At 60.0% G+C, this 115,343-nt stretch carries 82 protein-coding genes and 2 pseudogenes (2 of these 84 only partly in view); 31 read left to right on the top strand and 53 right to left on the bottom strand.

Going from position 1 to position 115,343, the window contains the following annotated elements; genetic code table 11:
• On the top strand, positions 1-1,273 hold the 3' portion of the coding sequence (locus tag LDN90_RS09855) for an RICIN domain-containing protein (RefSeq protein WP_223948882.1). The gene continues 956 nt to the left of window position 1, outside the view; only the last 1,273 of its 2,229 coding nucleotides appear in the window; its start codon lies beyond the left edge, outside the window; its stop codon occupies positions 1,271-1,273.
• A gap of 86 nt (positions 1,274-1,359) precedes the next feature.
• On the opposite strand, the gene LDN90_RS09850 is transcribed toward LDN90_RS09855, so the two are convergent.
• The 7 genes from LDN90_RS09850 to LDN90_RS09820 all read right to left on the bottom strand — a co-directional run bounded on the left by LDN90_RS09850 (position 1,360) and on the right by LDN90_RS09820 (position 11,886).
• Positions 1,360-3,150, bottom strand: a complete 1,791-nt coding sequence (locus tag LDN90_RS09850; RefSeq protein ID WP_223948881.1) for a DUF5605 domain-containing protein — start codon at positions 3,148-3,150, stop codon at positions 1,360-1,362.
• Positions 3,151-3,224: 74 nt separating this feature from the next.
• Positions 3,225-5,153, bottom strand: a complete 1,929-nt coding sequence (locus LDN90_RS09845) for a beta-L-arabinofuranosidase domain-containing protein (RefSeq protein WP_223948880.1) — start codon at positions 5,151-5,153, stop codon at positions 3,225-3,227.
• A 141-nt stretch (positions 5,154-5,294) separates the two neighbouring features.
• A complete protein-coding gene (locus LDN90_RS09840; RefSeq protein WP_223948879.1) occupies positions 5,295-6,344 on the bottom strand; it encodes a hydroxyacid dehydrogenase in 1,050 nt (349 codons plus the stop codon).
• 118 nt (positions 6,345-6,462) lie between these two features.
• Complete coding sequence (locus LDN90_RS09835; protein WP_223948878.1) at positions 6,463-8,070, bottom strand: family 43 glycosylhydrolase; 1,608 nt, start codon at positions 8,068-8,070, stop codon at positions 6,463-6,465.
• A 139-nt stretch (positions 8,071-8,209) separates the two neighbouring features.
• Complete coding sequence (locus tag LDN90_RS09830) at positions 8,210-9,763, bottom strand: ABC transporter substrate-binding protein (RefSeq protein ID WP_223948877.1); 1,554 nt, start codon at positions 9,761-9,763, stop codon at positions 8,210-8,212.
• 81 nt (positions 9,764-9,844) lie between these two features.
• On the bottom strand, positions 9,845-10,759 hold the full coding sequence (locus LDN90_RS09825; RefSeq protein ID WP_223948876.1) for a carbohydrate ABC transporter permease: 915 nt from the start codon (positions 10,757-10,759) through the stop codon (positions 9,845-9,847).
• Positions 10,760-10,842: 83 nt separating this feature from the next.
• Entirely contained in the window at positions 10,843-11,886 is a 1,044-nt protein-coding gene (locus LDN90_RS09820) for an ABC transporter permease subunit (protein ID WP_223948875.1), read from the bottom strand.
• A gap of 325 nt (positions 11,887-12,211) precedes the next feature.
• On the opposite strand from LDN90_RS09820, the gene LDN90_RS09815 reads away from it, so the two are divergent.
• Both LDN90_RS09815 and LDN90_RS09810 read left to right on the top strand, forming a co-directional pair.
• Complete coding sequence (locus LDN90_RS09815; protein ID WP_223948874.1) at positions 12,212-12,976, top strand: alpha/beta hydrolase; 765 nt, start codon at positions 12,212-12,214, stop codon at positions 12,974-12,976.
• A gap of 135 nt (positions 12,977-13,111) precedes the next feature.
• Positions 13,112-14,185 carry a LacI family DNA-binding transcriptional regulator gene (locus tag LDN90_RS09810; RefSeq protein ID WP_223948873.1) on the top strand — a complete coding sequence of 358 codons (1,074 nt, stop codon included), beginning with the start codon at positions 13,112-13,114 and terminating at the stop codon, positions 14,183-14,185.
• Here the strand turns inward: LDN90_RS09810 and LDN90_RS09805 are convergent, their stop codons facing one another.
• Positions 14,186-15,289: a LacI family DNA-binding transcriptional regulator gene (locus LDN90_RS09805; protein ID WP_223948872.1), complete on the bottom strand. Its 1,104-nt coding sequence runs from the start codon at positions 15,287-15,289 to the stop codon at positions 14,186-14,188.
• A gap of 66 nt (positions 15,290-15,355) precedes the next feature.
• Complete coding sequence (locus tag LDN90_RS09800) at positions 15,356-18,217, bottom strand: hypothetical protein (RefSeq protein WP_223948871.1); 2,862 nt, start codon at positions 18,215-18,217, stop codon at positions 15,356-15,358.
• A gap of 217 nt (positions 18,218-18,434) precedes the next feature.
• On the opposite strand from LDN90_RS09800, the gene LDN90_RS09795 reads away from it, so the two are divergent.
• Together LDN90_RS09795 and LDN90_RS24190 are read left to right on the top strand one after the other, a co-directional pair.
• Positions 18,435-18,680: a twin-arginine translocase TatA/TatE family subunit gene (locus LDN90_RS09795; protein ID WP_223948870.1), complete on the top strand. Its 246-nt coding sequence runs from the start codon at positions 18,435-18,437 to the stop codon at positions 18,678-18,680.
• A gap of 240 nt (positions 18,681-18,920) precedes the next feature.
• Positions 18,921-19,055: a hypothetical protein gene (locus LDN90_RS24190; RefSeq protein WP_263426281.1), complete on the top strand. Its 135-nt coding sequence runs from the start codon at positions 18,921-18,923 to the stop codon at positions 19,053-19,055.
• A 403-nt stretch (positions 19,056-19,458) separates the two neighbouring features.
• On the opposite strand, the gene LDN90_RS09790 is transcribed toward LDN90_RS24190, so the two are convergent.
• A complete protein-coding gene (locus LDN90_RS09790) occupies positions 19,459-20,877 on the bottom strand; it encodes an aldehyde dehydrogenase family protein (RefSeq protein WP_223948869.1) in 1,419 nt (472 codons plus the stop codon).
• A gap of 68 nt (positions 20,878-20,945) precedes the next feature.
• Between LDN90_RS09790 and hisC the strand changes: the two genes are divergently transcribed.
• Together hisC and LDN90_RS09780 are read left to right on the top strand one after the other, a co-directional pair.
• Positions 20,946-22,085 (top strand): histidinol-phosphate transaminase, encoded by a 1,140-nt coding sequence (gene hisC / locus LDN90_RS09785; protein WP_223948868.1) that lies wholly within the window; start codon positions 20,946-20,948, stop codon positions 22,083-22,085.
• Positions 22,086-22,237: 152 nt separating this feature from the next.
• A complete protein-coding gene (locus LDN90_RS09780) occupies positions 22,238-22,945 on the top strand; it encodes a GntR family transcriptional regulator (protein ID WP_223948867.1) in 708 nt (235 codons plus the stop codon).
• A gap of 95 nt (positions 22,946-23,040) precedes the next feature.
• Here LDN90_RS09780 and LDN90_RS09775 read toward each other — a convergent pair whose 3' ends face one another.
• From LDN90_RS09775 to LDN90_RS09720, 12 genes are all read right to left on the bottom strand, one after another.
• On the bottom strand, positions 23,041-23,892 hold the full coding sequence (locus LDN90_RS09775; protein ID WP_223948866.1) for a hypothetical protein: 852 nt from the start codon (positions 23,890-23,892) through the stop codon (positions 23,041-23,043).
• Positions 23,889-25,493: a thiamine pyrophosphate-dependent enzyme gene (locus tag LDN90_RS09770; RefSeq protein ID WP_223948865.1), complete on the bottom strand. Its 1,605-nt coding sequence runs from the start codon at positions 25,491-25,493 to the stop codon at positions 23,889-23,891. The genes LDN90_RS09775 and LDN90_RS09770 overlap by 4 nt, the downstream gene beginning before the upstream one ends.
• 4 nt (positions 25,494-25,497) lie before the next feature.
• Positions 25,498-26,385, bottom strand: a complete 888-nt coding sequence (locus tag LDN90_RS09765) for an MBL fold metallo-hydrolase (protein WP_223948864.1) — start codon at positions 26,383-26,385, stop codon at positions 25,498-25,500.
• 23 nt (positions 26,386-26,408) lie between these two features.
• Positions 26,409-27,743, bottom strand: coding sequence for an MFS transporter (locus LDN90_RS09760; RefSeq protein WP_223948863.1), 1,335 nt, complete (start codon positions 27,741-27,743; stop codon positions 26,409-26,411).
• A gap of 32 nt (positions 27,744-27,775) precedes the next feature.
• A complete protein-coding gene (locus tag LDN90_RS09755) occupies positions 27,776-29,407 on the bottom strand; it encodes an FAD-dependent oxidoreductase (protein WP_223949273.1) in 1,632 nt (543 codons plus the stop codon).
• A gap of 295 nt (positions 29,408-29,702) precedes the next feature.
• Positions 29,703-30,431: an amino acid ABC transporter ATP-binding protein gene (locus LDN90_RS09750; RefSeq protein ID WP_223948862.1), complete on the bottom strand. Its 729-nt coding sequence runs from the start codon at positions 30,429-30,431 to the stop codon at positions 29,703-29,705.
• Positions 30,432-30,481: 50 nt separating this feature from the next.
• Positions 30,482-31,384: an amino acid ABC transporter ATP-binding protein gene (locus LDN90_RS09745; RefSeq protein ID WP_223948861.1), complete on the bottom strand. Its 903-nt coding sequence runs from the start codon at positions 31,382-31,384 to the stop codon at positions 30,482-30,484.
• A gap of 14 nt (positions 31,385-31,398) precedes the next feature.
• Positions 31,399-32,163, bottom strand: coding sequence for an SDR family oxidoreductase (locus tag LDN90_RS09740; RefSeq protein ID WP_223948860.1), 765 nt, complete (start codon positions 32,161-32,163; stop codon positions 31,399-31,401).
• Between the two features lie 114 nt (positions 32,164-32,277).
• The gene (locus LDN90_RS09735; protein WP_223948859.1) at positions 32,278-32,955 is read right to left on the bottom strand and encodes an amino acid ABC transporter permease; all 678 of its coding nucleotides are present in this window, start codon (positions 32,953-32,955) and stop codon (positions 32,278-32,280) included.
• The gene (locus tag LDN90_RS09730; RefSeq protein WP_223948858.1) at positions 32,952-33,608 is read right to left on the bottom strand and encodes an amino acid ABC transporter permease; all 657 of its coding nucleotides are present in this window, start codon (positions 33,606-33,608) and stop codon (positions 32,952-32,954) included. The genes LDN90_RS09735 and LDN90_RS09730 overlap by 4 nt, the downstream gene beginning before the upstream one ends.
• A gap of 36 nt (positions 33,609-33,644) precedes the next feature.
• A complete protein-coding gene (locus tag LDN90_RS09725; protein WP_223948857.1) occupies positions 33,645-34,601 on the bottom strand; it encodes a transporter substrate-binding domain-containing protein in 957 nt (318 codons plus the stop codon).
• 250 nt (positions 34,602-34,851) lie between these two features.
• Positions 34,852-35,811: an aminotransferase class I/II-fold pyridoxal phosphate-dependent enzyme gene (locus LDN90_RS09720; protein ID WP_223948856.1), complete on the bottom strand. Its 960-nt coding sequence runs from the start codon at positions 35,809-35,811 to the stop codon at positions 34,852-34,854.
• Positions 35,812-36,424: 613 nt separating this feature from the next.
• Here LDN90_RS09720 and LDN90_RS09715 point away from each other — a divergent pair.
• From LDN90_RS09715 to LDN90_RS09695, 5 genes and pseudogenes are all read left to right on the top strand, one after another.
• Positions 36,425-37,456, top strand: a pseudogene (locus LDN90_RS09715) (DUF4192 domain-containing protein).
• 296 nt (positions 37,457-37,752) lie between these two features.
• Positions 37,753-38,385 carry a GDSL-type esterase/lipase family protein gene (locus tag LDN90_RS09710; RefSeq protein WP_223948855.1) on the top strand — a complete coding sequence of 211 codons (633 nt, stop codon included), beginning with the start codon at positions 37,753-37,755 and terminating at the stop codon, positions 38,383-38,385.
• 637 nt (positions 38,386-39,022) lie between these two features.
• On the top strand, positions 39,023-40,549 hold the full coding sequence (locus LDN90_RS09705) for a glycoside hydrolase family 43 protein (RefSeq protein ID WP_223948854.1): 1,527 nt from the start codon (positions 39,023-39,025) through the stop codon (positions 40,547-40,549).
• Between the two features lie 309 nt (positions 40,550-40,858).
• Complete coding sequence (locus LDN90_RS09700; protein ID WP_223948853.1) at positions 40,859-42,199, top strand: MFS transporter; 1,341 nt, start codon at positions 40,859-40,861, stop codon at positions 42,197-42,199.
• Between the two features lie 117 nt (positions 42,200-42,316).
• A complete protein-coding gene (locus LDN90_RS09695) occupies positions 42,317-44,851 on the top strand; it encodes a glycoside hydrolase family 78 protein (protein ID WP_223948852.1) in 2,535 nt (844 codons plus the stop codon).
• 898 nt (positions 44,852-45,749) lie between these two features.
• Here LDN90_RS09695 and LDN90_RS09690 read toward each other — a convergent pair.
• From LDN90_RS09690 to LDN90_RS09670, 5 genes are all read right to left on the bottom strand, one after another.
• Positions 45,750-45,998, bottom strand: coding sequence for a hypothetical protein (locus LDN90_RS09690; RefSeq protein ID WP_223948851.1), 249 nt, complete (start codon positions 45,996-45,998; stop codon positions 45,750-45,752).
• Positions 45,999-46,025: 27 nt separating this feature from the next.
• Positions 46,026-46,814 carry an SDR family oxidoreductase gene (locus LDN90_RS09685; protein WP_223948850.1) on the bottom strand — a complete coding sequence of 263 codons (789 nt, stop codon included), beginning with the start codon at positions 46,812-46,814 and terminating at the stop codon, positions 46,026-46,028.
• A gap of 191 nt (positions 46,815-47,005) precedes the next feature.
• Positions 47,006-48,613 carry a DUF5597 domain-containing protein gene (locus LDN90_RS09680; protein WP_223948849.1) on the bottom strand — a complete coding sequence of 536 codons (1,608 nt, stop codon included), beginning with the start codon at positions 48,611-48,613 and terminating at the stop codon, positions 47,006-47,008.
• A 169-nt stretch (positions 48,614-48,782) separates the two neighbouring features.
• Positions 48,783-51,047, bottom strand: a complete 2,265-nt coding sequence (locus tag LDN90_RS09675) for a glycoside hydrolase family 3 C-terminal domain-containing protein (protein ID WP_223948848.1) — start codon at positions 51,045-51,047, stop codon at positions 48,783-48,785.
• Positions 51,048-51,078: 31 nt separating this feature from the next.
• Complete coding sequence (locus LDN90_RS09670) at positions 51,079-53,439, bottom strand: glycoside hydrolase family 2 TIM barrel-domain containing protein (protein WP_223948847.1); 2,361 nt, start codon at positions 53,437-53,439, stop codon at positions 51,079-51,081.
• A 489-nt stretch (positions 53,440-53,928) separates the two neighbouring features.
• On the opposite strand from LDN90_RS09670, the gene LDN90_RS09665 reads away from it, so the two are divergent.
• The gene (locus LDN90_RS09665; protein ID WP_223948846.1) at positions 53,929-55,104 is read left to right on the top strand and encodes a family 1 glycosylhydrolase; all 1,176 of its coding nucleotides are present in this window, start codon (positions 53,929-53,931) and stop codon (positions 55,102-55,104) included.
• A 43-nt stretch (positions 55,105-55,147) separates the two neighbouring features.
• Positions 55,148-57,787, top strand: coding sequence for a glycoside hydrolase family 3 N-terminal domain-containing protein (locus LDN90_RS09660; protein WP_223948845.1), 2,640 nt, complete (start codon positions 55,148-55,150; stop codon positions 57,785-57,787).
• Positions 57,788-57,905: 118 nt separating this feature from the next.
• Here LDN90_RS09660 and LDN90_RS09655 read toward each other — a convergent pair whose 3' ends face one another.
• The 4 genes from LDN90_RS09655 to LDN90_RS09640 form a co-directional block, all read right to left on the bottom strand.
• A complete protein-coding gene (locus tag LDN90_RS09655) occupies positions 57,906-58,574 on the bottom strand; it encodes a response regulator transcription factor (protein ID WP_223948844.1) in 669 nt (222 codons plus the stop codon).
• Positions 58,571-59,704 carry a histidine kinase gene (locus tag LDN90_RS09650; RefSeq protein ID WP_223948843.1) on the bottom strand — a complete coding sequence of 378 codons (1,134 nt, stop codon included), beginning with the start codon at positions 59,702-59,704 and terminating at the stop codon, positions 58,571-58,573. Before LDN90_RS09650 ends, LDN90_RS09655 begins: the two co-directional genes overlap by 4 nt.
• A gap of 1 nt (position 59,705) precedes the next feature.
• On the bottom strand, positions 59,706-61,949 hold the full coding sequence (locus LDN90_RS09645; protein WP_223948842.1) for an MMPL family transporter: 2,244 nt from the start codon (positions 61,947-61,949) through the stop codon (positions 59,706-59,708).
• A 129-nt stretch (positions 61,950-62,078) separates the two neighbouring features.
• Positions 62,079-63,041, bottom strand: coding sequence for a LacI family DNA-binding transcriptional regulator (locus tag LDN90_RS09640; protein ID WP_223948841.1), 963 nt, complete (start codon positions 63,039-63,041; stop codon positions 62,079-62,081).
• 817 nt (positions 63,042-63,858) lie between these two features.
• Between LDN90_RS09640 and LDN90_RS09635 the strand changes: the two genes are divergently transcribed.
• Genes LDN90_RS09635 through LDN90_RS09625 form a run of 3 tightly spaced genes read left to right on the top strand, consistent with a single transcriptional unit; the run spans position 63,859 to position 66,499 of the window.
• Positions 63,859-65,082 (top strand): cytochrome P450, encoded by a 1,224-nt coding sequence (locus LDN90_RS09635; protein WP_223948840.1) that lies wholly within the window; start codon positions 63,859-63,861, stop codon positions 65,080-65,082.
• Complete coding sequence (locus LDN90_RS09630) at positions 65,079-65,276, top strand: ferredoxin (protein WP_223948839.1); 198 nt, start codon at positions 65,079-65,081, stop codon at positions 65,274-65,276. The genes LDN90_RS09635 and LDN90_RS09630 overlap by 4 nt, the downstream gene beginning before the upstream one ends.
• Positions 65,273-66,499, top strand: coding sequence for an FAD-dependent oxidoreductase (locus tag LDN90_RS09625; RefSeq protein ID WP_223948838.1), 1,227 nt, complete (start codon positions 65,273-65,275; stop codon positions 66,497-66,499). Before LDN90_RS09630 ends, LDN90_RS09625 begins: the two co-directional genes overlap by 4 nt.
• A 239-nt stretch (positions 66,500-66,738) precedes the next feature.
• Here the strand turns inward: LDN90_RS09625 and LDN90_RS09620 are convergent.
• From LDN90_RS09620 to LDN90_RS09570, 11 genes and pseudogenes are all read right to left on the bottom strand, one after another.
• Positions 66,739-67,480, bottom strand: a pseudogene (locus LDN90_RS09620) (ROK family protein).
• Between the two features lie 117 nt (positions 67,481-67,597).
• Positions 67,598-68,599, bottom strand: coding sequence for a sugar phosphate isomerase/epimerase family protein (locus LDN90_RS09615; protein ID WP_223948837.1), 1,002 nt, complete (start codon positions 68,597-68,599; stop codon positions 67,598-67,600).
• A 1-nt stretch (position 68,600) separates the two neighbouring features.
• The gene (locus LDN90_RS09610; protein WP_223948836.1) at positions 68,601-69,812 is read right to left on the bottom strand and encodes a Gfo/Idh/MocA family oxidoreductase; all 1,212 of its coding nucleotides are present in this window, start codon (positions 69,810-69,812) and stop codon (positions 68,601-68,603) included.
• Positions 69,813-69,831: 19 nt separating this feature from the next.
• Complete coding sequence (locus LDN90_RS09605) at positions 69,832-70,968, bottom strand: Gfo/Idh/MocA family oxidoreductase (protein WP_223949272.1); 1,137 nt, start codon at positions 70,966-70,968, stop codon at positions 69,832-69,834.
• A gap of 2 nt (positions 70,969-70,970) precedes the next feature.
• Complete coding sequence (locus tag LDN90_RS09600) at positions 70,971-71,741, bottom strand: sugar phosphate isomerase/epimerase (protein WP_223948835.1); 771 nt, start codon at positions 71,739-71,741, stop codon at positions 70,971-70,973.
• Between the two features lie 498 nt (positions 71,742-72,239).
• Positions 72,240-72,398 (bottom strand): beta-galactosidase, encoded by a 159-nt coding sequence (locus LDN90_RS09595; RefSeq protein WP_223948834.1) that lies wholly within the window; start codon positions 72,396-72,398, stop codon positions 72,240-72,242.
• Positions 72,399-72,405: 7 nt separating this feature from the next.
• A complete protein-coding gene (locus LDN90_RS09590; RefSeq protein ID WP_223948833.1) occupies positions 72,406-73,920 on the bottom strand; it encodes a GH1 family beta-glucosidase in 1,515 nt (504 codons plus the stop codon).
• A gap of 56 nt (positions 73,921-73,976) precedes the next feature.
• Positions 73,977-76,391 carry a glycoside hydrolase family 3 N-terminal domain-containing protein gene (locus LDN90_RS09585; RefSeq protein ID WP_223948832.1) on the bottom strand — a complete coding sequence of 805 codons (2,415 nt, stop codon included), beginning with the start codon at positions 76,389-76,391 and terminating at the stop codon, positions 73,977-73,979.
• A gap of 163 nt (positions 76,392-76,554) precedes the next feature.
• A complete protein-coding gene (locus tag LDN90_RS09580) occupies positions 76,555-77,457 on the bottom strand; it encodes a carbohydrate ABC transporter permease (RefSeq protein WP_223948831.1) in 903 nt (300 codons plus the stop codon).
• Positions 77,454-78,389: a sugar ABC transporter permease gene (locus tag LDN90_RS09575; protein WP_223948830.1), complete on the bottom strand. Its 936-nt coding sequence runs from the start codon at positions 78,387-78,389 to the stop codon at positions 77,454-77,456. Before LDN90_RS09575 ends, LDN90_RS09580 begins: the two co-directional genes overlap by 4 nt.
• 6 nt (positions 78,390-78,395) lie before the next feature.
• Positions 78,396-79,733 carry a sugar ABC transporter substrate-binding protein gene (locus tag LDN90_RS09570; RefSeq protein ID WP_223948829.1) on the bottom strand — a complete coding sequence of 446 codons (1,338 nt, stop codon included), beginning with the start codon at positions 79,731-79,733 and terminating at the stop codon, positions 78,396-78,398.
• A gap of 158 nt (positions 79,734-79,891) precedes the next feature.
• On the opposite strand from LDN90_RS09570, the gene LDN90_RS09565 reads away from it, so the two are divergent.
• The 4 genes from LDN90_RS09565 (at position 79,892) to LDN90_RS09550 (ending at position 84,837) form a co-directional block, all read left to right on the top strand.
• The gene (locus LDN90_RS09565) at positions 79,892-80,548 is read left to right on the top strand and encodes a TetR/AcrR family transcriptional regulator (protein WP_223948828.1); all 657 of its coding nucleotides are present in this window, start codon (positions 79,892-79,894) and stop codon (positions 80,546-80,548) included.
• Between the two features lie 404 nt (positions 80,549-80,952).
• Positions 80,953-82,797: a glycoside hydrolase family 3 N-terminal domain-containing protein gene (locus LDN90_RS09560; protein ID WP_223948827.1), complete on the top strand. Its 1,845-nt coding sequence runs from the start codon at positions 80,953-80,955 to the stop codon at positions 82,795-82,797.
• A gap of 172 nt (positions 82,798-82,969) precedes the next feature.
• A complete protein-coding gene (locus LDN90_RS09555; RefSeq protein WP_223948826.1) occupies positions 82,970-83,206 on the top strand; it encodes a hypothetical protein in 237 nt (78 codons plus the stop codon).
• Between the two features lie 437 nt (positions 83,207-83,643).
• Positions 83,644-84,837 (top strand): endo-1,4-beta-xylanase, encoded by a 1,194-nt coding sequence (locus LDN90_RS09550; protein WP_223948825.1) that lies wholly within the window; start codon positions 83,644-83,646, stop codon positions 84,835-84,837.
• 747 nt (positions 84,838-85,584) lie between these two features.
• Here LDN90_RS09550 and LDN90_RS09545 read toward each other — a convergent pair.
• The 3 genes from LDN90_RS09545 to LDN90_RS09535 form a co-directional block, all read right to left on the bottom strand.
• A complete protein-coding gene (locus LDN90_RS09545; protein WP_223948824.1) occupies positions 85,585-85,779 on the bottom strand; it encodes a hypothetical protein in 195 nt (64 codons plus the stop codon).
• A 453-nt stretch (positions 85,780-86,232) separates the two neighbouring features.
• Positions 86,233-87,579: an NAD(P)/FAD-dependent oxidoreductase gene (locus LDN90_RS09540; RefSeq protein ID WP_223948823.1), complete on the bottom strand. Its 1,347-nt coding sequence runs from the start codon at positions 87,577-87,579 to the stop codon at positions 86,233-86,235.
• A gap of 765 nt (positions 87,580-88,344) precedes the next feature.
• A complete protein-coding gene (locus tag LDN90_RS09535; RefSeq protein ID WP_223948822.1) occupies positions 88,345-89,814 on the bottom strand; it encodes an APC family permease in 1,470 nt (489 codons plus the stop codon).
• Positions 89,815-90,457: 643 nt separating this feature from the next.
• Between LDN90_RS09535 and purU the strand changes: the two genes are divergently transcribed.
• The 3 genes from purU to LDN90_RS09520 all read left to right on the top strand — a co-directional run bounded on the left by purU (position 90,458) and on the right by LDN90_RS09520 (position 94,885).
• Positions 90,458-91,321, top strand: coding sequence for a formyltetrahydrofolate deformylase (purU, locus tag LDN90_RS09530; protein WP_223948821.1), 864 nt, complete (start codon positions 90,458-90,460; stop codon positions 91,319-91,321).
• 55 nt (positions 91,322-91,376) lie between these two features.
• The gene (locus LDN90_RS09525) at positions 91,377-93,851 is read left to right on the top strand and encodes an FAD-dependent oxidoreductase (RefSeq protein ID WP_223948820.1); all 2,475 of its coding nucleotides are present in this window, start codon (positions 91,377-91,379) and stop codon (positions 93,849-93,851) included.
• Between the two features lie 113 nt (positions 93,852-93,964).
• Positions 93,965-94,885, top strand: a complete 921-nt coding sequence (locus tag LDN90_RS09520; RefSeq protein WP_223949271.1) for a bifunctional methylenetetrahydrofolate dehydrogenase/methenyltetrahydrofolate cyclohydrolase — start codon at positions 93,965-93,967, stop codon at positions 94,883-94,885.
• A gap of 236 nt (positions 94,886-95,121) precedes the next feature.
• On the opposite strand, the gene LDN90_RS09515 is transcribed toward LDN90_RS09520, so the two are convergent.
• The 5 genes from LDN90_RS09515 to LDN90_RS09495 all read right to left on the bottom strand — a co-directional run bounded on the left by LDN90_RS09515 (position 95,122) and on the right by LDN90_RS09495 (position 100,199).
• Positions 95,122-95,337 carry a hypothetical protein gene (locus LDN90_RS09515; protein ID WP_223948819.1) on the bottom strand — a complete coding sequence of 72 codons (216 nt, stop codon included), beginning with the start codon at positions 95,335-95,337 and terminating at the stop codon, positions 95,122-95,124.
• Positions 95,325-96,725 (bottom strand): NAD-dependent succinate-semialdehyde dehydrogenase, encoded by a 1,401-nt coding sequence (locus LDN90_RS09510; RefSeq protein WP_223948818.1) that lies wholly within the window; start codon positions 96,723-96,725, stop codon positions 95,325-95,327. The genes LDN90_RS09515 and LDN90_RS09510 overlap by 13 nt, the downstream gene beginning before the upstream one ends.
• A 224-nt stretch (positions 96,726-96,949) precedes the next feature.
• Positions 96,950-98,518, bottom strand: a complete 1,569-nt coding sequence (locus LDN90_RS09505; protein WP_223948817.1) for an aldehyde dehydrogenase family protein — start codon at positions 98,516-98,518, stop codon at positions 96,950-96,952.
• A gap of 62 nt (positions 98,519-98,580) precedes the next feature.
• A complete protein-coding gene (locus LDN90_RS09500; RefSeq protein WP_223948816.1) occupies positions 98,581-98,931 on the bottom strand; it encodes a cupin domain-containing protein in 351 nt (116 codons plus the stop codon).
• A complete protein-coding gene (locus LDN90_RS09495) occupies positions 98,928-100,199 on the bottom strand; it encodes an NAD(P)/FAD-dependent oxidoreductase (protein ID WP_275963989.1) in 1,272 nt (423 codons plus the stop codon). Before LDN90_RS09495 ends, LDN90_RS09500 begins: the two co-directional genes overlap by 4 nt.
• Positions 100,200-100,425: 226 nt before the next feature.
• Here LDN90_RS09495 and pmfR point away from each other — a divergent pair, with 226 nt between their 5' ends.
• Positions 100,426-101,862: a transcciptional activator PmfR gene (gene pmfR / locus LDN90_RS09485; RefSeq protein ID WP_223948815.1), complete on the top strand. Its 1,437-nt coding sequence runs from the start codon at positions 100,426-100,428 to the stop codon at positions 101,860-101,862.
• Positions 101,863-101,905: 43 nt separating this feature from the next.
• On the opposite strand, the gene LDN90_RS09480 is transcribed toward pmfR, so the two are convergent.
• The 3 genes from LDN90_RS09480 to LDN90_RS09470 form a co-directional block, all read right to left on the bottom strand.
• On the bottom strand, positions 101,906-104,077 hold the full coding sequence (locus tag LDN90_RS09480; RefSeq protein ID WP_223948814.1) for a glycogen debranching N-terminal domain-containing protein: 2,172 nt from the start codon (positions 104,075-104,077) through the stop codon (positions 101,906-101,908).
• Positions 104,078-104,787: 710 nt separating this feature from the next.
• Positions 104,788-105,012, bottom strand: coding sequence for a hypothetical protein (locus LDN90_RS09475; RefSeq protein ID WP_223948813.1), 225 nt, complete (start codon positions 105,010-105,012; stop codon positions 104,788-104,790).
• A gap of 1,402 nt (positions 105,013-106,414) precedes the next feature.
• Positions 106,415-107,428 carry an Lrp/AsnC family transcriptional regulator gene (locus LDN90_RS09470; protein WP_223948812.1) on the bottom strand — a complete coding sequence of 338 codons (1,014 nt, stop codon included), beginning with the start codon at positions 107,426-107,428 and terminating at the stop codon, positions 106,415-106,417.
• A gap of 144 nt (positions 107,429-107,572) precedes the next feature.
• On the opposite strand from LDN90_RS09470, the gene LDN90_RS09465 reads away from it, so the two are divergent.
• The 6 genes from LDN90_RS09465 to LDN90_RS09440 all read left to right on the top strand — a co-directional run.
• Positions 107,573-109,129 carry an ABC transporter substrate-binding protein gene (locus tag LDN90_RS09465; protein ID WP_223948811.1) on the top strand — a complete coding sequence of 519 codons (1,557 nt, stop codon included), beginning with the start codon at positions 107,573-107,575 and terminating at the stop codon, positions 109,127-109,129.
• Between the two features lie 32 nt (positions 109,130-109,161).
• Entirely contained in the window at positions 109,162-110,229 is a 1,068-nt protein-coding gene (locus LDN90_RS09460) for an ABC transporter permease (RefSeq protein ID WP_223948810.1), read from the top strand.
• On the top strand, positions 110,216-111,934 hold the full coding sequence (locus LDN90_RS09455) for a dipeptide/oligopeptide/nickel ABC transporter permease/ATP-binding protein (protein ID WP_223948809.1): 1,719 nt from the start codon (positions 110,216-110,218) through the stop codon (positions 111,932-111,934). Before LDN90_RS09460 ends, LDN90_RS09455 begins: the two co-directional genes overlap by 14 nt.
• The gene (locus LDN90_RS09450) at positions 111,927-112,763 is read left to right on the top strand and encodes an ATP-binding cassette domain-containing protein (protein ID WP_223948808.1); all 837 of its coding nucleotides are present in this window, start codon (positions 111,927-111,929) and stop codon (positions 112,761-112,763) included. Before LDN90_RS09455 ends, LDN90_RS09450 begins: the two co-directional genes overlap by 8 nt.
• Positions 112,760-113,989, top strand: a complete 1,230-nt coding sequence (locus LDN90_RS09445; protein ID WP_223948807.1) for a M20 family metallopeptidase — start codon at positions 112,760-112,762, stop codon at positions 113,987-113,989. Before LDN90_RS09450 ends, LDN90_RS09445 begins: the two co-directional genes overlap by 4 nt.
• A 167-nt stretch (positions 113,990-114,156) precedes the next feature.
• A protein-coding gene (locus LDN90_RS09440; protein WP_223948806.1) for an ATP-dependent acyl-CoA ligase crosses the window boundary here: on the top strand, positions 114,157-115,343 show its 5' portion. The gene runs 499 nt beyond the window's last position; the window shows 1,187 of its 1,686 coding nt (coding positions 1-1,187); its start codon is at positions 114,157-114,159; the stop codon falls past the right edge of the window.

Raw genomic sequence — 115,343 nt, 5'->3', positions numbered from 1 at the left:
GATCGCCCAGACCACGGACGGCAAATGGTTACTGACATACGAATACTGGGGCGGCGGAACCAACGTCAGGTTCAAGATTGCCGATGACCCCCTGCAGTTCCGCTCTGCCAGCGATTTCGACGGCGAAGAGATCACCGGACTACCGGTAGACGCAGGTTCCCACTCATTGGCTCAAGGCGGCAGTCCCGTTCTAGTCACCCTCCCCGACGGGCGGATTGCCTACAACGCCGCGGGCAGTGGAAACGTGTGGGTCAATAACAGCGGTCGCAGCGACGGCGCTTGGACGGAGTACCAGACACCGGTCGGATCCGGATACACCCGCAACCTTCAATACGTGAACGGCACCGGCCGGATCGTCATACTGCAGGCGAGCTGGGGCGGCGCCGGCAGCCAGGCCGCGATTCGCTACGGCGAGGTGGACCTCGGAAAATCCGATGGCACCTACTACAGGGTGGTAAACCGCAAAACCGGCCAAGTGATGGGCACGGGAAACAACACCAATGACGCGAACATCGGCAACGCAGACGTCCCCGACGTCGTCCTTGAACCGACAGGCGCGGCGCAGAACCCCGATACCCAGTACTGGCACATGGTCACCAAAGCCGACGGCAAGAAGACACTCCTGAATAAATCCGGCGGACGCGAGGCCTCCATCTGGACCGGAAACGCGACGACAGGGCAACGCATCGGACAATGGGTGGACAACAAAGCGTCAGGCAGTTGGAACGTCATTGACAACGGCAACGGCTACTACCGCTTCCAGGCAGCGAAGAACACGAACGTCTACCTGACCGGTTCCACAGCCGGCTCACCGCTGACACTCCAGAACTCTGCGACCGATGGTTCACAGGAATGGCAGCTCGTTGCCGAGCAGCAACCGCAGGCCAAGGCAGTCCTGGGCGCGCAATCAGGGAAATGCCTAGACCTGAAGTCGTTCGATCCCCGGGACGGCGCGGTCGTGGACATCTATACGTGCGACGGCGGCACGAACCAGAAGTGGACTCTCGACGCCTCAGGGCAACTCGTCAACGCCTCGTCCGGGAAATGCCTCGATGTGAGCGGACAATCAGTCGCCGATGGTGCCTTTGTGCAGCAATGGTCCTGCACTGGCGGAACGAACCAGAAGTGGAGCTACAGTCCTTTGACCCGGCAGCTTATCGGGCAGCAGTCCGGCAAATGCCTCGACGTCAAAGAAGGAAGCACAACCAACGGATCCCCGGTGGTGATCTGGAATTGCAACGGCCAGACCAACCAGAAATGGACCATCAGGTAGGAAAGTCCTGAATATGCAGACCCGTTAGCCGATTGGTCTGGAACACCAGTGGGCGAGGCACTACAACAGTGCCTCGCCCATTTCGTCTAGGCTTGCGGATCAACGTTGCCGCTGGCGGGTTCTTCGGTTATGGCACGAAGGCGGATGGCCATGTACTGCCGGCCTGGTAGATCAATGCTGAACCTACCCTCATAAGTTTCGGGGAGGGTCTCAATTGTCATGTTCCAGGTGTCTACGATGTCGATCTCGAACTGCACACCGGAGGGCTTTACGAAGCGTCGGTACCGTGGCTGGTTGAATCCGAGATATATCAATTCGTACTGATCCTTTATCCCGGCGCTGGGTGCATCCCCGTAACCTTTGAGGGGTTCAAGGTGCTTTTTGGGGCTTTCTTCCATTACGCGCTTTAGGAATCCAATCCTGTCCGGGCTCGTTCCATGCAGCCGTCCACCTTTGGCCCACCAGAGGATGTCGTTCGGAGCGATGTATGTTTCCCCGTGACCGACGTAGCCCCCGCGCACCGCGCCCTCCCAGCAACGGCGCGTCATTTCCTCACCTGTAATGTTGCCCCAGCCTTGGTCGATATTCCCTTCATAGGCACATTCGTCGATGACTACGGGTTTATGCCACTCCTGCCGCCACGTTGTTGTCATCTCGGCGGTTAAGTAGGCATCTATACGTTGGATGCTGCAGTGCGTGATCCAGGGCCTTGAGTGGTCATACATCTCCCTGCAGTTGTGGATCGAGATGAGGTGGTTGTTCGGGTCATTCTCTTGCACCAGAACAGCAAAACGTTCCCAGTCCTCGACGGTTTTCTCGAAGAGGAGGTCGAACTCATTGGCTAGGGACCACCAAATGTTCCGGTGAGAAGCCAGCCTGGCAGTTATGTACTTGACGTACAGGTCATCCGCCGTGGCGTTCATGCGCGAAAAGCCCCATCTGTCGTAGGCGTGGAACAGGATCAGATCGGCCTCGACGCCCAGCTCTTCAAGTTGTTCGATTCGCCCTTCCAGACGGTGATAAAAGAGTGGGTTGGGTCGAAAATAGTCGAATCCGTCCTGGAACGACCCCTCGTAGGGGTAGATCTCAGGCTCGTTTTCGTTGAACATGTACGACTTGGGAAACACGCACATTCGCACCTTGTTAAAGGGGCCGGAAGCAAGAGTGAGCAGAGTCTGCTCCTCCAGTTCGCTGCCTTGGTGGGTCCAGGCGTAGGATGTCGTGCCAACCGGAAGGTACGGGGTGCCGTCGTCGTATGCGAAGTGGAATGTGTCGGCCACGCGGACGAGTCCGCGTGATTCCGGGAGCGGGGCAGCTGCCGTAAAGCTTCCCGAAATGGCGTCCAAGGACTTGGCGTTGCTACGGGTTGTGAACGTCCACTCGCCTTCGGCGGGGACGAGCAGACGAATCCGATATGTGCTGTCGCCGTCATAGAAGCCAGAAACCGTCAGCGTTTGATTATCCGAGGTGAACTCCGCTGACAGTTCGACGTCTGTAAACGGATTGCCATGGGACGGGCCGTGAAGTCGCACCTCATACTTCTCCCATTTCCGTCCTTCGGCTGCGTACTCTGGGTGGCGGCCGGCGAGGACCGGTGATCCAGAGTCCTCGATGGCAGCGAGCGGTTTCCGCGCTATTGTCCGGTCCACCGATGGCGAGGGCTGCAACGCCTCGATCATCGCTAGAATTTCATCCCTCTTCGCCGGGTTGTCGCGCAGGGATTCCTCTGTGCCAAGTATCAGGCCCAGTTCGTAGTGGTACAGCGTGTGCAGGATGGGGTTTGCTGTCAGCTCAGGGATGTGGTTGGCAATGATCTGGAAAGCCGCGGGGTCGCGAATAACGTCGGCGAGCAAGGTTGCAGCGTTGAAGTGCGCCATGGTTGCCTTTCTGCGGAGAAAGTGTGGAAGTCCTTCATCGGCTGTAGGAGTGGTGGTCTGTCCAAACTCGACTGCTACGCCCGGGCAGGGATCCAGATCCGCATCGTGGAGGCTCCCCGCTCCGCCCAGGAGTGGTAGCGGACTAACGGCACTTCAGCAGCGATTCGTTCGTTGGCAGCGCTTGCGGCAGTTTCTGAGGCGAACGGCCATTGGCTCTGTCGTGCAGGCGTTCGCACCACTGTGCTCAACGTGAGGTTGACTGTTCCATCGGAGTAGGTCAGGCCGGATGAGACGTCTACCAGAACGTCTTCAAGCGCAACGCTTGAAGGCAGATCGACGGATTCCAATGCGAAAACCTCTGGCCCTCGTTCAATTGCCACGCAGCCGCGGACTGCATCTATCCGATCATCTGGCATCGTGAACCGTGGCTCCATAGGCAGCTCGAGGAGCAGCTGCTGACCGGGTTGGAACGACCGGGTCACAGTCGCCATTCCGGGTGCCACACGTTGCACACCCTCTCCTGCAGCAATGGTTGCACCGTGGGCCCAGTCCGGTACCCGTAATGCCACGGTGAAGGGGGTCGCCGGTGCTTCGACGATGGTGACTTTGATACTGCCGCTGGCAGGGTAATCCGTCTCGATGGCAAGTTCGACGGGGCCAGAAATGATGTCAGCACGGATCCGGGAGGCAGCATACTGGTGGATCTGAACGCCTGTCTCATCCGATGTAGCCAGGTAGGATCCGAGGCTGGCCAGCGTCCGGGCAACGTTCGGCGGGCAGCAGGACACCTCAAACCACGCCTCCCGGCCACTTGATCCGCCTCGGATGCACACCCCGTCTTCGTTCAGCGGGGCCTCGCCTACGCTGGTTCGTTGGTGCAGCGTGTTGGCGTAGAAAAACGATCTGCCGTCGGGGGCAGGTGACGTCGCCACAATGTTGTAGAGTGTCCGCTCGATGAGGTCTGCGTACTTTGCCTCTCCGGTGGCTAACAACAGCCGCCAACTGAACATCACCGACGCAACGCCCGCGCAGGTTTCGCAGTACGAACGGTCCGGGGGGAGCACAAAGTCGTCCCCAAATGCCTCGTCCATATGGTGCGAACCCATGCCGCCGGTGATGTACGTCCGTCGGGCGACAGTGTTATGCCACTGTTGCTTCAAGGCATTGAGCAGCTCTTGGTCATTGGTTTCGACAGCTACATCTACGGCGCCAGCGGCCAGGTAGAGCGCCCGAACTGCGTGACCACGAAGGACTGTGGCGGCCCGCACGGGAACGTCGTCCTGCCAGTATGCTTGGCCGAACTCAATAAGTGGCAGTGTCCCTGTACCGCGGCGCTCGATGAATATCTTCGCCTGATCAAGGTAGCGACGCTCCCCGGTGAGCCTGGATAGCTCAACGAGGGCGGATTCGATTTCGGCATGACCGCACACCTTGTTGAGGCCCGAGGAACCGAACATAGTGCACACGTGATCAGCGAGCTTCATGGCTACAGCCAGGAGCTTCTCTGTCCCTGTTGCACGGTAGTTGGCGACCGCAGCCTGAATAAGGTGACCGAAACAGTAGAGTTCGTGGCCCCATTTGAAATCGGAATAGCGGGGCTGCTGCCAGGGGCGGCCAAAAAGTGTGTGGAGGTACCCATCTGGATCCTGCGCTGCTGCCAGTTTGTTGATGAACGATTCCAATGTCCCGTCGAGGTCAGATTGCCCGGTGCGGGCATGCTCCCAGGACATAGCTTCGATGAGTTTGTACACCTCGGAGTCCGCGAACTCGCGGCCGCGGTGTTCATATCTTTCGCCGGTCGCCGCTTTTTCGAGGTTGCCGAGCCATTCCAGACGGGTGACCCAATCCGTTCCGTGGGGGATGATTGCCTCTTGGTTCAACTGTTGCCGATCGCCCCAGAAGCCTCCCGCCAGCTGGACCGCAGTCAACGGTAGCGGTGAGAAGGTTCCAGTGCTTGGTGTCACCGGCGCAGCGTAGTGAAGTTTCTCGTCTGTGATTTGCATGTAGTCTCCTTTGCCCGTGGGGCTTTAGTCTTCTGGGGTGTTGATCGTGCGACGCAAGGTCAGCGGCGAGCCGAGCGGCTCCATGCACCGGGGCCTGCCGGAGGATACCGATAGCGCCGGCGCGTCAGTAAATAGTCATCGCTATGCCATCTTTGCAAGGTCGGTCAGCTCAACAGGGAACTTCGGTGGCAGGCCTGCCGCGTAGAGTTCGATCTCGTCCAGAGCGTAAGCGGCAAGGCGGTGCAGTTCGGTCCCCATTGAGCCTGCGATGTGCGGGGTCAGCAGGACGTTGGGCAACCCGTACAGCGGATCTCCCGTGGGCAGTGGCTCGGGGCTTGTGACGTCAAGATAGGCGTTAATTCGGCCCGTGATGAGTTCGTGTCGCAAAGCCCAGGATTCGACCAGTTCACCTCTGGCCGTGTTAATCAGTGTCGCTCCGTCTTTCATGGCTGCAAGTTGTGCCTGCCCGACCATGTTGATGGTCTCGGGCAGGACGGGTGCGTGAATTGAGACGATGTCACTACCTGCCATCAGATCGTCGAGTTGGACGCGAGTGGCGCCCAGTCTTCGCGCTTGTTCGTCCGAAAGCGTCGGATCGTAGAGGAGCGCGTCGAAGTCGAAGGGCTGCAAACGATCCAAAACAAGGCGCCCGATGGTCGAAGCCCCGACGATGCCCACTACTCTGCCGTAACTCCCTGTACCTGGAAACTCCAGCTCCCGGTCAATCTTGGCCTGGCGCTGAACGTAGAGGTGGCTTGCTGCCAACGCTGACTTGCCCGCGAGCAGGATTAGCCCGAGCGTGAACTCAGCCACAGGCAGCGCGTTTGCCTCGGCGGCCGTGGTGACGCGGATCCCTTGTTCCCAGCATTCGGGCATGACGTGGCCTTTGACGCTGCCTCCAGCGTGGGTGACCAGCCGCAGCCGCGGCATTCTGCGCAGGACCTCTTTATCGATGACCGGTGAGAACCATCCCGTGAGCAGGACATCAACGTCTTCAAGATAGTCGTCCTGGACACGAGAGAAGTCTTGAATGACATGGCTGAAGTCGCAGTCTGCCACGGCTTCAAGTCTGGCCCGCAGTCGCTTGGAGAACAGCGCGTCCCGCAGCTCGATGTCCTGCATGGCCAGGGCAACCTTGGGTCTGAACCGGGGGTCTCCTGGCGTGTCAGAGCTGTGCTGTACTGCACTCAATTGACGTCCTTTTCACTTTCTGTGCTGGCGAACCCATTTATCGAGTGCCGTTCTGCCGGCCCATGGCGTCCGTGGTTGTTATTGGAAGTAAGAGTCATGCTGCTACCGGGGTTGTCTTTCAGCTCATGAACTCGACGTGTTCGTATTCGGCACTCCATGAGTGTTCTGCCACGTCGCTCGTTGCGATCCCCGTGAAGCATCCGGTGAAACGAAGTAGTCCGGCATGGTCGTCGCTGAGAAAGCTGATGTCCAATGGCTCGCCCAAGGGGTGCCAGAGTTCGCCGTCGTGGGAAGCAGCCGCGCTCACGGTTCCTTTGTGGAACGTGATTTCCAGGTGCACGGGGCCGCTCTCTCCGGGGTCGAAGCCCAGCATCTGCCCGTATTCGCCGTTATGGTCACGGCGTTCGACGGCAAGGACCCTCTTTCCTTCGTCCGTGGCTGTCACATGCCAAAAGACATGCCCGATTGTGTCGTAGTACGCGGCGACACCTGCACGGTGGGCTGGCTCATGAGGGTCGGCATGGACAACAGCACGAAGACGGGCGTTCCGTTCGGTGACGGGATGGGCGACCAGCGATTGCTTATCTAGCGAGCGGAGTGTGTCGCGGCCGGTGAGGCGCAGAACTTGGCTATCTGGATTGTCTATGGCCCAGGTGCTCCAGGTGTCGGTCGCAGGGACTCGTAGCGTCAGCCAGGTCTGGCCAAGAGTGGCCGGTGAGAGGATGCTGCGATATCTGGACGGTGGCTGGGGTTGTCCCTTGGTGCTTGCGGGAGTGGGCACATTCAGGGCGGGCCAATGTCCGCCGTGGGCCAGCCGGAGCCATCCATCATCGGTCCATCGAACCTGCTGAAGGCATGTCTCGCGCCCAAGCGGGCAAACGGCTCCCTCGTTGGCCTCTACCGGTCGGGATGCCAGATGGATCATGTACCAGTCGCCGTCGTCGGTTACGAGCAGTTCGCCGTGGCCGGCCTTGTGGAACCCAAAGGAGACCCCGTTTTTGCCGTCCCGTGCGACGGCGATGGGGTCAAGGTCTCGGGTGGTGAGGACGGGCTGGTGATCAGCCTCGTAGGGCCCCCAGACGTTGCGTGATCGTGCCAGACGGATTCCGTGGTTCCAACCAGTTCCACCCTCGGCGAGTAGGAGGTAATACCAGCCATCGCGGAAGTAGAGGTTGGGTCCTTCGGTCAGTTCCTCGGCTTGGTAGATGATCCGTGGCGTGCCGATCCTGGCCAGGGTGGCAGGGTTGAGTTCTTGAAGTTGGATGCCACCAAAACTTGGATGTCCAATGCGGTGGTCCCAGCGCAGGCCCACGAGGTAGAGCTTTCCGTCGGCGGCATGGAACAGCGAGGCGTCGAATCCGCGTGAACCAACGTACACCGGGGTGCTCCATGGCCCCTCAAGTGAAGGTGCGGTAGTGACGTAGTTGTCGACGTCCTTTGCTTTGCCAACGGTCCTGACAATGGTGAAAAGGAGCCAGTACCGGCCGCCATGGAAGTAGAGGGAGGGTGCCCAGATGCCTCCCGAATCGGGTATGCCGCGAAGATCCAGTTGGGCAGGATCGGTAAGGGCGTACCCTGCCGGGTTCCATGACACGAGATCGTTGGACGTGTGGAAGCGAACCCCGGGGAACCATTCGAACGTGCTGGTCGCAACTACGTAGCGGCCTTCGGCGTTGATGATCGACGGGTCGGGATTGAAGCCCGGAAGGATTGGATTGCGGATCATGGTTTCTTCTCCATGGAGACTTGATGACATGCTCCCCAGCGCAGTTCCCGGCGTTATGGGCTGTGCTGTGGTTAGGGAGATCCTGGCTGACGTCGTTGCAGAAGTACTGTGGCCCGGGACGTCCCGGGCCACAGTGGGCTTAGGACTTCTTCAAGTAGGCGTCGGCCTGCTTTTCCATTTCTGCCTGGAGCGCCGGAAGGCCGGCGGAGTCTGCGGCCTTCTTCAGCTTGTCCAGCTGGGAATCCACATCGACCAGTCCGTAGTAGAGCGGGTTGGCGAACTCGGTGACGACATTGGCCAGGGCCGCCAACTGCTGTTTGACCGGGGTCGCATCCGGGATGAAGGATGCGAACGGGTCGGTGGTGAAGTTGTCGTAGTTCTGGGCCCAGTCGAAGATCTTCTCTTCCGTGGCCGAGATGGAGGCAGATTTGCGCTCCAGCGACGTTCGCCACGCCAGGGCGTAGCCGGGAAATGAGTAGTCGCTGAGTTGCTTGAACTTGTCGTCGCCGACTGCTTCCCAGTCCTTGCCTTCGACGCCGTAGGAGAGGAGATCGTGGTTTTCCTTGATGGAGAGCCAGTCCTGCAGCTGCAGGGCTCGGTCAAGATTGCCCGACTTGGAGCTGACCACTACGAGGTTGTCAGCCTGGAATGTCTGGTTCGGTTTTGCGGACAGACCGCCCTTGAGCGGCATGATGTTGCCCAGAGCCGCGCCCGGGACTGCCTTTTGCAGCGCCGGAAGAGCGGCACTGCTGGTGCCATCGGTGATGGCCCAGGTGGTGGCGAACTTTCCTGCCGTCCATTGACTCTTGATGGTGGCCGCGTCGGCGTTGAGCGCATCCGCGTTAATGATTCCGTCCTGGTGGTACTTGCGGATTCGGCGGAGAGTGTCGACCACGCCGGCGTTTTCCCAAAAGGGCACGGGCTTGGAGGAGCCGCTTTGCTTGGCGTCCTTGTCGAAGATGAAGAACACACCCTTGCCGCTGAACGCGAAGGCGATTGTGTCCGGGTTTTCCCAGGACTCGGCATTGAACATTGCGGTGGGCGTGGGAACGGCCAGGAGGTTGGTGTTGCTGGCATTGGCGCCGAATGGCACGACGCCGTTGCCCTTCTCCTTTACGGCGTAAAAGAATCGCTCAAGCTGGTCGTAGTCTTCAATGGTGCTGAAACCGAGGTTGTCGGCGAGGTCCTGGCGGATTGCGAAGTGCTGTACTCGCGCTGCACTGTTGACCTGCGGGATGCCCCACAGTTTGCCATCCCAGGTGTTGGATGCAAGCAGTTTTTCGGGCAATGCCGCGTTGAGGTTCTTGTACTTGGAGATTTCCTGGCTCAGGTCGGTCAGCGATCCGCTTTGCTGCAGTTGGGCCATGTTGAGCCATAGCGCCTGCAGCGCGGTGTCAAAGTCTTCTCCTGCGGTGAACTTCAGCAGCGCCTGCTGTTGGTAGTTGGACCAGTTGATGAATTGGGCGTCGAAATTGAAGCCGAGGTCTGACTGAAGTTTGGTGTTGACCTTGTCGAGGACTTCCTTCCAATTGCCAGGTGCGGCGCTGGGCAGCACGGCTTTGGAAGTTGTTCCCTTGACAGCTCCTCCTGCGGACGATCCTGAGGTGCCGCAGGCAGCGAGGCCCATGGCTACCCCAAGCCCGCCTGCCAAACCGAGGAAGCCTCGGCGGGAGAATCGGTTGTTTTCGAACATGTTGCACTCCTTTGTGGCGTCCCGGGGCGGGACTTTTGTAGTTGGTTAAGCGATGCTTTTACAGCTGGAGATGAAAGGTTCCTAGCCCTTGGTGGCGCCGAGTGTCAGGCCTTTGACGAAGTATCGTTGCGCGAACGGGTAGGCCAGAAGGATCGGTCCGATGGTGACTACGGTCAGGGCGAGCCGCAGTTGGTAGATCGGAGCTGCTGCTGCGCTTGCGCTGGGCAGTTGCGCGGCGCTGGTGACGTTGGCGATGAGGTTCTGCAGCATCAGTTGCAGCGGATATTTCTCTGGATCAGAAATGAACAGCAGCGCGGTAAACCATTCGTTCCAGTACGCGACGGCGTAGAACAACCCAATGACGGCGAGGATGGGTTTGGAAAGCGGCAGCACGATCTGGAAGAAGATCCGCAACTCCCCTGCCCCGTCCACCTTGGCCGAATCGAGGATCTCTTCGGGCAGCTGCCGGAAGAAGCTGACAGCAACGAACACCAGGAATGGGGCCATCATGTGCGGAAGAATCACAGCGAACCAGCTGTTCTGCAGGTTGAGGACCTGGGTGACCAGCAGGTAGAGCGGGACCAGGCCACCGCTGAAAAGCATGGGCAGGTAGGCGAAGACAGTCAGCGGTCGACTGATCCGCGGCATGCGTCGTGCGATGACCCAGGAGAGGGCGGCGGTGGCACAAAGAGAGAGAGCCGTCCCGACAATGGTGATGAACAGCGTGGCCGCGTACCCCTTGAGTAAAGCAGTGCCGCCGAAGATCGCTTGGTAGGCCTCCAGGGAGAATTCGCTGGGAAAGAAGCTGTACCCCTTTTGGGCAAGCACGGATTCCTTGGTGAAAGACCCGGCGATGATCATCCACAGCGGAATGAGTGAGAAGAGCCCGAAGAGGCTGACTCCGATGTAGCTCGCAACGGTAAAGGGTTCCGGTTTGGGCTTGGCCGTTTTGCTCGAGGTGTTCGAAACTCGGGATGTCCTGGTGAGTGCTGACATAGTGGAGTCCTGTGTTGTGGCTGGTTTTTCCGGGAGCGGTCCCGGCTGAGGATTCGGGTGGGCCGTCTTGGCGCGTGTGCTGGTCACAGGATCGTCGTCTCTTTGGAGTACTTGCGCTGCACGAGGACAGCAGCGGTAATCAGGATGAAGCCGACAATGGACTGGAAAAGGCCGATGGCCGCTGTGGTGCCGAAGTCACCAATGGTGCGCAGCGAACGGAAAACGTAGGTGTCGATGACGTCAGTGGTCGAGAACAGAGTGCCGTTATCGCCCACAATCGCGTAGATGGTGCCGAAGTCACCGTAGAAGATTCTCCCCACGCCAAGGACGAGAAGGATGGCCGCAGTGGGTCGAAGCAGGGGCAGCGTGATGGATACGGCCATCTTTGTACGACTGGCGCCATCGAGCATGCCGGCTTCGTAGACTTCCTCAGGGATGGAGGTGATTGCTGCCAGGAAGATCACTGACATGTATCCGCCCATTTGCCAGACTTTGACGATGGTGAGGATCCAGGGCCAAGGGCCAGGTTCCGTGTACCAGCTGACCTGAGGGAGATTGAAAATACCCAACATATCGTTGACTGCCCCGCCGTTTCCCTGGGCACCTGACAACAGGACTTGCAGCATGATGCTGATGACGATCGGGGAAACGAAGTAGGGAAAGAAGATCGCTGACTGCATGAACCGCTTGAAAAAGCGGGCCCTGAGCTCGTTGAGCATAACCGCCAACAACAGCCCTGCGGCCAGTGACGCAGCCAGGAACAGGACATTCAAGACCAAAGTGTTGGTAACAATCCGTGGAGCATCACCGCTGGCGATGAAGTACTTGAAGTTGTCCAGCCCGTTCCAGGGGCTCCCGAAAATCCCCTTGCTCACACTAAAATTCTTGAACGCTACAACCAGGCCAGCCATTGGCGCATAGCTGAACACGAAGAACCAGATGATCCCTGGTGCAGCCAACAACAGCAAGGCCCAAGAGCCCTTTCCGGCTTTGCGGGCCGGTCCGCGCGTCTTGGCCGGTTGGCCCGGGTCCTTGATGGTGGCGACACCTGTCATCACAGTCCCTGCGGGCGGCTGTGTGGTGTCAACCGTCAGATCGTTGTCGCGGGTAGCCACGCCTCTGCGCATGACACCCTCCCTTCGATTGTTCTTGCCGGCCAATATGCGACCCGCTCCTTGGTCATTCGGAGCCAGCCCGGATTCTTGGCCCGTTGGCGAAACTTGCCCCTCCTGCCGCCATTTCGGCGGGGCGGAAAGTTCTTGGTGATGAGATCTCGCTCACTGATATCGATATCAGAATAGGGCTTGCCTCCCTGTCGCGCAATAACCCCCCGCCCATTCGTTCAAGGTCGGTCTGCGAATGGAGCCGAAGGGTATCAAGCCTTGGGATTGATGACTTGATATCGATATCATAAACTGGTGTCCAGTAGTTCTACCTCGACAGGAGCCCTGTATGAAGATCCACACTGAGAGTCTGGGAACAGGCAGAGCTCTTGTTCTTGTCCACGGGTGGGGCTCGTCACACGCAACTTTCGACCGCCTGCAGCCGGCGTTGGCAGACATGACTCGCGCGATATCCGTTGACCTTCGGGGATTCGGCGCGACAGGCCCGGTCCGGGGAAGGCATGGCATCAGCGAGATGGCCCAGGACTTGGCCGAGTTGGCCAGCGAGACGGGCCCAATTATTGCCCTGGGCCACTCCATGGGCGGCAGTGTTGTCTCCCACCTGGCGCTGGCCAGACCGGATCTTGTCGCTGGCCTGATCGTCATCGATCCTGCGTACGGGGCTGATAAAGAGGAGTGCCGGGGGCTGCCCCAGCGGCGCCGGGACTTGGCCGCCTTGGGTTCGGCCGCGGCGGTGCGGGACCTCAGCGAGGCCTACTCCCCCACCCTGCCGGCCAGTGACAAGGAAGCCATCCGAAAGGACCTGGAGGCAAGTGACGGGCGCGTGCTCCTGGAGTCTTTCGACGGCATGTACATGACTCCGGACGCCTTGGGTCCTCTGCCGCAGGCGCGGCTGTGGCTTCGGAACCGTCCCGGTCCGGTTTTGGCAATCTATTCGACGGAAAAGGCAGCGGCTATTGAGGCCGCAATCTCTCCGGCCTCGACGATTCGTGTGGCCCCTTGCCCAGGGCATTTTGTTCATCTGGAGCACGAGGATTGGACTGTTCAAACGATCAGGGAATGGCTGACCGCAACTGGGCTGGTTGCCAGATGACCTTTCGCGAGCCGTCTGCGGTGCGCATACGGCTGCAAAGCAGACGTGACGTTAAGATAACGATACCGACGTCCCTGATCACTTCACCCGTTCAGGACCTGCCCGAACCGGGCGTCCCGAAAGTTAGGGCATGCCATGCTTGAAAGCAATAAGAGCGCCGTCATGGCGGGGGGGTCCAGGAGCCCGCGTGACGGAAGAGCACCTGTCATCGCCGATGTGGCAAGACTGGCCGGGGTCTCCGTGCCTACCGTCTCCCGTGTCCTAACAGGGAACATTCCTGTCAGCGAGGAGAAACGCCAGCGGGTCCTTGACGCCATCGAGGAACTGCAATACCGGCCGAGTTCACTCGCTCGGGCGTTGAAATCAGGCAAGCGGCGAATGATTGCCATCCTGACCGCCAGCACCGAGTTCTACGGTTATACCCGCACTATCGCAGGTATTGAGCGGGCCGCACGTGAATCGGGCTACTCTGTCGTCATTTCCACGGTGAAGTCACCTGACCCCGATGACGCGCTGGCGGCAATCGGCCCGGCGTTGGAGCAGCAGGTTGCCGGTGCCATTGTCATTGACTTCGATCCGGCCGGCGCGGAATTGTTGCGACAACTGCCCGCGCACGTTCCCGCGGTCGCAGCGTCCGGGTTTTCCAAGGGCCAGCCGGGCCACCCTTACGCATTCATCGATGAGTACTCGGCCGGTCGCGCCGTCACCGAATATCTCCTGGCTCTGGGCCATCCAACCGTGCATCACCTGGGGCTTTTCCCGCTTACGCAGTTCTCCGGGCGCTATCAGGGATGGATTGATGCCTTGGCAGATGCCGGGCTGACCCCGCCTCCAGTGCTGCCTGCGACGAGGTCCGTGCACTCTGGTTACGAGCAAGGACTCCGGATCGCCGATTCTCCGGAGATAACGGCTGTTTTTTGTTCCAACGACGGGCTCGCCCACGCTGCCCTGCGCGCGCTTCATGACCGCGGAGTCAACGTTCCTGAACAAGTGTCGCTGGTCGGGTGGGACAACCAGCCGTTCACCGAATTCACTTTGCCGTCACTGACTACCGTGGAACCTGGGTTCGGGGGCCTTGGGGCGCGGGCATTCTCACTTCTGCTTCAGCGGATTTCGGGTGCCGGAGACATCAAAGACACCGTAGCCGCACCCAAGCTCATTCTCAGAGACTCCGCTACCCGCCCGTCAGTGGCCGGCAGGGACGGCTGATCACTCGTGGAGGGCGCTGGTCGAGGCTCTGACCACCAGTTCCACCGGCAATACTTGAGGTGAATCCGGGCCGCTGTCCGTGATGAGCATCCCGGCTCGTCTGCCGAGTTCGCGGTAGGGCACCCGGACCGTTGTCAGGGCAGGCGTCAGATCGCCCATAAAGGGCATGTCATCAAAACCCACCAGGGAAACATCGTCCGGCACGCTCAGGCCGTGGTTCCTGAAGACCCGCAGCGCCCGCACCGCGATTTCATCTCGTGCCGCTATGACCGCGGTGAAATCTGCCCCTGTCGAGACGAGGTTCTCCAAAGCGGCTTCGCAAGGCTCCACCTCGAAGGTCGACGCCGGGATGATGGCCGGGTCGAGGTCCAGGCCGGAGTCCTTCATCGCCAGCTCGAATCCTCGAAGCCGTTGTTCAGCAGTGCTGTGGCCCTCAGCGGCGCCAAGGTAGGCGATGCGCCGGTGCCCCAGGGCCGCCAGGTGTTCGACGGCCGCCCGTATCCCGCCGATATTGTCGTAATCGACGCTCTGCAGCCCCGGGACAGAGCTCACATGTTGGTGTCCGCATAGGATCAGCTGCGTGTCCGTCGCCGACAGGAATTCCTGGTATTTCCGCAGCCGTTCTTCGTAGTCCTGGCCCGTCGGACTGGCCCCGACCAGCAAGACAGCTCTGGCGCGCTGTTCGCGCATCTGCTGCAAGGCCTTCATTTCACCGGAGGGATCTGCGTGGGTGGTGATGATGGTCAAAAGATCACCCAGTTTGGCGACTTCTTCCTCGACGCCTTGTGCAACATCTGCAAAGGTTGGACCGACCATGTGGCTTACCAGGAAGCCGACCGCCCGGCTTCCGCGTCCCTGCATGGATTGAGCCAATCCATTCACGACATAGTTGAGGTCCGCCATTGCTGCCAGAACCCGTTCCTTGGTCTGCTCGTGGACCGCAGGGTTCTGCGCGATGACGCGGGACACGGTCGATGTGGACACGCCAGCCCGCTCGGCGACGTCCTTCATGTTCACCACACCGGAACGCATGGGTCCGCGGCCGCGCGCTTTGGATGCAGTGGTCACGTCAGCGGTGGGTACGGGTGTGATCGTCGATTTCACGTGTTGATCCTAGCAATGGGGTGCCCCGTCCGGACGAGGAGGAGTCTGCGCGGGGCACCCTGAGCCCTAGCGGCGCCGCAGCACCAAAGTAGTCCCGGGGGCAACCTGCAAAGCCGTGTTGGGCTGGACCTTCTGTCCCGTCACAAGATTCACAGCGACACCGAATTCTGGAGAAGGGGTCACCGTGTAGGACTTCGTGGCCGATGTGTTCATGGCGATCAAGTACGGACCGTAGGTGCACTCGTAGAAATCGGCACGGCCGGCAAACGGGCTTTCCGTGCCGACCGGGATGGTCGGGGCGTCGCTTGGGGCCGCTGCCAGGGGCAGCTCCTGCCCTGCAAACGCTTGTTCCAACGCCGGTCCTGGAGGAGCGAAGCCGCCACCAGGGATCCCGGGCATGTCCGCGTTTCCGAACTCCCAGTTAACCCAGTTTGGTTCTTTGTGCGTCCGTCCGTCGGGGATGAACTGCACGTTCTGCCAGACCGTCCCGGAACGTTCGATGCCGTCCGAACCAATAAGGTGTATGCGCGCCAGCCGGTTAACGCCCCATCTGGCGCGCCAATACAGGGAGGCGTAGAGGATCTCGTTGCCGTTTTTGACTGCCAGTACACCGTTTTCTTCGTCGCTGAAGACAAAGTCAGGTTGGTCAGGCATCATAGGCAGCCGGACCTTGCTTGCCGGAGCGCCACTGACGTAGGCATAGTCATCAGCCGCGCTCAGGAAATGCAGGAACGTGCGGGCCTGCATACCCATGTCGTAGCCGTCCTTCAAAATGTGGAAGAACTGGTTGTCGTCCAAGGACTGGCGGGCATAAGCCGTCAGATCGGGGTCCTTCAGCAGTGCCACGACCTTAAGGGCGTGACCATCCCACTTATTGCCTTCGTCGTACGCGACGCGGCCGGGGTACTCGGTGTCACGCCATCCAACGATAGCTTCGTACCGAACGGCTTTGTACCCGTCACTGTCCACAGCCGGATAACGGAAAACCATACGGGATTTGGTCATGGTCACGAGATGCTCGCGGAGTTTCTGGTCGTCCACACCACCGATGCCAATGACAGCGTCGAACATCAGGGCAATCCAGTCCTGCAGTTCACCGTAGTTACCGGCGAAGCCCAGCTCGCGGGAAATACCCTTCTTGGAAACCTGGAAGTAGGAGCCACCAAGGGGTTTCTTTGGCGTACCGTCGGCGTTCTCGGGGCCAAGCCAGGGCTTGAGTCCGACCGACTGGTATATGTACTCCCGGGCTTTGGTCTCTCCCCAAGCATTTTTCGAACCGACGAGGCTCAGCCCCCGGTCGGCGAGGTAAAGACCGATGGCACAAATCATCGCCTGATTGGTGTACTGGGGGAAGTTCTGCCGCCAGTATTCGCGACTCTCCAACAGCATCGTTGCCCAGGCATCACGCCGCAGCACAGGAGCCAAAGCAGAACCGGCGGGAACTTGCAGAGTCAGATCGTCAAACCATGCGGTACCTGCGCCGTCAACACGGACCTGCACTTCGGCCTGTGTTGCATTGGCCGGCGTGGCAAGGCTGGCCGTTACCTGGTGCCAGTCATTGGTTCCGGCTGCTGCATAGTATTTGTTGTCACCCCCGACGAGTTTGCCGGCAGCATCAAAAAACAAAACATCCAAGTAGGCGCCGCCGGTTTTGACGCCCTCTGTCTTGACCCATGTTCCGTATGAGTATGTTCCCGGGCCTACAGGGATTCTGGCCGTGGGACCCAATCCCACGACGCCGCCCGTAGCGGGCACGGTTACCTTTCCTGAAGCGCCGCCGGTGCGGGAAACGGTCGTATCCCGGGAGGCCACGCCGCTGCCTGTCCAAATCGTCTGCTTCCAGCCGCTGGGCAAGGCACCTCCGGCCTCGAAGCCGGCGTTGGTGATGACTCCCGGGGAACCTGCGACGGGTTCATCCAGAAGCTTGACAATCTGTTCCTTGAGCTGAAGCATCACCAGGCCCAGCCGTCCCAAGCCCATCCACTGCTGGGTGGAGTCGCGGATGATCTTCGGATCCGTGCGGGAGCGCCAGTAGATGGCGTCCATGCTGCTGGCAACCTGCGCCGGAACCGCAGGATTCTTGTAAGCCTTGCTGGCTTGAACATCGTAGGCGCGTGCCAGGAACTCCAGATACCACAAATCCAGCTGCGGAACAGTCCGGCCGGCCTCAGAGTCAGCCTGTGCAATGACCTTCGCCATGACGGTATCCAGAATTTCCTTACCCGGCGTGGGTCGGAGCGTCTCCGGTGGGCGGGTACCCACCACGTCATCCAGGGCGAGGTTGAAGAACGGATCGGAGTGCGTGTACAGGCTGTAGATTCCGCGGGTTGGTGCTTTCATTGCCTGGTAATACGTATCCGCCGTTTGTGCGTACCCGGCTATGGATCCCATGGAACGGATTTCCACGTTAACCGTGGATTTGCCAGCTGTGGCTGTGGCAGGAAGGGGGAGCGTGTGGAGGAAGAAACGCCCCGGGCTTCTCGCATCGTGGCCCGCAATGTCCAAGGGGTCAACGGCACCCAAGTGGTAATGCCCAACCTGCTTTCCGTCAACGAAAAGCTGCAGTCGGCCCATCTCTTCCCCAAGATCCGAACCCCACAGTTTGATCGTGACGTACGTTGCGCCCTTCGGCCTGCAGGCCATGGACGCAGCAATCGTGCCGCCCCAGAAGCCGCTGGCCGGGTTAAGGACGCGGGCGTTCTGCCCCAACCCTCCCGGGACAATGTCAGAAAGGTTTGCTGTTACCTTATGTGCTGTTTCGGAGGCGGGATCTCCAAAAACGAGCACATCCAACGCGCCGGACTTGTTGGTGGCCGTCGTATCCCGGGGATTCGGAGCGGCCTGAGCAGCAGGAGCACTCCACAACCAACCCGCCGCGGCAGCGCCCGCGGTGCCCGCCACCAGTTTCAGGATCGATCGTCGTCGCATGTCAGGGAACATCGATGTTCTCACTTTCAACAAAGGAAAAGGGCGTATTCGCCAAACCGTGATGCCGGTCACAGGGAATCTACTGGAGTCAAAGAACCTTTGCAACTAGTTTCAGAAACTAGTTTCAAAGCCTCGACACGTAATCGTTGCTGCTGCTACCTTTGCCTGAATCGACGACCCTCTGGGGCGTCGGCTTCTATGAACGAAGGAGTTCACAATGGGACGACTATTCGCTGAGCCCTGGGTTATCGGCACAATCATTGCCGTCGCTGTCCTGCTCTTCGCGGCCCCGAGACTGCCTGTCATGGCCCGCAACATCGGGCAATCGATGCGTATCTTCAAATCAGAGGTCCGCGAGATCAAGAATGAAGGGGCTGCCATGGCCGCTTCCGCGAGCTTGGTGAACCCCGAAGAAGTGCGCCCCCAGGCAACCGGAGAAACAACCCGCACCGAGAGTGACTAGCAACTGTCAGCGAAACGGAATTTGGCATTATTCTGACACCAGCGGACCACGGCGGCAGTTGCCGTTCACCGTGGCCGACGCGCCGAATCCCTAGGCGGGCATAACCCACTAGCCAGTTGACCGAATCACGGTTATCGGCTTTTAGAGTACGGGAGTAGAAAGTAGCTGCAAGAAGTCCCGTCCATGCCTTGGCATGCAGTGTTTCCCTAAGTCAGTGTCTGGCCGCGAGGACCGGCATTGGTGCCCGTCGCGCCCAGCGCGAATGACTGGCGCTCCAGTGGAAAGACGCGTTCGCCGTCCGTCGCCCAAGGTGGCTCCCTCACGGGCATTCATGAGTCGTTGCAGGTCCTGAACTACTTCGGCCAGGGCTTGTGAGCGCAGTGCTGGGACGCCCTGTGCGGCAGGCCTTGGGCGACGATCGGCTCTCGTGCGGTGATGGCCCGACTCTGATAATGAAGAACTCGGGGCGGAACCAGTCCCCGCCGGCGCCGCCAGCGGGTCGTGGAACCTAAGCTCCACGCCCATGGAGTCTTTATCGTTCATTATTCCCCTGGGGTTAGGGCGTCGAGGGCCTGCGGGGCCTTCTCTGCCGGTTGGATGGGAAAGGGGGGCCTGTGAGAGGGAAGTCCCCTCGCCCCGGAAGTCCTAGTCCGTCTCCGGGCCAGTGCAGAAGTGGCAATCGTCATCACAGCGCTCGTCTTGCCGGAACGAGCGCTCGGCGAGTGGCCTGTATGGTCGCATCTGGTTCCTCATAAGGGTGGGATCGGAGTTGGTTGGTCTAGTAGTGCACTGATTGGGTTGTCAGGAACTCTTCAATGCCGTGGGCGCCCCGTTCCCGGCCGAATCCGGACATCCGAAAACCGCCAAAAGGCGCGTCGGGATGGGTCGGTGCGCCGTTTATGGAGACGCTCCCGGTCCTGATTTGTGTTGCGACCTTGCCGGCGTCTTCGGCAGTCGGACCCCAAACTGCGCCGCTGAGCCCGTAGGGTGAGTTGTTGGCAATGGCAACCGCTTCGTCAATGTCCACGTAGGGTACGACGGCAAGGACGGGACCAAAGACCTCTTCCTGGGCGAGTTCGTCGTTGGCGCCGGTGAGGAATGCTTCGGCGGGAACGAAATACCCTTCTGGGTCGCCGGATATGGGACCGGACGCGAGCACTTCCGCCCCGGATGCTTTCGCAGCCGTTGTCATGGCAAGAACCTTGTCACGTTGCGCTGCCGTGGCCACAGGGCCCAATACCGTTGAGGAGTCCTCAGGGTTACCAACAGAATAGCCCGCCACCCGCGCTCGGAGGGTTGCTGATACTTGATCCAGTGCCTCTGATGGAACCAAGAGCCGGGTGAGTGCGGCGCAGGTTTGTCCGGAGTTTTGAAAGCTCTTTTCGAGTGTGTTGCTGACGGCATTCCCGAGGTCGGTTCCCGGGAGAACCAGGCTGGCAGATTTTCCGCCCAGTTCGAGGGAGACCTGCTTGATAAAGCCGCCAGCCACTCCTGCGATCCTTGCCCCGGCGCGTGTGGAGCCGGTGAAGGAGACGAAGTCGATGGCAGGGTGGCTGATCAGCGCCTCACCGGTTGTTGGGCCGTCCCCGAAGACTACGTTGAAGACGCCCGCCGGCAGACCGGCTTGAGCAGCAACATCGGCCAGGATTGCGGCATTGCTAGGCGCCACCTCGCTGGGTTTCAGCACCACCGTGCATCCGGCCACGAGCGCTGGAGCAACCTTGGATGCGATCTGGTAGAGCGGGTAATTCCATGGGGTGATGCAAGCGACCACACCTACCGGGACTTTGTGAACCTGGGTTGCATCCAGCTGCTCCGTGACCATGGCTTCCGGGCCGAGACGCGCGGCGCTGCGGAAGCTGTGCACGGCGGGGGCCACTTGCATGCGGACGCATTTGTGGCGGGGTGTGCCCACTTCGGCGGTAATGCCGTCTGCCAGCTCTTCCGCCTTGGCTTCGAGACCGTCAGCGATCCTCGCGACGATCGCAGCCCGCTCCCCTACCGGTGTTGCGCTCCATAACGGAAATGCCCCGAGCGCGGCCAGGCTCGCGCGCTCTACATCTGCAGTGCCCGCTGCGGCTACCTCCCCGATGAGCTTGCCATTGGCGGGGTTGTACACGCCCATGACGTCCGAGCCAGTGGCCGGCTGCCAGTGGTTGCCGACGAAGATGCCTTTCAACTGCGCAGTTTCAGCCATTGTCCTTTTCCTCTAGCGTGTATAGAATCATATAGGAAAGTCTATAGGAGAACTTAGGATAGGTAAATATGCAAACCCCTGCCACCGAAAACGGATCCGGCCCGACAATCAGGGCAGCCATTGATGGATTGCCGCCCTACAGTGCGGGGCGCAGCGTCCGCGATGCAGCCGGGGAAGGCGCTGTTCTGGAATTGCTGGGCTTGGCCGCTAACGAGGGCCCGTATGGCCCCTTCCCTTCTGCGGCAAAGGCGGCCCTGGAGCAGGTGGCCAAAGCAAACCTTTACCCCGAGTCGGGGTTCCGAACCCTCCGCGCTGAACTGGCACGGATGCTCAACGTTGACATCACCGAGGTCGCTGTCGGTGCAGGGGGCATCGGACTCATCCATCACCTGTCGGTCGCATTGCTCGACGAAGGCACGAACATTGTGCTCTCCACTCCGACCTTCCACGCCTACGCACTCGACGCTCGGAAGCAAGGCGCGAAGACGCTGAGCACGCCGGTCCGTGCGGATGGCAGCTATGATCTCGAGGCCATGCTCGGCTTGATCAACGACGCCACCCGCATCGTCTACGTCTGCAACCCCAACAACCCCACCGGTGGCATCGTTGGCCGCGACGAATTGCTCCAGTTCATCCGGGACGTTCCGCAATACGTCACTATTGTGGTGGACGAGGCCTACTTCGAATACGCACAGTCGCAGGAATACACCGACACGGTCGCGGAGTCCGCTTTCAAGCGCCGCAACCTCGTCACGCTCCGCACTTTTTCCAAGGCATACGGCCTGGCCGGTTTGCGCGTGGCCTACCTCGTTGGCTCCCCGGAAATCATCGGTGCCGTCCAGAAGGTGCAAAGCAACTACGAAGTCTCCAGCGTCGCCCAGGCCGCAGCGCTGGCGAGCCTGAACGAGGAAGCCGAACTGGTCCGCCGGGTCGGCCTGAACAAGCAGGGCCGCGACGCTCTCACGAACGGTCTCCGCGACCTCGGCTTCGAACCCTTGGATTCACATGCCAACTTCGTCTACGTCAAGGTCGGAGATGCCAAGGCATTCACCAAGGCACTTGAAGGTGAAGGCGTCATCGTTCGCCCGGGAAACGCCATGGGAGACCCTGAAAGCGTCAGGATCACCGTCGGAACACCCGACCAAGTCAGCGCAACGATCGCCGCCCTCGACCGGGTGGTTACGAACGCTGCCAAGCAAAGCGCCTAGGCCATTTCTTCGGGGAAGCGTGAGTTAAACCTCAGTCGATCGCATAGGATTAGCTATACGGAATCGCGGGCTGTTATGAACTCCCCCGACCGTTGCGGGATAAGGCGCACCCCACGCCTCGAATGTTGTCGTTACCGCTCCGAGAGGGAGACATGTCAGTTACAGCACCAGCCTCAGCCACCCAGTCCAAGGTCGATTATGCCCACGAAATCCTGCGTAACCGCATTGTCGGCTCGCAGTACGCCGCGGGGCAGAGGCTGATCATTGACAATCTAGTCAAGGATATCGGGGTCAGCCAAGCACCGATCCGGGAAGCGTTGAGGCGGCTTGAGGCCGAGGGGCTGGTCGAGTACGGCGCGAACTCCGGTCCCTCCATCGTGCAGCTGGACAAGACCCACTGGTTCAATCTTATGGAGATGAAGGCAGTCATGGAGGCGTACGCGACCCGCGCCGCGGCTCCCTTGCTGACGGCTGAGGAGATCGCTGCATTACGGGAGACCAACGACAGCCTTCTGGGTGCCCTGGAAGAATTCGACTTCGAATCCTGGACCAGCTTGAACCGGCGGTTCCATGAGATGATCCATGACCGTTGCCCCAACGCGCTGCTTATTCAGGAGCTTCAGCGCCTGTCCCAATGGACGGACACGGTCAGCAGCCTGGTGTTTGCCCGGGAACGCGGCATCATCATTCAGACCCTGGGCTTGTCAGCGGGCAAGGAAACCATTGGTTTCCATACCCGGATCATCGACGCCATCGAAAACGGGGAAGCTGACGCCAGCCTCGAAGAGATCAGCCGAGAGCACACGTTGGTCCTGGTCCGCCGTGTCCAGGAGAAGCTGAATTCCCGTCCGGCAGCATGACCGATAACAGGGTGCTCTAGCTCGAGCGAAGCCAAAGAAGAAAGGTGGTACAGGCCGGTCGGCCTGTACCACCTTTCTTTTGTTCCGGGATTTGGCTAGAACCTGAACCAGGAATCGGTCCGCTGCAACAGTTCATCTGGAGACAGTGATGCAACGGGGTCAAGCGATGCGCTGACCTCTTCCTCCGTTGCCCAAAGCCTCTCCGAGCTGTTCCCCAGGGAATAGACGGATCCGGTGACTTCCATCAGCTCGTCCGGTTGGACTAGCAGGACATGCCGGTGCCGTAGGACATGTTGCATGAGTCCGGCGTAAAGACCGGGGTCATACCCGGTGGAGGTTGAACCGGTGATACCCAGCTCTCCTGCCGGACCACGAAGGGAGTTAGTCAGTTCATCAAGAAGGTCAGGGGAAGCGTTGTTGCTCTCGTAAGTGCCCTGCCCGGCTTCCATGTCAGCGGCGCGTTGGCGTTTGAGTGTGAGTTGCAGTTCCTTGGTTGGGGCCACCAGGACGAAGAGGGTTTCTGCGCCTGCCAATGGTTGTTCAGCCTGGTCATCGACGATGTGGGAGAGCTCAGAGAACCTGCCTCCGATATGGGGGGCCTCCACGATCAGCAGTTGCTCAAGCCCGGCGTGGTTACTGAACCACTTCCCCACCGTGGTTCGAACCCAGGAGCCCATGGCCAGGCGGATCCCCGAGTGGGTGACGCCGTCGATCTCAGGGAAGAGTGCCGATGCGGTGGGGTGGGAGTCCCAACTCTCTCGGGAGACGTCCCATTGCAGGAGACTGCTGTTTCGTCCGGCAGCGGCTGCGGCAGCGGCTATTTCCCGAACCAGCAGGCTCTTACCCGTCCCGGGCAGGCCCACGACCACGACGCAGCGGAGAACTTCGAGCTTTGTCCACAGCTCTTTCAGGTATGGCGCTGGTGGGCTTTTCAGTGCCTTGCTCACCGGAACTGGTCCACACTGGTCATGTTTCCCACCACGACCTCGATGACGGTTGGCCGGCCGGACCGGAAGGCATCTTCGAGGACCGGTCCAAGCTCCTGCGGGGAGGTGGCACGACCGTATGACGCTCCGAAGGACGTGACGAACTGTTCGAAGTTCGGGTTGACCAGGTCGGTGGCAATCACCTTGCCGCCGTAGAGGTCACGTTGCATCTGCTGGACGTTGCCGTACTGGGAATTGTTGAACAGGACAGTGACCAGACCGATGTTGTGCTGGACCGCTGTGGCCAGCTCGGTTGCTGCGAACATGAAACCGCCGTCTCCCGTTACGGACAGCACACGGGTGTCCGGCTTGGCCACCTTGGCTCCAAGAGCTGTGGGAAAACCGTAACCGAGCGTGCCCATGTAGCCGGTGGAGATGAAGGTACGGGGCTTATAGACGGGGAGCAGGATACGGCTGGCGAAGCCGATCTGGGTCAATTCGTCAACGAAGACACCGTCGACGCCTAGTGCTTCGCGGATAACGGCAAGGTATGCCGTCTGCTGGTCAAGAACGGCGCTGCGCTCTTTCCATTCCTTGTGGACCAGTGTCATCTGTTCGGTGATGTCCGCGTTCTGGATGCCCCGCTTTTCCAGACCTTCGATCAAGACCGGAAGGTGCGCTTCAAGGCGGCCGGTAATCGCCGCGTCGGGCTGTCCGTAGCGTCCATGGACGGTTTGGTCGACGTCGATGCGGATGAGCTTACGCTTGCCCTTGCCCCATCCCTGAAGAGCAGAACGGGCGCTGCCTCCGAGGGCGAGGACGACGTCCGTTTCGGCCCAGAGTGGCTTTGCCTCGGGGAGGAAGACGCTCAACGGGTGTCGGCTGTCAACGATTCCACGTCCGGTGCGGTAGCCAACGACCGGGGCCTGGAGGATCTCGGCGAGCCTGGTGACTTCCGCGGAGACGTCCTGGGCGCCGTTGGCCACGAAAATCATCGGGTTCTTGGCCTCGGCGAGGATGTTCAGGGCCTTTTCGATGCCTTCTTCGTCGATGATGTCCTCGGGCGCGTCGGCCACCGGGACGGTATCGGAGACCGGAGCTCGTTGTTCGAGCACGTCCATGGGGACTTCCAGCGCTGCCGGGCGGGGACGTCCTGAGTTCATGGCACGGATCGCATCGGCGATTTTCTGGCCGGCCTCAGCTGGATGGGTGACACGGTCGTAGTGCTTGGTCAGCGACCGCAGCATCCCTGGCTGGTCGGGGACTTCGTGGAGCGTTCCCATTTCCCGGCCGATCATTTTCTGAGAAATTTGACCGGTAAGGAACAGCATCTTGGCGTTCAGGCCGTAGGCCGTGGCGAGGGCTGCCCCCGCGTTGAGCGCCCCGGGGCCGGGCACGACGTTGCAGATGCTCGGCTTTCCCGTGGCCATGGTGTGTCCAAGTGCCATGTAACCGGCACCTTGCTCGTGGCGGGTGTGGATGATGCGGATGTCATCGCCGGCATCGTAGAAGGCGTTGTAAAGCCAGTCGTTCTGAACGCCGGGGAGCCCGAAGACGGTGGTGAGTCCGTTGGCCTTGAGGCTGCTGACGACGGCCTCGCCGCCGGTGTTGTAAGTGGTCATGGGATTACTTTTCTCCTGGTTGTGGAAGTGGGATGCGTAGGAAGTCTCGGCCGACCCAGACCTCGCCGGTGAATTCGGCGGCTGCTTCGGCGAGGATCTCTTCGTCCGAAGCAGGGCCGAAGGTCCCTACCGGGCTCAGCAGAAGCCCTGAGACCCCTGCAGCGGCAGCGACCTGTCCAGCGCCCTTGGGATCGCTGTGGACGCTTCGCATCCGGGGCAAAACGAGAGTGGCCCGCTCAGCACTGAGATAGTCCGTGGCGTTTGTGAGGTAGGTCGTTTCATGGATCAACAGGTCACATCCGCGCGCAAGGGTGCTTAAGGATTCGCTAGGCCTTGTGTCGCCGGAGAAGCAAACGCTCCGTCCTGCCTGATCGATCCGGTACCCGAAGGCAAACTCGACAGGCGGGTGTTCAACCATCGCGGCCGTGACCGTGACAGAGCCGTCGTCGAAGATTTCAGGGCCCGTAATTTCATGCACGCGCACAAACTCGCGCAGGTGCCTGCGGCCTTCATCGTTCATGCGCGACTGGATATCGAAGTCGAACGCTTCGTAGTGCAGTTCGAAAAGACGGGCCACCGGTGGTGGGCCAATGACTTCGACCGGTGCACGCAGTTGTGACCATGCAAGGTGCAGGAACATGGCCACATCTGCGACGTGGTCGATGTGGTGGTGCGTGATCAGAATCCGGCGAAGGCTGCCAAGGTCCAGTCCGGCGCTAACGAACTGGCTGATGGTTCCGTTACCACAGTCGACGAGAGAGATGTTCTGGTCCACCACCAGGGCATGAGAGACGGGCCGTCGGCCTGGCTTTGGCGTCGGGCCGCCAGCTGAGCCAAGCACGACAAGCTCGTTTCTACTGGCCGTCTGCTTAGGGGCATTCGCCTCACCCATGTGCGGCATCGTTGCGTCCGGGCTCACTTTGAATGTGCTGGGACGCGTGCGGGTTCAGCCGATGCGCCGATGAGGTTCTTCCTGAAGGTCTCGGGCAGCTTCCACATCGCGATGAGTCCGACAGCGCTGATCACGATCAGGTAGAACGCCGGCATCAGTTTCAGGCTGGTCGAAGCAACGAGGAATGCCGCCACGTAGGGTGCTGTGCCGCCGAATAGGGCGTAGGCAACGTTGTAGCCCAGGGAAGCTCCGGAGTAGCGGACCTCGGTCGGGAAAAGCTCGGTCTGCGCAACGACTACGGCTACCGAGATGGCTGTGCCGGGAACGATGGCCATGATCTGGCCGACAATTGCCCCGACAAGGCTGCCGGAACCGATCAGGAGGAAGGCGGGGACGGCCAGGACCATGAGGCCGACGGTGCCGCCGATGAGGAGAGGCTTACGTCCGATCCTGTCGCTCAGGAGTGCATAGAACGGAATCATGGCGGCGGCCAGCAGCAGGGTTACCGAGGTGGACAGCAGCGCGGCGCCGGAGCTGAGTCCGATGGTGGAGATCAGGTACGTGGAGGCATAGGTCTTGGCTACGTAGGACGCGACGGCTTCCACCATGACGATGCAGATGAGAAGAAGGAGCGCCTTCTTGTGATGACCGAACAGCTGCTTCATCGGAACGCGCTGGTGTTCGCCCTCTTCCTTGGCCACAGCAGCCTGGAAAGCGGGGGTTTCTTCGACCTTGAAGCGGAGGTAAAGGCCGATGCCGGCCAAAGGCAGGGAGAGCAGGAACGGAATCCGCCAGCCCCATGCCATCAGCTGGGCCTCACCCAGTACGGCGGTCAAGCCTGCCACGAGGGAGGCAGCCACGACGAAGGCCACGATGCCAACTGCCTGGATGCTGGATGTCCACAATGCGCGGCGGCCTTTGGGGGCTGACTCGGCCAGGAAGGCCGCCGCGCCCGAGGTTTCACCGCCGGCAGACAAGCCCTGGAGCAGGCGGAGGCAAATGAGCAAAATCGGAGCGAAAACTCCAATGGCTTCATAAGTGGGCAGCAGGCCGATGGCAGTGGTGGCACCACCCATGAGCAGGATGGTGGTGGAAAGCACCGCCCGGCGTCCCAGCCTGTCCCCCAGGCTGCCGAAGATGACCGCTCCGACAGGACGGGCAAGAAAGGCTACCCCGAAGACAGCCAACGCGGACAGGATGGAGGTGGTCGGATCGCTGCTCGGGAAGAAGACCTTACCCAGCACCGTGGCGAGGTAACCGTAGACTCCAAATTCGAACCATTCCACAGCGTGCCCGAAGCACGCAGCAAAGATAATCCTCGGCTTGGGGCGAGGCAAAGTGTTGGTTGGGGTGGCCATGGATGGCCTTCCTTTCTGATGCTACAGCCCCGTCAGGAGCGTGTGGCCTGGCGGGCTTTTGAATTGTTGCTGTCGTTGTCGTCTCGGGCGGAGTGGCCCTTGCCCAAGTGCTCGGCGAGTGTGAAGGCTGCCGTTAGGGCTGGCCCCAGAGACGCTCCGGAACCGGCATATCCCGGACCCATGAGTGCCGCCGCGTTTTCGCCGACAGCAAAGAGGCCCTCAATCGGGACTCCGTCGTGGTCGAGGACCCGTGAGATATGGTCCGTGACCAGACCACCCTTGGTCCCGTTGGCGCCAAGGACAACGGGAACGGCGAAGAAGGGACCTTGGTCGATCGGACCCAGGCAGGGATTGGGGTGATGTGCTTCGTCGCCGTTAAACCCGTCATGCGGATTATGACCCCGGCCGAACTGCTGATCGGTGCCTGCTTCGGCCATACGATTCATCTCGGTGACGGTGGTGATCAGCCCGTTGGGGTCGATGCCGGCCTGTTGTGCAAGCGTTTGGAGATCTTCGGCTTGGATGAACTCATCTGGAAGGGACGCATTGGGTCCTACCCCGGCAACTGTGCGCCGACTCCGGAAGGCGGAGTCGAAGATCAGCCATGCTGGTTGGTTGGGGAATCGGTGGCTGGTGGGATCGAACGTGAAGAAGGCCTTGCCGAGGTCGTTATAGGAACTGGCTTCATTGACGAACCTCTTCCCTGCCGCATTTACGAGAAGGGACCCCGGGTAGGCCAGCTCCCGCACAACATTTCGGTGCAAAGGGGCTGAGTCGATGGATTCCCCGGCGATCGACACGGCAGCGGTCCACCATGCCTCGCACATGCTTCGCAAGGTACCCCCCAAAGAGGTGCCCAGCCTCAGCCCATCGCCCTGCGAGCCAGGTGCTGCGGTGGGAGCAATGTCGACTGGTGGCAGGAATGCTGAGCGAAGGGCTGCATTCCGGGCAAACCCACCTGCGGCGAGCACTACGTTGCCTGCGCTGATCTGCCCTTTGGCGGTATCCAGTACGAAATGGCCGCCCTCTCGTCTGACGGCGCGGACCGCGGCCTGAACTTGGAAGTCCACGCCGCGGCGGAGCGCAGCCTTTACCAATCCGGCAACAAGCCCTGATCCTTGGGTCCGCACATCATTGGCTGTGCGTTCACGAAGGACAGGTTCGGGGATTCCGGTGCGTGACTCCGGGCCGGTGATCGGACCTCGTGTCGGCGACGTCCGGACGCGATGACGCCACTCACCAAGTTCGTCCGTGGTCACCGGCAGCGGTTCCACGGAGCGCCCCCAGGCCGCCCCGTCCCAGTCGGGGTGGTAGTCGGGACGGTCGATGCTGACTATCGGCATTTCAAGTTCGTTTTCGAGGTAAGCGATGAACCGGGGGCCGTTGACCACGAAAGAGTGCAGTGCAGCCTCAGAGGTCGTTCCCAGGGACAGGCGCCGGAGGTACTGCAGGGCTTCATCAACCGAATCTTCCAACCCCGCCCTGCGCATGGCGGCAGAACCCGGGATCCACATCTGGCCGCCGGAGAGCGCAGTCGTCCCGCCGAGGAACTGCGTCGATTCCAACACGGTGACCGAGAGACCACGATCGGCCGCGGCACAGGCCGCAACGAGCGCGGCTCCGCCTGAACCGGCAATCGCCACATCGTAGAAGAAGCGATTCATAGGTTTCACGCCCCCGTCCATGGCTGCGAGGTCGACGGATAAACCATCATGCTCGTTGCGGATCTCATCGGGCTTGTTCTCCTTCGCGGCTGATTACGGCCAAGCAGATAGTTGTCTGGATCACCGGGCCGTGACGACCATCATGCTATTGGAAATCCTATAGGAGATCCTTCAATAATGAAATCGGGAGGAAAATGGAAGGTCCACTGTCACGAACCACCCCTTCCATACAAGATATGAAATCGTATGCAATAGGTATGGTCACGAACGGGGTGGTGGTCAATGGACTGAGCGTTTAGAGCACCAGAATCTTGGACAGGAAGTCCCGGGCACGCTGGGTTGTGGAGTTCTCGAAGAAATCGGTCGTCGGGAGGTCTTCGAGGATCTTGCCTTGATCCATGAAGACAACCCGGTCGGCTGCTCTTTTGGCGAAGCCCATCTCGTGGGTTACGCACAGCATGGTCATGCCATCTTTCGCCAAACCGGTCATGACGGCGAGCACTTCGTTAACCATTTCGGGGTCAAGGGCTGAGGTGGGCTCGTCAAACAGCATGACCTGGGGGTCCATAGCAAGGGTACGGGCGATGGCCACCCTTTGCTGTTGGCCGCCGGAGAGGTTCTGCGGGTACTTGCTGCTGTGCGCTTGCAGACCAACGCGTGCCAGAAGCTGGGCGGAGCGTTCCATGGCCTCGGCCTTGCTTCGACGGAGAACCTTGACCTGCGGCAGGGCGACGTTCTGCGCGGCGGTCAGGTGCGGGAACAGTTCGAAGTGCTGGAAAACCATGCCAACTTCCAGGTGGAGCTTTCGGGGAACCTTTTTCCCAGGATTGAGGGTGAATCCGGCGATGTCGATCGAACCGGAGTTGATGGGTTCCAGCCCGTTGAGGGTTTTGATGAATGTGCTTTTGCCGGAGCCTGAGGGGCCGCAGATGACGACGACTTCGCCCTTTTCTACCTGCAGGGAACAGTTCCGCAGCACTTCCACGTCTCCGTAGGACTTGGAGATGTCCTTAACAGTGATCATGTGTTGTCCTTTGCTTGGTCGGCGGGACTGGCGCCCGCCCGCCGCCCGTCTTAGTGGTGGAGGGCCCGAAGGAACTCGATGAACCGGGGGTGTGTGGGATTGTCGATGGTTTCTTTGGCAGGTCCGTCTTCGGCGATTTGACCGCTCTCCATAAAGATGACCCGGCTGCCGACTTCGCGTGCGAAAGCGAGTTCATGGGTGACCACGATCATGGTCATTCCTTCGGCGGCAAGCTGCTTCATCTCCTCCAGAATGTCGATGCGGAGTTCAGGATCAAGGGCTGAGGTGGCTTCGTCAAAAAGCATGACGTCTGGTTCCATGGCCAAGGCCCGGGCAATGGCCACGCGCTGCTTTTGTCCGCCTGAGAGGGCGCTGGGGAAGAAGTCGGCTTTCTGGTCCATGCCCACTTTTTTCAATCCTGCCCGTGCGAGCCGTTCAGCTTGGTCACGGTTGATGTTCCTGGCCCGAAGGGGGCCAATCATGGCGTTTTGGAGGACCGTCTTGTGGGGGAAGAGGTTGAAGCTCTGGAACACCATGCCCATGGACATCCGCCATTGCGCAAGGGCCTGGGCCTCCGCTTTCCGGGCTTTGAAATCAAAGAAATCGATCTGGCTGTTTGACCAGGTTTTGCCTTTGAACGTGATGGACCCGGTGTCCGGCGGGGCGATGAGGTTCATCGAGCGCAGGAGTGTGCTCTTGCCGCAGCCACTGGGGCCGACGAGAACTACCACTTCACCCGGGTAGATGTCGAGGTTGATGCCTTTGAGGACTTTGACTTCCTTGGCAGTGCCGGCGTTGTAGGTTTTGGAGACCTTCCGGAGGGAGATGATCGGCGTCTCTTCCGGGGTGGCGCCAGGGTCTAGCGCTGTCTCCGGCGCGGAAGTTATTTCGCCCTCTGCGGCGGTTCCGGTGGTGAGGAGTTCTTCGCCGTTCTTAACCAGCGGATCGTTCATGGCCTGTGACCCTTTCATACTGTGAGGCCGCCGTCGGCCGTGAAGGCGGCGCCAGTGACGTAGGAAGATTCGTCGCAGGCGAGGAAAGCAACCAGATTGGCGATTTCCTCATAGCGGCCTTCCCTTTTAAAGGGGACGATTTCGCGTACCCGGGCCCGGCGCTCTGCCATCATTTCCTCTGAGGAGATGACCTTGCGGTCGGCCATGAAGTTTTCGAGGATTCCCGGGCAGACGGCGTTGACCCGAATGTTTAAGTCTGCGAAGTCACGTGCTGTGACTTTCGTCAGCTGCAACAGGGCGGCTTTCGAAACGCTGTAAGCCGCTTCGTTGGTGGAGGCCTTGAAGGAGGCAATGGACGCCGTATTAACGATGACTCCACCTCCTGCTTCGATCATTGAGGGGATTACCCGTGAGGTCATCAGGAAGGCCGAGCGGAGATTTACTTTCATGGTCAGATCCCAAACAGCCAGGGGCGTATCCACGACGTTTCCCGTTGGGTTGATGCCTGCGTTGTTGAACAGGATGTCGATTCGCCCAAAGGCCTCTAGTCCTGCCTGTACCAGCCCGTTGACTACGGTTTCCTCGGATACGTCGCCTGCGGAGGTGAGTACGGTGGATCCGTATTCTGCCCGGCATTTCGCTGCGAGGGTTTCCACTTTTTCCTGATCCAGATCGGTGAGAATCAGGTTTGCGCCCTCGGAGGCAAAGCGCCGGGTGGAGGCCTCCCCCAAGCCGCCGGCAGCTCCTGTGATGAGGACTACCTTTGATTGAAAACGCATGGGAACCTTCCGTATTTGATGGTGACATGTGGTCTACACAGGGCAGTGGGTTTGTTTCAAGCTTCACGACGGCCCGGTTTGGCTGTCGGGAAGCTGATAGCTAGTCGGGCAGGGTCACGGGATGCGAAGCTTCCGTTCGACCCAAGAACTGAAGATCGTCATGATGAACACGACAACCACGTACATGAGCCCGACCAGCGTGTAGTACTCGAAGTACTGGAACGTCTTCGCTGCTGTGTGGCTGGCCCGGTACATGATGTCGGCGACGCCGATGACGCCGATGATCGAAGAGTCTTTAAGGATGATCGTCAGCTGGCTCACGAGGGAGGGAATGGCGACGCGCACGCCCTGGGGCAGGATGATGTCCGTGTAAGTGCGCGTGGTGGTCATGCCCAGAACTGCGGCCGCTTCGCGCTGACCTGGGCCGACGCTGGACAGTGCCGAACGCAGGATCTCTGCGATGTAGGCGCTATTCAAGATGGTGAGGCCGATGATGCCGGCCATAATGGGTGGGATGGACACTCCCGTGAAGGCCGGAAGGGCGAAGTAAATGAACAGAACGTACACGTAGGCCGATAGTGACCGGAAGACCTGCGTCAGCGTGAAGGCCACCTTCTCCAGCCAAGATAACCCGCTTTGCCGCATGAGAGTGAGTATCAGCCCACCGATGCAAGCCAGGCCGAACGACGCGAAGGTCACTGCCAGAGTGACGTAGATTCCTTCGGATATGGCTCCAGTGGACCCCAGGACTGGACCCCAGGTGGCCCAGAGTTTATCGAACCATTCGCTCATTTGATCCGCAGCCTCCTTTCGGTGAGGGTGAAGACGAAGGACGCTGCAAACGCCATGAGGATAAGGATTACCGCCAAGGCACCGTACGCCTCGAAGGGTAGGAACAGCCCGGTTGAGATGTCCTGGGCAACGAAAACAGCTTCAGCAACGCCGATCACGGCCGCGTAGGTGGCGCCTTTGAGCTGCATAACGAAGACGTTGCCCAACTGGGGCAGGGCTATCCGGATAGCCTGGGGGAAGAGCACGGCCGTGTACGCCTGCCATCGAGTCATTCCAAAGGATTTTGCCGCCAGGGCCTGCCCTTTATCCAATGCAAGGAAGGAGGACCTGAAGACTTCGGCCGTCACGCCGGAGGTGGCAAGCCCGAGGGCAATGATCGCGGCCGCCACCGCAGGAATATTAAATCCGGCCAGCTGCGACACACCGAAGTACACCCAAAGCAGCAAAACGTATAACGGGGCCCCGCGGACTATCTGGACGATGATGTAGGAAACCGTTTTGGAGAACTTGTTTCCGCGGGACATCGAGGCCAAGCTCAGTCCGATGAGAACAGTAAGCACAAAGCTGGCCACGGCAATGTAGATATCAACCGCTGCCCCGGCAAGGAACAGGTCATACCGGCTGAGGACTTCGCCCCATTTCATATCAGGCATTTTTTCCTAAGTGGTTATTCGGTTGCCGGGATCCGGCTAGACCTGAGAGAGGGCGCCGCCCGGGCCAACCGTGACGACCGGGAGCTTGAATTCGCTCCGGAGCGCATCCCCAACCCACTTGTTCCAAAGTGCTGCGATCGTTCCGCGTGCGGCTTGGTAGCGCAGCCAGTTTGAAATCCACATCTGCGACTTGACGTCGCCCTGGGGCAGCAGGAAAGTGTTGAAGTCAACGTACAGAGGGTCGCCCGGAAGAACGCTCAGCCCCGGATTGTTCCGAATGCCGTTCATGACATTGAAAATGGACGCGAGCGTGACATCGGCCCGACCGGAAGCTACTTCAGCGATCGCGACCGTGGCGTCCGCCAGTGCGACGAAGGTGGCCTTGGGATAGCGCTGGGCGCCGATGGCAGCTTGAGAGGAGCCCTGGATCACGGCGATTTTGATTGCAGGGTCATTCAACTGTTCGTCTTTTTCGAGCGTGCTGCCCGGCTTGCGCACAGCATAGATGGGTGCGTAGTTTGCAGGAATGTCGGCGAACAGTCCCTCGTTGGCTCGCGCGGGCAGGTTCGTGACTGGTTCCAGCATCTCAACCTTGCCCGACGCCAGGGCGGGTACCAGTTGCGCGAAGGGCATTTCGGTGAAGTTGATCTTGATGTCCTTGTCCAGGTCGGCCATCATCAGCTTCACCATCTCGACGCTGAATCCGTCCGGCTCCCCCGCCGAGTTACGGAACTGCATCAACGGCGTTGAGAACTCCCAGCCCAGATTCGCTTCCTTGGTCCGGCGCCATTTATCGATCAGTGCCTCCTTGTCAGCGGCGTTTGACCCTCCCCCGCCGGATCCCCCATCCGCAACGGGAATGAGTCGCGTCGCTCCAAAAACAGCGGCACCGGCTACAGCGCCGGCGATCAGGCCTCGACGGCCAGGATGCTCGCTCGACTTAGTGGTCGCGGTTTCCTGGGAGTCATTCTCGGTCTTGTCGCTGATGGCCATCTCAAGTCCTTCCTTGTGGGGACGCGCCCACCAAGGGCCACGTCGATGTGATGCAAATCATGCTATCTCATTTCGTATAGGAAAACCTACAGGTTCATAGTGGTATTTGGAAGTTTCCGGCAGATTGCCGCTTGATGACGATTTTCAGCCGTCGGAGGCCGGGGAACTGGCAGACGGGATGCTGGCCAAGGCGAGAAGCTTTGTGTTTGCTTGCGAAGGTGTACCGACTGGTATGCGCACCCCCGTCGGGTCACCTACATAGGGCTGCGCAAGCACGCCTCGGAACGGCAGCCTTCTGGCGTAGGCCATAGGGTCGGGGTTCTTGGATTTCCACGAAGTTCGCGTGGGGCCGGTAGTAATCCAGCCCGAGCGCGTCCAGACCATGCTGCAGGTCAAAAAGACTGCGGCGGTTCAGCTCCACTCTTCGCTCAAGCTCATCCCTATCCTGCTGGCTTGCCTTCGCCGCAGCTTGAGCCACGGAGGAGATCCGGTCGGTGCTCTGAAGCTTCTGGATGGCTGAAATTGGTCCTGGCGGACCCGCGATGTAGCCGATGCGAAGCCCGGCCATGCCGTAGGCACGGGAAAAGGGCCGCAGTGTTACGAGATTTGGGCGGCGGAACTCAATCTCTTTGATCGTGTCGGGGAAGTGCCCTTCGCGGATATACTCCATGGAGGCCTCATCGACGACAATCCATATGGACTCCGGGACTACCTCAACGAACCGCAGCAGGTCATCCCGACCAACAATTGCCCCGGTCGGGTCGTTGGGGTTACGGATGTACACCAACCGTGTCTTGTTGTTGATTGCTGAGAGCATGGCCAGGAGGTTACTCGCGCCGTCGGTCCTGAGCGGGACCTGCGGCGCGACCGCCTCTTGCTTCAGGGCCTCGCGCTCATATGCGGCGACCGTAGGGCCGGAAGTGACGATGTTGGCTCTTTCATCAAGGAGGGCAACAGACAGTGGTGGATCAGGCTCCTTGCGCCAGCGCCGGCGGCCACATGCTCCAAAGGACTGTCGAAATGGGTGGCCAATTCCTGACGAAGTTGGCCATGGCCTGCCTCGGGGTACGTGTTGGCGGAGCTGACTTCTTTCATCGCCGCGGCCAACGCCGACTCGAAGGGGCCCAGTGGGCTTTCGCGCGCTATCGGAGCACGCAGGATCATCCTGAAACCGTTTTCCTTCATGAGCTTTATGTCTAGTTGGAGCCACGATCAACGTCCCGCCCTGAGCGGTACGCCGAAGGGGGTCAACACTGTCGGGGCAGCTACCGTGCCTTTGCCTCGTAAGTAGAAATTCTATTCACGTCTTGTCAACGGACTGCCGATCAGCGGATTGTTGGACCAACAGTCCTGCCGCGCACGTCCTCCTCAAACAACAAGTGACGCAACAATTCCTCGAGGATCAACACCGGAAACTTCTCGTACTCGGCAAGCGTATAAATCCTGACGGTTCGGTGAGCCGCCGATAACGGCGCATATGTCGCGCCACCGTACGACCAGCACCTCTTGCCCGTAGGTCCCGTGAGTGCCTGGGACTACTAAACGCATCCCGCCGGGTTGCGTTCGACGCCCTGGCGCGTTTGGACAGCCAGACTCCTTCCCTGGCAGCGACCTTTTGCCGTCGCATGAAACCTGGACCGTCCACGGTCATGGTGCCGCGGCTATGGATCCGCATGAATTACCAGATGCATATCCGCTGTAGGGCTTTCTGAATAGCCGCACGCTTCGCTGAGCCTATTGGTGGCGCCGCGATCGGCACTTTGGTCCCCATCGAGCGGCCACCACTGAGAGTCACGTGAGACAACGGACAAGGGAACAGGACAATGAATTCGCTTACCATCAAGGACCCCGCCGACATGCTCAGCTTCATCGGCCACACCCTCGGCTTCTGGCCCACAGCGAGCCTCGTCTGTATCACCCTCGACAACGACAAAGTCGGCGCGACCCTCCGCATCGACCTCCCCCAATAACCCGGCTTGGAGGTCCACTTCGCTCGAACAGTCGCCGCCTACCTCACGACGGATGAACGAGCCAACGGCATCGTCTTCGCCCTCTACACCAATGAACTCCCGGAACCAGGAGAAGCTCGTCCGCACCGCAAGACCATTGCCGCCCTCACCGGAGTCCTCGCCCAAAAAGGCATCACCATCCGCGACGGCATCTACGTCACCAGCACAGCTGTCTCCCCCTACGACACCCCACCCGGACCCGACATCGCCATCCCCCTCAGCACCACCGAATACTCACAAGTCAACGCCGAATTCATCTACCGCGGCAGCACCATCGAACCTTCGAACCATTTGCTCCTCCCAGCGGCGACCCACAAGCAAGAGCACGCAACCGCCGTCGAACACCACAAACAAACCATCCTCAGCCGGCCGCCAGCGAATGCCACCCACGACGGACACCAACTCTGGACCACAATGCTGGAGACCAAGGACTACCCCACCGACCAAGACGTCCTGAAGCTCATCGCCTACTTCCAGTTCCCGCACATCCGCGACCGGCTCATGGCAGACATCCCCGGCATCGACGAACCGCCCGAACGCATCCTCTTCGCCCAAACCACCACAGCACCGGACTGGTCGCGCATCGAATGGGCCAAACAACTCCTCACCCACACCTACACCCTCACCGCCCCAGAACACGCAGCACCCATCCTCACCACCATCGGCTACATCAACTGGTGGGAAGGCAGAGGATCCAAAGCCCACCAATACCTCCAACTCGCCCTCGACACCGACCCCGGATACCGCTTCGCACGGCTCACCGACCACATGCTCGGCGCAGGCATCATCGCAGGATGGAACACCAACAAAACCACCGCCTGCAAGAACAACCTCGACATGCCATGAGCCCCCGTCTTGCTTAGCTTTACGGAACATCCGTTATCGGCGTTCGAAAGTTCTCGGAGGTGGGAGACTGGCGCTCATCTTTGGTTCACCCCGCTCCACGCGCATTTTCGAACTTACCCCTCGTTTGGTAGCGCGTAGGACCGGCCCTCGACAGTCCATCAGTCAAGATGTATCGCTTATCATGCTCATTGACGCGTGACAATTCGCCGTGCTCCACTTATTGCTCAACATACGGACCCTGCTGCGAGGGCCGTTTATCCGATGAGCGCGGCACACACTGGAATGGAGAGCTGCAAATGACACTGGCCAAGAGGATCGCGCTTCACATTTCCCGCCTGCAAATGGGTCAAGGGCAGGAAATGCGGCGAACACAATTTGCGGAGCTGGTGCCGCAGCCAAGTTCTGTGGTCATGCTGGGTGACAGCATCACTGAGGGTGGTGAATGGCATGAATGGTTTCCAAACCAAAACACCATCAACCGTGGAATCGGCGGGGAAACTGCCGAGCAGGTTCTCGCCAGGACTGACACAGCAATCAATGCGCCGCGTGCAGTCTTCATATTGATAGGCACCAACGATCTTGTGCTGAGATACACTCCGGAAGAGGTTGCTGCCAACGTATCAGCCATCTTGCGACGGATTCAGGCGGCCACCCCCGGCACAAGGCTCTATGTTCAGAGCATCATGCCCCGCGGCCCCCGCTGGCGGCAAAGCATAACGATTACAAATACCCTGCTCGCCGTCGTAGCAAGACAGCACGATGCGGAGTACTTGGACCTTTGGCCAGCACTCGCCGATGACAACGGGAACCTTCGGCGCGGGTTTTCACTGGACGGATTGCACCTGACTGGAGCCGGCTATCGCGCGTGGTGCGATGAGCTCGATCCTCACATGGCAGAACTGGCCACGTCGCCGGCAGTCGGCGCGTAACTCAGCCTTGCTGGGCCAGTGATTTTCTCGGAGTTCTGCGGACGGGACATAGGACTGGCCCGGCGGGTAGAGCCGGCAGGAACTTACACGGTACAGGTGTGCTAAGACCGTTCACCGTGCTCGCGGAACGGGAAGCTCACCCTCGCTACGGACAGCAGAAAGGGACAAATTTTCCTCACCTCGCTCCCCCACACCAGACGACATCGAAGGAATCGTCTCCGTCTTCGGCCAGGCACTCGACCACCTTCAAGGCCAGAAGTGAAGCGAAGAGATGCGACAGCCCGGCGCGCACAAACAGAACAGCAATTCCCGATGACAGGTAGCCATTGCCCGGAAACGTCCTGGTGGCGACCGGTCCTACCTGGCACAGTCGAAGCGCGAATTATCCGAAAAGAGGACTTGATGCCTCCAGTCAACGGAACCGGGGTGAGCTGGCCTAGGCTGCCCTTCCCCTGAATTTGTTCAGATCGGAGTGTGCGCGCAACTCAGTGTGGCCCCTGGGCAGAAGAAAGGCAGGAGGGGAGCCTTCGGGCAGGGCACCATCGAAGGGCTTCACAAATATGATTCGTTTCAATTATCGTTGACACGCGACAATAGAGCTGCTTTTATGTAATTCCCATCACTTCCAGGAGTCTTCATGAGCAGTACGCCAATAATTGCCGGCTTCTACCCGGATCCTTCAATATGCCGGTGCGACAGCATGTACTACATCGCCAACTCCAGCTTCGAGTTTGCGCCAGGAGCTCCGATTCACGGCAGTGCCGACCTGACAACCTGGACGCCGATAACTAACGCACTCAGCAGGGAGAGTCAGCTTAATGTTCGTATGGCTCCGCCCAGCACTGGTGTCTACGCCACGACCCTTCGCTATCACGGCAAGTTCTGGTTGGTAACCACGAACGTTCTCGAGTACGGACGGGGACAACTGCTTGTGTCAGCCGAAGACCCTGAGGGCCCCTGGTCTGATCCCGTCTATGTCGAGGGAGCTGTCGGCATCGACCCGGATTTGTGTTGGGACGAAGACGGCCTCTGTCACCTGACGTGGGTGTCATCTGTTCCAGGCCTCCAGGGCATAGCGAGCGTGCCTGTTGACCCAGAAACCGGAGTCATGCTGTCCGAACCCAGACTTTTGTGGCAGGGTACTGGTCTGGCCCATCCTGAGGGTCCGCACCTTTACCGTCTGAATGGATGGTGGTATTTACTGCTGGCCGAAGGCGGAACTGAGCGGGGACACGTCGCGACCATCGCGCGATCTCGAACCCTGGACGGTGCTTTTGAGCCCTCACCAAGCAATCCCATCCTGACGCACCGCAGCACGAGTGACCCTGTGCAAAATACGGGGCACTCGGATTTGGTGGAGTTGGAGGATGGTTCCTGGGCGGTGGTATATCTAGGTGTCCGGCCGCGGGGCCGTAGCCCTATGTTCCATGTCAACGGTCGCGAAACGTTCCTGGCGGGCGTTGCATGGATCGACGGGTGGCCCGTTATTGATGAGGAGAGATTCACGCCAACGCCTCCTACGCACTCCTTCGTTGACAATTTTGACTCCCGGAAATTGGATCAGCGGTGGATTTCGCCGAACGTGCATCTCCAGGACTTCATCTCAAGTCAGACGCCGGCCGGAATTAAGATCGATGCGCCTAAAGAAGATGAACCTCAAGGCATGCTTCTGGCCAGGGCGCGCGATAGGGAGTGGATTGCAGAAGCGACCATCGACGTAAGTACCGGTTCCTGCCGGTTCCTTCTCAGAATCGATAGTGCCCATTGGTACGGACTCGTGGTTAATGAAACGAGCGCCGAAGCCGTTGCAGCTATCGGCCCCTCCATCGCCTCTCTGGGCCACCTGGCCGTAGAGGACAGCCGCAATGTCACTCTGCGGATTACGGTTCGTGAACCGGGAGAAAACCCGCTTTATCCAGCCCACGAACCGGACCTTGTTGAGCTTTCCATCCTGACGGCGGGCGGAGACGAACAAATCCTTGCCACCCTGGACGGTCGTTACCTGTCAACGGAAGTAGCAGGTGGTTTCACCGGACGAACCTTCGGTATCGAGCCGACAGCGGGCGCGATTGTCGCCAAACGCATTTCCTATCTAACTTTGGAGAACGCAGGCACCCCCGGGTGTGAACGTGAACTTCAAGCATCCGGAGCCAACAAAACTTAGCCCACCCAAAGAACAACACCAGCGCCGCGACCCCAGACCGGACTGCGCGGTGTGATGTCAAACCGGGCAACTCCCTGCGGTCCAAAGGGGAAGCCAAGTAAGGGTGACGCCGGGAGTTAGGCCTTTTCCGTGTGTGCCTTTGTCCTGAGGTGCGCCCCCCGACGGGTGCCGCCGATACCACGTGTCATACCGGGGGTGTCCCCTATCCATGGGACCTCCCGCACGCTATTGACACGAGTCAATTACAATGTTCATATAGTCCGGTGGTGGCAGTTGCCGCCCCCGAATTTGGATGTCAACGGAGCCGTCATGAAAGATCAGTCAGAATCCACCAGCCACGTCGTTCCGGGCTCGTTACCCCAGAGCTTCACCGCCGAGGCCTTGGCAGAGCGCCCAGAAACCCGGGATTCAGTCGGAGAAGCGCCTGCTATCCCCAAGGTCGGGGCGTGGTTCACCACCGTTTTCGCGCTGACCTATTTCGGGTTTTTCCTTGTCTTGCTCATGCCTACATTGTTCAGCCTCGCGTACAAAGTGCAGCTGATAGACCCCGGGACCAAAGAGGCGACTCTTGGTCTCATTATTGGCATCGGCGGCTTCATTAGCCTCGTGACAGGTCCAATTTTTGGTGTCCTCAGCGACGCCACCCGCACACGGTGGGGACGTCGCCGGCCCTACCTCATTGGGGGTCTGGCGCTCTCACTCGTAAGTGCCGTCATCATCGCGCTAGCATCAGACGTCTGGGTCATTATCATCGGATGGATCATCGCCCAACTCGGCGCCGGCTCAATCAGCGCAGCCCTGAATCCTACCCTCGCCGAACGCGTGCCGGACTATCAGCGCGGCCGGTTGGGTTCCCTTAGCGGCGTGGCAGCATCAGTTGCCGGAGTCGTGGCAACTCTGGCGGGCAGCTTCCTGACGAGCAACCTGTTGCTCCTTTTTCTGGCGCCCGTGGCAGTGTTTGCCGTCGCGGCGGCACTGTGGCTGGTGACCGTGCCCGATGCCCCTGCCCCCAAGGAAGCCCGCATCGGTTCGCTGATGGACATTTTCCGTCACCTCGCCTTCAACCCTAAAAAGCACCAGGACTTTGCATGGGTTTGGGTGGGAAAGTTCGCACTCAATATCGGATTCTCCTTCTTCTCGACCTACCAGTTCTACTTCCTGTTGGACCGCATGGGCTTCACACCCGAGACCGCAGGCCAGCAGATGGCAACGGTCGGCGGCCTCAGCCTTCTCGGGACGCTCCTGTTCACCCTCGGCGGCGGCTACCTGTCTGATCGGTTGCGGCGCCGCAAGCCATTTATCTACCTGTCCTCGGCAATGATCGCCGCTGGTTCCATCGCGATTGCCATCTCCCCAGACTTCCTCACCTACATCATTGGCGGTGTCGTGCTGTCAGCAGGTATCGGAGCCTTCAACTCGGTAGACCTGGCACTCGCAGCAGACGTTGTTCCGAAGGGGAACGAGAACGGCAAATGGATGGGCATCTACTTCCTCTCGGGAAGCCTCGCCAGCACTGTGGGCCCCGTCATGGCACCCCTGGTCCTGGCCGTCGGCGGTACGGGGGCTAACTACACCGCGCTGTTCATCGTTGGCGGCCTTCTCAGCCTCGGCGCTGCTATCACTGCTGCCCGGGTGCGTGGGGCGAGATAACAATCCATCGAGGCGCGGACATCGGTCCGCGCCTCCTTGAATAACCATTTCCGGCACCCAGAACAAACGTTTCTTACTGGGCGCCTGACACACAGCGAAGCAGGAGAAAGGCTCTCGATGACTAGCAACGTTACGGAACCTCCCGGCACCGACCGCGACGAACAAGGTGACGGAAAAATACGCCGATGGCACGGTACCTTTGTCGGCCCGGCGAAAGCCTCGGACGCTGATGATCCGGCAGCTTACTTCCGGAGGGAATTCGACCTTGCAGAACGTCCTATTCGCGCTACTTTACGTGTAACGGCACTCGGTATCGTGGTCCCGTACGTCAACGGCACAAGGGTGGGAGACGAAGTTCTCGCACCAGGGTGGACGTCGTACCGGCACCGTCTGGCCGTGAGCACCTACGACGTAACTTCGCTTGTTGTCCCCGGCGCCAACGCGTTCGGCGCCGTTGTCGGTGAGGGCTGGGCGGTAGGGCCTCTGACATGGGACAACCTGCGCCACAACTACTCGGACCGGCCGGCGCTCTTTGCTCAGGTGGAACTTGAGTATCCTGACCGGACGGAAGTCATCGCAACTGACGGCAAATTCCGGGTGGCATCCGGAGGGGTTCGTGCAAATGGGATCTATGCGGGCGAGACCTACGACGCCCGAATGGAACCCGAGGGCTGGACACAAGCCGGCTTCGAGGATGTCGAATGGGCGGCGATCGAGCCAGTCGACTGGCCCCTGTCATCCCTGGTGGCTGCTGATTTCCCACCCATCAGGCGCATTGAAGAACTCGCACCTGTCGAACTCCGCGTCACCGACGCCGGGACAACAATCGTTGATTTTGGTCAGAACATCTCAGGATGGGTGCGAATCAAAGTCTCTGGCGAGGCCGGCACAGTGATCACGCTCCGCCATGCTGAGATCCTGACCCCGTCCGGAGAGCTGGAGCGGGAGACGAACCGTACTGCTGAGGCGACCGATCGATACACTCTTAGCGGTGAAGGCGAGGAAGTGTGGGAGCCGCAGTTCACCTTCCACGGCTTCCGATATGCAGAGGTCGAAGGATGGCCCGGTGAGCTGGAGGCAGACGCACTTCAGGCCGTCGTTGTTCACAGCGATATGCCACGCACCGGCTGGTTCGAAACTTCCGACGAACTCGTTACGAAACTTCACCAGAATACAGTCTGGTCGATGCGCGACAATTTTGTTGGCGTCCCAACGGATTGCCCGCAAAGAGACGAACGAATGGGCTGGACCGGTGATCTGAACGCCTTCTCGTCGACCGCAACCTACCTGTATGACGTGCGGGGGGTACTGGGGTCCTGGCTCGCAGATCTGGCCGTCGAGCAGAAGGCAACCGGCGACGTTCCTTGGACCGTCCCTGACGTTATGACCACACCTTCTGCGCCCACAGCCCTTTGGAGCGACGTAGCCGTGAGCTTGCCCTGGGAGCTGTACCAGGAGTACGGCGACGCGGAAATCCTACGCAGCAGCTACGAATCGATGACCAGCCTCATCCGCCAGATCGGTTCGCTGCTGGACGAGCAGGGGTTATGGACTGCGGGTTTCCAGTTTGGCGACTGGCTGGATCCAGACGCACCTGCCGCCAATGCGGCGGGGGGGAAGACGGATCGTTATCTGGTAGCTTCGGCCTACCTTGTGAAGACCACCAAGGAAATGACAGAAACTGCGGCAGTACTTGGCTGTCGGCAGGACGAAGCCGAATTCCGTGCCTTGCACGAACGCGTCCTCAACGCATTCCGCCGCGCATACGTCACACCGTCCGGCCGCGTTGTCAATGAATCTGCAACTGCCTACGCCTTGGTCATCATGTTTGGCATCCTCGACGAAGACCAAAAGCAGGTGGCCGGCAACCGCCTGGCAGAAATCGTCAAGAAGGCCAAGTACCGCATATCCACCGGTTTTGCGGGAACACCCCTCGTTACAGACGCCTTGAGCAGCACAGGGCACCTGTCGGCCGCCTACCGGCTGCTGCTGGAAAAGAAATGCCCCTCATTCCTTTACCCGGTCACCATGGGTGCAACCACTATCTGGGAACGCTGGGACGCGATCCGTCCCGACGGTACTCTGAACTCGACCGGGATGACTTCCCTGAACCATTACGCGCTTGGTGCCGTGGCCAGTTGGCTGCACCGCGTCGTGGGTGGCCTGGTACGCCTGTCGCCCGGGTGGAAACACATCCGCGTTGCTCCGCAGCCCGGAGGAGGACTGACATGGGCCAGAACAGCGCATGAAACTACGCGGGGCCGCGCCGAAGTCATGTGGCAGGTCGAATCCGATGTAGTGACGGTGGAAGCGCAAATACCTGCAGGTTCGACAGCAACAGTCATTCTTCCCCTGCATCCGGAAAATGCCGTCGAAGACGTAAGTTCGGGCAACCACAAGTGGCAGTACCAGGCTGCTGAGCCGTACGGCCAGCGCCCGTCGTTCACCCTGGATTCACCGCTGATGAAAGTGGCCGAGCATCCGGAGGTCTGGGATGCCGTGCTTCGGGCAATCACCAAGCACCTCCCCCACTTCCCCGTTGAAACGACAGAGTTGGACTGCAGGCCAGAGTCTCTGAACACCATTCTCGAGAGTATGCCGGGAGCCCCAGCAGGTCTCAGGGGTGATCTTCAAGCGGCACTGGCAGGCTGAGTCATCAAAGCTGCCACCGTCGAACCACCACTGGTTCGACGGTGGCAGCTTCGGCGTCACGAAAGATCATGAGGCCAAGCCTGGATGTCACTGAATGCCACCGATATCCGATGCTTTGCGGTGTCCTTGGCGCAGGTCGGCGAGGTAAGGGACCGCTCTTTCGCGCAATCCCTGCAGCCGAAACTCTCGGGCCCAATCTCTGCGAATCAAAGAGGGATTTGTGCCGGCCAAGGTAAGCCGAGATATGAGAATCACCATTGAGAACGCAGTCCTTCTCGAGCTGCTATCCCAACATAGGAAGCAAGAAGCCAGGGCCCAAGGCATTGCCTAAAAATCCTGGCGACCGTCACAGGGACAAATGCCTTGGCCGATGAGCCTGTTGCTATCTCGTTGAACTGCCTACGCGTGTGCGGGACGGTGCGACGAACGACCCGGACGCTTTCACGCTTCGCCGATGTCCATCCCCAGTGGCCAAGCGGGAGGGACGCTGGCTTTGTCGAGAAAGCGGAAGCAGCTGCACTGCGCGCGGTGGGCAGCTTCGATTTCTCATGGAGTACCAATGCCTGCTCGCAGGCAGCAGCGGCTAACGCAGATCGCGTTCGGTGTTTTATTGCCTTGGTGACGTTCGGGACGAAGAAAGGTTCGGGATGCGTCGTCGCAGGCGAGAAGTGGGGAGGAAGACGCTCCTCAACAAAGCCGAAGCTGAAGGTTATTAGCCGCCGAGTGAGGGGCCAGCCTGAAAGCGACCGCCTGCAGCCCCCAGGTTGCCACGACTGCCGAGGGGCCCGGTGTCGAGGCGAGCGTTTCATGGTCTTAGTCCCGGACCGGCGCCACGAGTCGACCGACCCCTTCGCAGGGTGAACAGTCCCCTCATGCGTCCATTAGCCGGTGACCGCAATCAGTTGCCAGTAGCGGCGGTCACCGGATGGTCGTCCCGCAGCGTTACTTCCATGATCTGCGGGACCGGGATGACCTTCACGTAGCGGTGGTCAACCTTCTCAGTTGCCCTGCGATGCAGGATGCCGTAGTGCTTAAGCCAGAGAATTGCGCCATCCGCGGTGACTCTATCTACGGTTCCCTGGTCCACAAGCCGGTCATTGTCGCAAACCTCCACCTCCAGGCCCTGCGAGAACGGTCCAGTCGTCAACAGGCTGCCAGCCTGCGTCCGACACCCTCACAAGACCGACTTCATTTGGCGCCCGATGAACGCGGTCGCAATACGGGATGACATCCGCGAGGCTGCGTCGAGTATTTTGGCATCCGTGCCGACCAGCACTCGGAAGCTGCCCCTCTCCAGGCCTTGGATGATCTTGGCCGCAGTTGCTTCGGGCGTGGTGGAAGGTGCTTTTCTGCCTTTGGGGTCGATCGCTTTGACCCCTGAATTTCCGCTGATGTCAGTGCTGATGTTTCCCGGGAAAACAGTCGTAACTGCAACAGCCGTGCCGCTCAATTCCTGGTAAAGACCCTCACTGAACTGCTTAACAGCAGCCTTTGTCGCTCCATAGAATGTTTGGCCGGCGAATGGGAGCAAGGCTGAGAGGCTGGATACGTTAAGGATGGCCGCTGCGGGACGACGCCGTAAGGCCGGCAGGAACGTCTTGCACATGTTCACGGTGCCCCAGAGATTTACGTTCATCACACGCTCAAAGTCTTCAAATGACAAGTCAGCCACAGGCACAAAGCGATGAATGATGCCCGCTACATTGATGAGGCCGTCGACGTGGCCGTGGAGGCTGGTGACGTCTTCGAGTAGCGCTGCGACGGCCTGGCGGTCAGTCACGTTTACCACGTGGGTGCTTAGTGTGCCTGTTCCGGTTGCCAAGGCCTGTGTACCTTCGAGCGCATCGGCGTTCAGGTCGACGGCGGCAACCGTTGCTCCCTTTCGGAGGAGCCCCAGCACTACTTGGCGGCCGATGCCGTTGCCGCCACCTGTCACTACGAACGTTTTGCCGTGAACCTGCATGTCGCTGGCCTTTCTGTCGAAATGAATTAATGTTGTTGGATGCCCTATCAGGACATTGGTCTCTGATATGTGTCCCAGGGCCGCCTGCGACCGGGGGCGGACGTGTCGCCGGCGATTTCGGGGCGCGCCTGTCCGACGTTCCCCTTGCAGGCCGTGCCCTTGCCCGGCCCCCGGTCTTGTAGGGCGGGAGGTCAGTAGGTGTAGAGGCTGAACCTAACAATTCCCGCTTCAGGGAGTTTGGTGGGGATAGCCCTGTCCGACATCGGAGGTGTGCCCACGAAAGGGAAAGGAACCAGGGTCCCCGACGCAGTTTCATCACCGTTGAGACGGCGGGTGACTATCAGTTCACCTGCCTCCAGCCGATACTCGGCTGCCGAAAGGAAGGAAACTGGGGCTCCTTCGCCGGCAAAGGGCGTGACCCAAAAACCGCGACCGATGACGAAAGCCCCGTCACCGTCCTCAATGACCAACCCGTAGGCAGGGTAGGTGGGCAGAGCCGGGCTCCAGTCGGACTGGGTGTTAATTTGAAGCGCTGTTTCGCCGAACTGGAACGAGGCTGACGGAGTCTCGTCGTTAAGCATGAAGCCTTGCATTCGGGCTTGAGGGTTCGTACGAATAATGGCAGCCGCCGCCGAGAGCAGGTAATAGGCGTCTTTGAGGCCTGCGCTGCTGTCCGCGTCCGGGTTAATGTCGTCGACACCAAACGGGGATACCCCTAGTGCACGGTGGCCGCCGACTGCGGAGAACATTTGTGCGATGCCGACACTATCGGCCCGCAATTCGGGTATGAACAGCCGGCCTTTCCTGGCGGAGAAGGCACTGAAGACAGGCTCGGCGTCATCTACGTACGTATCAGGGGCGAGAAAATCCAGAGCTGGGGCCAGCGAATCCCAGATCGGGGCAACCGGGGCGACCGGTCCGCCGCTCGGGTACTCACCGGGGCGCTTGCCGCCCGCGAGTGCGACGGGCCCGTCCAGGACGCTGTCTGCATCCAGCCAGGCATTTACGAACAATGGAACTCTGTGGTTTTGAGCTCCCGAGGAGGCGACAGCATCAACGTAGGAAGCATATGCAGCTGCCATAAAGGCCTCGTCCACACGGTCTCCTTCACCGAACACCTCCTTCCAGGTGCCTTCGGTTCGGGATCCGTTTTCTTGCCAGTTTTGATGGACCGGAATGCCGGAATCAGCCGAGACGGCTTCGATCACTGCAGCGGGTACGCGCCCTTCAAAAGCCGATTGCGCTGCTGGCGAGTGGTCCCGGGATGCTCCGAGAAGTCCGACTTCGTTCTCGACCTGGACCATCAGGACGGTGCCGTCATGGTCGGTGTCAGAGAGCCGCTGCATAAGCGCGGCAAAGGCCCGGCAGTCAGCGGCCTTCGCCTCGAACGAGAACGGGGAAACGTGCTCGATGCGGCGTCCGTCAGCCAGTTCAGCCCGGGGGAAGCGCATTATGTCCTTCTTGACCCAGTGCGGTGCATAGGTGGAGGCGGCGTTCTTCCACGAACCAAACCACAACGGAATCAGCCGCAGTCCGAATTCGTGCGCTGTAGCGATCATCGCGTCGATGAGGGTGTAGTCGAATTTGCCCTCTTCCGATTCGAAGAGATCCCAGGCCACCGGGGCAAGTACCGTGTTGGCGCCAAGCAGTTTAACGGTTCCGAAAGAACTCGCGATCGCTTCAAGGGTGCTTGAACTGGAGTTGTGCACTTCGGCGCCGACGATCAGGAACGGCTGGCCGTCGACTGCCAGGTAGGGGCCTGTCCACTGGGCTACGACGGTGCTTGGAGTTTGATGCATGTTGGTTTCTTCCACTAATAGGCTCCATTGGCGAAGCCCGAGCCTGGTACGGATTTTGGCGTTCGGTCCTACCTGAAGCGAGAACCTTCTTGGCCAGTGCGATTGGATGCCTGTTCGGGATCGCCCCGATAACTTTCGGCTGGGCTTTCCATTCCTGGTGCTCAGGATTTCAGGCCGGGCGGCGGCTGTCGCGCATCAAGTGCGCCAGGGTCTCCTCCGGAACCGGCATCCCGGAAATGTTGATGAACTGGGTCATGGTCATGGACGACAGCATGGCCAGGTGTTCGGCAGAGACTTCGACCGAATTGAATCCGAGTGCTTCCATGACGCGGTTGCCCACTTGGGGGTGTTCAAACCATTCACCCATGGGGGTATTCATGGTGAGCTCGGTGAGGATAAGGTCGCCGGTCAGCGTGAGGCTCTCGTCATGCAGGATGGTGTGGGCATCAGTGCCAATTTGAATCCGGTATACACCTGGGGCGACAACCCAGCGACCATACTGGATGTCCCAGTAGGCGAAGGCCCGTCGTGGAAGGTCGATCGTGACAGTCTTCGTTTCGCCGGGATCGAGGTGCACCTTATCGAACCCCCGCAGTTCCCGTGCCGGACGTCGCACGGGGCCGGCTTGGGTTGCGACATAGACCTGAACCACGTGCTTGCCCGGCCGGTCTCCGGTATTGCGTACGTCGACGTTGACTGTGACGTCTTCACTTGGTGTCACTGTCACCCGGGGGGCTGAAGTGGAAAAAGAGGTGTACGAAAGGCCGTGACCGAACGGGTATCGGATAGCTGTGTCGAAGGTGGCGAAGTAGCGGTAGCCGACCATCACGCCTTCGCCGTACCTGACGTGCCCGCGTTCGCCTGGGAAGTTCAGGCTACTGGGGTGGTCCTGCAGCCGCAGCGGGATGCTTTCCGCCAGGTGCCCGGAAGGGTTCGTGCGGCCAAATAGGATATCGGCAATTGCGTGCCCACCTCCCTGCCCCAGCAGGAAGCCTTCGAGGATGGCATGGACGTCGTCATGCCACCCCTCCAGAGAGACGACGCCGCCATTGGAAAGGACGACTATCGTACGGGGCGCGACGGCAGCTACCGCAGCGATCAGCTCCGATTGGGCCGCAGGCAAATCGAGGTTTTCGCGGTCCATCCCTTCGGACTCAGCCACTTCGTCCAGGCCAGCAAAGATCACCGCAATATCGCAGTGACGGGCCGTATCAAGGGCCTCCTGCCGCAGCGTGGCGTCTCCATCACCGCCGATCACGAAACCCTGTGCATAGGTCACCGCTACCTCATGCTCTCCTGCGAGGGCATGTATAGCCGTAAGGGGCTGGTCCAGGTGGGTGGCATTGACATGCGCGCTGCCTCCGCCCTGGTAACGGAGCTTGGCCGCGAATTCGCCGATGACTGCGAGGCGGGTGCCTGCCCTAAGTGGCAGGGTTTGAGCCTCATTCTTCAGTAAGACCGCGCAGTCGGCTGCAAGCTCTCGAGCAATGCGATGTTGGGCGGTGTAGTCGATATCTGTCGTTGATTCGGGAACGTACTGGGCCAGTGCGGCAATCCTGGCGATACTCTCATCGAGCTCATGTCCGTCCAACTCGCCCGAGCGCACCGCTGCCCGAACATCGTGGTCATGCGCGGCGCTACCTCCTGGCATTTCGAGGTCCAATCCTGCCCGAAGGCTTGCCACACGGTCCGTTACCGCGTTCCAGTCGGATACAACGACTCCGGAAAAACCCCACTCATTACGAAGCACCTCGGTCAGCAGCCAAGGGTTTGCCGATGCAAAGATTCCGTTGATCTTGTTATAGGCCGCCATGACGGTCGCTGGTTGCGCTTCCGTGACAACCCGTTCAAAAGCCGGTAGATAGATCTCCCGAAGCGTTCGCTCATCAACGTCCGCGCTGATCGTCTGCCGGTTCGTCTCTTGGTTGTTCGCTGCAAAGTGCTTGACCGAGACTCCCGGGCCTTCGGACTGGAGGGCCTTAACGAAGGCGGATCCCAGTACACCGGTGAGGTGAGGATCCTCCGAATAGTATTCGAAGTTTCGTCCGCACAACGGGGAGCGTTTTATGTTAATTCCCGGACCAAGGACAATGTGTACGCCTTGGGCGAGGGCCTCTTTCCCGATGGCGGAGCCCAAACGCGCCGCTATAGCCGGGTCCCAACTGGAGCCAATCGCGACGCCGGGAGGGAAACACGTGGCTGGATCGCTTTCGAACATTGCGAGGTGGTCGTGGCGTCCTGACTGATGGCGCAACCCGTAGGTTCCATCGGCCAGAGTCACTGCAGGATGGCCCAGTTCGTCGATGGGCTCGGTTTCCCAGAAATTCTGCCCGGACAGCAGGGAGGCCTTTCGGTCGGCAGGCATGCCGGCTATTTCAGTCATGGCACTGGTATCAACAGTGGCACCGGTCTGGGCTTGTGTTTGATTGTTCATTGACAGAGCTTTCCGAGGTCGAGGTTATGGGTTAGCTGGTGAGCGCGCCTGCGGTGAGGTCGGTAGATTCTTCCAAGGAACCGGTCACGATCGCTTCAACAACCAGGTCGGCGGCACCCAAGGTTTGTGATTGGGCACTGACTGTGATGAATCCTGGCTTTCCGGTGGGGCGGATGACGGCCAAGGCCCGTCCGCGGAATGTCGTGCGGGTGTTGCCCGTGAAGGCCTCTTCGGAGGCGGGCGCTGCAGTTCCGAAACCGATGAGTTCTCCGGGCCCGGTAACGTCCAGAACCACCTGTTCATCCGCGAGCATCTCCACCACTCCACTGCCGTCGGTGATAGCAATGTCGGCGAAGAGAAGATCCGCACCGTCCGCGATGACCGTGCCGGCGCTGCTCGTGACGCGTAGTCCAAGTTCTCCGCTGGCGCTTCTGAGCTCTGTGCGCGACACTTCAGAACCATCGCGGTACCCAATCGCGGTCAGATTCCCCGGTTCGTAGGGAACGGTGAATTTGGCAAGATATCCCTGCTTTCGCCCAGCCCGTCTGCGGGCTATGCGGCGGCCGTTGAGGAACAAGGCGACGTGGTCATCTGCGGAGTACACTTCTACTTCTGCCTTGCGTCCTTCGCATCCTCGCCAGGACCAGCTTTCTACGGCGTCGGTAGTGCGCCACGCTGATCTCACCATGGCAACGCCACTGCGGTCTACGGGTCGTACGCCGATGGCAGGAGCCTCCAGGCAACCCCATGCTGCCTGGGCGAGCCGCAGCGTGATGTCCGGTTGCCCGATAAGGTCGAACATTCCAGGACCTGCAATTAGGTATGGGAAGGGTTTAGCTAAGCCGGCGCGTTTTCCGGGCACCCACACGGCTACTCCGGCCTCCCCCAGATACTCCCAACCCGCCCAGACAAAGTCGCCGATGACCGCGGGGTTTTCCTGTACGAGGTGCCAGGCACGTGCAACATCGCCGGGCAGGGTTTCGGAACCAAGGATGACCCGCTCCGGGTACCGGCGCACGTCCCCTTTGTAGCGGCCCAGGCCATAGTTGTAACCAGCCACATCCACCGCCGCGAAAGCGTCTCGGGTAGCCCTGTCCGCACGGGGAAGCCGTGAGACCAGATCCATCATGCGACCAATCTGGTTGATCATCGCATTCGCCTCGGTAGACCCCGCCATGGAGGATTCGCCCTCAACCGGAGATGAATCTTTATAGGGGGACTTATCCATGGACACCAGGGTGCTCAGGAAAAGGTTGGTAGCCAGGGTCACCGGTCGGCCAGGATCAATGGAGTGGAGGTATTCCGTAATCTCGCGGGTAAGCGCCACACCTTCGGCCGTGGCAGTCTCCGGGATCTCATTGCCGGCGGCGTACATGATCACGGAGGGGCGATTGCGGTCCTTCTCGACCATACGGTCCGCGTCCTCCCGCCACGTTTCCCGGAAACGCCACGAGGCATCGTGCTTGGTTTTCGAAACTACCCAATAGTCGGCCAGCTCATCGAGCACATACATGCCCAGTTCGTCGCACGCATCCAGCAGGTGCCTGGACATGGGATTGTGTGCGCTGCGGATTGCATTGAAGCCTGCCGCCTTGAGCAGCCGGACGCGGCGGTACTCTGCTGCCCTGTAGGTTGCGGCTCCCAGGACCCCGTTGTCGTGATGGATGCACGCACCACGCAGCAGGACAGTTGTGCCGTTGATCCGCAGCCCGTAATGGGTGTCAACGGAAATTGTCCGCAGACCCACCATTTCGCGTCGTTCATCAACGACCGAGCCATCCAGTTCGAGGCGCGCGGCAAGTTCGTAGAGGTGCGGCGTTTCCGCGGACCAAGCGCGCGGGTGGTCGATGCGCAGGACCACAGCACCCGTGCTCCCCCCACCGGCGCCGGCGGCAACAACTTTACCTCCGTGCGAAAGCTCTATAACGACCTGGGTATCGCGCGCGCCGGCGCTCACCAGCCCGTATTCGACCTCCACAATTGCCGCCTCATTTGAGGTCGTTTTCGTCCGCAACTGCAGACCGTCCGCAGCGAAATGGACCGCTGGCCGAAAGACAAGTGACACCGCACGGTACAGGCCTGACCCCGGGTACCATCTGCTTGCAGGTTGGGCAGAGTTGTCGACGTCGACAAGGATCTCATTATCCTGGCCCCACAGAACATGATCGGTTATCGGCAGTTCGAATTCCGTATAACCGCTTCTAAGCGTCCCGACAGGTGTGCCGTTCACCGAGACAGTGGAATCGCCCTGAACGCCCTCAAACCGCAACGCAACGTTAGGCGCCGGGTCCACGCCGGCGCGCCAGGTTGTCCTGTAGGCGTACCGGCCGCCTGGATAGTAGGCAACTTCAGCGCCTCCTTCTGCATCAGCCCGGCGCTGTTCGTGAATCATCGCATCGTGAGGAAGCCGAACTAAGGACCAGCTGTCGGAGGATCGGACGGAAAACTCCCAAACGTCCAGGTTCAACATCTCTGTAACACGCGACGCCAGGGTCATCTTTGTCCTTCCGGTTGCCGGCACTGAAATCCGCAGCCTTGCTATTGATTCAGACCAGCGAAACACAGCAATTGACGCGTGTCAATGGCCCTTTCGGCACATTGACGCGCGTCAAAAGAGGCAGTACCCTCACTATGAATGACAAAAAGGTCCGCGTTTTCCAGAACGCGTCACCGGATGCACTGGATCCATTATGACCAACAAGCTTCTTCCCCGGGCCCGAGTACCGGGCACCCCAGGGACCTTCGGCGGATCCCCGCTGATTCTCCGGATCCGCCCCCAGTAGCGGATCCCTTCCCTGCCTCGGAGTGCAGCAAGACGCGTTGCCTGCATACCTCGCGCTTCGGCTAAATACAGAACAGACCTACCGGCAAGGAGCCAACCATGTCACGCAGTTTCCCCGACGGTTTCCTTTGGGGGGCAGCGACAGCTGCCCACCAGGTGGAAGGCAACAACATCAATAACGACTTCTGGAAGCTCGAGCTCGACGCAGCCGAGCATGGTGTGGAATTCAGCGGTGACGCACTCGACAGCTATCACCGGTATGAAGAGGACATGCGACTCCTGGCTGAGGCAGGGTTCAACACCTACCGCTTCAGCCTTGAATGGTCCCGCATCGAACCCAGCCCAGGCAGGTTTTCACAAGCCGAACTGGCCCACTACCGGCGGATGATTGAGGCGTGCCAGCGTCTCGGACTTCAACCCGTGGTGACCCTGCACCATTTCACACATCCCCTGTGGTTCGACGAGCAACGATGGTTGGCCGATGACGCTGTGGACCTCTTCACCCGCTACGTTGAGCAGGCCTGCACCATCCTTGATGGCGTCGAGTGGGTATGCACCATCAATGAGCCAAACGTTCTTGCCATCAACCATGGCATGCAGCGCCGTCTGGCCGTCGCAGGAGAGGTGTATGACCCGGAAGAGAGCTACCTCCCGGACCCGGAAATCGGCCGCGTACTAATCCGCGCACACCAGGCCGCGGCCAAGATCGTTCGCAGCAGAAGCACCGCCAAAGTCGGTTGGACGGTCGCGAACCAGGCCTTTACGGTGACACCCGGTGCTGAGGACAAGCACACGGAGATCCAGTACATCTTCGAGGACATGTACTTGGAAGCGGCAAGGGGTGATGACTTCATCGGCGTTCAGTCATACACAAGTCAGCCTATCGACGCCGACGGAATCGTTCGCCACCCGCCCCACCCCGACAACACCATTACGGGTTGGGCATATCGGCCGGATGCGCTTGGCATCGCGGTACGGCACACCCGTGCGGTCCTGCCGGATACACCCATCGTGATCACCGAAAACGGCATTGCCACGGCAGACGATGATCGCCGGATCGCCTACATCAATGAAGCTCTGCACCACCTTCGCGACTGCATGGACGAGGGTGCGAACGTACTCGGATACATCCACTGGAGCCTGCTCGATAACTTCGAGTGGGGCCGCTGGGCACCCACTTTTGGTCTCGTTGCAGTGAATCGGGAGACTTTCGAACGCATTCCCAAGCCGAGCCTTCATGTCCTGGGCGCCCTCGCGACGGCGAATGCACTGTGACCACCACAGCCAACAGAACCCTCATCAATGAAAGCGACGTCTTATGACTTCCGAAATGCACCCCTACCAAAATCCGGCATTGCCCATCGATGAACGGGTGCAGGATCTGCTGGGCCGAATGACGCTCGAGGAAAAGGCTGCCCAGACTGCGTCCCCCTTTGGATCAGCCGTTGATGTCCACAACCCGCCCCCGACCGGATGGGGCAGTGCGACAGCGGCCCTGTCGACGCTGGGCCTTCCACCCCGAGAAGCCGCAGAAAAAGGCAACGAACTTCAGCGAAAGCACATGGAGGATACCCGTCTGGGCATCCCTGTCCTGCTGGCCGAGGAAGCGCTCATCGGACTGAAAGTGCGGGACGCAACTACCTACCCCGACGCCATCGCCCAGGCTGCCACCTGGGAGCCCGAACTGGTCGAAGAAATGGCCCGGGCCATTGGCGCGCAAATGGCGCGCATCGGAGTCAGGCAGGCTCTTTCCCCGTTGGCTGACGTGGCACGCGACCCGCGGTGGGGACGTGTGGAGGAGACCTACGGCGAAGAGCCTTACCTTGTAGGCTCCATGGCAACCTCCTTTGTCCGCGGGCTGCAGGATACCGACCACCATGCGCCCGTCATCGCGACACTGAAACACTTTATCGGTTACGGTGCCAGCGACGGCGGGCGGAATACCGACCCGGCGCAGATCGGCCCAAACGAGCTCAGGGAAGTCCATGGGGTGCCCTTCGAAATGGCGATCGGCGCCGGCGGGGCCAAGGGCGTCATGCCCGCCTACAATACACTCGACGGTGTTCCGGTAACTGGTTCCAAAAAGTACCTGCAGGACCTGCTGCGCCGTGACTACGGATTCAAAGGTCTTGTGACCTCCGACCTCAATGCGGTGTCCCAGCTCTACACCAAGCACGGCACCGCTGCGGACAGCAGCGAGGCCTTTGCCCAGGCCCTGCGGGCGGGCGTTGATTTGGACCTGGACAACGCTGTCAACTCCGAGCGGATCGTTGAAGCTGTCAGGAGCGGGGTGCTGGCTGAAGCCGATCTGGACCGGGCAGTTTCCAACGTCCTTCGGGCGAAATTCGGGCTCGGTCTATTCGAGCAGCCCTACACGAACCTGGATGAGGTTCCCGAAACCCTGGATACACCGCACGAACGGGCATTAGCCCGTACCCTGGCCGAAAAGGCCGTCGTCCTACTACAGAATAGGCCCGTTGACGGAGCTGATCCCCTGCTGCCTCTCGACGGGAAGGTACGTACAATTGCGGTGATCGGTCCCAACGCTGACCGCCCGATGGGCCAGCTCGGAAACTACAGCTACCAGGTGCTCGACAGCATGACGAAGCGCTTCGCCCTGGCCGCTGACCCCCAGGCGCGCCTCGAGAACGCAGAGGCAGCGACGGCCGGCGCGGACGAGGCAAAACTGCTGGTCGAGTCGGTTCCCGTGGTTACCTTCCTTGAAGGCATTAAGCGTCGTGCTGGCAACGACAGCACGGTTCTCTACGAACGGGGCTGCCCCATCGCCGCAGAAGACAGAACCGGGTTCGACGCAGCAGTCATCGCAGCACAGTCAGCAGATGTGGCCGTAGTCGTGGTCGGGGACCAGGCAGGTATTGGTTCCTATGGCACCGTCGGTGAGGGAATCGACAGCACGGATTGCACTCTGCCCGGAGTGCAGCGTGAACTGGTGGAAGCGATTGCAGCAACGGGTACCCCGACCGTCGTGGTACTCAGCCACGGACGCCCCTACGCACTGAAGTGGATGACGGAAGCCGTGCCGGCAATAATTTCCTCCTTCTTTGGCGGTGAAGAAGCTGGCAACGCGCTGGCCTCGGTGATCTTCGGTGACGTGAACCCCGCCGGACGGCTGCCGATGTCCATGCTGGAGTCCGCTGCCTCGGCCCCGCTCCCCTACTGGCGAACACTGCAGCCAAGCTCCTACTTCAACGGGGAGACAACCGCAGTGTTCCCCTTCGGACATGGGCTCAGCTACACCCAGTTCGCCTACCGGGATCTGGTGGCGGAGGCGCACGAAGCAGCAACCGATTCAACAATCCGTCTGACGTTTACCATCACCAACACCGGAAAACGCGCGGGCGAGGAAGTCGTCCAGGTGTATGGCCGGGATGTGATCGGCAGCACCGCCCGGCGCGGGCGGGTCCTGGTCGCTTTCCGGAGGATCTCCCTGGACCCGGGAACGGCCGCAAAAATCACCGTGAGCGTCCCGGCAAGCATGTTGGCGCTGTGGGATGCTGAACAGGGCTGGGTTGTGGAGCCGGGCCTCATCCGCTTCTACATAGGAGGCTCGTCAGCCGACACGCCCCTGCAGACCAAGGTAACGCTGACAGGCAGGGACCACCTTCCGGGACCGAACCGCCAGCTTTTCAGCACCGTGTTGGTGGAGACCGGGTCGTACGAAGACTTTGCCGCCCAGATCACGGCAGCGAAGAATGTGGACACCCTGGACGTTGCCCCCGTGACGGCCGAAAGCACGATTCGCGACTGGCTCGACCACCCTGTTGGCGGCGAGCTGCTGCGGGCAATGATGGGCGGGGCAAGCGAAGAGATGCTCGCCCCTGCAATGGGAATGACCCTCGCCCAGATGGCCTATTACAGCCAAGGGCAGCTACCAGAATCAGTAGTCGATGATTTGGTGGCGAAAGTTCAGAACGTTGGGACGCGGGTCGTCATCTAGCAAAGGCACTAAAACAAGTGGGAGCCGGTCCGAAAGGACCGGCTCCCACTAGTTTCCACTGCGATCCCGGATACAGGATAGCGGCGGCAGATCTCCGGCCTGCCCGCACCCCGAGAGGCTATACCTGGGCTATTCCGGATTTAAACGCCAGCGCGACAAGCTGTCCACGATCCCTTGCACCCAACTTTGTCATAGCCCGGTTGAGATGCGTTTTGACCGTTAACGGCGAAATGTGGAGTTCGCGGGCAATGGCAGGGTTGTCCATGCCGGTGGCAGCAGCAGCCACCATGTCCCGTTCCCTGGGCGTTAGCTGGCCGACGAGCCGAAGCAACTGCGGATCGGGCGCGGCCGGCGGCCGTTGAGCTGTGGCAGAGATGTGGCGGATGGCTGCGGACGCCGCAGTTGTCGACAGGGTCGTTTGCCCCGCGGCGGCGTCCAGAACAGCCGCGACCAGTTCGTCCGGGCTTGCGCCCTTACTCAGGAACCCTGATGCCCCGGCTTCAAGGGCTCCGATGACGTCCCTGTCGCCGTCGAACGTTGTGAGGACGAGAACTTTGACTTCCGCGAGGGTCTCATCGCTTCGTATGGCACGGGTTGCGGCCATGCCATCGAGAACAGGCATTCGCAGGTCCATGAGGACCAGGTCGGGCTTCAGCTGCCGGGTCATGCGGACAGCTTCACGTCCATCCGAAGCTTCGCCCACAATCGTGATTCCCGAGTTCTCCAGGATGCCGCGCAGGCCCGCCCGGATCATGGATTGATCATCAACGATGAGTACCGCCGTCATTCCCTCTCCTTCGTCTTGATGGCTGGCACAGTTACTCTAAGCAGGAAGGTACCGTTTTCATCCCGCGTATACAGGTCGCCGCCTGCGGATTCGGCTCGTTCCCGCATGCCTATCAGGCCATAGCCGCCCTGACGGTCACGACCGGGCCTGTAGGTGTTCGAAATGGTCAGGACAACGGATCCATCTTGCGCGTCGAGTACAAGGTGTGCCCGCCCGTTTCCGTGCCGGTGGGCGTTGGTAAGTGCTTCCTGGACCGCACGGTACAGCGCGGCCTCCCCCGCTGGAGAAACACCAGGCAGTGATTTGATGGTGGCATCGATTGCAAGGCCCAGCTCCCGTGAGCTCTCCAGCAGGGCCGGGATGCCTTCAACGCTGGGGATGGGTCCGGCATCATCCCGATGGCCGGCGGAACGGAGAATGAGGAGTATGTCTTGGAGTTCCCTTAGCACGTTTCTGCTTGCTGCCCGCACCTGTTCGAGTGATTCTTTCGCACGCTCTCGGTCCTGATCCAGCGCCTTTTCAGCGGCGCCTGAATGGACGTTGATAATGGCGATATTGTGTGCCACGGCGTCGTGCAGATCCCTGGCGATTCTGATTCGTTCCTCGCCGAGTCTGCGTTGGATTTCGCTGTCCTTCGCCGCGGCCGACGCAGCGACCTTATCCCGGAGAGCAGAAATTGTTTCGTTGTGGGATCGCAGAGCGTATCCGGCTGAAGCGGCAGCTGCCGTCCATACAGGCAAGCTCAACGACACCACGTCAAATGGTGCGAGCCGCAAGAAGACCAGACCGCCGACATAAAGGGTGCAGGCGTGTAATACCGGAAGAGCAACCGAGGCCGCACCGGAACGGCGTAGCGTGAGCGAGAAAATACAGACCTGGGCTATGACCCAGACAGATATTACTGCTCCGGGAACGCCTGCCACCAAGGCACTGGCAATGATTGCCGCGCCAGTGGCAGAGGCCGGGAACTTCCGACGCAAGGTGGCAGCGATGAGCATTGCTGCCACCAGGACGACGCCTTCATAGGTTCCGGCCGTTGCTCCTCTCATGAGTTCCGACAGGAAAGCTAGGACGGCAGCAGCATCGAGCGCAACCTCCCACCGAGAACCCGGCCGGGGAGTGAGAGTCATGTCAGCGGCGTCCGATGGGGAATGGCTCGGCGTCGGTTGCGTCCTGTTCGGCATTATCGGTGCCCCTGGCTTCCTGATGTTCCACAGTATTGAGGTGGTGGCCCTCGACATCAAGTCCTACCAGGCGTGCCGGCCACGATTTGGGCATCCACCACGCGGAGCGGCCCAAGAGAGCAAGCGCGGCGGGAACAATAACCATCCGAACGATGAAGGCATCGGCAACGACACCCACGGCCAGGGCAAGGGCTATCGAACCGACTAGGGAAGAGTGACTCAAGGCAAACCCTCCAAAGACCGCTGCCATGATGCCTGCGGCGGCGACCACCACGCCGGCGGAGGTTTTGAAACCGCGAAGAATTGCCTGTTTGGGATGGATTCCCTGCCCGTATGCCTCCTGGATCCGCGTTACAAGAAACACCTGATAGTCCATGGCAAGACCGAACAGGATGCCGGTCAAGATAATCGGCAGCAGGCTGAGCAGAGGATTTCCTTGCGGAGCCTGGATCGCGTCCCCCAGCCACCCCCACTGGAACACTGCGGTGGTCGCTCCCAGTCCCGCGCCCAAAGACAGAAGGAATCCAGCCGTGGCAACAACGGGAACAAGCACGGAACGGAACAGGATGACCAGCAGGATCAGGGAAAGGCCGACAATCAGGGCAACGTAAAGTCCTAGGGCCTGCCTGAGCTGCGCGTCCGCATCCAAACCCAGTGCGGTGGCTCCGGTGACGTACAGGTTGGCTCCGGGAAGGTTATGTGCTTCGGCGCGGATGTCCCGCACCAACTGCATGGTCCGGTCATCGAGGGGACCAGATTTGGAAATCACGGACACTATCGCCGCGTCTCCGCTGCTGGCCACGCCTGCGGGCACCGCCAGCGCCACGTTGTCGATCCCTGCCAGGAACTCCTGAACTTCGGGGATTCTTTCCTGCAGGCCGCCTCCAGGGGTTTCAACGAGGACCACAAGGGGGTCCTGTGAGCCCTGCCCAAATTTGTCGCTGACGATCTGGTAGGCAGCCCGTTGCGTTGATTCCGGGTCTTCGCCGCCAGGTACTGAAAGGGTTGTTTTCATCGACAGCAACGGCAGGGCCATTACGATGAGCAGCAGGGTGCCGCCAACCACTGAGACAAGAGGCCGGGTCACAACGAACTGCGCCCAACCGGAGAGGAATCCCGGCACCCGTGTAGGGACACGTGCCGATTCGGCAGCGGAAAGTTGCCTGCGGTCCCGCTTGGACAGAGCCCGAAGACCCATGAATGACATCAAAGCAGGCAGCAACGTCAGTGACAACAGCACCGCCACACCTACTGCAAAGGCCGCGGCCAGACCCATTTCTCCGATGAACGGAATGCCAACAACCGTGAGTCCGGCCAGGGCGATGATGACAGTCGCCCCCGCGAACACGACTGAAGAACCTGCCGTGCCAGTGGCTCTGCCAATGGCCGCGTCAACCGTACGGCCCTCGCGCAGCTCCGCACGGAAGCGGGCAAGAATGAAGAGGCTGTAATCGATGCCAACAGCGAGGCCAAGCATCACAGCCAAGATCGGCGTGACATTGCCAATGGGACTGATAGACGAATACGCAAGGATTCCGAGAATCCCGGTTGCGACGCCGATCAATGCGCTCAGCATGTTCGCGCCCGCCGCGACAAGGGAGCCAAAGGTCAAGACCAGGACAAGAAAAGCAATGCCTGCCCCGACGGCTTCAGACGGTCCAAGGATCTCAGGAATACCCGAGGCAAGGGACCCGCCCACCTCGGCCGTCAGCCCTTGCCCGCGGACCCCTTCCGCAACTTCGGTGACGTTATTATGCACAGTCTCACGCTCTGAGTCCTCTAACCCTTCAAGGGATACCTGGATGACCGCTGTAGTGCCGTCGGCAGAAAGGAACGGACGCGCCGGATCCCGTGGGTCCAGCACTTGGCTGACGTTGGGAAGGGAACGCAGCTGCTCGATTGCCCTAGTCAGGGAATCCGCCGGCCCAGGGGCCGTCAGCCCGGTCCCGGCAGGCGACTGCACCACAAGCTGCAGTTCGCCAGAGCCGGCGGGTGTGGACGGGAAATGGTCTTCCAGCAGGCCCATGGCCTTGCTGGATTCGGTGCCCGGCACGTCGAAGGCACCGTCGCTAAATTTCATCCCGCCCAATGCAACGACCGAAAACACAGCCAGAAGACCCAGCCATACCGTAATGGCAGCGATACGATGACGGCCCGCCAGCCTCCCAATACGGGCAAGAAATGCAGCCATGCGATAGTCCTAACAATTGATGGAAAGGGTGTGTCTTGAAAGCCCTTCACCAATGATCTGAGGACAGCACCTTATGGACATCCGTCGAACGCAGGTGCGTTGGTACTGCATTGGCAGTAGGAATTAGTCCTACCGCCGGGTGGTGTCTCCTTGGATGACTGTGAAACCACGCGTGTACTCATCGGTTGCTTCAGGCGGGATCCGCAGCTCCCGGCCGGAGACGATGTGGCCGACCAGTTCGCGTACGTTTAGCTCCAAGTCCATGCTGATAGACGTAATTGTCGGAGTCGAAGCGCGGGCGATCACAGAGTTGTCGACCCCGATAATTCCCATCTCCGCGGGAATGCTGACTCCTTCTCGAAGAGCGGCCCCTAAAATCGCCAAGGCCACCTCATCGTTGTAACACGCTAAACCAATCCTTCCCGCCGGAAGGCTGCCCACTGCTTTCAAAGCTTCGTCGCTGGTAAGGCCAATCTCCAAGGTAGGCAGAACTTCCATAGCGTGAAGGCTGCCATATTCGAGCACTCCCTTCTCGCGTTCCGGAGCGCTGTATTGCTCCCGTATCGATCGCGGGCGGACAACGGCAATGCGCTTGTAGTCCTGGCCCAGAAGATGCTCAGCCTGAAGGCGGCCGATAGTCACGTCAGCCGCGGCCTGGAAAGCCTGGGATTGTCCAATCACGTAAATACCCTGTTTTTCGAGGCGCTCAATGTCTTCAGGCCGGAGCGGAGCCATTGTCACGATCGAGTGAGGACGCAGCCCAAGGACCGCGTCTTGAAGGGTATCGTCTGATGACGAAAGCCGAAGCAGGTTCGTCAGGCCTTCCTTCGCCAACCCTTCTGTCAGGAGATCCACGAATTCACGAACGGTCGGCCCGAAAGTGATGTCCGGTATGAGCGTGATGACGATGTCGCTCTTACCACGGACCAGTGTTCGTCCAGCCAACGACGGGCGGTAACCCATAACCGCCGCTGTTTCTCTAACCTTTGCGACCGTTTCTTCGGAAAACAGGTGGGCACGGCCGTTGAGAATCTGACTCACTGTAGACCTAGAAACGCCTGCACGAAGGGCAACGTCAGCACTGCCTGTCATAACAGCTTCCCCTCTCTTCCCTGCGCCAGGACCTTTTGGGCGGCCTCATTGACACGCTTCAAAGACATGCCCAGCCTACCGCAGTCCCCCCAAGATACAACTATTGACGCGTGCCAATGTGGGTGTTTACCTTGATAAGGGCCTGCTCGGCCATCCCCCAATACGCGCATAACCCGAGTCCGTCGGCTGCTTTGCCGCGGCAAACTGGAGGCCCGATGCCTCACCCTTATCCCCAGGTCCTGGACGTACAGGTCAAGGACGCGAATACGAAAGACACAGCTATCAGCACCGCCGTTCAGGAACTCATCCCAGAAGCGATTAGGAGCCGCAGAGGTATCTCAGTTACCCGGTACAGCATCACTGAATTTCAGATTGCGGTCGACCTGTCCGTACCATGCGGTGAAATCCACGAAAGAGTCAGGTTCTGAGAGCCGACGAAAACCGGCTCCAGACGAATGGCCCGGAGCTGAGACCACCACTGAGAGCGATCGGACGGATGCTGACGGGCCTCCTCTTTTGGCTGTCAGGACCGTACAGGCTGAGGTCCACCTGCCAGTGAACTCCTGAATCTACTGGCCAGATTCCATGAAGGGCCGCGCGGCCGCAAGTGCTGGGACCACGCGGCCGCGGGAGGCTAAAAGTCACCGGCCGGAATACCGACAGGCACAGAACGAAGGTACTGCGGATGCAGTATCTGAAATACCACAGCTGCGGGCTTACTTCCTGCGGCTTGGGCGAGAGGCTGTAACTATCCCAACCGCAGGTGAAACCGAACAGCAACAACGTCGTCGCCCCGCAGATACAGGAGCCGATTCCTTTGACATCAACAATTCAGCAGCCGCCACCGGCAACCGCGCCGTTTCCGACCAACCGGTGCCCGTTTGATCCCGACCCGAGGTACGAAGGTATTCGCACCTCGGACCCCGTACTGCGCGTCGACACTCCTGCAGGCTTCGATGTGTGGCTCGTCAGCGGCTATGAGGATGCGCGTACAGTCCTGGGCGACGCCGAGACCTTCAGCAATGTAGACGCCAGTTCATCCCACCTGATGGGCGACAAAGACAACCTTGGCGCACCCCCGCCACCGGGCGTCATGCTCAGGCATGACGGTGATTCCCACTCCCGGCTCCGGCTCCGCCTGGCCCGGGAGTTCATGGTCAAGCGGATAGCGCGTCTCGAGCCATTCATCAGGGACCTCGTCGCTACGCACATCGACCGCATCGGCCAGCAGAAAGGCCCGCTCGACCTCTACCGCGAGTTTGCGCTGCCCGTCCCCGCTTTAGTGATCAGCGAGATCCTCGGAGTGCCCGAGGGTCAACGATCCGAATTTGAGAACGCTACGGCCTCTCAAGTCGATTTGAGCCTGCCTCTCAAGGAACGCCAGGCGGCAGCCATCCAGAGCGCGGGCTTCTTCGCGAACCTCATCCAGTCGAAACAGGAGAATCCCGGTGACGACCTGCTCAGCCGACTCATCCTGGAACCCACCGACCGCCCCATGGATGCCGCAGAGCTCCAAGGGCTAGCGCTCCTGCTTTTGGCCGCAGGTCATGACACCACGGCAAACATGATCACTCTTGGCACCTACGCCCTCCTGCAGCATCCGGACCAAGCTGGAAAGCTACAGAATCCGGCTGTCATGGAAACAGGCGTCGATGAGCTGATCCGCTATCTCACCATTGTGCACAACGGTGTCCTGCGCAAAGCGGTCAAAGACACCACCATTGCCGGGCAGACAATCCGCGCGGGCGAACATGTGGCTGTGGTCCTTGAATCGGCCAACAGGGATAACCGGTTTATCTCTGATGGTGACCAGCTGAACCTTGAAAGGCGCTCTGCCCATCTCGGCTTTGGGTACGGACCGCATCAGTGCCTCGGGCAGCATCTTGCACGCCTTGAACTGCGCATTGCACTCCCCGAGTTGTTCCGCCGGCTATCGGGCCTGAGGGTTGAGACCCCGGAAACGGACATCCCTTTCAAGAACGACATGCTCGTATACGGGATCAAAAAGCTGATGATCAACTGGGATGAGGTAATTTCATGAACTTCGACATCAACGTAAGCAAGTGTGTTGGAGCCGGCGTGTGCGCCATCGCGGCACCCGAAATCTTTGACCAGAATGAGGACGACGGCATTGTCGTCGTCCTCAACGCGCACCCTCCCGCCGAACAGGAATCGAAGCTGCGGGACGCAGCGGTGCGTTGCCCGGCAGCTGTCATCACCCTGTCCCAGCAATGAGCCGTATCAGTCACCCCACCCCCAGGACCGTAATTGTGGGCGCCTCGGCAGCTGGGGTGAGCGCGGCCGAAGCCCTGCGCACGCGGGGATACGATGGCGACATTGTGCTCGTGGGCGCGGAAAACCACGAACCATATGACCGGCCACCCCTGTCCAAGCAGGCGCTGCATGATCCAGTCTCAGTGGGAGCACTGACCCTGCGGCCGCCCAACCACCTCCAGAACCTCGGCATTGACTTACGCCGCGGAGTTGCTGCGGTCCACCTCGACAGCCGTCACCGGAAAGTGCTGCTTGAAGACGGCACAGACCTTGAATTCGAACGTCTCATCATTGCCACGGGAGTCAACGCCAAACATCTTCCGGCAGATAACAACATCTCCGGTGTCCACACGCTGAGGACAGTCGATGACGCGCTCCACCTTCAGGCAGCGCTCTCAGCAGCGTCACGTCTCGTTGTAATCGGAGGAGGTTTCCTCGGAACTGAAATCGCAGCCGCGGCAATACAACGAGGAGTTGAAGTCGTTCTGGCAACCAAGGCCCCAACACTTCTGGAGAACGCGCTCGGCAGTGAAGTGGGGCAGCAACTGACCTCCCTACATCAAAAGCAGGGCATCCGCCTTCGCACGGGCAACGACGCGCTCGTGCAGTCCCTACGAACGAACGGACATAGAGTCACAGGCGTACATTTCGCATCCGGCGGGACGGAAAACGCTGACCTGGTTGTTGTGGCGATTGGGTCGGAGCCAGCAGTGGACTGGCTCCGAGCCAGCAGTCTCACCCTGTCCGACGGTGTAGTTTGCGCAGCTGACTGCTCAGCCGGCGACGGAATATATGCAGTAGGGGACGTCGCCAGGTGGCACAATCCACTCTTCGATCTTTCAATGCGCATAGAGCACCGAACCAACGCTGTTGATCAGGCCCTCCACGTCGCTGATCGAATCCTCGCAGGAGACAGACTTCCCTACACAACCGTCCCGTACTTCTGGTCGGATCAGTACAAAGTCAAACTTCAGGCCCACGGCTACCTCCGCGACCACGACGAAGTGCAGATTCTTCAAGGGAGCATCGAGGAGGGGAAGGTAATCGCGATTTACCGCAAAGGGGGAAGGCTAACCGGCGTGTTGGGAGCCGGCGCAGCCAAAGCCGTCCGGCAGTGGCGCGCGCACATCGAATCCCGCACCACTTGGGCTCAGGCGCTCGAAGTAGCGCAATCGAATTCGTAAGATTACCCGACCACAAACTTTGGTAACCAGAGCCAGGAATGTCCCGACTTGGCCTAAGCTCCTTCGCCGACTCACCGCTAATCAGGAGTTCGTGCGTAGCCAGGCTTCCCTGCCGGAATTAGGAAGTTAACTGCCTTACGAACTCCGCGGGGGAGCCCTTCGCGAAGTCGGAGCAGCAATCACCGGATATCCTTTCGGTGGCTACCAATCGAGTTCATCAAGGCCGTCGTCAAGCCGATTCAGTGCGCGATGGTGGCCTGAAGTGCTGCACCGACTATGCCGGCATCATTGCGGAGCGTGGCAGGAAGGACTGGGATTCCCAATCTGAGGTTGGGTAAGTAATCGTTGGCGCGCTGTGAAATGCCTCCGCCGATGATAACGAGTTCGGGCGAGAGCAAAAATTCCAGGTGTGACAAGCATCGCTGCAGCACGTCGCTGTACTCCTTCCAGGAAAGTCCGTCCCTTTCGCGTGCCAATGCTGAAGCCCGCTTTTCGGCCGCAACGCCGTCGACTTTCAGGTGTCCGAACTCGGTATTGGGGACGAGCTGACCGTTGAGGAACAACGCAGATCCAATGCCAGTCCCCAGCGTGATGGCTAGGACCAAACCGTCTATGCGCATGCCAGCACGGTAACTGATTTCGGCATGGCCTGCGGGATCAGCGCCGTTTACAGCCGGTACCGGCCGACACAGCCGGGCGCTTAGGAGTTGGTTGATGTCAGTGTTCAGCCAGCTTTGCTCCGTGTGCGCCGCAGAGTGCACAACTCCATGCCGGATTATGCCGGGAAATGTCACACCTACCGGTGCGACGCAGCCGGAGCCTGCGGGTGGACTGAGATACAGTCGATCACCAAGGAAACTGCCGCGGCTACTGCTTCGGGGGTCGCCGGGTGCGGAGTCGGTACGGTCACCGAGGAGTTTTGCCTTGATTCTTGTCTACCAGCCCTCCTTTGATACCCGTGCCTCCAATGTCAACGCCGATAAATGCAGTGTTCGTGTGCTCTGTACGTAAGGAAGTGTGAAAACCGTGCGCTAGCGTATCGCCGGGGACTGCCGTTGCGGCCCCGGCAACCTTTCTGCCGAGATCGGTAGCCCCCCACTAGTCTTTGCTGCTGAAGGCGGCGTCGAAGCTGGTTTGAGAGGCGGGGAAGTCGAACTTTTTGAGGGCGGCGAGGGCTTCGGGGGCGCCATGGAGGCGATCCATGCCGGCGTCTTCCCATTCGATGCTGATCGGGCCGTTGTAACCGATTGCGGTCAGGGCGCGGAAGGAGGATTCCCAGGGTACGTCGCCGCGTCCGGCGGAGACGAAGTCCCAGCCCCGGCGGGGGTCGCCCCAGGGCAGGTGGGAACCCATGACGGTGTTGCGGCCGGTGGGGCGCAGCTTGGTGTCCTTGCAGTCCACGTGGTAGATCCGGTCTTTGAAATCCCAGATGAAGGACACGGGGTCGATGCCTTGCCACATGAAGTGGGAGGGGTCCCAGTTCAGGCCGAACGCTTCGCGGTGGCCGATCGCTTCGAGGGTCCGGACGGTGGTCCAGTAATCGTAGGCGATCTCACTGGGGTGGACTTCGTGGGCGAAGCGGATGCCGTTTTCGTCGAAGACGTCCAGGATTGGGTTCCAGCGGTCGGCGAAGTCCTGGTAGCCGGCGTCGATGACTTTTTCCGGGACGGGCGGGAACATCGCGACGTACTGCCAGATGGAGGAACCGGTGAACCCGACGACGGTGTCCACGCCCAAAGCTTTGGCCAGGCGTGCGGTGTGCTTCATTTCTTCGGCGGCTCGTTGGCGGACGCCTTCGGGGTCCCCGTCACCCCAGACTTTGGACCCGACGATGGCTTCGTGGCGGAAGTCGATGGGGTCATCGCAGACGGCTTGGCCTTTGAGGTGGTTGGAGATGGCCCAGACTTTGAGGTTGTACTTGTCCAGGATGGCGAGTTTGTTCTCGACGTAGCCGGGTTCGTCCCAGCGCCAGGCGTCCAGGTGGTCTCCGGAGACGGCGATTTCCAAGCCGTCATAGCCCCAGCCCGAGGCAAGGCGGGCGACTTCCTCGAAGGGCAGGTCGGCCCACTGGCCAGTGAACAGGGTGTACGGGCGGGGCATGTCAGGCTCCTTGCGTAGCGAAGGTTGGTTGTAGGACAGGCGTGACAACACCGCGGTTGTCGGCCGATTCCTCGATGACGGCCAGGACACGTTGGATCTGCAGTCCGTCTTCGAATGACGGCGAGGGCGGGGTCTGCTCCTGGATGGCGGTGAGGAAATCCCGGATCTGGTGGGTGAAGGTGTGTTCCCAACCGATGATATGGCCCTGCGGCCACCACGCCGCCAGATAGGGGTGCTCGGGTTCGTTGACTAGAATCCGGCGAAACCCCTGTTCGCGGACTGGAACGGTAGCGTCCAGGAAACGGAGCTCATTGAAGTTTTCCAAGTCAAACGCGAGCGAACCAGCAGTGCCGTAGATCTCTATGCGAAGGCTGTTCTTTTGGCCGGTCGCGACTCGAGACGCCTCAACTGACGCACTGACATCCCCCGTCAGTCCAAGTGTGGCCCAGACAGCATCATCTACCGTGACATCTTCGGGGCCGTGGGGCCCGGGACGTCTTGCGACGAATGTCCGCAGTGTTCCGGTGGCCTCGGTAACTGTCTCATTGGTGAGATGTTGGATTTGGTCGATGGCGTGGGAGGCGATGTCGCCCAGCGCCCCGGAGCCGGCGGTTTCCTTGCGGAGGCGCCAGGTCATGGGGGATTCGGCGTCGGAGAGCCAGTCCTGGAGGTAGGCGGCCCGGACGTGGCGGACGGTGCCGAGCCGGCCTTCGGCGATCAGTTCGCGGGCCAGTGCCAAGGCGGGGACGCGGCGGTAGTTGAAGCCGATCATCGACTGGACGCCGTTCGCGCGGGCGGCTTCCGCGGCTGCGGTCATGGCTTCTGCCTCGGCGATCGTGTTCGCCAGAGGCTTTTCGACGAGGACGTGTTTCCCGGCAGCGAGGGCGGCAACAGCGATCTCGGCGTGCATCCAGCCCGGAGCGCAGATATCGACGACGTGGATGTCGTCCCGCTCAATGACCGAGCGCCAGTCGGTGGCGGACTCTGCCCAGCCGTACTTGGCGGCGGCCGCCGCGACGGATCCGGCGTCCCGGCCGACGAGGACTTTCTGCTCGAAGGCGGGGACGTCGAAGAAGCTGGCCACGTTCCGCCACGCATTCGAGTGGGCCTTCCCCATGAAGGCATAGCCGATGGCGGCCACACCCAGCGGGGCAGATGCTGGGCCGTGTGCCGGGGCAGGCGTTTGGTCGGATGGGCGGACTGGGGTGGTCATGGTGGTTCCTCGCTGATTCTTAGAGTGTGGCGGTTTCCGGCGCCCAGTCCTCCGGGACTGGTTCGGAGGCGGGCGCGTTGCTGGTGACATCCACGAACGAGCCCGACTCCACGGATTCGGAAATCGAGACCATCGTGTCCAGCACGTGGTAAGCCAGTTCGCCGGTGGCGCGGTGCGGAGTGCCTGAGCGCAGGGCACGGGCCATGTCCAACACGCCCAAGCCGCGGCCGTTGGCCGGTCCGGTGGCGGGGATGATCTCGGGTTCTTCCGCCCCGGGCCGCCAGAGCCTGAGGTCGCCGTCGAAATAGTTCGGGTCCGGCAGCGAGAGCGTGGCCTCGGAGCCGGTGATTTCCACGAATCCCATTCGCTGGCGGGGGGACTCGAAGGAGAACACGCTGTGCGAGGACGCACCTCTTTCGAACTGGGCCATCGCGGAGACGTGTGTGGGGACCTCGACGGCGAACTCCTCCCCGGCCTTCGGACCGGAACCAATGATTCGGGTCGCCTTCGCTGAGGAGCCGACGGCGGCTACCTTGCGGACCGAGCCGAAGGTCTGGACCAGGGCCGTCAGGTAGTAGGGGCCCATGTCGAACAACGGGCCGGCGCCGTGCTGGAACAAGAACGCAGGGTTCGGGTGCCAGGACTCCGGGCCCGGGGTCTGGAACGTGGTCATGCCGGTCAACGGGGTGCCAATGTCCCCGCGCTCGATGATCCTCCGAGCGGTTTGCAGGCCCGCACCGAGGAAGGTGTCCGGCGCCGTGCCAAGCCGCATCCCCGCAGCGTCGGCTGCCTTCAACAGGCCCAGTCCAGACTCGCGGTCCAGGGAGAACGGCTTCTCCGTCCAGACGTGTTTGCCCGCGTTGACCGCCGCGGTGGCGACCTCGACGTGGGCTGCCGGGATGGTCAGGTTCACGATGATTTCGACGTCGGGATGGTACAGCGCCTTTTCCGGGCCGCCCCACCCGGGGACGCCGTACTCCTTGGCGCGTGCCTCGGCGGCGTCCTCGAAGAGGTCGGCGATGACCAGAACCTTCAGGTCCGGAAAAACCGTGAGGTTGTCCAGGTACGCCTTGCTGATGTTGCCTGCGCCGATGACGCCGACGCCCACCGGCCCCCGAAGGGAAGACGAGGTGGACGGACTGGATGCTGCGGGGATGCTCACGCGTTGGCTCCTTCGGTAGCGCCCGTACCGGCGCTGGCCGCGTTGCTGTTCAGGAAGGCCAGGCTCTGCGCGATGCCGTCGAAGATGTCGCCGGAGTAGTCATCGAATTCCACCACGCCAACTTCGAGGGATTGTGCCGCGGCGATCACCTCCAGGACCGGGACGTTGCCCTGCCCTGCTGCTTTTTGTGCCTTGTTGTCCTTGTTTATGGGACCGTCTTTGATGTGGATGAACTTCACCCTGTCGCCGAGCTTTGTGAGGATATCCACGGGGTCGTGGCCGCCCACGGCCACCCAGTAGGTATCCACCTCCAGGATTACCGCGGGATCGAGGTGCTCGGCGAGGTATTCCAGCGCCGTTCGCCCGTCAACAATGGACTCGAGTTCCCACTCATGGTTGTGATAACCCACGCGAATGCCATACTCGGCGCCCTTCTTCGCAGCGGCGTTGAGCTTGGCCGCAGTGGCCTGGATGGTTTCGGCGTTCTGCCATTGGTCCGCTGGCTGGTAAGGGTCAATGACGGTGCTGATGCCCAGTTCCTTCGCCGCGGTAAAAATTTCATCCTGGTCCTGGGACAGCAGCGGCGCATGGCCGGAGGGCGACGTTAGGCCGTTGTCCTTCAGCGCGGCGCCGAGCTCCTTGGCCGTAGCGACGAAGTTGTAGGGCTCAACGTGGGTGAAGCCGATCTCCGCAACCTTCCTGAGAGTTGCGGGGAGGTCTTCGGAGATAGCATCCCGGAGGGTGTAGAGCTGAATTGAATAGGACATTGTTCTTCCTTTTGCGGGTCGTTCTGAAACATCGGGGTTAGCTGTTGTTCCGGGGAACCCCGGAAGCCTGTTTCGGCTGTTACGGGGCGTTCTTTCAGTCTTTTGATGTGCGGATTGCTGCCCCATCCCTTGACGGCTCCGTGCATAACGCAAGCGACGAGTTGCTTGCCGGGGATGAAGAACAGCACCAGCAACGGCACGACCGAGATGAGCACGCCCGACATGATGAGGGCGATGTCTTTGAAGAATCCGGTGTGCAGGAGTTGCAATGCGACAGCTCCAGCACGACCTGTCGGCCCATGCCTTTGCCGCCTCCCGTGACGACGAAGACCTTGTCGGTAACGTCCATGTTGTTCTCCTTTTGACCAGGTGGGGGTCCAAATACTTCAGGAAGAGGCGCCCGGAGCTTGCGGTTCCATCCACCGGCGGGGATTTCGCGGTGGTGGCCAGGGGCATCCAGACGCCGTCAACATTGTGTCGGCCGAGCACGGTGTCGCGTCAGGTGAAATCCCAAACGCCCGGCTTCGGTTGAATCTGTGCCCAGGAGAACAAGCCGACCGTGGCCATGGTGACTTCGGTTTGCTGCATGTGGCGTATGTCCTCGTGCAGGAGGACATACGCCACATCGGGGTTGTAATCCACGCCGTGGAAGATCACGGCATTCCTAATCCTTACTCAGGTTGGCCACGAGGGCGTCCTCTGTGTGAGTAGTAGGCGCCCGGCTCTGATCGGGCCTGCTGTCGAGTGAGAACTCGCGCAGGGTTGGGATGGTTTTTGATGCGCAGAGTTGAGAGAACCAGTGGGAGCTGAGTTTCGGGGTCCGCTGGAGGGTGTCGTAATCGACGTGAATGATGCCGAATCGCGGTCCGTATCCGGCGGCCCACTCGAAGTTGTCCAGGAGTGACCAGACCAGGTAGCCAACAACGTTGGCCCCGCGGTGGCGGGCGCGGTCAGTTGCCGTGACGTGTTCGATGAGGAAGCGGGTACGGTCAAAATCTAGGACAACGTTGTTGCCATTCAGCGAGGTGACGGTGTCGGGAAAAGCTGCTCCGTTTTCCATCACCATGATCGGCAAACCAGGATGTTGAGCAGAAAGTGCCACGAGGTGGTCTTCGAGGCCTTGGGGTTCAATCCCCCAGTCCATCCCGGTCCGCTCGAGGTCTCCTCGTCGAAGGAACTCAATTCTTTCCGAGCCCGGGAAGGCGGTGCCGCCGTCTTTTTCGGTTTCCGGGTCATAGGCGGGGTTCAGGCGCACATGCATGACTTCGTAATAGTTCACGCCCAGGAGATCGATCGGTTGATGACTGGTTTCCAAATCCCCGGGAAGGACGAAACTCCAGTCCGTGAATTTCCGTGTGTCGGCGAGAAGGTCGGCAGGGTACTGCCCGTTCAGCATGGGCCCGGTGAAGACGCGGTTCGCCACCGCGTCGAACAGGCGCGCAGCTTCTGCGTCTTCCGGGGTTTCAGCGGCTACGCGGAAGATGTTCAGCGCCACAGAGATTCGCGCGTCGATCCGGGTGATGGTTCGCCGGAGCGCTTTGACGGCAAGTCCATGCGAAAGGTTGAGGTGGTGCGCTGCGATGAGCGCATCTTCATGGCTTGTTCCACCGGGTGCAAACGCTCCACTGCCGTATCCGGAGAAGGAGTTGTTCCAAGGCTCGTTGTGGGTCGACCAGATATAGACGCGGTCACCGAGAGCAGCGCCCATGATCTCTGCGTACTTTTCGAAGGCGAAGGCGGTCTCGCGTTCGCGCCAGCCGCCGTACTTGTCTTCCAGCGCTTGTGGAAGGTCCCAGTGGTTGAGCGTTACGACCGGTTGGATTCCGCGCGCCAGCAGACTGTCAACGAGGCGTGAATAGAACTGTAGGCCCTCAGCGTTCACCTCGCCCTCACCGGTCGGCATGACACGGGACCACGAGATCGAAAACCGGTAAGCGGTTAGGTTCAGGGCCTCCATCAACCCGAGATCCTCCTCGACACGGTGGTAGTGGTCGGCGGCGACGTCTCCCGTGGCGCCCCCTTCGGTCTTCCCTGGAGTGTGGCTAAAGGTATCCCAAATGGAGGGGCCCCGTCCCCCTTCGGTTGCGCCGCCCTCAATCTGGTAGGCGGCGGTCGCGGCGCCAAGAATGAACGAGGGCGGTAAATCGATGTGTCCGGTATCGAGGAGACCGTGGTACATGGTCAGTCCTTTCGCGTCGGTGGTGTGACCGCGTTGGTTCCGATGCAGCGGCTGGTTCATGGCAAATCCGCGGTGAGGGTCAGAGACTTCGATTCAGTCAGGTATGCCCTGCTGTCCGTCACGTCCGCAGTTCCGCCGGTAACGTCCAGCAGAGTGCGCAGTGGGCGGTCGTCCGAAGACGCGCCGACTGAAATGGACATTGGGCCTGGCTCAACGATCCACCTGCCTTCAAGCGAGAGGTAGGCCAGGAGCGCCAGCTGCAGGGTGAAGACCAGTGTTGCTTCCTGGCCAGGCTCCAGCGTGATGCGCTGGAAGCCGGCAAGTTGAAGCGCAGGTCGTGAGATTCCGAGTGCTTCGTCCTCGACGTACAGCTGGACCACTTCGGTGCCGGTGCGGTTGCCGCTGTTGGTCACCGTGACCGTCACCTCGACCTCTCCGTCCGTGGCGACTGATGGCGTGCTGAGGGCCAGTGCTGAGTACGTGAAGGAGGTGTAGGTAAGACCGTGCCCGAACGGAAACAGTGGTGTGGCGGCCTCATCGACATATCCGCCATGGTCGTCGCCTTCGCGGCGGCGGTAGCCGCTGCCGAATCGTTGGCTGGAGTGGATTGGTACCTGACCGCTTGATCGCGGCATGGTATACGGGAGTCGTCCTTGCGGCTCGCTGGCGCCGGTGAGAACGTCCGCGACGGCACGTGTGCCGAATTCGGAGCCAAAGTATCCGAGCACGAGCCCGTTCAGCTTTGGTTCGATGTCGCCCAACGCGAGGGGCCTGCCTGAGAAGAGGACGCCCACCATCGGTGTGTCCAGGGCGTGGAGCGCATCGACGAGTTTGCGCTGTGATTCGGGAAGTCGCAGATCGGAGGTGTCTGCGCCTTCGCCTTCGGTTCGCTCGGCGAAGAACCAGCGGGCCAGTCCGCCGAGTGCCAGGATGATGACGTCCGCGCCGCGTGCCGCGTCAACCGCGGCTGGGATTTTGTCGATGCCGCCGTCAACATCGCAACCTTCGGATACCGCTATCGTCGCGTTCGGCAGTGCGGTCCGCAGGGCCTCGCTGAGCGACACGGCGTCGTACTGGGCTTGTGCGTATTCGTCCTCGCCCATTGCCAGGAGGTCGCCGATCTCGCCTTCAACGTAGGAGTTATCGGGCTGGAATGTACTTTCATCCACTCCGACCATGGAGCTGGCTACTCCGCTGCGCAGAGCGCGGGTCAGGGCGATGAATGCGGGAAACGTATATGGTGCAAATGCGGTACCCACCGCATCGGCGTGAGGACCAATGATGGCTATGCGTTGTGCATTGCCGACGGGCAGGACACCGTCGTTCTTTAACAGCGTGACCGACTCGTGCGCCAGCCGCGACGAGAGCTCGCGGCCCTCCTTGGCAATTGACATCACCGTGACCTGATCGGTGGACACATACGGATTCTCGAACAGGCCGAGCTCGAACTTGTGAGTGAGGACCCGCAAGACCGCCTCATCTACAAGTGCCTCACTGATCTCCCCGTCCTGGATGGCGGAGATAAGGGCTTCCCCGTACCCGAAGGGAGCCGGTAACTCTACGTCAATGCCAGCGCGAAGTCCCAGCACCGCTGCTTCGCGCGCATTGCTCGCGGCCCGGTGGTGGACGACCAGGTTCTCGATTGATCCCCAGTCGGAGACCACTGTCCCCTCGAAGCCCAGTTCGTCCCGCAACAGGTGGCGGAATATCCGCGGGTCAGCCGCAGCGGGCACGCCATCCCAATCGGAGAGGGAATTCATGACCGAATCCAGGCCGGCCAGTGTGATGGCGGCAGCGAACGGACGCGCATAAACCTCCCGGAGCTCTCGCTCGCCTAGGGTCACGGACGCCATGTTTAGCCCTGCGTCACTCATCGCGTAACCAAGGAAATGCTTGCCAGTGGCAATCACCCCATCCTTCAGTGACGCTCCACGCAGGTTGCGGATGAACGAGACTCCAAAAGCGCTCACGAGGTGGGGATCCTCGCCATACGTCTCGTGTACTCGCCCCCACCTTGCATCTCTTGCAACGTCAAGGACCGGCGAAAGCGCGTGGTGGAAACCAACCGAGCGCATCTGCCGGCGTGTCAGGGCGGCCATCTCACCGACCCCTTCTGGATCCCACGTCGCCGCAAGGCCGATCCCTGTGGGGAACGAGGTAAATGACGGTGCGTTGACACCATTCAGTGCCTCGACGTGCATGATGGCGGGAATCCCCAGACGGGTATTCTCTACCAGGTATCGCTGAACCTCATTATTGAGCCGCGCGACCTCGGCAGCAGTCCGCGGGAATCCCCCCATATGGGGTTCCACGTACCCGATCCCATCACCGAGCTTGGTGGCGGCGATTCCGGGGCGAATGCCATCTGCGTCGAACAGCATCGTCGGCACCAGCGAAGATAGTTGTGCGACCTTCTCGGAGATTGTCATTCGTTTGATCAGATCGACGGCCCGTAAGCGCGCTTCCTCCACTTTTTGCTCCTAAAGTTTCTTGCTGTGTGGCTCACCGAGGTGGCCTCTCGCTTGGACGGTGATCAGCCCGAGGCATCTGCTGTCGTGGTGTGGCGGCCGGGCCGGTTGCCAACGTCGGGGAGGAGTCGCTACCGGCCGCCGACGTATCTACTTGGCCCGGACTTCAGCCCTTGACTCCGGAGGAGACGGTGGAGCGGACGAAGTAGCGCTGGGCGAAGAAGAAAATCGACAGGACGGGCAGGATGTACAGCACGGCAGCAGCGGCCTGCACGGTGGGAATGGTGTTTCCGTTAGGGTCCTGATACCACGCGGTGATGGCCACCGCGAGGGTCGTGTGGTCCGTGTCCAACAACAGTGCGGGTCCAATGTAATCGCCCCAGGTCCACGTGAACGACAGGAGGAACGAAGTGATCAGCACCGGGCGGGAGAGGGGAAGGAAGATCTGGACGAAGATTCTCAGCCAGCCGGCACCATCCATAATTGCCGCGTCTTCGAGTTCGCGCGGGAGCGACGAGAAGAACTGGCGGAAGAGGAACACCATATACGGTGATGCGGCCAGCCCCCACAAAATCCAGGGCCAGTAGGTGTTCACCAGCCCGATTTGCGAGAAGAGAACGTACGTTGGCAGCAGCGTCAGAATCTGCGGGATCATCATGGTTGAGAGCAGAACCAGGAACAGGGCCTTTTTCCCGGGGGCCCTTAGCCGGGCGAAACCGAAGCCGACCGTAGCGCTCGATATGGTGATCAGCACCGAATACGTTGTCGCGAGGAATAAAGAGTTGGCCGTGTAGGCCAGAAAGTCCATTTGGGTAACGGCGTCGACAAAGTTGTTCCATTGCGCCTTATCAGGCAGGACCTGGATCGGAAACGAGGCCCATTCAGCGGGTGTCTTCAGCGCCGCAAGTATCAGCCACAGGAATGGGCCGATAAAGAACACCGACAGGAGCAGGATCAAAATGTAGAGGATCGCCGGGGGCCGCTTGTCCTTCCGGACCTTTTCGGCTTTCCGGATATGTTTGGCCTCGGGTGCCAGCCCGGCGGGTGTTTCACGCTCGGTCGTGGTCATCTGGTTGCTCCTTCTTTCTCGGCTTCCGTGTCGACTTCGTAGTACACCCATGACTGGCTCGAGCGCAGGAAGAGCAACGTCAGACCGAGGATGATGAGGAAGAATATCCACAGCATTGCCGATCCGTAGCCGAAACGGTTGCTGAGGAAGAACTCCTTGTACACCTGCACCATGTACAGGTTGTTGCTGTCCGGCACCCCACTGACCTTCGAGATCCCGGCCGAGCTGGTCAGGAGCAGGGGCTGGATGAAGACCTGCAACGCCGCAATTACGCCCGTGATCACCTGGAAGAAGAGGATGGGCGAAATCATCGGTACTGTCACGTGCCGGAAGACAGACCATCGTCCCGCGCCGTCGATGGTGGCCGCTTCCTCGAGCTCGGCCGGAACGCCCTGAAGAGCGGCGAGCATGATGATCATGCCTGCGCCCAGACCCCAGAGCATCAGGATCACCAGAGCGTAGAAGGCGGTAGGGTCCAGAAGCCACGCGATCGGCTGGATGCCGACGACCCCCAGGATGGCGTTGAGGATTCCTGAATCCCTGTTGAAGACAAGCTTCCACATGATTGCCATGGCTACAACCGGGACGACTGAGGGCAGGAAGAACAGCGTCCTCCACAGTCCCAATGCCCTCAGCCGCCGGTTGATGATCATCGCCAGGCCAAGAGATCCGCCGATGGTCAGCGGGACAACGATGGCAGTGAAAAGCAACGTCCTCAGCAGCGCCATCCACGCCTCGCCGTCAGTAAACAGTTCGACGTAGTTATCCAGGCCAACCCACTTGAAGCGGGGAGAGCTGCCGTCGAAGTTGGTGAGGCTCACAAGCAACCCGAACACCATGGGCAACGCCGTCAGCAGCACGAAACCTATTACCCAGGGCCCGACGAATGCGTAGAACGCTTTCTTGGGGTAGCGGGACCACTTGCGTGCCATAACTAGTTAACCAATCTGCTTCTTGCCCTGCGCGAGGGCTTTGTTCAATTCATCCGTGAGCGCCGCGCATGCCTGATCAACGCTCATTTCACCCTTGATGGCTTTCTCGAGGTACGTCTTGAACGTGCTCTGCATCAGGTCCACGGAGATGTAGGGCGAATCGGGCAGGGGCTTCGCATACTGCAGTTCGTTCTGCGCGACCTGGTACGCCTGCTTCTGGAATGGAAGATCCTGCGGCAACTTATCGCTCAGCGACTTCAGCCCCGGAAGGCCCCAACCACTCGCGGCACGCTCCTTGGCCGGCGTGCCGGCCATGTAATACTCCATGAGCTTGAAAGCTGCATCCTTGTTCTTCGCCTTCTCCGGGATCCACCAACCCTGCCCGGAGAACGTCGGCGCGACGCGCGTGTCCCCCATTACAGGTGAAGGAGCCATCCGGACAGTCTGCAGCGCATCGGGGGCGGCGAAGTTGCCGCCATACCAATAGCCATCCTGACTGATCGCCATGCGCTGTGCGGCGAAGGTCGAGTAGTCAGAGCCGTCCGGAAGCGGGTTCAGGGACGTCGGGCCCACCCCTGATTTCCCGAAATCGACGTACCACTGGAAGGCGCGCTTGGCGGCAGCCGAGGTAAAGTCGATTTTGGTCAGGTCCTCGTTGTACAGCTGCCCACCTTGCTGCATTACCATCGCCGACATGGGCTGGGAGAGGGACCAGTCCCATTCGACGCCCAGTCCGAAGGTCCTCGTTGTTGTGCCCTCGGTGACAGTGAGCTTTTTGGCGATGTCCAGGAGGTTGTCGTAGCTGGTTGCCTCGGTGTCACTCAGGTAGGGGACGCCGGCTTTGTCGAAAAGGGCGGTGTTGTACCAGAGTGTCGAGTCCTGGCTCCAGTCTTTGACGATGCCGTAGAGGGGACCTTCGCCGCTCTTGGTGCCGTTCCAGCGGAAGCTGTTGTTGACGGGCTGAAGGTCGTCTTCCTTAAGCACCTCACTCTTCTTCAGGTATGGGGTGAGGTCCGTAGCCAATCCCCGCGCGTTGAAGTTGGCGCTGCCGACGGCGGCGCCGACAGTAATGTCGGGCGGGTTGCCCGAAGCAAGCATGGTGTTCAGTCGGGTCGCATCGAACAGAACCTGGTTGATCTTGATGCCAGGGTTGTTCTTCTCGAACTCGGCAACCTGTTCCGCGCTGAGATCCTTGGCTCCGACCATGACGGTCAAAGTGGTCTCCCCCGACTGGCTGCTGGCGCCACCGCCGCCGGCGGTGCACCCGGCAAGTAGGGCTGTTGCTGCAATGAACGAGCCTGCGACAAAGGTACGCCGCTTGAATGTTGCTGCTGGTTTGGGCATGTCTACCTCCTTGTGACATGGGGCGCCCGGAACCGGGTCGCCTTGGTGATCGTGATCATCATTACACGAAAACGGAACAGTTGCTACAATTTTGTTTAAGAAGTTTCAAAGGACCGGTGTTGTCCAAGGCGCCGGCGATAGTTAGTAAGGTCACTAGCATGAGTGAACAGAAGAGTCCCGGTGCCAGGGGCCCGTATGCGAAGTCGGCGCAGCGATCGAGTGACATCCTCGATGCCGCCGCCACTGTGTTCGCCACGAACGGCTACCATGGCGGTTCATTGCGGGACATCGCACGTGCCCTCAACCTGAGCCTTACCAGCATCGTCCACCATTTTGGGTCCAAGTACGAGCTTCTCGAGGCCGTGCTCGAGCGGGCCGACAGGACCACTTCTGGGAACGAGGAGTTCGACTTCGATGCCGTTTGCGCGGAGCGGGGGGTCGCGTCCGCCACATTGGAGCGGGTGGAGTCAAGCATCGAGCGGCCTGAACTGCTGCGCCTCTTCGCTATTCTGGCAGCGGAATCCTCCACCCCCACGCACCCTGCGCATGATTGGTTTGTCGCCCGTTACCGGCGCAAAACGGAAGAGCTTTCGGCCGCCTTCGCCTACGACCAGGCCGCAGGCAGAATCAACCCGGCCCGGGACCCACACACCCTCAGCCGCCTGCTCATTGGCACGTGGGACGGCATACAGCTGCAATGGCTCATCGACCCGACCGCCGACATGACCAGATCCATGAGGGCGTTCTTTGAATGGGCCCTTCCGGAATCGGTGAAGGATCTCCCCGGCGTTCCGGACCGACCTGCCGCCCGGTAACCTGCCCGATCCTTCTTTACCCCGCTCCAGTGCCGGGTGGTTAGTGCGGCCTTAGCGGAACCATAACTCCGAAAAATGTAACAGTCGTTCCAATTTCGTCGTAAGGTGGGCGATGTCGCTTGTGCTGTCGCGACGACATCGTGACCCCTCAACGAGGAGATCCTTCCATGAGCGGGCCGGAACCGGGCAGCGTGCGTGTGGATCGCCCGCACGGCTCGCAGGGGTAGTGGTGAGTTCGCTGCGGGACGGGTAGTGAAGTCCATTTCCACGATCACTACGGCAAAGACACTGCCGGACGTGCCCTCGCCTTCTCACTAAAAGCGCACTAACTCGCTCCGATCTCGGGGTTCGGCGCGTCTTCGCCGAAACGAAGAATCAAACCGCCCATCCAGGAGAGGATCCACATGACCCACTTAAATCTGGCAACAACACCTGACGGAATCCAGTACCGCGACCTGAACGGGAACGGGATCATGGACCCCTTTGAGGACCCGCGGAGAACACCCGAAGAGCGCACCGAAGACCTTCTCAACCGGCTCTCGTTAGACGAAAAAATCGGCCTCTTGTTTCAGACCGTCATCGAATCAGAACCAGGCGGCTCCTTGCTGGAGACAGCCGGGCACATCAGCAAATCACCAACCTCGGTAGTGGTTCTGGCGAAGAAGATGACCCACTTCAATGTCCACGGACTCGACGACGCACGCGAAGCCGCCCGGTGGAACAACGCCCTGCAAAAACTCGCAGCTCAAACGCCTCACGGAATTCCCGTCACAATCTCCACGGACCCTCGCCACGCATTCGCCGAAAACGTCGGCGTCGGATTTTCCGCAGGCCCGTTTTCGCAATGGCCGGAAGGGCTGGGCCTGGCCGCGATCGATGAACCTGAAACCACCCGCCAGTTCGCCGAGATCGCCCGCGCCGAATACACTGCGGTCGGAATCCGTGCTGCGCTTCACCCGCAAATCGACTTAGCCACCGAGCCCCGATGGGGGCGCCAACTGCAAACTTTCGGTTCCCGCCTCGATCGGGTCATAGTCCATACGGCCGCCTACCTGGATGGCTTCCAAGGCGCCACGCTCGGTCCCGGCAGCGTGTCCTGCACGACTAAACACTTCCCGGGCGGGGGACCGCAAAAGGACGGCGAGGACGCCCACTTCCCCTACGGCCGCGAACAGGTGTACCCGGGCGGCCGATTCGAAGACCATCTGGCACCTTTTAGGACTGCCATCGAGCATGACACCGCGGCAATCATGCCGTACTACGGGATGCCGGTGGGTCTTGAAATAAACGGGCAACCGGCGGAAGAAGTAGGTTTCGGCTACAACCGCCAGATACTTCAGGAACTCCTGCGCGAGGACCTCGGCTTTGAAGGTGTCATTGTGACGGACTGGGAACTCGTCAACGACAACGTTATTGGCGACCAGGTCCTACCCGCCCGGGCCTGGGGAGTAGAACACCTCGACGCCCGGGGCCGCATGTTGAAAATCCTTGAAGCAGGAGCGGACCAGTTCGGCGGCGAAGAATGCGTCGAAATTCTCCGCAGCCTGGTCGATGAAGGTCTCGTAGCGGAATCCCGGATCGACGCTTCGGCTCGACGACTGCTGCTGGTGAAGTTCCGGCTCGGGCTTTTCGACAACCCCTTCGTCGACGAAGATACAGCGGCCCGCGTCGTTGGCAGCCCGCAACACCGTGCCGCGGGCGAGCTGGCGCAATCACGCTCCGTTTGTGTCCTCGAGAACAAGCTCCACGGAACTGAACCGACCCTTCCCGTTGCACCGGGCCAACGTCTCTACATAGAGGGAATCGATCCCGCCATAGCCGGCACGCTCGGAACTATCGTCCCCACGCCGGAGGAAGCAGATCTAGCAATTATCAGAATCACTGCACCATTCGACGCCAGAGACGACCTTTTCCTCGAATCATTTTTTCACCAGGGAGGGCTCGAATTCCGGCCCGGCCTCATCTACCGATTGAACGCGATATCCTCCCGCATACCCCTGATCGTGGATGTCGCCCTTGACCGTGGCGCCATCCTTACCCCGATCTCAACGATCACATCCGCGCTCACGGCCAGTTTTGGAGTATCCGATTCTGCATTATCGCGGGTCCTCAGTGGCGAAATCACACCAGTCGGACGGCTGCCAATCGCACTGCCAATGGCAATGAACGACGTCCGGACCGTCGCTCCGGACACTGGCCTCGCAGCCGATAAATGTCTTTACCCGGCCGGACACAAAGCACCTCTGTAAACAGCTCCCTCGGGGCCACCCACCCGTTCACCCCGACGCCCCACCAGTCCAAGGGCTCTTGACCCCGGCTCCCCTGCAAACCGCTGGATGCTGCATCAAGCTTGGCCCACGTCCGCCGTAGCGCCCCTCGCTTCGCCTCGCACCGCCGCACTCGATGCGGTGAAAGGAACACATGGAAATCACGACCGGAGAGCTGGAACAGCCCGGCATGCTGGAGGTACAGGTCAAGGACGCCTCTGAGGTGGATAACGCTCTGGAAGAGGCGATATCCGTCGTGCAGAAGGCCGCACGCAAGCACCGGATAGGGATCCTCGTGACACGGATCGAGACGGGCAGATATATCGTGCGTGCTCATCCCGCTGTCCCCTTCGGGTTGATCCGCCAGCGACACGACGACGCCAGCAGATAGACCCCAAGGCAATCGGCATACCCGGAAAGCACGTCCGGAACACGGCTGCGCCGACCCCGACGACACAGACAATGGCGGGTTCACAGGTTCCGCGCTGAACCTCGGGAGGCAGATCAGGGGCCTCTTCCTCCGGATCGGGCCCCCTGACCCCCGCGCCTTGCGCAAGAACCCCACGCATGTCTTCAGCGCTTCAAATCAACGTGCGCAGGCAAGCAAACAAAAGAAATTGTTGCACCCGTCACAATTTCGGGTTACCTTTTCACCACCGAAGCAGAACTCGGTGCCGCCGCCTTACCGGGCCGCGGCGGAATAGCACGGCTGCCCCCACCCGGGGTCAGAAACCATCCCAGCGCACCGGAAGCTGGCTCGTATTTCGAGCAGTCACCTTGCGGCCGAACGCGCTGTTGGCAGTCACTTACTCGAAGGAATTCGCCCCAATGAAGACGCGAAAAACTCTAGCCATGCTCGCCACGGTCAGTCTTGGCCTGACGATGTCGGCATTCGCCAGCCAGGCTGCAACCGCCACGACGACGCCAAGCCCAACCTCAGACGCGCTTCCCGCAGTGGGGGCCGAGGGTGGCATAGGCTCGCTCCGGGAGGAGGCCGTGAAGGCTGGCCTCATCATCGGATCCGGTTCAATCAAGGGCATGACATCAACGGCCGATGGCCGGCCCTCGAACTACCTGGCAGAACCTCAGTTCGCGGAGGTGCTGGCCGAGCAGTTCAACAGCCTGTCCCCCGAGAACGACCTGAAGTGGCAATTCGTTGAGCCGCAAGAGGGCATCTTCGACTTCGAGGGCCTGGACCGACTGGCAGCCTTCGGTAAAGCGAACGACATGCAGGTCAAGGGCCACGGCCTGATCTCGGGTTGCTGCAACCCCGATTACCTTGTATCTAAGGTCAATGACCCTGTCGCGTTCCGCGCCGCCATGGTCAATCACTTCAATACGATCATGAAGCGCTACAAGAACAAGATGGACCGCTGGGACGTCGTAACCGAGGCGCTGGAGACGATGGGTGGGGGCCTTCAGCACAACGACTTCTACAACGCCCTCGGCCCAGGCTACATCGCAGACGCGTTCCGGATCGCCCATGATGCGGACCCGAAGGCCAAGCTGTTCCTGAACGAAAACCTTGTGGAATCACTCCCAGGGAAGCGGCAGGAACTGTACGACCTCGTTTCCGGTCTCGTTGCCGACGGGGTGCCGATCAACGGCGTGGCCTTGCAGATGCACGAAACACTCCAGGGGCCTCCGCCCGGAGCCATCACCGAGATGACCAACTTCTTCCACGGGCTGGGACTCGAAGTCTCCATCGCGGAACTGGACGTGCACACATACGACCCCGTCTCCCAAGCAAAGATCTACGGCAACATCGTCACTGAGGCGCTCAACGCCGGCATCAAGGAAATCAGCGTCTGGGGCTTCACGGACAAGCACCTCTACACATGGCTCCCGGGAGCGAAACCGTGCCTGTTCGACGAGAACTACAACCCCAAGCCGGCGTACTTCGCCGTTCGTGATGCCCTGCGGAACTACGTCGAGAAGACGGAACCACTCAAGTACCCGCTCGGCAAACTACCCAAGCAGCATGTCGGCAAACCCTCCAACACCAGCGACTTGCAACTGTAGTCCGAAAATGGACGCGGCAGCTGATTGTGCACCGGCCGCCCGGTGACACCCGTTGTGGTGCGTGGTCGCACTAACGCACCACAACGAGTGTCCTTCCTGCACAGCGGTAGAGCATCCAAGGGGTGACGGCGCCCGGGAAATCTCATCCCCTCGTAGTAGTAAGCCTTCAGTCGAGTCGGCCGGCAGCGAAATGGGAGCTAGGGTCTAGTCGACGCTGGGAACCCACGCCGTGGCCAGGAAATTGGAATCCGTCCGCCGCCATCCAATGACGCTCTCCGGCCCGGGTAGGACTCCCGCCGGGGCTCACCCTGGTAACGCGCAGGTTGGAGAGGTGCGACGACGGTTCTCCGGACTCTCCGAGCTTCAGCCCCGCGCTATGCACACAGTCCCGTGCCGCGGCCAAAGCATAAGTATCAGAGGAAGCGTCTTGGCCAGAAGCCCCCGCCTTGGTTATTTACACCCCAAACTGACGTCAAGGTGGTCTGACGTGGGGCGGACTTGGCTAGCGGCGAGACTCTCATATTTATCAGGGGTCCGACCAGTCAGGATGTGTGCATGCCTACCGAGCGGCTCGAAGTGGACTCATCAAGTCCGTGTTCTTTGGGCTACTTCCCTGTTCGCGGGCCCTGCTCCATCTCATTTTCTTACCATTCGACTGTCGGGATGAGATGGAAGAAGATGATGAGCGGCCGTCCGGGAAACCGAATTCAGTTCGATTCTGACGCCAGCGCCGGCACCGTGACTGTTCTATTCGAAGTTGGTGACGGTACTGGAGTGCACTTCGCCGGTGGCCTGATCGACGTCGAACCGCCGCAGGGTCCCGCGCCCGGCGGCCTCAGCGGTCAGTTGGGCGAGTTTCAGCGCGTTGGCGGCGCGGTCGGACTCCGCCCCTGTCAGATAGCAGTGGTCGATGACGGCGTCCGGGACGATCCTGCCGCCCAATGGCCGGGTTGTTCAGCCTTCCGGACCACCATCGTTGCCGCGCTCGTTCGACCGCGCTGGACCGGCTGGTCTCGACGTCGACCACATCGACTTCCTCGGGAGCTTCGTGCGGCCTAATGGCTAAGAATCGCAGAATATTTGTAAAATGGGATGAGTTCTCTCTAAGTCATCCCTGCATTCGGTGACCGTCAGTAGTGCTAATTGTCGCTACGGCGTGGAGCGCCTTGGCGATGGTTGGTGGGGCGAATGTTGGCTTGAAACACTCGCCGCACGAAACCGTAAGTGGTCCAGTTCAGCCTGCACATGGCTTTGCGGGGGAGCTAACGACTTCGCAGTGCAGGATGCCAGCCGGGGAAGAGCGCCCGGACCTGTCGAGATACGATCCGGGTACTCTTTCCAATGGGAGCCGCAGCGGAAGAGGGCTAGTGCTGGCATTCCCGTCACTGGTCTGCCCTACGGGGTTGGTACTTTCGCCTGCTTCGGAGGATTGGGAATGTGCATGCGCTCGGAGGCCAGCATGAGGTTCGACGCATTTGCTGCCGTGAATGCGGATTCTATTGCACCGTCAATCCACCCGGCCCAGCCGGAGGCCAAGTCTGAATTGGCGAAGTGAATGCGCCCGTGGGGTACTTGAAGATGGTTGGAGTACTTCATGACTTGGCCTGGCCGGTACGCCATCCACGTTCCCAAAGAGAATTCGTCTTTGTTCCAGTCGTGCGAGTCCACCGCGAGGACGGTTGCTTCGGGGAGGAATTGGCGTACGGCATTGGTAACGGCGTCCAGGTCCGTTGCATCAATGTCAGCTTCGGCGCTGGCGAAGCAGCAAAGGTAGGTCCCGTCATCGGTTGTGTATTCCGATGCAATCCATTTGAATGTGGTGTCGATGCCGATGCCGTAGAAGTCCCTTTCCAACTTGGGCACAAGTGCCCAGACTTTCACGGACTGTCCTGCTTGCTTTTCGGTGGCCATGGCACGGTGCGCGTGGGGGAGTTCGGGGACGAAGTTGATTCGTTCCCAGGTGTTGAGGGGGGCGGTTACGATGATGGACCTGGCGAGGATCGTCTGGCCGTCCCGGGTGACGACTCGTACCTGCGTACCCTCATCCGCGATCGATGCCACAACCGTGTTGTAGCGCACCTCGGTTTCAGCTTCGGCGAGGATGTGTTCGATAAGACTCTTCGTTCCCCCGACGAATTTGTCAGTCAGCAGGGTGTACCAGCCCACGGAGCTTCCGAAGCCGCTCACCCAGGAGATGACGTGAAGGGCGGAGAGCTCTTGAGGGTAGGCGCCGAAGTAGAAGGTGGGCCAAGCCAGAAGGAAGTCGCGTGTCTTGGCCGGGACGTTGAGGGCATCAACGTAAGCCGAGTACGGTATGTCCAGGTCTTCCAAACCTGGTTGCCCAAGGGGTGCTTCATAAAAGCGGATGCGGTCTGCGTCCTTGTCGATCTGCACGATGGCGTGCTCCAGCGCGGCCCATTCGTCGGCTGGGATGGGGAAGGCTGTGTTCAGCATCTCACCGTTGAGGCCCCAGCCAAAGTTTGATGCCACGGGGCTTTGGAACGTCTGGACCTTATAGCGTTCCAGCTCCGCCTGTACGAACTTCTGCTGGTCGGGGGCAATCCAGGTGCCGCCGATTTCAACTCCCTGGTCTGTTCCCTGGAACTTCCTGTACCAGGTGCGTCCGCCGAGGCGTTCGCGGCCTTCGAGCACAAGCACGGACTTCCCGTCAGCCCTTGATTCGCGGGCTGCGATTGCACCAGCGAATCCACATCCAACGACAACGACATCAAATGACTCCATTTTGGTCATCTCCTCTTTGTTCTTACTTCAGCGACGAGCCAGCCCGTCAACACACTGTTCACGGCGATTGTTGATCGGACGTGGCAGCCTGGCGGGGTTCCGGCTGGTGGTTTTGAGACCACAGATGGCCTCAACTTTTGGGTTCATAGTTGGCAAACACTCATAGTTAAGTCCGTCTGCCGTTTGGCCGATCTGCGACAGCCTTGCTGCAGCGGCGTGCTGGCTAGTAGTTCGCTGCATCTTCGCGAAACAGGTACACATAGACTGATCTATCTATGACCGAACTTCACGTGTTTCCGCACGCCGAGTTCGATCTCTCGCGGGGCAGGGCCAAGGAACCAGCGTGGCCCACACCCATCCAACAGTGATCTCCTTCAGTAGCTCTCAATGTGATTCACCTTACGCCTAGGCGAGGACCCTTCGAATAGTACGTTTGCAAGAATTTCAGTGCCATATCCGGCATGTGTACCAAGTTCTTCGCAGTTGGGTCCACGGTGGCTTTCTGACCCACCGTACTCAGTGAGGCGCGGTCATACGATGTGACAACTTTGGCCCTTGATGCCGATGTGGAAAAGCGGGACGAGTATCGACACGCGCTTCTATTAGGGCCGCATCCGTGACAGGAGCCTTCTTGGGCACGTCTGGTTGGCTGATTTCTTGTACCTGCGCATGACTGAGGGCCAGGCAAACGCTTGCGCGTCGACACTGGCCCTTCAGCGGGAGGTGTTCGTTGATTTGAGAGGCCTCGAGGGGCAGCTGGCCGGGTTAGGCTCCCTGCCGGCCGATTCGGGCGTAGACCCCGGGGTTCTTTCTGCGATAGATCAGAGCGAGAGCGATACCTGCTATGAGCGAACCATAGAACAACGTCAGAAGTATGCCGGCCAGGACCTCATTGCCCCCGATCAAAAGGGCTATGTTCTGCGTGCCGATCACGGCCACCACGGCAAACCCGATAGCGGCCAGACCTGGGGCCAGCAAGCTCCTCCATACCCCCACCTGATACTGCGGATTCCGGCGGAAGTAGACGATGACAGCAACGCTGGTGAGAAGCATCAGGAGGATCAGCGGATAAGCAGCGATCCCTTCGAGAATGCCGAACAAGGACGTTCCATCTACTCCGGCAATTGCCAGTACCGCGATGAAGACCAGAGCGACAAGACTCGTGGCAAGTGAGGCCACATGGGGGGAACCATGCTTCACGTGGATCCTCCGTAGGGATGCATGGAATACGTGGTCCATGCTCAGGGAGTACATGTACCTGGCACTGATATTGTGCGTGGCAATCATGGCCGCGAAAATGCTGGTGCAAACCAGGGCCAGGACGACATCGAAGGCGATCTTGCCAAGGTAAAGTGCGACAGCCCCGGTGGCGGTTCCGCTCGGGTCTTCTGCAGATGCGGCAACGACGCTGCTTGCCCCCACTCCGGTGATAAGGGCCCAGGCACTGATCGCATACATGGATCCCATGGACAAGATGGAGATGTAAGTTGCCCGCGGAATCGTACGTTCTGGATTGCGCGCCTCTTCGCGGAAGACTGCCGTAGCCTCAAAACCGGCGTAACACATGACGCCCAGCAGAGCAGCCAGGCCCACGTTTCCGGAGAAAATGTTCGACAGCAGGAAAGGCGCGGCGCTCACACCCTCGGGGCCGCCATTGACGAACGAAGCCACGTCGAAGGCAACGATGATGACAACTTCGAAGATCATGAAGACGGTCAATATTTTGGCCGAGAGGGAGATTTCGACGTAACCGAGCACTCCGACGATGGCGATCAAGACGAAGGTGTACACCCACCATTGGATGTCAGGTCCAGAGAACACGTCCGTGACCAACGACTCCAGGGATACGCCACCAAATGCGAACGCGCCTGCGAGGAAAAAGAAGTAAGCCAGAAGGGCCAGGAACGATGCGCCGAGTCCGAGCGGTTTGCCGAGTCCTGCAGTGATATATGCGTAGAACGCACCTGGATTGGACAGGCGCCTGCCCATGCTCGTGAATCCGACAGCGAAGCAAAGCACCAACGCGCACGCCGCCAAGTATGTGACGGGGGTTCCGAGTTGATTCCCGGAGCCGATGATGAAGGGTATCAGGCCCACGAAGACAGTAAGAGGCGCATTGAAGGCCAGGACGGTGAAGACAATCCCCGATGTTGTCAGATTGCCGGTAAGCCGTTTCGTCGCCACTTCCCCAGGCGGCGATTCAGGGATTTCTTTCTGTTCATTCACAGTTGTCATTTCTATGCTCCAAAAATTATGGCCGGGGTAAGCCGGGCCTTGCTGCGGAGGGAATGCAGTCGATGCCGGCATGGCCGGCCGGGCTGCGTCTCGACATGTTGTGTGCGCTGCCTACCCGTACGCTCCTCAGGATCAGCTGATGCTCGTGTTCTCTAGGTCGGCACCGACGCCGTTAGTGGTGTACCGGCTGATCGAATGTGCGCTGGGTCTCATTTCTTACATCAAGAACACCACCTGACCTACAGCAGACCAATAGTGGCAAGTTACATATCTTTGATTTTTTTCATACGGATGTCTAAGGCTAGCCGTGCGTTACGGCAGACCTGGTTCAGGCCACGGGTTTGGGACTTCGGCGCTGGGACATGGGAACGATCCCAGAGTGAAGGGCTCGTGTGTCGAGGCTGGATGGCTCCAACATTTCTTTGCCACGGGCTCACCCCCTCCACTAAATCGACGGATCCGGCATTGATATGAAAAGGATGATCTTTTGTGGCATTTTCAGCATCGCTGCAGTGGTCTTGCTCGCGTAAGTTCGAGTCTGTTCAGCTACCGGATATGGCTTGTCTATCCGATGCTCTCTTGCCAATTACCCGAGGGCGCTTCCTGGCCGCCCAGGTGCGCACCGAAATCCTCTAGGAGTACTGTGGAGCACGTCACCACCCGCGAAGTGATTCTTTCCCTCAGCTGCCAAGACACCGTGGGCATCGTCCACGCCGTCTCAGGCTTCCTGGTCGAACACGGTTGCAACATTCTCGCCAGCCAGCAGTTCGATGACTCGTCCATCAACCGGTTCTTCATGCGCGTCCAAGCTACCTACCCTTCCGAGGTCGCCGTTGGTGAGCTGAAGGCGGCCTTCCAGACGACGGCGGACAAGTTCGGCATGAACTGGACCATGTCCGACGCAGCCGACCGGCCCCGGGTCGCACTCCTTGTCTCCAAGGCTGAACATTGCCTGAACGACTTGCTGTTCCGGTGGCGGTCCGGGCAACTCAAAGTCGATTTCCCTTTCATCGCTTCCAACCACCAAACACTCCAACCCGTGGCCGAAGCGCACGGTATCCCCTTCTTCCACATCCCTGTGACACCCGAGACCAAAGAGGCAGCAGAAGAAAAGCTTCTTGCCTTGATCGCCGAACATCAGGTCGATCTGACCGTCCTGGCCCGTTATATGCAGGTCCTCAGCGATGACCTCTGCAGCGAACTTGCTGGCAAGGCCATCAACATCCATCACTCTTTTCTTCCCGGCTTCAAGGGTGCCAAGCCCTATCACCAGGCGTTCGACCGCGGCGTGAAACTGGTCGGCGCCACCGCTCATTACGTGACCGCCGAGCTTGATGAAGGGCCCATCATCGAGCAGGAAGTGCTTCGGGTTGGACATGACTACAGCCCGGCGCAACTGGCAGTCACCGGACAAGATGCTGAACGGCTAGCCCTGGCACGTGCCGTGCAATGGCATGCCGAACAACGGGTGCTGCTGAACGGCAACCGCACTGTCGTTTTCAACTAACAAATCACCCTTGCGCCCCTCGCGGTGCACCGATCAAACAGAAGTGAGAATTCCTATGGACCGCCTCGTCGACCGCTCCATCAGCGCCAAAGCCTTCACCGAGACCTCCCGCGATCCGCTTCCGCCCCGGGTCCGGACCGTCATCGTGGGAGGTGGGATTGTAGGAAGCAGCATCGCCTACCACCTGGCTGCTGCGGGCGAGAGCGACATTCTCTTACTTGAAGGCAATGTTCTCGGCAGCGGCACCTCCTGGCACGCGGCAGGCCTCGTAACCGGCGCCCGAGGATCATCCACAATGACCAAGCTCTCAAAGTACGGCTTGGAGTTTTACACCCAGTTGGAGCAGATGTCCGGGATTGACGTGTCCTTCCAACGGTCCGGTTCCCTCAGCGTCGCCCGCACGCCCGGCCGCGTCGATGAACTCCTCTACGCCAAGGACGTAGCTGAACAGCAAGGCGTCCGCACGGAGTGGCTCACAGAAGACCGTTTCCATGAGGTGTGGCCGTTGGCCAGCCACGCAGGCGTCCTGGGTGCGCTTCTGCTGCCGGATGACGGACACATCAACCCGGGCTACGCCACCATAGCCTTCGCCAAGCTTGCCCATCAGTTGGGCGCCCAGATCCGTGAGAGTGTCACGGTCGAGAAGATCCTGCGTGAGAACAACAAGATTGTTGGCGTCCTCACTGACCAGGGCGCCGTCCACTGTGATCGTGTGGTCCTCGCCTGTGGCTTGTGGACCCGGGATTTGGCCGCAACAGCTGGCGTTCACGTGCCGCTGTACGCAGCCGAGCATGTACACGTCAGGACCGGGCAGATCGATGGAGCAGCGCCGCAGCTGCCGGTATTCCGGGACCTGGACAGCAGCTACTATTTGCGCCATGAACAAGGCCGGCTGCTGGTAGGTGCTTTTGAACCCGACGGGCTACCCCGCCCGGTCGAGGATATCTCCACAGCAGGCTTTGCCGAATTCGACGCCAACTGGAACCACTTCGCTCCCATCCGGGCGAGGGCTGAAACCACGGTGCCCGCCCTGGCGACAGCTGGCTATGACCGCTTTCTCAACGCTCCCGAGAGTTTCACCCCCGATGCAAATTTCGCCCTCGGAGAGACCGCTGAGGTATCGAATCTGTATGTCGCAGCCGGTTTCAATTCCCAAGGCATCATTTATGCCCCCGGCGTAGGCAAGGAACTCGCAGAGTGGATTATCTCAGGGACGCCCCGTTTCGATTCATCCAGCGTAGACGTGCAGCGGTTTTCCCGGCACCAGAATAGCCGTAGGTACCTCAAAGCCCGCACCAAGGAAGGGCTTGGTCGGCTCTATGCCATGCACTGGCCAAACCTTCAAATGGACACAGCTAGGAACGTACGCCGCACTCCCCTGCACTCCAGGCTGGCCGAACTCGGAGCATGCTTTGGCGAGGTCAACGGTGGGGAACGCGCCAACTGGTACGGAGACCCCGGCACGTATCCAGCCTACGACTATAGCTACGGCCGCCCTGGCTGGTTCTCCCGCGTCGCGGAGGAACACAAAGCCGCCCGCGAAGGAGTCGTGCTCTTTGACCTGAGCCCCTTCGCAAAATTCGAGGTGGCCGGGCCTGACGCGCTGGCTGTATGCCAGCAAGCCTCTACCGCCGACGTCGACGTTGAGGTGAACAAGGCGGTCTACACCCTGTTCCTCAACGACGCTGCAGGAATCGAGCTCGACGGCACCATCACGCGCCTCGAAGAGGAACGCTTTCTCGTTGTCACTCCCTCCTTTACACAGCAAAAGACCCTTGCCTATCTGAAGCGACTGGCCAAGGGCCGGGCCGCCTCGGTGTTCGACTGCACAGCAGGCCTGGCCACGATCGGAGTCATGGGACCGAAAAGCCGGGAACTGCTTTCCCGGATTTCACCGGAGGACTGGTCCGACGACGCCCAAGGATACACCCATGGCCGGACCGTTGAAATTGCCGACGGCTACGCCTACAGCCTGCGGGTCAGCTTCGTAGGTGAACTCGGCTACGAGCTGTACCCCAGTGCTGATCTTGCAGTGAACATTTTCGATGCCCTCTGGGACGCCGGCCAGGACTTGGGCATCCGTCTGGCCGGATACCACGCCCTCGATTCGCTCCGAAGCGAAAAGGGATTCAGGCACCTTGGACACGACATCGGCCCCATTGACGATCCCTACTCGGCCGGTCTTCGCTTCACCGTTGCCCTGGATAAACCCGGCGGCTTCGTTGGCAAAGAGGCGCTGCTGAAACTCGACCCCGCCACACCCGAGCATCGCACCGTGTATCTTGCCATCGACGATCCCGAACCGGTCTTTGTTCACGACGAAACCGTCTATTGCAACAACATCCCCGTCGGCCGGATGACCAGCGGAAGCTACGGCCACACACTTGGCCGTGCGGTAGGCATTGCAGCAATCGACCCCGAAACGGACCTTACCGGTTCATTCGAAGTCCAATGCAAAGGCCGACTGTACCCGGCCACCGTCTCGCGCCGTCCGTTCTATGACCCCAAGGGTGAACGTCTGCGCGGCTGACACCCGAGGCAGTCCGCAGTTCCCCTCAGGGAGCTGCGGACTCCCCCTTCAAGGGCCCGGACAGCGGAGCCCTATGAGCCACACGAAAGGACTGACCATTGTCAGAGAATCTGATGGAACGTGAAACATCCGTTGCCCCGCGCGGCACGGGCCGCCTTCTCGACGGCAAAGCAACCGCAGCAAGCATCAAGGCAGAACTGGCCGGATGCGTCGCTGCGCTCAAAGACGCCGGCATCGCTGTCGGGCTAGGCACCGTTCTGGTCGGAGACGACCCGGCAAGCCACTCCTACGTAGCCGGAAAGCATCGCGATTGCGCTGAGGTCGGGATCGAATCCATCCGCCGGGATCTTCCTGCCGACATTTCACAAGAAGACCTCGAAGCAGTCCTGTTAGAGCTCAATGAGGACCCTGCCACCACCGGGTATATCGTCCAGCTTCCCTTGCCGGCACACATCGACCAGAACGCCGTCCTGGAAAAGATCGCCCCCAACAAAGACGCCGACGGGCTGCACCCAACCAACCTGGGCCGACTCGTACTGAACGTCGGAGAAACCATCGATTCACCCCTCCCCTGCACACCGAGCGCCATTGTCGAGCTGCTCGAACGGTACAACATTGCCCTGACCGGGATGGAAGTGCTCGTGATCGGGCGCGGCGTAACTGTCGGACGGCCCTTGGGCCTGTTGCTGACACGTCGTGCCATCAACGCCACTGTGACCTTGGCACATACGGGCTCAACTGACTTGGGCAGACTGATCGCCCGCGCGGATGTTGTCATTGCCGCAGCGGGCGTGCCCGCTATCGTCAAGACCCCCCAGCTCAAGCCAGGAGCGATTGTTCTGGACGTGGGAGTGTCTCGGAGCGTTGACGGGGCCACCGGTAAGTCCAGGCTGCAAGGTGATGTCGAGACGGGCGCCGAAGCGGTCGCCAGCTGGTACTCACCGAATCCCGGTGGTGTTGGTCCCATGACCCGGGCCATGCTCCTCGTCAATGTCGTGGACATAGCCGCACGAACAACTCGGAACGGACAGTAAACCAGAAGGGATTCGTCGTCGGCAGGCGAAGCTCGCAACAAAGCTCACCCACATGAACCCTGCGCAAGCCCACGACGAACAGCGACGGCTCAAGAAAATTGAGGTCGTCGCAACAGATGCCCCGCCCCTTAGGGAGCGGGGCATCTCTCGTCTCTGCCCGAGCCTGCTGCTGTGAAGAGGCGTTTAAACCGCTGCAGCGCCGGCCGTTCCAAGGCCGGCGCTGCAGGTTCGGACAATCAGATTGCGTAGAGGGTCAAGGGATCGTCTCGCAGGTGCAGCGACCGCGACCCCGGTTCGTTGCGGAGCCAGATAATGCTTCCCTCCTCAAAAAGCGTATCCACGAGTGCACGGGAGACTTGGCCATCACCGTTATCCACTTGAACCGGTTGACCCGGGCTGAGGTCCGTCCAGTCGGAGATCTCGTTGACCAACGGGCGGTTCACTGTGCCCATTTCTTCCCCTTCGTCCCGGTCGTGTCAGGGCCGATCCAGACGGTCTTCATGTTGGTGAATTCGCGGATGCCTTGGCGGCCGAGTTCGCGTCCATACCCCGATTTCTTGATGCCACCAAAAGGAAGACGCGGGTCAGAGACCACCATTCCGTTGACGAAAACCGCTCCGGCATCCAGTCGGCGCACGACTGCCTTTGCTCTGTCCGTGTCTCGGGTCCACAAGGAAGCGGCCAGTCCGAACTCGGTCTGGTTGGCCAGGGCGATTGCTTCTTCGGTGGACGAGACGCGGGTGATAGCAGCTACCGGGCCAAAGGTCTCTTCGTCAAAGGCGGCGTGCCCCGGAATGACCCGGTCGATGATCGTTGGCGGGTAAAAATACCCGGGGCCCTCAGGCAGTTCTCCACCCAGCAGAAGCCGTCCTCCTGCCTCCATGGTGCGCTGGACCTGATCGTGAAGTGTGGCGCGCAGGTTTTCTCGGGCCATGGGTCCCATGTCGGTGGCAGGGTCCAACGGATCGCCAAGGATAAGTTCCCGAGTCTGGATCACGAACTCGGCAACGAACTCGTCGGCGATCTCTTCATCGACGATGAAGCGTTTGGCGTTGATGCATGCCTGTCCCGCGTTGGTGAAGCGGGCCCTAACAGCGGTCCGTGCGGCGTCCTTGATATCCGCATCGGATAAAACGATGAACGGATCGGACCCACCGAGCTCCAGGACCTGTTTCTTGAGGGCCGCTCCGGCCTGGGAAGCGACGATGGCGCCGACTTGAGTGGAACCGGTGAGCGCGACCGCGGCGATCCTGTCGTCAGCGATAATAGCAGCGACCTTCTCTGGTTCGATCAGGACCGTGGCACAAAGACCAGGGGCCAAACCCGCCTTGTCGAGAATGTCCTGTACGGCCAACGCTGAACGGGGCACGTTGTTCGCATGCTTGAGGATCGCGCCGTTCCCGGCCACTAGCGCCGGGAGCGCGAAGCGGAAGAACTGCCAGAAAGGATAGTTCCATGGCATGATGGCCAGCACGACGCCCAGCGGCTCGTAGACCACACCGCTTTCCTTGACGTCGGCGTCTATGCTTTCGAAATCCAAGAAGCTGACGGCGTTTTGGGCGTAGAAGTCCGCGGCGACGGCGGACTTTTCAATCTCGGCCCGAGCCTCGGAAATAGGCTTGCCCATCTCCAGCGTGATCAGGTGCGCGTATTCGTTGACGTTTTCACGCAGGATCTTGGCTGTGTTCCGGAGGATCTGTACGCGATCCTCAACGGGCACCAGCCGCCAGGCCTTCTGCGCGTCAAAGGCGGCAGTAAGGATCCCGTCGATCTGGAAGTATGAGTGCGTATCGAACGTTTGAAGTTGTTTGCCCGTAGCCGGGTTGATCGTGGAGATCATGGGATTCTTCCTTTGGGAAAGGGGATAAACGTCCCGGTGTTGAACCAGTCCGGGCAGCCGTGGGGAAAGTACTGCCGCCGTGTTCTGAATAGGAATTCCAGTCAAGACACGGCGGCAGGAGGTTCTGGATTCACCAGCACCGTTGCACCTGGAAGGTCATCCATCCAGTCCTGTCAACAAGTTTGAAAACTTGTTGTCGTCCGATGACCTCACTTGTTGCGGGGTCAGGCTCCAGCGGCTACGTAGCTGTGGGAGTTCTGGACGGCAGCTTCTTCGCTGCCCTGTGCACCATGCCAGGCTTCCTTGTCCTTATAGGGGAACCACCAGAAGTCGTGGCTGGAAGCTGCCGGATCGATCATGACGAGTTTTGTGTGACGGAAGGTGTCGAGCCCTTCGGCGCCCAGCTGGCGGCCAATGCCGGACATTTTGCGGCCACCGAAGGGTCCTGCATCGTTGTCGAGGATCGGCGCGTTGACCCACACCATGCCGCTAACGATTTCGTTGGTGGCTCGGGTGATCTCTTCGATGTCCTTGGAGTATAAGGTAGCGCCGAGACCGAAAGGCGAGTCGTTGGCGATCTTCAAGGCCTCTTCGAAGCTTGAGACCTTATAGACCGGAGCAACGGGTCCGAACACCTCGGTGGTGAAGATGTCCATGTCCGGGCGCAGGCCCTCCAGCACTGTGGGCGCGTAGAAGAACCCGTCCTGCAGCTCCCCGCCGAGGTTCAACCTGTTTCCGCCGATGGTGACGGCGGCGCCTTGCTCAACGGCCCGGGCGACCAGCTGCTCTACGCGGGCAACCTCACGTGCGTTTTCCATCGGGCCGAAATCGACCTTGTCGAGGCCGTGGCCGATCCGCAACCGCTTCACGTTAGCGACAAACGTTTCCATGAACTGGTCGTAAACGTCCTCATGGACAAGGATCTTCTCGGCAGAGGTGCACACCTGGCCGGCGTTGAAGAAGGACGCAAAGGTAGCCGCGCGGGCTGCCACGTCAATAGGGGCAGACGGCATAACCAGGAAAGCATCACTGCCCGAAGCTTCAATCAGATGCGGCTTGAAGTGCTCAGCACAGGCCCGTGAAACAGCCTGGCCGGTCGCTACACTTCCGGTGAAGGCAATCATGTGGGTGTTCTTGTGGGAGACGAGCTGCTTCGCCGTGTCGGCACCACCGGAGACACACTGGACCAACCCAGTAGGCAGGTTCCGGAAGACCCGCATGAAGGAAAGAGTCGTCAGGGAGGCGTTTTCCGAGGGTTTGACGATCACAGAGTTGCCCGCTGCCAAGGCAGCTGCCGCGGACCACATCAGCAACAGAATGGGGAAGTTCGCAGGAAGGATGCTCACCACCGTGCCCATGGGCTCCTTCAAGGTGTAGTGGGTCTGGCCGACAACAGAGGTGCCCAGAACCGAACCAATCGAGTGCCGACCGAGTTCTGCGTAATAGTCCACTGCAGAACCCGACCAAGCCATTTCGTCAGAGCTTTCCTTATACGGCTTGCCCGTTTCACGGGTCAGCAGTTCAGCAATTTCGGGTGCGAGCTTCTTCATCTCCGCTGCCACTTTGTGCAGCATCTCGGCACGATCCAGTGCCGTATAGGCGTACCATGCCTTCTGCGCAGCGTTGGCGGTAGCAACGACGGCTTCAATGTCGTCGTGGCCGACCTCAGCCATTTGGCCAATGACTCTATTGTTGGAAGGGTCCACGACATCGCGGCCCTGCGATACGGGGATGTACTCTCCGTTATGGAAGAAGGTGTTGCTAACTCGAGCGAATTCGAGATTGGCATTCATGAGTGGTTCCTTACATTGTTCATTGGTATAGGCAAAGAGTGGTTGGGGCGCTGCCGGCGGCTCTACTGTGCCCGGACGATCGAGTAGGACTTGACGAGCTCTGTTTGCACGCTCCAGCGGCCCGCCCAGCCTTCAGGGAGAGCCACAATTGTCCCCGCCCGCAGGTTGGTTTCGTGCCCTTGGTCATCGATAGGTTGACCCTGGCCGTCAACGATGTGAATGAACTCTCTGTAGCCAGTCAGCTTGGTGGTGAATTCACCAGGAGTGACCTTCCAAAGGCCGGCTTCCGTGCCAGGGTCGCCGTACAGGACCAGAGTGCTTGCCGAAGGGGCACCGGAGAGGACGCGCTCCGGGCTTATAGGCACCTGCTCGGGCCACTGGATATCGTCTGTAGTTGCTACGGCCGCGTTCATGCGCTGGCCGCCTCAATTTTGAGACCCTGGACAGCATTCCTGATCCTGACCGCCGCTCGTTCGCCGCTGCGGAGTGCGCCTTCCATCAGGCCGGTGAAGTCAGGATCAGCGTACTCGCCGGCGAAGAGGAGGTTGCCTACCGGGCGTTCCAGTTCTTCCGAATCAGTTCTTCCTCCGCCTGGGGCGAAAGCTGCATAAGCGCCGCGGGCGAGAGGATCGTTGCGCCAAACCGTGGCGACGGCGTCACTCTCACTGAAGTCCAGTTCCGGGCGAATGTGCCGTGCATGGGTTATCCACGCGTTGAAATCCCCGTCGCCTTGTGCCCGGTCCAAAGCGCCGGGAGAGCCCATAAAGGAATTGAGCACAGGAGTGACCGAACCGGTATTGTCCTGCGCAGTCCATGTCCAGAAGCGGCCGTTCGTTGACATCACCGCGCTCGTTGCCGGGACGGATCGCAGCGGGAGGTGAAGCTTGGCCGCATCCCCTTGCAGTACCCGGTTCAGTGCGCTGGTCTTCCATTCCGGAACCGACAGGGCAAGAGTCGCTTGGTCCCGCGCGATGGACAATGGGAGCGCTACGACGGCGGCGTCGAAAGTCGCGCTGCCTGCCGATGTTTCCACGAGGACTTCTTCGCCGAGGTCTGTAACCGCGTGAATGGTTTCCCGGTAGTGCACCGAGTCGCCGAGACGGGCAGCCAAGGCTTTAGGAAGCTCCTGGTTTCCGCCGCTGATCCTCCAACTCGGACGCGGCTCGAAGGATGCAATGTGCTCAAGAGTGTCAGCGCTGACGTGATCTGCCGCGACAGCGGTGGAGATTTCGATACGAGCGCGAAGTGCATCCACGAGCCGATCATCGCAGTCCAAACGTTGCAGGACCTTTTCTGCGGATGGTGGTGAGGGGTAGGTTCGGGCGATGGCGGCAGCTGCTCGGCCTGCTTCTACCACGTCTTGCGTGCTGATGTCGGGGGTGTCCGCCAGAGCACGAACGTAGTAGCTCATGCCGGTGTCAACCAGGGACAAGCCGGTCAAATCAAGCAGGCGCCGCATCGTCGTGTAACCATGCAATACGAACTCGGCGCCCCGTTCGATAACGCAGGGTTCTTCGCGCCCGGCCGTGATTGATTCTGACCAGACGCGCCCCCCGGACCTGTCCCTGGCCTCAAGAACGGTCACATCGAAGCCATCGGCTCTTAGCTGCGTAGCAGCTGCCAAGCCTGCAAGTCCAGCTCCCAAAACCGCGATGCGGGAACCCTGACGAAGGGTGCTCATGATGCAACGTTCATCGTGTGGACCAAAGCCGTTCGCGCTTGGCCACCGATTCGCCATACTGCGGTCCGCTGCATGGAGAAAGGTGCAGTATCTGGTGACATGTCGGAGCCATCTCCTTTGACGATTCTATTTATTGTGTGACTCACACTAGTAACCGCAACGCAAGAGAAGTATGGTACAGACGTAAGAAATTTGATGCTTATTAGTGTTGCAGTAAGGTTTTTGCATGGAACAGTCAGTGTTGACCGTCAACGATCTCGTTAGCACTCAAAGCTTGGGCACCCGCGTACTGGCCGGAGCCGCCGGCTTGGAACGCCAGGTTCTCTGGGCGCATAGCTGCGAACTTAACGACCCGGCAAGGTGGCTCGGTCCGCATGAATTGCTGATGACCGTCGGGCTCTGCGTCCCGCATGGTGCCAAGGAGCAGAGCACCTTCATTCAAAGACTCAATGAATCCGGGCTGGCAGGCGTCGCACTAGGTGACCACCCCAGCCTGCCCCCGTTGACACAAGAACTCCTCGACGAGGCCGACAGATTAGGATTCCCGGTCCTGCTGACAAACGAGGAAACACCGTTTGCCGCGATAGGGCGCACGGTTGCAGCCGCCACGGCCACCACCCAGACACTCCAGGTCCTCAAGCTGAGCAAGCTCTACCAGCTCTCGACCTATGCCCATGCGGACCCAGAACGCCTGATGGACGACCTGCAGGCACTCTTTAGGTCCAGGCTCACCGTACTTGACACCCAGACCGGATTGACGATCATACAAGGACCACCATTGCCCACGCTGACATCAACGGCACGGCAACGCTCTTATACACTTCCTGGTGAGCGTGGCGTGAAGTTAGTAGTTGCAGAATTCCCCGGGGAAGAGGTCAGCAGCTTCCTGCTCATTCACATCCTGCAGGTCGTTGACGTAGCCGTAAGTCAACTTTTGACCACAATCCGGGAAAGGGCCGATCGCTCTAAGGTCATGCTTGAGGCGATTCTGGAAGGACGGATACCTGAGAATATCGACGACGTCCTCAAACCGAATGCGATGGCGGAGGGATACAAACTAATAGCCATCAAGACCGAAGACGGTCCGAAAACAGCGAGGGCAGTCTCGATTGCTGCCCTGCCTGTACTCGCGGGAACAGGGCGGCACTCCTATTTCCTAATGGTGCCGGAACCGGCCCTTCCGGATATACGCAAACTTCTCGAAGATCTCGGGATCCGCGCCGCAGCATCCTCGACATACCTGGACATCCGAGATGCAAAAGTCGCAGCCGAGGAAGCACACAAAGTCCTGTCCTCCGGCGGGACGAACGACAACTGGGTCGACTTCACCGGCGTACCTGTATCGCTTCTGGCAAGATCCAGGAAAGAAGCAGACAGTATTGTCCGGCAGGTACTCGGAAGCCTTGCAGACCTGGACCCGAAAACGACGGCCCTAAGGGAGACCCTCTTTAGCTTCCTGAAGAATGACCGCCGCTGGAACGAAACTGCCGCTGAGCTGGGCATCCATCGACAGACACTGTCTTACAGGCTTGCCAAAATAAAAGAGACAACGGGGCGGGACACCTCTACCTCTGCAGACTTCGCTGCCCTTTGGCTGGCCTACCAAGCATGGCTTTCCTACCCACCAAGCGCTGCACAACAACGACCAGCGCTTCGCCGGTAAAGGCCCCAGCTACTGCGATCGCCAGCCAGCTGCCCCGTAATCCCTAGCTTGCTCCTCGTGGCTGACCTTCCCCGAAAAGACGGGCCTGTTCGACCAGTTCCGTCATCCAGGGTCGATGGCCCTGTCGAAACGTCAGACCCTCAGGCAGGCCTTGAACGGTAGCCTGGGAACCGATGACGTCAATAGTGATGGGACCTCTGCCCGTCGGTGCGTTGATGATGTGCAGATCGCCAAATGACTCCGGAATAGCCGGGTCCATCCACAAGCCCCCTCGGGAAACATGGGCGTCGTAGCGCAGCAGGCTCATGACCAGGTGTATCGGCGTCGTGGCAGCCCACGCCTGGGGCGAACAAGCGGCGGGATAAGGTATGGGCTGCGGAAATTCATCCCGACCGAATCCGCAGAACAGCTCCGGAAGACGGCCATCCGAATACTCAGCCGCCTCAAACAGAGCTACGGCTATACGCTGTGCCTCGGCCACGAATCCATATCGCACGAGGCCGGTGGCTATGATCGCGTTGTCGTGCGGCCACACGGAACCATTGTGGTAACTCGCCGGGTTGAAGGCCCCCATGTCACTCGCCAAAGTCCGTACCCCCCAGCCACTGAACATTTCTGGCGACATCAGACGGTCGACAACGAGGGGCGCCTTATCCTTATCCACGATCCCCATCCACAGGCAGTGGCCCATGTTCGATGCGCAAGCGTCAACCTGCCGCTTCTTTGCATCCAGCGCAATCGCGTAATAGCCGCGATCCGGCATCCAGAACTGTTCGTTGAACTGCTTCTTGAGTCGCGCAGCCTTTTCCGCCAACTCGGACCCCAGAGAGTCATCGCCGGCGTCGTAAGCCATCCAAGCACGCGAAAGATATGCGATATAGACGTAGGCTTGGACTTCGCACAGTGCTATGGGAGGTTCCGCGAGAGTCCCATCGGCGAAGTTGATGCCGTCCCACGAGTCCTTCCAGCCCTGATTGATCAGTCCCCGCTCGTTAAGGCGCTCATATTCAACAAAGCCGTCACCGTCTTTGTCACCGTAATCGCGAATCCAGGACAGCGCGCGATCCGCATGCGGCAGCAGGGCAGCTACCGTATCGGAGGCAAAGCCCCAACGACTAAGCGCCCCAATGGTGTTCACGAAGAGGGGCGTGGCGTCCACACTGCCGTAGTAAACGGATTTACCACCCAATGACAATCCACTTGAGACACCGAGCCTGACTTCGTGAAGAATCTTTCCAGGTTCTTCCTCCGTCAGCGGGTCTACAGCCTTGCCCTGGCGATCGGCAAGGGTCTGCAAAGTGCCAAGGGCGAGAGAGGGGTCCACAGGAAGCGCCATCTCAGAAGCCCACAACGAGTCACGTCCAAACAGCGTCATGAACCAAGGGGCGCCAGCCGCCACAACAACCCGCTCCGGTTGATCAGGATCTTCAATCCTCAGAGCGCCCAGATCGTCATAGCTCCGCTGTAAAGTGCGTTCAACAGAACTGTTGCCCATACGCATTGCCGGGATCTTGGCTACCCACTCCTGTCGGCGGCGATCCTGGGGGGATAAGCCCTTTTCATCCGATCCTCTGAACGGTATTGACTCCCTTCCCTCAACTGCGGGGACAACGGTCAGTCCAGTGGTCCAGGAATCGCGCGGTGAAACGACCGCCTGATAAGTCACACTCCGAGGCTCGACGACAGCACCGGCGGTATTAAGGTCAACGCCCCTGCGGACCTCTTCCCAAGCCGCCCGAATTTGAAGTGAATTTTCGTTCGCTTGGTGGGTTTTGTCCCAGCGGTGCTGAATCCGCGCCTCCTTAACCTCGAAAAGATCAGCAAAATCCGCTTCTACGCTAAACCGAATGACACAATGGAACGGCTCCGACGAATAGTTGCGCACTGTGATCTGCTCCAACATTCCCTCACTCACCTCCCGCAGTCGTTCGACAATCAGAGAGCTGTCCGCATGGCCGTCGGTTCGAGGGACACGGCAAATAAACTGGGCCCTATAGGGTTCCTTTCCCCCCGCTGCCAGAGGCTCAAGAGCCAATCCGTTAATCGTGAGATTCCAGCAGGAGATGATCCGCGTGTCATGGACAAACAATCCGTGCGGAAGTGCCGGATCCATGTCCCCATTCGGAGAAGAGATACAGAAGGACGAACCCTCCACCAAGGTAACGGCTCCGGATCCGGGCGTACCTGCCAATGTATCGGCATTCCATCCAGCCACGTGCAGTCCCTTCAACGGCTGGTCAGTTGGGTGCCAACGGAGAACCTTCGAGTCCCGCTCAAGCCTTCGTCCTTCGTCGCTAAAATCGACGCTACGCCTGACTTCCTCCCGGCACCATAGCTCGATGAGGTGCGACTGAGGCTGGCAGTTTCCCCAGGACAAGATGGCATTCATGTGGGCATCCGACCCGCAGCGAGGGCCAGCCGCCGCACGAGGTTCGTTGTCCTGGTCGAGATGCTGTGGATGTGGCGGTAAGTTCCCACATGGGAGGTGAACGACCGCAAAGTCCCACGGCTAAACCCGTAATACATGGGAGCTGGCTACACTCCAACCGGACGTCAGACAGGGGCGGAAAGCTCGCCAAGATTAGGGCCGGAGGCGGGGCTTTCTGGACAGCGGGTGGAGAAGCTCTTGAATCCAAGCCTGACGCTATGAGGTCAGCGCGACAAATAGGTGCTTATCGGCCTATCAGCCTCAGACGTCAGCCTATGGCATCCCCGGCGCCTGCTGGTCCAATTGTGGACCTAAAGCCGAGGTAATTGGCTCAGCTGCTCGACAATACGACATCGTGCCGCCGAGCAGCACTCGTTCATACGTGCCACAGTCTGTTTACCGCTTTTGAGACAGGCTCGTAGCATTGTGCGCTCGGGACGTGGACAAGTGCTCTGGTAAACGATGATCCATTTCGCATTGGCGCTAGCTGGAGTCAGTCATGGCTTGTTCGAGCCGTCGCCGTGTTCGGGCGTAATTCCAAGGTCAAGCATTTCCAGCACGTCGCGGAGGGAGTCCCACAGATCCCAGTAATGGCCCGCGTAGAAGAATTCGGCCATCTCCGCGGGGCGGGCTGCTTCAAGCTCCTCAACAACTCGGGCTGCATCTTTTACTTTGATGAGGTCTTCATCACTGAGGATGAAATGGTGCTCAGGCTTGGCCATGGCGGGCTCCCTCGAGTTGTGTCAACCGGTGGCTGTTGACTCGTGCCACGGCTGCAACTTGTTCGTTGCGTGCAGTGAGCGAGATTTCGAAGGTTCGTATCCTCGTTGAGCGCAGTCATATCCGATTCGTCGATCATGGTGTTAGTGAGAGTGGTGTCAGGTCCTACCTTCGCTTCCGAATGGCAACCGATGACGGCTGATAGTTTGAGTTCGAGTTTAGGGATCTGTTCACGGAGTCACCTGGTGATTGCCAAGCTGTTGGCAGACCGTCCTGTTCATAGTCCTCATCTACAAGGCAGTTGTAGCAACCATGCCCGGTGTCCTAATAGCGGAGCAACATTAAAACACGCTAGCTTACTAAAGCCGGGAGCTTTGAACCCTTGCAATCCGCTACTGTAAAACGACTCTCAAAGAAACCCCTGTCCCCTGCCCTTCGATCTCTTTGACTACGTCGGCATACTGACAACAGGTGGCGCTGCGAGCAGTACTCGCCGCAGGTGGCAGCACGCCTGCCACCTGGGCTGCCTTTCGCTTCACACCTCTGGCCCTCGACGGCACTGCGTGTCTGTACCCCCCGGGGGGGAATGCGCTCGCACGTGACTGAATCCGAAACATGCGTCCCAAAACTATGGCCCTGAAAGCCATAGGCGCGTCGCCGACGCCTGCAGGACCAATGACCCGCAGCAGTCATGACCAGTCCGCGCAGCAGAAGTAGCGGCCGCAGCTCATGTCGTGAGCGCTTGTCCGTGCCCATGAAGGTGTGAGCCCGAAGTACCCAAAGGCAGGGCGGACACCATGAAAACTATAAACCGATATAAGTGTGCACAAAATGTGCACACCGTTTGGCAGGACATAACTGCCCACCGGACAGACTCGGGCACCGACGCGCACTCAAGACACCAAACAAATCCCGAGGCAATCTCCTCCAAATCATGTCGACACCACAACCAGAATCCATGAAGTGTTGAGCGGCCAACAGGGGCCGCCGGAACACCCAGGAAAGGACACAAATTGACCGCAGATCCCAGCAAGCGGAGCGCCCACCAGCCAAGACGCTGAGCCCGCTCCCACACCCAAACCGAACAGGCCGCACCCGGCGGCCAGGCACCAGCCGGGACGATGAGGCAGAGGCACTTGTCAAGCTTTGTACACACTTAAAAGCAAAAACCCCTCTGACGAGGGGTTATGCCGTGCCCGAGGTGGGACTCGAACGCGATTCCAGGCCTTGCTATCACTGGGATCCCGCGGAAACAAGCGGAATCCTGGCCAGTCCGGCGGCTGTACGATCCGGTCCGGGGCGATAAGTGTGGACATTGTCCACACTCTCTCTTTGCTCATTTGTTCCACGCACACGCAGCTGTGCTCCACTTAGCTTCTGAGTCACAGGCCGTTTCTTTCCCGATCAAATCTCCAGAACGTTCTCGTTTCCATCCAATGGCACAAACCTCCGGTGACTGCTGTCGACGTCGAGAATATGCCCCAACCTCTTCGCGATCCTGGGAACAATCCAGCGGTCATGGATTTCAATATGAGGATACGCAGATGTAATCCGGTGCTCGATGTTGTCCAACTCTTCCAGGTCATGAAGCCACAGAAGGACGGCCAGGTTTGCCTGCCCTGTCACCAAGGCGCAGAACCTGGCCTGATTCAATCTTGTCAGGGAGTCCACCACCCGGTCTTGGTCTGTCCTGTTGACGTTCAGCCACAACACAGCCGCCGCAGACCAACCCATCAACTGCTGCGCGAAATCCACCTGCCAACGAACCCAGTCGGCGGAAAGCACCGCGTCAATGTCCCGCGCTACAACAGCAATTGACCTGCCCGTCTCGGCTTGGACCTCGGCCGCTGTTCGTCGGGCATCGGTACGCAGGGCCCTAATAATCTCCTGGTAGGACGCTTTGCGTTCCACGTTCTTCGCCGGGGGCCTCAAATTCTCGAGGGCCTTCACCTGGGCAGGGCTAAGCGCCTGAAGGCGCCAGCTTGAACCTTCGAAGAACACCTTGCGCAGGTAGTGGGTCTGGGTGGCAATTATCCCTGGGATTGACGCTATGTGCTCATCAACGTAGAGATCTGTCTCGACAAGACTGGGAGTCGAGATCAGCACGAACAAATCCCGCGATCCAGACGTGCAGTTGACACTGAAGATTGGGGGCTTGTCTGCCAGCTCCTCGATAACCTCACTGCGACGGCCGGACACGCAGCGAATCTCTACGAGCGCGGAGACACCACCATTGCGCGTCTTCGGCGCACCACTGTCATAGCACGTCATCCATGCCCGTCGTTCGGAAATCAAAGTGCTCCACCGCCGGGAGATCGTGGAAGCATCCACCGCCAGCACCTTGCTGAGCTGGGCCCAGGAAACTCGAGGGTGGATCTGCAGTGCGTGAATAATTTGGAAATCCAGAGCGTCCGCCATGAACAGGATCATGCGCCGATATAGCCATTAATAGCAATATCTTGCACGTGTGTGACATAAAACACCCCTTACGTGGCGGCTCACCTAGGCTTGAAAGCACATTCCTTGGGCCTCGGCTTAAGTACCCCATCTAGGAGAGATCGAATGCACCACCGCGCGTATTTTTCAGTCGCCGCCGTTACCGCGGCCGCCTTCGTAATTTCCGGCTGCAGTGGCGGCGCCAACAGCGACGCATCGGCCACGACGGACACCGTGAATATGTCTCTCACCACCGATCCCTCATCCTTTGACCCCACGCTCGCACGAGGTGCGGATGACTACACAGTCGCTCCGCTGCTTTTCGACACTCTCCTTCGCAAGGACGACGGTGGAGCGTTGGTCGGGGGGCTGGCCAGCAAGTGGGAAGCCATCGATGCGTCCAACTACTCGCTCCAGATCCGGGGCGATGCGAAGTGTTCAGATGGAACACCCATCACCCCGACCGTGGTGGCGGCTTCCCTCGGCCGATTCGCATCGCCGGAGACCGGCTCATCCGGCCGGTCCCTCGCATTTGGAGCCGCCAAACCCACCTTCGCCGCGGACGACGCCTCAGGCACCGTCAAGGTGACGTTGTCAGCCGGTTGGTCTGACTTCCTCACGGGACTGGCTCTGCCTCAATCAGCCATCGTTTGTCCGGCCGGTCTCACTGACCTCAAGGGCTTGTCCGCTGGTACGGTGCAGGGCGCCTTCTCTGGGCCCTACACCCTGAAGTCTGCCCAGCCGGCCGTCAAGTACGAGTTCGCGCTCCGGGACGACTACAGCGCATGGCCCACGTTCAGCAAACCTTTGGAGGGCACTCCGGCCAAAAACCTGGTCTTCACACCGATTAGCGAGTACTCCACAATCGCCACCCAGTTACTCGCTGGAAGCTTGGACATCGGAGGTGTAGCCGACGAAAACGTTGCCCGTTTTAAGGACAACGATGGATTCACCCAGCAAAGCGCCGCGAACAACACTACGTACATACTTTTCAACGAACGCCCGGGCACCGCTTTTGCTGACAAACCCGACCTTCGAAAGGCAGTCGCCCAGACGATCGACCCGAAGGCGTTCAGCGATATCATCAGCGACTCGAGGGGAAAGCCGATCCTGTCTGTCGGATCGGAAAACATCAAGTGCGTCAACACGGACACCTCCCTGATCACGCCTCTTGACCCTGCGGCCGCAGCCAAGGTTCTGGCCGGAGTCAAGATCCGCATTGTGGGCACTACCTTCCTGACGGAAGGAAACGAGTACGTAGCCGAAGCCCTCCGCAAAGCAGGGGCCGACGTGGATGTTAAGTCACTGGATAACGGTGCATGGTCCGCGCTGACGGGCAAGGGCGGCACGGAGTGGGATATCAACGTCCAAGGCGACAACAACCTGATGGGCACCCTGCCTTCTTCTCTGCTCCGGGTGATGGGTCCACCTGCTGAGTCGGGCGGTCGCAACAAAACCGGTGCCGTCAACGACGAAGGTTACGCGGCCCTCACTGCAGGCATGAACGCCGTTGATGCGGACGAACAATGCGCCGCGTTCAAGAAGGCGCAGGCTTCCTTCCTGGAGCGTGTCGACGCCGTCCCCCTGGCCACGCTGCCTTTCGTCACCGTCGCTGCCAAAGGATTCAGCATTCGCCAGTTTGGCGAGTACATGGACCCCGCCACGATCCGGATCAATAAATAGCAGTTCCGTCCCAGTTTGAAAGCAGCTTAGAGATGACTGAATTCACAAACCGGGGGGTGCAGACTTCAGAGGCCGTTGTCCTCGAAGCATTTCCACCACCCAACGCTGTGCGGAGACCGTCCAGGGCAATGCATCCTTGGCTGTCATTCGCCATCCGGCGCGGAGCGAGCCTCATCGTCACATTCCTGGCTTTGGTGGTGGTGTCTTTCCTGATCGTCCAACTCATTCCTGGCGATCCGGCATTCGCCATCGCCGGTGCCAACGCCGACCTTGCCGACGTTGAGCGGGTTCGTCAGGAACTGGGCCTCGATCTTCCCCTCGGTCAGCAGTTCATGACCTACATCGGCCAAGTGTTGTCCGGTGATCTGGGAACATCATTCATATACCGCCAGCCTGTGTCCACCGTCATTTTGAGCCGTTTGCCCTTCACAGCAACCATTGCAGTCGCAGGCATTGTCACAGTCCTGTTGATCGCCGTCCCGCTGGGCATGATGGTTGGACTGCTTACCCGGTCCGGCAAGCGAAGCTGGTTGGATACCGGGTTCGGTGTCATCACGGGCTTCCTGGATTCCATCCCGGGATACATTGTGGCTACCTTCCTTGTGATTCTCTTCGCTTTGGGCATTGGAATTTTCCCGATGCTTCCACCCGCATACTCCACCAGAATGGTGGCTGAATCTTTCGTGCTCCCGGTGGCCGCACTCGTCATAGGCCCGATTTGCACCGTGTCCAGAGTGGTGAGGCGCGAAACTGCAGTCGTCCTGGAAAACGACTACATGCGGACAGCGCGAGGATGGCGACTTCCGGCATCCAAGCAGTACGTGAAGTGGGCGCTTCCCAACTTGCTGACCACGACGCTCACGCTGAGCGGACTGATCTTCAGCGGAATGATAGGCGGAGCCATTGTTATCGAGTCCGTGTTCGCACTCCCGGGTCTTGGCACGGGAATCATCAAAGCAATTCTTGACCGCGACTATCCGGTCATTCAAGGCATGGTCATCGTCATCGGCATGATCGCCGCAGCGATCAATTTGCTGGTGGACGTCGTGCTTGGCCTCATTGACTCCCGAAATCTTGGAGGTAGCCATGCAAACGCGTAGCAGACGCACTACATGGAACGCAGGGCTGGTTTCCGGCCTGCTGCTCTTCCTGGCCATAGTCGTAATCGCCGCCATCGCGCCTATCGCCTTCGGAAGTGCCGCGGAAGAATCCGGAGCACGCCAAGGGCCATCGGCAGACCACTGGCTTGGAACCGACACCGCCGGACACGACATGCTGCTCCGCAGTCTGGTCGCAACCCGGCTGACGCTGCTCATGACGATCGGCGCCACAGCGATCGCGGTCGTGGCAGGCGTGCTGCTGGGTACCGGCGTCTGGCTCATGAGAGGCAGAACCAGGGAGGTGTGCCTGAGAGTGATCGATGGCATGGTGGCCTTTCCGGCCCTGCTTTTGGCACTCGTCGTAGCCGCGGTCCTGGGGGCAGGAGGCTCCTCCGCCGTCGTGGCAATCGGCATTGCCGGCATCCCGTACTTCGCGCGCCTCACCGGCAACCTGGCGGCCAAGGTGTCCCAGCAGGACTACATCACCACCGCCCGCCTGCTCGGAGTCAAGAACACCCGCATCGTGCTGAAGCACATGCTGCCGAACATGGCCGAGCCCCTACTGGTTCTTTCCGCATCGACGTTTGCACAGTCGCTCACCGCAATCTCCGCACTTTCGTTCGTAGGCTTGGGCGTGCAGTCACCAGCGTATGACTGGGGCAAGCTCCTCAATGAAGCGCTCCCTTCGCTTCTGGCGGGCCGCCCTTATCAAATGGTGGGTCCGGCCTCTCTGATCATCATCACAGGCATCGCAGCGATACTCATCGGCGACGGCCTTGCCGCCATGGCTAATCCGCGGTCCTCTACCAAGCGTGCACCTGCACTGACCGTTCCCAGCGGAAGTGTCCTACAGCAGGACGACGACAGAAGTTACGTGGCCACGATTAAAGACCTTCAGATCTCCGCAGGAGGGGTGCCATTGGTGAAGGGGGTTTCCCTGGGAATCAAAGAGGGCGAGATTCTCGGAATCGTGGGTGAAAGCGGCTCAGGCAAAACGTTGACAGCCATGGCACTGGCAAGACTACTCCCGGACGGCCTCTCCTCGCAGGCGTCGAAGTTGACTGTTGATGGTCTGGACCTCCTTGGTGCAGTGCCCGCACGTCGCATGGCTGAGACTGTTGCGCTGGTCTACCAAGACCCAGGCTCAACATTCAACCCCTCCCTGCGCATGGGGACGCAACTCACCGAGGTACTGACAACGCACAAGAACTGGACAAAGGCGAAGGCCCGCCAGCGAATTCTTGAATCACTCCGCATGGTCAGAATGACTCAGCCTGAGCTGCGGATGAAACAGCACCCCCATGAGCTGTCAGGTGGCATGCGGCAGCGGGCAATGATCGCCGCCGCTCTGTCGAATGAACCCCGATTGATCATCGCTGACGAACCCACCACGGCCCTGGACGTCACTGTGCAGGCCGACATTCTCCGGGAGCTCAAACGCATCAACAGGGATTACAAGACCTCCATGATGTTCATTTCCCACGACATAGGTGTCGTTCGAGCCCTCTGCGACCGGGTTCTCGTCATGTATCGCGGCGAGATCGTAGAAACAATCGATGCCTCCAACCTCACCGAGGTACAGGTTCAGCATGAATACACCAAGGCCCTGTTGGCTGCAACGCCGGACATGAGCGATCCATTGCCTGTACGCCAGCGCGCCGTCCCAGTCTCTACAGACTCTACCGAGGGAGTGCTCCATGTCTGAAGCCCAGGATGTCATCCAAATCAAGGACCTCGATGTGAAATATGGCTGGGGACGGAACTCGGTCCAAGTCCTTCACGGGGTCTCCCTAAACGTTCCCGCTGGGTGCACGGTGGGCGTCGTAGGCGAGTCAGGATCAGGCAAATCAACGCTCGCCAAGACCTTGGTTGGGACTCTCACGCCAACCCGCGGGACTGTGATGATCGACGGCGTGAATGTCTCGTCCGTGCGTGGCGCTGAACGCCTGAAACTCAGGAGGAAGGTACTGCAGATGATTCCGCAAGATCCCTTCTCCTCCCTCAACCCACGGCACACCATCGGTGAAGCCCTGGCCGAAGCCTTGGACCCCCGCCATGCAAACGTGAAAAAGCACCGCGGCGTCATCGCCGAATGGCTGGAGCGAGTCAAGATTCCCGCGGAAGCTATGTACCGGTACCCCCATGAATTTTCCGGTGGGCAACGGCAACGCGTGGCCATTGCACGTGGCCTGATTCCCGAGCCCACCGTAGTGATCGCGGATGAAATTACATCAGCCCTCGACGTATCAGTCCAAGCCGAGATACTCAGTCTGATCGCAAACCTGCGGCGGGATCTGAACCTGACAATGATCTTTATTTCCCACAATCTCGCGGTGGTTCGGCAGGTCAGCGATGAGGTGGCCGTCATGTACCAAGGCCAAGTGGTGGAACATGGCCGCACGTCGGAGCTATTCAGTAGCCCTCAGCATTCTTACACTCAGTCGCTGCTCAGGGCCGTACCTGGAACCCCCGAATTTTCCATTGATCCTGGAATCACGGAGCCAACGTCGCACGAGAATCGAGCAATCGCATGATCAACGCATCCAACGTCCACGGGGTCCTACCACGCTTCGGACACAACGACGAAAGCCTTCTGCGTGCTGAACTCGAGGAAATCGGGGATGTCCTGCTGGACATAAGCCATGCTATTCACGCGCATCCTGAGACGAGGTTTGAGGAGTACTTTGCCTCGAAACTCTTGGTGGACAAGCTCAACTCAGAGGGCTTCCTGGTCACGCAGAGCCTGGCTGACCTGCCGACGGCCTTTCGTGCAGAGTACACAACCGGTGAAGGGGGCCCCACGTTGGCGTTCTTCTGTGAGTACGACGCCTTGGAAGAGATCGGGCACGGTTGCGGTCACAACATAGTCGCCGCAGCCAGCATTGGCGCAGCGTTACTCACGAAGGACTGGTTGACTCAAAACCCGGAATGGACAGGCCGGATAGTCGTCATCGGTAGCCCCGGCGAGGAGGGCGGAGGTGGAAAAGCCCTGCTCCTGGACAGTCAGTGCTTGGACGGTATCGATGCTGCGATGTTGATCCATCCGGAGGGCTACACGTTGTCTGCCATGACCACGCTGGCCCGTTCCATGCTGGACTTCAACTTCCGCGGCAAGGCCGCACACGCAGCTGTAAGCCCGGAAAAAGGTATTAACGCTCTTGACGCATCCGTGCTGACTCTCACAGCCATAGGTTTGCTGCGTCAACAATTGCCCTCGGATGTCCGGGTGCACGCGATCGTCACCCATGGTGGTGATGTGCCCAACATCATTCCCGAAACTGCTTCCATCCGCGCATTCGTCCGAGCCCCGGACACGAAACTCCTCATGGAAAACCTCGTTCCCCGGGTGACCAACTGCGCCAAGGGAGCCGCCTTGGCCACGGGAGCAACAGTCGAGATCACATCGTCGGCGCCGCCGTATGCCGCCATGAAGCCGAATGCAGTCCTTGCCCGTTTGGTCGAGTCAAACTTCGTTCGAGTGGGCCGGACGCCCGAGCCGCCCCTCACTGAAGTTTTGCCTGGGTCGACTGACATGGGAAACGTCAGCCAGTTCATACCGTCAATACACCCCGTCATCGAGCTGGAGGCGGGCATTGGTCTCCACAGCCGGGAAGCTTCGGCTCTTGCGGGCAGCTCACAGGGAGATCGGGCCGTTCTGGACGGTGCTTTGGTCCTGGCCATGACAGCAGTACAACTGTTTAGTTCCCCGGACCTGGTCCATGAAATGAAGGCCTCCTTCGCTGAAGGGAACGCGTCGTGAAACACAAAGCGCTGATCCCCTAGGTTCCCGCCCTCAGTAGCGGCCTGGTCCAGTCACTTCCGTGAGCTGGCGAACCCTGCCGCGCGCTCCTTCCTGCCCAAATTCCCCCTTGAACCAGCCGGATATATCGATATCGCAGGCACTGCAACGACTAAAAGGCATGAGCAATGAAACCTCTGGAACCACAAGCACAAGACCACGAAACAGGCCAGACGATGACATCAGAGCTGAAAGTGGCTGGCGGTGAACCATGGATTGGCTTGGCCGATGCATTTCCACCCGGTGAGCGCACTGTACCCGCCATGCTCCTGGCCCAAGCAGCCCTCTACGGCGAACGAACATTGTGCTCCTTTGACTCTGCAGACGTTTCCTTCAACCAAGCAGTCTCACTGGCCCAACGTGGGGCCGCAGCCCTTGAATTCGCCGGCGTCAAAAAGGGTGACCGCATCGCACTCTTCTGCGGAAATCGTCCCGAATTCCTCGAAGTGTTCCTGGGAGCAGCCTGGCTGGGCGCCATCACAGTCCCCTTGAACACAGCGTCCAAAGGGGCACAACTTCAACATATTCTAGGAAATTCCGAAGCCCGCCTCCTCATCAGCGAATCAGAATTTCTCAACCGGCTGACGGCTGTTTCCATCACCGCCACGAAGCTTGAGCGCATCCTGACCATCCCCAACGACGAGGACCACCCAGCCCTGGACACGCCGCTTGAGACAGCACGGTGGACCATCCCGCAGCAATCCGTTTCCAGGCCGTCCGAAATACACCCAAATGAACCGCTGGCCATCCTTTACACCTCCGGGACAACTGGCCTGTCCAAGGGCGTTCTCTGCCCCCACGCCCAGTACTTCTGGTGGGCCGCGAACAGCGCCAAGGTCCTGGAACTGGAGGAAGGGGACGTGTTACTGACAACCCTCCCGCTCTTTCATGTCAACGCATTGAGCGCCTTCTTCCAGGCGCTGATCACCGGCTCCACGCTCGTCATCAAGAAACGGTTCTCCGCGTCCGGATTCCTCGAATCCCTGCGCGACAGCAAAGCAACGGTGACGTACCTCCTGGGCGCAATGGTTCCCATCTTGCTATCGACCCCCTCCACGGACCGGGACAGAGAACACCACTTGCGCACAGTCCTCGCACCAGGAGTGCCGGCAGCGGCCGCCACCGCCTTTGCCAGCAGATTCGGGGTGGAGCTCATCGATGGTTTCGCATCCACTGAGACCAACTTCGTCATTGGATCGCCGTCCAGCCAAAAGCGGTTAGGAACCATGGGGAAAGTCCGGCCGGGCTTCTACGCAAAAGTCGTCGACGAACTCGACAACGAGCTTGAACCAGGCGTGCCCGGTGAATTGATTCT

Source organism: Arthrobacter sp. NtRootA1, from assembly GCF_019976975.1.
Taxonomy (GTDB): Bacteria; Actinomycetota; Actinomycetes; order Actinomycetales; family Micrococcaceae; genus Arthrobacter; species Arthrobacter aromaticivorans.
This window is presented reverse-complemented; position numbering and strand designations above follow the sequence as displayed.

What these genes read in the sequence shown, in the direction of transcription:
- LDN90_RS09750 (WP_223948862.1), bottom strand. Translation starts at nt 30,431, where the DNA reads ATGATCACTGTTAAGGACATCTCCAAGTCCTACGGAGACGTGGAAGTG.
- LDN90_RS09850 (WP_223948881.1), bottom strand. Translation starts at nt 3,150, where the DNA reads ATGGCGCACTTCAACGCTGCAACCTTGCTCGCCGACGTTATTCGCGAC.
- LDN90_RS09695 (WP_223948852.1), top strand. Translation starts at nt 42,317, where the DNA reads ATGACTAGCAACGTTACGGAACCTCCCGGCACCGACCGCGACGAACAA.
- LDN90_RS09465 (WP_223948811.1), top strand. Translation starts at nt 107,573, where the DNA reads ATGCACCACCGCGCGTATTTTTCAGTCGCCGCCGTTACCGCGGCCGCC.
- LDN90_RS09560 (WP_223948827.1), top strand. Translation starts at nt 80,953, where the DNA reads ATGACCCACTTAAATCTGGCAACAACACCTGACGGAATCCAGTACCGC.
- LDN90_RS09815 (WP_223948874.1), top strand. Translation starts at nt 12,212, where the DNA reads ATGAAGATCCACACTGAGAGTCTGGGAACAGGCAGAGCTCTTGTTCTT.
- LDN90_RS09520 (WP_223949271.1), top strand. Translation starts at nt 93,965, where the DNA reads ATGGAACGTGAAACATCCGTTGCCCCGCGCGGCACGGGCCGCCTTCTC.
- LDN90_RS09630 (WP_223948839.1), top strand. Translation starts at nt 65,079, where the DNA reads ATGAACTTCGACATCAACGTAAGCAAGTGTGTTGGAGCCGGCGTGTGC.
- LDN90_RS09650 (WP_223948843.1), bottom strand. Translation starts at nt 59,704, where the DNA reads ATGACTCTCACTCCCCGGCCGGGTTCTCGGTGGGAGGTTGCGCTCGAT.
- LDN90_RS09765 (WP_223948864.1), bottom strand. Translation starts at nt 26,385, where the DNA reads ATGGGTGAGGCGAATGCCCCTAAGCAGACGGCCAGTAGAAACGAGCTT.
- LDN90_RS09835 (WP_223948878.1), bottom strand. Translation starts at nt 8,070, where the DNA reads ATGATCCGCAATCCAATCCTTCCGGGCTTCAATCCCGACCCGTCGATC.
- LDN90_RS09755 (WP_223949273.1), bottom strand. Translation starts at nt 29,407, where the DNA reads ATGAATCGCTTCTTCTACGATGTGGCGATTGCCGGTTCAGGCGGAGCC.
- LDN90_RS09645 (WP_223948842.1), bottom strand. Translation starts at nt 61,949, where the DNA reads ATGGCTGCATTTCTTGCCCGTATTGGGAGGCTGGCGGGCCGTCATCGT.
- LDN90_RS09610 (WP_223948836.1), bottom strand. Translation starts at nt 69,812, where the DNA reads ATGACCACCCCAGTCCGCCCATCCGACCAAACGCCTGCCCCGGCACAC.
- LDN90_RS09505 (WP_223948817.1), bottom strand. Translation starts at nt 98,518, where the DNA reads ATGAATGCCAATCTCGAATTCGCTCGAGTTAGCAACACCTTCTTCCAT.
- LDN90_RS09555 (WP_223948826.1), top strand. Translation starts at nt 82,970, where the DNA reads ATGGAAATCACGACCGGAGAGCTGGAACAGCCCGGCATGCTGGAGGTA.
- LDN90_RS09705 (WP_223948854.1), top strand. Translation starts at nt 39,023, where the DNA reads ATGAGCAGTACGCCAATAATTGCCGGCTTCTACCCGGATCCTTCAATA.
- LDN90_RS09575 (WP_223948830.1), bottom strand. Translation starts at nt 78,389, where the DNA reads ATGGCACGCAAGTGGTCCCGCTACCCCAAGAAAGCGTTCTACGCATTC.
- LDN90_RS09760 (WP_223948863.1), bottom strand. Translation starts at nt 27,743, where the DNA reads ATGGCCACCCCAACCAACACTTTGCCTCGCCCCAAGCCGAGGATTATC.
- LDN90_RS09570 (WP_223948829.1), bottom strand. Translation starts at nt 79,733, where the DNA reads ATGCCCAAACCAGCAGCAACATTCAAGCGGCGTACCTTTGTCGCAGGC.
- LDN90_RS09795 (WP_223948870.1), top strand. Translation starts at nt 18,435, where the DNA reads ATGGGACGACTATTCGCTGAGCCCTGGGTTATCGGCACAATCATTGCC.
- LDN90_RS09825 (WP_223948876.1), bottom strand. Translation starts at nt 10,759, where the DNA reads ATGTCAGCACTCACCAGGACATCCCGAGTTTCGAACACCTCGAGCAAA.
- LDN90_RS09735 (WP_223948859.1), bottom strand. Translation starts at nt 32,955, where the DNA reads ATGAGCGAATGGTTCGATAAACTCTGGGCCACCTGGGGTCCAGTCCTG.
- LDN90_RS09670 (WP_223948847.1), bottom strand. Translation starts at nt 53,439, where the DNA reads ATGATTCACGAACAGCGCCGGGCTGATGCAGAAGGAGGCGCTGAAGTT.
- LDN90_RS09580 (WP_223948831.1), bottom strand. Translation starts at nt 77,457, where the DNA reads ATGACCACGACCGAGCGTGAAACACCCGCCGGGCTGGCACCCGAGGCC.
- LDN90_RS09445 (WP_223948807.1), top strand. Translation starts at nt 112,760, where the DNA reads ATGATCAACGCATCCAACGTCCACGGGGTCCTACCACGCTTCGGACAC.
- LDN90_RS09500 (WP_223948816.1), bottom strand. Translation starts at nt 98,931, where the DNA reads ATGAACGCGGCCGTAGCAACTACAGACGATATCCAGTGGCCCGAGCAG.
- LDN90_RS09810 (WP_223948873.1), top strand. Translation starts at nt 13,112, where the DNA reads ATGCTTGAAAGCAATAAGAGCGCCGTCATGGCGGGGGGGTCCAGGAGC.
- LDN90_RS09740 (WP_223948860.1), bottom strand. Translation starts at nt 32,163, where the DNA reads ATGCGTTTTCAATCAAAGGTAGTCCTCATCACAGGAGCTGCCGGCGGC.
- LDN90_RS09475 (WP_223948813.1), bottom strand. Translation starts at nt 105,012, where the DNA reads ATGGCCAAGCCTGAGCACCATTTCATCCTCAGTGATGAAGACCTCATC.
- hisC (WP_223948868.1), top strand. Translation starts at nt 20,946, where the DNA reads ATGCAAACCCCTGCCACCGAAAACGGATCCGGCCCGACAATCAGGGCA.
- LDN90_RS09535 (WP_223948822.1), bottom strand. Translation starts at nt 89,814, where the DNA reads ATGACAACTGTGAATGAACAGAAAGAAATCCCTGAATCGCCGCCTGGG.
- LDN90_RS09450 (WP_223948808.1), top strand. Translation starts at nt 111,927, where the DNA reads ATGTCTGAAGCCCAGGATGTCATCCAAATCAAGGACCTCGATGTGAAA.
- LDN90_RS09615 (WP_223948837.1), bottom strand. Translation starts at nt 68,599, where the DNA reads ATGCCCCGCCCGTACACCCTGTTCACTGGCCAGTGGGCCGACCTGCCC.
- LDN90_RS09675 (WP_223948848.1), bottom strand. Translation starts at nt 51,047, where the DNA reads ATGAACAATCAAACACAAGCCCAGACCGGTGCCACTGTTGATACCAGT.
- LDN90_RS09550 (WP_223948825.1), top strand. Translation starts at nt 83,644, where the DNA reads ATGAAGACGCGAAAAACTCTAGCCATGCTCGCCACGGTCAGTCTTGGC.
- LDN90_RS09790 (WP_223948869.1), bottom strand. Translation starts at nt 20,877, where the DNA reads ATGGCTGAAACTGCGCAGTTGAAAGGCATCTTCGTCGGCAACCACTGG.
- LDN90_RS09590 (WP_223948833.1), bottom strand. Translation starts at nt 73,920, where the DNA reads ATGTACCACGGTCTCCTCGATACCGGACACATCGATTTACCGCCCTCG.
- LDN90_RS09655 (WP_223948844.1), bottom strand. Translation starts at nt 58,574, where the DNA reads ATGACGGCGGTACTCATCGTTGATGATCAATCCATGATCCGGGCGGGC.
- LDN90_RS09460 (WP_223948810.1), top strand. Translation starts at nt 109,162, where the DNA reads ATGACTGAATTCACAAACCGGGGGGTGCAGACTTCAGAGGCCGTTGTC.
- LDN90_RS09525 (WP_223948820.1), top strand. Translation starts at nt 91,377, where the DNA reads ATGGACCGCCTCGTCGACCGCTCCATCAGCGCCAAAGCCTTCACCGAG.
- pmfR (WP_223948815.1), top strand. Translation starts at nt 100,426, where the DNA reads ATGGAACAGTCAGTGTTGACCGTCAACGATCTCGTTAGCACTCAAAGC.
- LDN90_RS09660 (WP_223948845.1), top strand. Translation starts at nt 55,148, where the DNA reads ATGACTTCCGAAATGCACCCCTACCAAAATCCGGCATTGCCCATCGAT.
- LDN90_RS09780 (WP_223948867.1), top strand. Translation starts at nt 22,238, where the DNA reads ATGTCAGTTACAGCACCAGCCTCAGCCACCCAGTCCAAGGTCGATTAT.
- LDN90_RS09565 (WP_223948828.1), top strand. Translation starts at nt 79,892, where the DNA reads ATGAGTGAACAGAAGAGTCCCGGTGCCAGGGGCCCGTATGCGAAGTCG.
- LDN90_RS09830 (WP_223948877.1), bottom strand. Translation starts at nt 9,763, where the DNA reads ATGTTCGAAAACAACCGATTCTCCCGCCGAGGCTTCCTCGGTTTGGCA.
- LDN90_RS09730 (WP_223948858.1), bottom strand. Translation starts at nt 33,608, where the DNA reads ATGCCTGATATGAAATGGGGCGAAGTCCTCAGCCGGTATGACCTGTTC.
- LDN90_RS09470 (WP_223948812.1), bottom strand. Translation starts at nt 107,428, where the DNA reads ATGGCGGACGCTCTGGATTTCCAAATTATTCACGCACTGCAGATCCAC.
- LDN90_RS09600 (WP_223948835.1), bottom strand. Translation starts at nt 71,741, where the DNA reads ATGTCCTATTCAATTCAGCTCTACACCCTCCGGGATGCTATCTCCGAA.
- LDN90_RS09455 (WP_223948809.1), top strand. Translation starts at nt 110,216, where the DNA reads ATGCAAACGCGTAGCAGACGCACTACATGGAACGCAGGGCTGGTTTCC.
- LDN90_RS09540 (WP_223948823.1), bottom strand. Translation starts at nt 87,579, where the DNA reads ATGGAGTCATTTGATGTCGTTGTCGTTGGATGTGGATTCGCTGGTGCA.
- LDN90_RS09640 (WP_223948841.1), bottom strand. Translation starts at nt 63,041, where the DNA reads ATGACAGGCAGTGCTGACGTTGCCCTTCGTGCAGGCGTTTCTAGGTCT.
- LDN90_RS09770 (WP_223948865.1), bottom strand. Translation starts at nt 25,493, where the DNA reads ATGACCACTTACAACACCGGCGGCGAGGCCGTCGTCAGCAGCCTCAAG.
- LDN90_RS09495 (WP_275963989.1), bottom strand. Translation starts at nt 100,199, where the DNA reads ATGAGCACCCTTCGTCAGGGTTCCCGCATCGCGGTTTTGGGAGCTGGA.
- LDN90_RS09845 (WP_223948880.1), bottom strand. Translation starts at nt 5,153, where the DNA reads ATGCAAATCACAGACGAGAAACTTCACTACGCTGCGCCGGTGACACCA.
- LDN90_RS09710 (WP_223948855.1), top strand. Translation starts at nt 37,753, where the DNA reads ATGACACTGGCCAAGAGGATCGCGCTTCACATTTCCCGCCTGCAAATG.
- LDN90_RS09725 (WP_223948857.1), bottom strand. Translation starts at nt 34,601, where the DNA reads ATGGCCATCAGCGACAAGACCGAGAATGACTCCCAGGAAACCGCGACC.
- LDN90_RS09665 (WP_223948846.1), top strand. Translation starts at nt 53,929, where the DNA reads ATGTCACGCAGTTTCCCCGACGGTTTCCTTTGGGGGGCAGCGACAGCT.
- LDN90_RS09680 (WP_223948849.1), bottom strand. Translation starts at nt 48,613, where the DNA reads ATGCATCAAACTCCAAGCACCGTCGTAGCCCAGTGGACAGGCCCCTAC.
- LDN90_RS09515 (WP_223948819.1), bottom strand. Translation starts at nt 95,337, where the DNA reads ATGGGCACAGTGAACCGCCCGTTGGTCAACGAGATCTCCGACTGGACG.
- LDN90_RS09625 (WP_223948838.1), top strand. Translation starts at nt 65,273, where the DNA reads ATGAGCCGTATCAGTCACCCCACCCCCAGGACCGTAATTGTGGGCGCC.
- LDN90_RS09510 (WP_223948818.1), bottom strand. Translation starts at nt 96,725, where the DNA reads ATGATCTCCACGATCAACCCGGCTACGGGCAAACAACTTCAAACGTTC.
- LDN90_RS09800 (WP_223948871.1), bottom strand. Translation starts at nt 18,217, where the DNA reads ATGCGACGACGATCGATCCTGAAACTGGTGGCGGGCACCGCGGGCGCT.
- LDN90_RS09820 (WP_223948875.1), bottom strand. Translation starts at nt 11,886, where the DNA reads ATGCGCAGAGGCGTGGCTACCCGCGACAACGATCTGACGGTTGACACC.
- LDN90_RS09745 (WP_223948861.1), bottom strand. Translation starts at nt 31,384, where the DNA reads ATGAACGATCCGCTGGTTAAGAACGGCGAAGAACTCCTCACCACCGGA.
- LDN90_RS09685 (WP_223948850.1), bottom strand. Translation starts at nt 46,814, where the DNA reads ATGCAGGTTCACGGCAAAACGTTCGTAGTGACAGGTGGCGGCAACGGC.
- LDN90_RS09700 (WP_223948853.1), top strand. Translation starts at nt 40,859, where the DNA reads ATGAAAGATCAGTCAGAATCCACCAGCCACGTCGTTCCGGGCTCGTTA.